The 115,343-nt window shown below is 71.8% G+C and carries 98 protein-coding genes and 4 tRNA genes (2 of these 102 only partly in view); 46 read left to right on the forward strand and 56 right to left on the reverse strand.

What is annotated here, in order from left to right; all coding sequences use genetic code 11:
* Both FE634_RS21075 and FE634_RS12245 read right to left on the reverse strand, forming a co-directional pair.
* A protein-coding gene (locus tag FE634_RS21075; protein ID WP_187366691.1) for a hypothetical protein crosses the window boundary here: on the reverse strand, positions 1-63 show its start. The gene continues 102 nt to the left of window position 1, outside the view; the window shows 63 of its 165 coding nt (coding positions 1-63); it begins with the start codon at positions 61-63; the stop codon falls past the left edge of the window.
* A 370-nt stretch (positions 64-433) separates the two neighbouring features.
* A complete protein-coding gene (locus tag FE634_RS12245; RefSeq protein ID WP_138877148.1) occupies positions 434-856 on the reverse strand; it encodes a very short patch repair endonuclease in 423 nt (140 codons plus the stop codon).
* Between the two features lie 506 nt (positions 857-1,362).
* Here FE634_RS12245 and FE634_RS12250 point away from each other — a divergent pair.
* The 5 genes from FE634_RS12250 (at position 1,363) to FE634_RS21080 (ending at position 8,489) form a co-directional block, all read left to right on the forward strand.
* Positions 1,363-1,830 carry a hypothetical protein gene (locus tag FE634_RS12250; protein ID WP_138876033.1) on the forward strand — a complete coding sequence of 156 codons (468 nt, stop codon included), beginning with the start codon at positions 1,363-1,365 and terminating at the stop codon, positions 1,828-1,830.
* 1,144 nt (positions 1,831-2,974) lie between these two features.
* Positions 2,975-4,549 carry an ATP-binding protein gene (locus FE634_RS12255; protein ID WP_187366692.1) on the forward strand — a complete coding sequence of 525 codons (1,575 nt, stop codon included), beginning with the start codon at positions 2,975-2,977 and terminating at the stop codon, positions 4,547-4,549.
* Positions 4,550-6,934 (forward strand): Z1 domain-containing protein, encoded by a 2,385-nt coding sequence (locus FE634_RS12260; protein ID WP_138876035.1) that lies wholly within the window; start codon positions 4,550-4,552, stop codon positions 6,932-6,934.
* Between the two features lie 8 nt (positions 6,935-6,942).
* Positions 6,943-7,893 (forward strand): PD-(D/E)XK motif protein, encoded by a 951-nt coding sequence (locus FE634_RS12265; protein ID WP_187366693.1) that lies wholly within the window; start codon positions 6,943-6,945, stop codon positions 7,891-7,893.
* A gap of 440 nt (positions 7,894-8,333) precedes the next feature.
* A complete protein-coding gene (locus tag FE634_RS21080) occupies positions 8,334-8,489 on the forward strand; it encodes a hypothetical protein (protein WP_187366694.1) in 156 nt (51 codons plus the stop codon).
* 676 nt (positions 8,490-9,165) lie between these two features.
* Here the strand turns inward: FE634_RS21080 and FE634_RS12270 are convergent.
* Together FE634_RS12270 and FE634_RS12275 are read right to left on the reverse strand one after the other, a co-directional pair.
* Complete coding sequence (locus FE634_RS12270; protein ID WP_138876037.1) at positions 9,166-10,581, reverse strand: DNA cytosine methyltransferase; 1,416 nt, start codon at positions 10,579-10,581, stop codon at positions 9,166-9,168.
* A gap of 319 nt (positions 10,582-10,900) precedes the next feature.
* Entirely contained in the window at positions 10,901-12,868 is a 1,968-nt protein-coding gene (locus tag FE634_RS12275) for a DNA/RNA helicase domain-containing protein (RefSeq protein WP_148240639.1), read from the reverse strand.
* Between the two features lie 770 nt (positions 12,869-13,638).
* On the opposite strand from FE634_RS12275, the gene FE634_RS12280 reads away from it, so the two are divergent.
* The 3 genes from FE634_RS12280 (at position 13,639) to FE634_RS21640 (ending at position 17,050) form a co-directional block, all read left to right on the forward strand.
* Positions 13,639-14,943 (forward strand): DUF262 domain-containing protein, encoded by a 1,305-nt coding sequence (locus tag FE634_RS12280; RefSeq protein WP_138876040.1) that lies wholly within the window; start codon positions 13,639-13,641, stop codon positions 14,941-14,943.
* Positions 14,944-16,860, forward strand: coding sequence for a DUF262 domain-containing protein (locus FE634_RS12285; protein ID WP_138876041.1), 1,917 nt, complete (start codon positions 14,944-14,946; stop codon positions 16,858-16,860).
* Positions 16,861-16,924: 64 nt separating this feature from the next.
* Positions 16,925-17,050 (forward strand): hypothetical protein, encoded by a 126-nt coding sequence (locus FE634_RS21640; protein ID WP_262347401.1) that lies wholly within the window; start codon positions 16,925-16,927, stop codon positions 17,048-17,050.
* Between the two features lie 174 nt (positions 17,051-17,224).
* On the opposite strand, the gene FE634_RS21870 is transcribed toward FE634_RS21640, so the two are convergent.
* The 5 genes from FE634_RS21870 to FE634_RS12320 form a co-directional block, all read right to left on the reverse strand.
* Entirely contained in the window at positions 17,225-18,076 is an 852-nt protein-coding gene (locus FE634_RS21870) for a DUF4011 domain-containing protein (RefSeq protein ID WP_138876043.1), read from the reverse strand.
* On the reverse strand, positions 18,073-18,303 hold the full coding sequence (locus tag FE634_RS12300) for a hypothetical protein (protein ID WP_138876044.1): 231 nt from the start codon (positions 18,301-18,303) through the stop codon (positions 18,073-18,075). The genes FE634_RS21870 and FE634_RS12300 overlap by 4 nt, the downstream gene beginning before the upstream one ends.
* Positions 18,304-18,653: 350 nt before the next feature.
* Entirely contained in the window at positions 18,654-19,721 is a 1,068-nt protein-coding gene (locus tag FE634_RS12305; protein WP_138876045.1) for a hypothetical protein, read from the reverse strand.
* Positions 19,722-20,120: 399 nt separating this feature from the next.
* Positions 20,121-22,574, reverse strand: coding sequence for an AAA family ATPase (locus tag FE634_RS12315; protein ID WP_187366696.1), 2,454 nt, complete (start codon positions 22,572-22,574; stop codon positions 20,121-20,123).
* Between the two features lie 622 nt (positions 22,575-23,196).
* Positions 23,197-23,268, reverse strand: a tRNA-Val gene (locus tag FE634_RS12320).
* A 183-nt stretch (positions 23,269-23,451) separates the two neighbouring features.
* Here FE634_RS12320 and FE634_RS12325 point away from each other — a divergent pair.
* Positions 23,452-23,874, forward strand: coding sequence for an SsgA family sporulation/cell division regulator (locus FE634_RS12325; RefSeq protein ID WP_170981542.1), 423 nt, complete (start codon positions 23,452-23,454; stop codon positions 23,872-23,874).
* 4 nt (positions 23,875-23,878) lie between these two features.
* On the opposite strand, the gene FE634_RS12330 is transcribed toward FE634_RS12325, so the two are convergent.
* Complete coding sequence (locus FE634_RS12330) at positions 23,879-24,703, reverse strand: aminotransferase class IV (protein WP_138876049.1); 825 nt, start codon at positions 24,701-24,703, stop codon at positions 23,879-23,881.
* Between the two features lie 214 nt (positions 24,704-24,917).
* Between FE634_RS12330 and FE634_RS12335 the strand changes: the two genes are divergently transcribed.
* From FE634_RS12335 to FE634_RS12350, 4 genes are all read left to right on the forward strand, one after another.
* A tRNA-Gly gene (locus FE634_RS12335) sits at positions 24,918-24,990 on the forward strand.
* Positions 24,991-25,047: 57 nt separating this feature from the next.
* Positions 25,048-25,121: transfer RNA gene (locus tag FE634_RS12340), tRNA-Cys, on the forward strand.
* 24 nt (positions 25,122-25,145) lie between these two features.
* Positions 25,146-25,220, forward strand: a tRNA-Val gene (locus FE634_RS12345).
* 153 nt (positions 25,221-25,373) lie between these two features.
* On the forward strand, positions 25,374-25,742 hold the full coding sequence (locus tag FE634_RS12350; RefSeq protein WP_138876050.1) for a hypothetical protein: 369 nt from the start codon (positions 25,374-25,376) through the stop codon (positions 25,740-25,742).
* A 63-nt stretch (positions 25,743-25,805) separates the two neighbouring features.
* On the opposite strand, the gene FE634_RS12355 is transcribed toward FE634_RS12350, so the two are convergent.
* From FE634_RS12355 to FE634_RS12370, 4 genes are all read right to left on the reverse strand, one after another.
* Positions 25,806-29,348, reverse strand: a complete 3,543-nt coding sequence (locus FE634_RS12355) for an ATP-binding protein (protein ID WP_262347402.1) — start codon at positions 29,346-29,348, stop codon at positions 25,806-25,808.
* Between the two features lies 1 nt (position 29,349).
* A complete protein-coding gene (locus tag FE634_RS12360; protein ID WP_138876051.1) occupies positions 29,350-30,084 on the reverse strand; it encodes a DUF4194 domain-containing protein in 735 nt (244 codons plus the stop codon).
* Positions 30,081-31,565 carry a DUF3375 domain-containing protein gene (locus tag FE634_RS12365; protein ID WP_138876052.1) on the reverse strand — a complete coding sequence of 495 codons (1,485 nt, stop codon included), beginning with the start codon at positions 31,563-31,565 and terminating at the stop codon, positions 30,081-30,083. Before FE634_RS12365 ends, FE634_RS12360 begins: the two co-directional genes overlap by 4 nt.
* Before the next feature lie 91 nt (positions 31,566-31,656).
* Positions 31,657-31,947, reverse strand: a complete 291-nt coding sequence (locus tag FE634_RS12370; protein WP_137293560.1) for a hypothetical protein — start codon at positions 31,945-31,947, stop codon at positions 31,657-31,659.
* 357 nt (positions 31,948-32,304) lie between these two features.
* Between FE634_RS12370 and FE634_RS12375 the strand changes: the two genes are divergently transcribed.
* Positions 32,305-33,198 carry a DUF559 domain-containing protein gene (locus tag FE634_RS12375; RefSeq protein ID WP_138876053.1) on the forward strand — a complete coding sequence of 298 codons (894 nt, stop codon included), beginning with the start codon at positions 32,305-32,307 and terminating at the stop codon, positions 33,196-33,198.
* Positions 33,199-33,250: 52 nt separating this feature from the next.
* On the opposite strand, the gene FE634_RS12380 is transcribed toward FE634_RS12375, so the two are convergent.
* From FE634_RS12380 to FE634_RS12390, 3 genes are all read right to left on the reverse strand, one after another.
* Complete coding sequence (locus tag FE634_RS12380; RefSeq protein ID WP_137293601.1) at positions 33,251-34,246, reverse strand: potassium channel family protein; 996 nt, start codon at positions 34,244-34,246, stop codon at positions 33,251-33,253.
* 114 nt (positions 34,247-34,360) lie between these two features.
* Positions 34,361-35,476: a YihY/virulence factor BrkB family protein gene (locus tag FE634_RS12385; RefSeq protein ID WP_148240641.1), complete on the reverse strand. Its 1,116-nt coding sequence runs from the start codon at positions 35,474-35,476 to the stop codon at positions 34,361-34,363.
* An 84-nt stretch (positions 35,477-35,560) separates the two neighbouring features.
* Positions 35,561-36,958 carry a cation:dicarboxylate symporter family transporter gene (locus FE634_RS12390; protein WP_148240642.1) on the reverse strand — a complete coding sequence of 466 codons (1,398 nt, stop codon included), beginning with the start codon at positions 36,956-36,958 and terminating at the stop codon, positions 35,561-35,563.
* A 214-nt stretch (positions 36,959-37,172) separates the two neighbouring features.
* On the opposite strand from FE634_RS12390, the gene FE634_RS12395 reads away from it, so the two are divergent.
* From FE634_RS12395 to FE634_RS12415, 5 genes are all read left to right on the forward strand, one after another.
* Positions 37,173-37,730 carry a hypothetical protein gene (locus FE634_RS12395; RefSeq protein ID WP_138876054.1) on the forward strand — a complete coding sequence of 186 codons (558 nt, stop codon included), beginning with the start codon at positions 37,173-37,175 and terminating at the stop codon, positions 37,728-37,730.
* Between the two features lie 146 nt (positions 37,731-37,876).
* On the forward strand, positions 37,877-38,533 hold the full coding sequence (locus FE634_RS12400; RefSeq protein ID WP_138876055.1) for a hypothetical protein: 657 nt from the start codon (positions 37,877-37,879) through the stop codon (positions 38,531-38,533).
* A gap of 38 nt (positions 38,534-38,571) precedes the next feature.
* The gene (locus FE634_RS12405) at positions 38,572-40,131 is read left to right on the forward strand and encodes a sensor histidine kinase (RefSeq protein WP_262347403.1); all 1,560 of its coding nucleotides are present in this window, start codon (positions 38,572-38,574) and stop codon (positions 40,129-40,131) included.
* Complete coding sequence (locus FE634_RS12410) at positions 40,128-40,820, forward strand: response regulator (RefSeq protein WP_138876057.1); 693 nt, start codon at positions 40,128-40,130, stop codon at positions 40,818-40,820. The genes FE634_RS12405 and FE634_RS12410 overlap by 4 nt, the downstream gene beginning before the upstream one ends.
* A gap of 54 nt (positions 40,821-40,874) precedes the next feature.
* Entirely contained in the window at positions 40,875-41,993 is a 1,119-nt protein-coding gene (locus FE634_RS12415) for a phosphotransferase (RefSeq protein ID WP_148240643.1), read from the forward strand.
* Between the two features lie 6 nt (positions 41,994-41,999).
* On the opposite strand, the gene FE634_RS12420 is transcribed toward FE634_RS12415, so the two are convergent.
* On the reverse strand, positions 42,000-43,442 hold the full coding sequence (locus tag FE634_RS12420; RefSeq protein ID WP_137293568.1) for a glycine hydroxymethyltransferase: 1,443 nt from the start codon (positions 43,440-43,442) through the stop codon (positions 42,000-42,002).
* Positions 43,443-43,798: 356 nt separating this feature from the next.
* Here FE634_RS12420 and FE634_RS12425 point away from each other — a divergent pair, with 356 nt between their 5' ends.
* The 4 genes from FE634_RS12425 to FE634_RS12435 all read left to right on the forward strand — a co-directional run bounded on the left by FE634_RS12425 (position 43,799) and on the right by FE634_RS12435 (position 47,315).
* A complete protein-coding gene (locus FE634_RS12425) occupies positions 43,799-45,517 on the forward strand; it encodes a nitrite/sulfite reductase (RefSeq protein WP_138876060.1) in 1,719 nt (572 codons plus the stop codon).
* Positions 45,514-45,672 carry a transposase gene (locus FE634_RS21085; protein ID WP_187366697.1) on the forward strand — a complete coding sequence of 53 codons (159 nt, stop codon included), beginning with the start codon at positions 45,514-45,516 and terminating at the stop codon, positions 45,670-45,672. The genes FE634_RS12425 and FE634_RS21085 overlap by 4 nt, the downstream gene beginning before the upstream one ends.
* Positions 45,673-45,742: 70 nt before the next feature.
* Positions 45,743-46,489: a phosphoadenylyl-sulfate reductase gene (locus tag FE634_RS12430; RefSeq protein ID WP_137293570.1), complete on the forward strand. Its 747-nt coding sequence runs from the start codon at positions 45,743-45,745 to the stop codon at positions 46,487-46,489.
* 49 nt (positions 46,490-46,538) lie between these two features.
* Positions 46,539-47,315, forward strand: coding sequence for a sirohydrochlorin chelatase (locus FE634_RS12435; RefSeq protein ID WP_137293571.1), 777 nt, complete (start codon positions 46,539-46,541; stop codon positions 47,313-47,315).
* Between the two features lie 459 nt (positions 47,316-47,774).
* Here FE634_RS12435 and FE634_RS12440 read toward each other — a convergent pair whose 3' ends face one another.
* The 10 genes from FE634_RS12440 to FE634_RS12485 form a co-directional block, all read right to left on the reverse strand.
* Positions 47,775-48,155 carry a DUF3037 domain-containing protein gene (locus tag FE634_RS12440; RefSeq protein ID WP_148240644.1) on the reverse strand — a complete coding sequence of 127 codons (381 nt, stop codon included), beginning with the start codon at positions 48,153-48,155 and terminating at the stop codon, positions 47,775-47,777.
* Positions 48,152-48,934: a HipA family kinase gene (locus FE634_RS12445; protein WP_262347404.1), complete on the reverse strand. Its 783-nt coding sequence runs from the start codon at positions 48,932-48,934 to the stop codon at positions 48,152-48,154. Before FE634_RS12445 ends, FE634_RS12440 begins: the two co-directional genes overlap by 4 nt.
* Entirely contained in the window at positions 48,931-49,776 is an 846-nt protein-coding gene (locus tag FE634_RS12450; RefSeq protein WP_148240645.1) for a polyphosphate kinase 2 family protein, read from the reverse strand. The genes FE634_RS12445 and FE634_RS12450 overlap by 4 nt, the downstream gene beginning before the upstream one ends.
* A gap of 10 nt (positions 49,777-49,786) precedes the next feature.
* On the reverse strand, positions 49,787-50,509 hold the full coding sequence (locus tag FE634_RS12455) for a GNAT family N-acetyltransferase (protein WP_138876061.1): 723 nt from the start codon (positions 50,507-50,509) through the stop codon (positions 49,787-49,789).
* Positions 50,510-50,520: 11 nt separating this feature from the next.
* Positions 50,521-51,015, reverse strand: a complete 495-nt coding sequence (locus FE634_RS12460; RefSeq protein WP_137293575.1) for a phosphoribosyltransferase — start codon at positions 51,013-51,015, stop codon at positions 50,521-50,523.
* A 55-nt stretch (positions 51,016-51,070) separates the two neighbouring features.
* Positions 51,071-51,745 (reverse strand): regulatory protein RecX, encoded by a 675-nt coding sequence (locus FE634_RS12465; RefSeq protein ID WP_138876062.1) that lies wholly within the window; start codon positions 51,743-51,745, stop codon positions 51,071-51,073.
* Positions 51,735-52,802: a recombinase RecA gene (gene recA / locus FE634_RS12470; protein WP_137293577.1), complete on the reverse strand. Its 1,068-nt coding sequence runs from the start codon at positions 52,800-52,802 to the stop codon at positions 51,735-51,737. Before recA ends, FE634_RS12465 begins: the two co-directional genes overlap by 11 nt.
* Before the next feature lie 217 nt (positions 52,803-53,019).
* Positions 53,020-53,817: an S-methyl-5'-thioadenosine phosphorylase gene (locus FE634_RS12475; RefSeq protein WP_262347405.1), complete on the reverse strand. Its 798-nt coding sequence runs from the start codon at positions 53,815-53,817 to the stop codon at positions 53,020-53,022.
* Positions 53,814-54,008: a DUF3046 domain-containing protein gene (locus FE634_RS12480; protein WP_134768457.1), complete on the reverse strand. Its 195-nt coding sequence runs from the start codon at positions 54,006-54,008 to the stop codon at positions 53,814-53,816. Before FE634_RS12480 ends, FE634_RS12475 begins: the two co-directional genes overlap by 4 nt.
* A 31-nt stretch (positions 54,009-54,039) precedes the next feature.
* On the reverse strand, positions 54,040-54,570 hold the full coding sequence (locus tag FE634_RS12485; protein WP_138876063.1) for a DinB family protein: 531 nt from the start codon (positions 54,568-54,570) through the stop codon (positions 54,040-54,042).
* 70 nt (positions 54,571-54,640) lie between these two features.
* Between FE634_RS12485 and FE634_RS12490 the strand changes: the two genes are divergently transcribed.
* Both FE634_RS12490 and FE634_RS12495 read left to right on the forward strand, forming a co-directional pair.
* On the forward strand, positions 54,641-55,147 hold the full coding sequence (locus tag FE634_RS12490) for a GNAT family N-acetyltransferase (RefSeq protein ID WP_138876064.1): 507 nt from the start codon (positions 54,641-54,643) through the stop codon (positions 55,145-55,147).
* Positions 55,148-55,187: 40 nt separating this feature from the next.
* Positions 55,188-55,724: a toprim domain-containing protein gene (locus FE634_RS12495; RefSeq protein ID WP_138876065.1), complete on the forward strand. Its 537-nt coding sequence runs from the start codon at positions 55,188-55,190 to the stop codon at positions 55,722-55,724.
* A 123-nt stretch (positions 55,725-55,847) separates the two neighbouring features.
* Here FE634_RS12495 and FE634_RS12500 read toward each other — a convergent pair whose 3' ends face one another.
* Positions 55,848-56,303, reverse strand: coding sequence for an HNH endonuclease (locus FE634_RS12500; RefSeq protein ID WP_137293581.1), 456 nt, complete (start codon positions 56,301-56,303; stop codon positions 55,848-55,850).
* A gap of 104 nt (positions 56,304-56,407) precedes the next feature.
* Positions 56,408-58,114 (reverse strand): HsdM family class I SAM-dependent methyltransferase, encoded by a 1,707-nt coding sequence (locus FE634_RS12505; RefSeq protein ID WP_187366698.1) that lies wholly within the window; start codon positions 58,112-58,114, stop codon positions 56,408-56,410.
* A 67-nt stretch (positions 58,115-58,181) separates the two neighbouring features.
* Between FE634_RS12505 and FE634_RS12510 the strand changes: the two genes are divergently transcribed.
* The 6 genes from FE634_RS12510 to FE634_RS12535 all read left to right on the forward strand — a co-directional run bounded on the left by FE634_RS12510 (position 58,182) and on the right by FE634_RS12535 (position 67,665).
* Positions 58,182-59,501: a nicotinate phosphoribosyltransferase gene (locus FE634_RS12510; protein WP_148240646.1), complete on the forward strand. Its 1,320-nt coding sequence runs from the start codon at positions 58,182-58,184 to the stop codon at positions 59,499-59,501.
* Positions 59,498-60,067 (forward strand): isochorismatase family protein, encoded by a 570-nt coding sequence (locus tag FE634_RS12515; RefSeq protein WP_138876068.1) that lies wholly within the window; start codon positions 59,498-59,500, stop codon positions 60,065-60,067. Before FE634_RS12510 ends, FE634_RS12515 begins: the two co-directional genes overlap by 4 nt.
* Positions 60,064-60,822, forward strand: coding sequence for an NUDIX hydrolase (locus tag FE634_RS12520; protein WP_137293585.1), 759 nt, complete (start codon positions 60,064-60,066; stop codon positions 60,820-60,822). Before FE634_RS12515 ends, FE634_RS12520 begins: the two co-directional genes overlap by 4 nt.
* A 79-nt stretch (positions 60,823-60,901) precedes the next feature.
* Positions 60,902-62,254, forward strand: a complete 1,353-nt coding sequence (locus tag FE634_RS12525; protein ID WP_148240647.1) for a hypothetical protein — start codon at positions 60,902-60,904, stop codon at positions 62,252-62,254.
* A gap of 64 nt (positions 62,255-62,318) precedes the next feature.
* Positions 62,319-66,878, forward strand: coding sequence for an ATP-dependent helicase (locus tag FE634_RS12530; protein WP_148240648.1), 4,560 nt, complete (start codon positions 62,319-62,321; stop codon positions 66,876-66,878).
* A complete protein-coding gene (locus FE634_RS12535) occupies positions 66,865-67,665 on the forward strand; it encodes a DNA-formamidopyrimidine glycosylase family protein (RefSeq protein ID WP_137293588.1) in 801 nt (266 codons plus the stop codon). Before FE634_RS12530 ends, FE634_RS12535 begins: the two co-directional genes overlap by 14 nt.
* 51 nt (positions 67,666-67,716) lie before the next feature.
* Here the strand turns inward: FE634_RS12535 and FE634_RS12540 are convergent, their stop codons facing one another.
* From FE634_RS12540 to FE634_RS12575, 8 genes are all read right to left on the reverse strand, one after another.
* Complete coding sequence (locus tag FE634_RS12540; protein WP_138876070.1) at positions 67,717-68,229, reverse strand: hypothetical protein; 513 nt, start codon at positions 68,227-68,229, stop codon at positions 67,717-67,719.
* Positions 68,230-68,911: 682 nt separating this feature from the next.
* The gene (locus tag FE634_RS12545; RefSeq protein ID WP_137293590.1) at positions 68,912-69,211 is read right to left on the reverse strand and encodes a helix-turn-helix domain-containing protein; all 300 of its coding nucleotides are present in this window, start codon (positions 69,209-69,211) and stop codon (positions 68,912-68,914) included.
* A gap of 85 nt (positions 69,212-69,296) precedes the next feature.
* Positions 69,297-69,779 carry a CinA family protein gene (locus FE634_RS12550; protein ID WP_138876071.1) on the reverse strand — a complete coding sequence of 161 codons (483 nt, stop codon included), beginning with the start codon at positions 69,777-69,779 and terminating at the stop codon, positions 69,297-69,299.
* 22 nt (positions 69,780-69,801) lie between these two features.
* Positions 69,802-74,607: an ExeM/NucH family extracellular endonuclease gene (locus tag FE634_RS12555; RefSeq protein WP_148240649.1), complete on the reverse strand. Its 4,806-nt coding sequence runs from the start codon at positions 74,605-74,607 to the stop codon at positions 69,802-69,804.
* 134 nt (positions 74,608-74,741) lie between these two features.
* Positions 74,742-75,374 (reverse strand): CDP-diacylglycerol--glycerol-3-phosphate 3-phosphatidyltransferase, encoded by a 633-nt coding sequence (gene pgsA / locus FE634_RS12560; RefSeq protein WP_148240650.1) that lies wholly within the window; start codon positions 75,372-75,374, stop codon positions 74,742-74,744.
* Positions 75,371-76,759 (reverse strand): 30S ribosomal protein S12 methylthiotransferase RimO, encoded by a 1,389-nt coding sequence (gene rimO, locus FE634_RS12565; protein WP_222847750.1) that lies wholly within the window; start codon positions 76,757-76,759, stop codon positions 75,371-75,373. Before rimO ends, pgsA begins: the two co-directional genes overlap by 4 nt.
* A gap of 129 nt (positions 76,760-76,888) precedes the next feature.
* The gene (locus FE634_RS12570; RefSeq protein WP_148240652.1) at positions 76,889-78,469 is read right to left on the reverse strand and encodes a helix-turn-helix domain-containing protein; all 1,581 of its coding nucleotides are present in this window, start codon (positions 78,467-78,469) and stop codon (positions 76,889-76,891) included.
* The gene (locus FE634_RS12575; RefSeq protein WP_262347406.1) at positions 78,466-80,787 is read right to left on the reverse strand and encodes an FtsK/SpoIIIE family DNA translocase; all 2,322 of its coding nucleotides are present in this window, start codon (positions 80,785-80,787) and stop codon (positions 78,466-78,468) included. The genes FE634_RS12570 and FE634_RS12575 overlap by 4 nt, the downstream gene beginning before the upstream one ends.
* A gap of 64 nt (positions 80,788-80,851) precedes the next feature.
* Between FE634_RS12575 and FE634_RS21645 the strand changes: the two genes are divergently transcribed.
* Both FE634_RS21645 and FE634_RS12580 read left to right on the forward strand, forming a co-directional pair.
* Positions 80,852-81,220 (forward strand): hypothetical protein, encoded by a 369-nt coding sequence (locus tag FE634_RS21645; protein WP_262347407.1) that lies wholly within the window; start codon positions 80,852-80,854, stop codon positions 81,218-81,220.
* Positions 81,221-81,416: 196 nt separating this feature from the next.
* A complete protein-coding gene (locus FE634_RS12580; RefSeq protein ID WP_187366700.1) occupies positions 81,417-84,809 on the forward strand; it encodes a M4 family metallopeptidase in 3,393 nt (1,130 codons plus the stop codon).
* Between the two features lie 1,235 nt (positions 84,810-86,044).
* Here FE634_RS12580 and FE634_RS12585 read toward each other — a convergent pair.
* Complete coding sequence (locus FE634_RS12585; RefSeq protein ID WP_148240653.1) at positions 86,045-86,953, reverse strand: M56 family metallopeptidase; 909 nt, start codon at positions 86,951-86,953, stop codon at positions 86,045-86,047.
* Between the two features lie 10 nt (positions 86,954-86,963).
* Positions 86,964-87,350, reverse strand: coding sequence for a BlaI/MecI/CopY family transcriptional regulator (locus FE634_RS12590; RefSeq protein WP_281283786.1), 387 nt, complete (start codon positions 87,348-87,350; stop codon positions 86,964-86,966).
* Between the two features lie 94 nt (positions 87,351-87,444).
* Here FE634_RS12590 and FE634_RS12595 point away from each other — a divergent pair, with 94 nt between their 5' ends.
* From FE634_RS12595 to FE634_RS12610, 4 genes are all read left to right on the forward strand, one after another.
* A complete protein-coding gene (locus FE634_RS12595; RefSeq protein ID WP_138876075.1) occupies positions 87,445-88,890 on the forward strand; it encodes a cytochrome ubiquinol oxidase subunit I in 1,446 nt (481 codons plus the stop codon).
* A gap of 40 nt (positions 88,891-88,930) precedes the next feature.
* On the forward strand, positions 88,931-89,941 hold the full coding sequence (gene cydB / locus FE634_RS12600) for a cytochrome d ubiquinol oxidase subunit II (protein WP_138876076.1): 1,011 nt from the start codon (positions 88,931-88,933) through the stop codon (positions 89,939-89,941).
* Between the two features lie 10 nt (positions 89,942-89,951).
* Entirely contained in the window at positions 89,952-91,529 is a 1,578-nt protein-coding gene (gene cydD, locus FE634_RS12605) for a thiol reductant ABC exporter subunit CydD (protein WP_138876077.1), read from the forward strand.
* A 1,038-nt stretch (positions 91,530-92,567) separates the two neighbouring features.
* Complete coding sequence (locus FE634_RS12610) at positions 92,568-93,125, forward strand: ATP-binding cassette domain-containing protein (protein ID WP_148240654.1); 558 nt, start codon at positions 92,568-92,570, stop codon at positions 93,123-93,125.
* Positions 93,126-93,350: 225 nt separating this feature from the next.
* Here FE634_RS12610 and FE634_RS12615 read toward each other — a convergent pair whose 3' ends face one another.
* From FE634_RS12615 to FE634_RS12625, 3 genes are read right to left on the reverse strand one after another with little or no spacing between them, the layout of a single operon-like run.
* On the reverse strand, positions 93,351-95,036 hold the full coding sequence (locus FE634_RS12615; RefSeq protein WP_137292615.1) for a ribonuclease J: 1,686 nt from the start codon (positions 95,034-95,036) through the stop codon (positions 93,351-93,353).
* Positions 95,037-95,084: 48 nt separating this feature from the next.
* Positions 95,085-95,975 (reverse strand): 4-hydroxy-tetrahydrodipicolinate synthase, encoded by an 891-nt coding sequence (dapA, locus tag FE634_RS12620; RefSeq protein WP_138876079.1) that lies wholly within the window; start codon positions 95,973-95,975, stop codon positions 95,085-95,087.
* Positions 95,976-95,979: 4 nt separating this feature from the next.
* The gene (locus tag FE634_RS12625) at positions 95,980-96,909 is read right to left on the reverse strand and encodes a TIGR03560 family F420-dependent LLM class oxidoreductase (protein ID WP_138876080.1); all 930 of its coding nucleotides are present in this window, start codon (positions 96,907-96,909) and stop codon (positions 95,980-95,982) included.
* Positions 96,910-96,945: 36 nt separating this feature from the next.
* On the opposite strand from FE634_RS12625, the gene FE634_RS12630 reads away from it, so the two are divergent.
* Positions 96,946-97,536, forward strand: a complete 591-nt coding sequence (locus tag FE634_RS12630) for a hypothetical protein (protein WP_138876081.1) — start codon at positions 96,946-96,948, stop codon at positions 97,534-97,536.
* Between the two features lie 32 nt (positions 97,537-97,568).
* On the opposite strand, the gene FE634_RS12635 is transcribed toward FE634_RS12630, so the two are convergent.
* The 6 genes from FE634_RS12635 to gcvT all read right to left on the reverse strand — a co-directional run bounded on the left by FE634_RS12635 (position 97,569) and on the right by gcvT (position 101,454).
* Positions 97,569-97,814 (reverse strand): hypothetical protein, encoded by a 246-nt coding sequence (locus FE634_RS12635; RefSeq protein ID WP_138876082.1) that lies wholly within the window; start codon positions 97,812-97,814, stop codon positions 97,569-97,571.
* Between the two features lie 42 nt (positions 97,815-97,856).
* Positions 97,857-98,336, reverse strand: coding sequence for a dihydrofolate reductase (locus FE634_RS12640; RefSeq protein WP_137292620.1), 480 nt, complete (start codon positions 98,334-98,336; stop codon positions 97,857-97,859).
* Positions 98,336-99,142, reverse strand: coding sequence for a thymidylate synthase (locus tag FE634_RS12645; protein WP_138876083.1), 807 nt, complete (start codon positions 99,140-99,142; stop codon positions 98,336-98,338). Before FE634_RS12645 ends, FE634_RS12640 begins: the two co-directional genes overlap by 1 nt.
* A gap of 28 nt (positions 99,143-99,170) precedes the next feature.
* Positions 99,171-100,001 carry a PhzF family phenazine biosynthesis protein gene (locus tag FE634_RS12650; protein ID WP_138876084.1) on the reverse strand — a complete coding sequence of 277 codons (831 nt, stop codon included), beginning with the start codon at positions 99,999-100,001 and terminating at the stop codon, positions 99,171-99,173.
* 98 nt (positions 100,002-100,099) lie between these two features.
* Positions 100,100-100,357: a hypothetical protein gene (locus FE634_RS12655; RefSeq protein ID WP_138876085.1), complete on the reverse strand. Its 258-nt coding sequence runs from the start codon at positions 100,355-100,357 to the stop codon at positions 100,100-100,102.
* Complete coding sequence (gene gcvT, locus FE634_RS12660) at positions 100,354-101,454, reverse strand: glycine cleavage system aminomethyltransferase GcvT (protein ID WP_138876086.1); 1,101 nt, start codon at positions 101,452-101,454, stop codon at positions 100,354-100,356. Before gcvT ends, FE634_RS12655 begins: the two co-directional genes overlap by 4 nt.
* A 63-nt stretch (positions 101,455-101,517) precedes the next feature.
* Here gcvT and FE634_RS12665 point away from each other — a divergent pair, with 63 nt between their 5' ends.
* Positions 101,518-103,035: a leucyl aminopeptidase gene (locus FE634_RS12665; protein WP_138876087.1), complete on the forward strand. Its 1,518-nt coding sequence runs from the start codon at positions 101,518-101,520 to the stop codon at positions 103,033-103,035.
* Here FE634_RS12665 and FE634_RS12670 read toward each other — a convergent pair.
* A complete protein-coding gene (locus FE634_RS12670) occupies positions 103,032-103,406 on the reverse strand; it encodes a hypothetical protein (RefSeq protein ID WP_246060553.1) in 375 nt (124 codons plus the stop codon). The genes FE634_RS12665 and FE634_RS12670 overlap by 4 nt on opposite strands.
* Before the next feature lie 129 nt (positions 103,407-103,535).
* Here FE634_RS12670 and lpdA point away from each other — a divergent pair, with 129 nt between their 5' ends.
* A complete protein-coding gene (gene lpdA / locus FE634_RS12675) occupies positions 103,536-104,927 on the forward strand; it encodes a dihydrolipoyl dehydrogenase (RefSeq protein WP_222847576.1) in 1,392 nt (463 codons plus the stop codon).
* Positions 104,928-104,953: 26 nt separating this feature from the next.
* Positions 104,954-106,849, forward strand: a complete 1,896-nt coding sequence (gene sucB, locus FE634_RS12680) for a 2-oxoglutarate dehydrogenase, E2 component, dihydrolipoamide succinyltransferase (protein WP_148240655.1) — start codon at positions 104,954-104,956, stop codon at positions 106,847-106,849.
* 366 nt (positions 106,850-107,215) lie between these two features.
* Here sucB and FE634_RS12685 read toward each other — a convergent pair whose 3' ends face one another.
* Positions 107,216-107,674: a tellurite resistance TerB family protein gene (locus tag FE634_RS12685; RefSeq protein ID WP_137292627.1), complete on the reverse strand. Its 459-nt coding sequence runs from the start codon at positions 107,672-107,674 to the stop codon at positions 107,216-107,218.
* Positions 107,675-107,744: 70 nt separating this feature from the next.
* Positions 107,745-108,599, reverse strand: a complete 855-nt coding sequence (locus FE634_RS12690) for a DUF6263 family protein (RefSeq protein WP_138876089.1) — start codon at positions 108,597-108,599, stop codon at positions 107,745-107,747.
* Positions 108,600-108,685: 86 nt separating this feature from the next.
* Here FE634_RS12690 and FE634_RS12695 point away from each other — a divergent pair, with 86 nt between their 5' ends.
* Positions 108,686-109,594 carry a TIGR01777 family oxidoreductase gene (locus tag FE634_RS12695; protein ID WP_138876090.1) on the forward strand — a complete coding sequence of 303 codons (909 nt, stop codon included), beginning with the start codon at positions 108,686-108,688 and terminating at the stop codon, positions 109,592-109,594.
* On the opposite strand, the gene FE634_RS12700 is transcribed toward FE634_RS12695, so the two are convergent.
* Positions 109,575-109,904, reverse strand: coding sequence for a hypothetical protein (locus FE634_RS12700; RefSeq protein WP_138876091.1), 330 nt, complete (start codon positions 109,902-109,904; stop codon positions 109,575-109,577). The genes FE634_RS12695 and FE634_RS12700 overlap by 20 nt on opposite strands.
* 492 nt (positions 109,905-110,396) lie before the next feature.
* Between FE634_RS12700 and lipB the strand changes: the two genes are divergently transcribed.
* Positions 110,397-111,125, forward strand: a complete 729-nt coding sequence (lipB, locus tag FE634_RS12705) for a lipoyl(octanoyl) transferase LipB (protein ID WP_187366701.1) — start codon at positions 110,397-110,399, stop codon at positions 111,123-111,125.
* A 17-nt stretch (positions 111,126-111,142) separates the two neighbouring features.
* Here the strand turns inward: lipB and FE634_RS12710 are convergent, their stop codons facing one another.
* The 3 genes from FE634_RS12710 to FE634_RS12720 are packed head-to-tail and all read right to left on the reverse strand — an operon-like array spanning position 111,143 to position 112,943.
* The gene (locus tag FE634_RS12710; protein ID WP_138876092.1) at positions 111,143-111,424 is read right to left on the reverse strand and encodes a DUF3349 domain-containing protein; all 282 of its coding nucleotides are present in this window, start codon (positions 111,422-111,424) and stop codon (positions 111,143-111,145) included.
* The gene (locus FE634_RS12715) at positions 111,421-111,726 is read right to left on the reverse strand and encodes a hypothetical protein (RefSeq protein WP_137292634.1); all 306 of its coding nucleotides are present in this window, start codon (positions 111,724-111,726) and stop codon (positions 111,421-111,423) included. Before FE634_RS12715 ends, FE634_RS12710 begins: the two co-directional genes overlap by 4 nt.
* 14 nt (positions 111,727-111,740) lie before the next feature.
* Entirely contained in the window at positions 111,741-112,943 is a 1,203-nt protein-coding gene (locus FE634_RS12720) for an inorganic phosphate transporter (protein ID WP_138876093.1), read from the reverse strand.
* A gap of 113 nt (positions 112,944-113,056) precedes the next feature.
* On the opposite strand from FE634_RS12720, the gene FE634_RS12725 reads away from it, so the two are divergent.
* The 3 genes from FE634_RS12725 to lipA form a co-directional block, all read left to right on the forward strand.
* Positions 113,057-114,022: an ABC transporter ATP-binding protein gene (locus tag FE634_RS12725; RefSeq protein ID WP_262347408.1), complete on the forward strand. Its 966-nt coding sequence runs from the start codon at positions 113,057-113,059 to the stop codon at positions 114,020-114,022.
* Positions 114,019-115,011, forward strand: a complete 993-nt coding sequence (locus FE634_RS12730) for an ABC transporter permease subunit (RefSeq protein WP_138876095.1) — start codon at positions 114,019-114,021, stop codon at positions 115,009-115,011. The genes FE634_RS12725 and FE634_RS12730 overlap by 4 nt, the downstream gene beginning before the upstream one ends.
* A gap of 64 nt (positions 115,012-115,075) precedes the next feature.
* Positions 115,076-115,343: the 5' end (the start) of a lipoyl synthase gene (gene lipA, locus FE634_RS12735; protein ID WP_137292638.1), read on the forward strand. 683 nt of this gene lie beyond the right edge of the window; the window shows 268 of its 951 coding nt (coding positions 1-268); it begins with the start codon at positions 115,076-115,078; its stop codon lies beyond the right edge, outside the window.

Here is a 115,343-nt window from a genome sequence, read left to right on the forward strand (position 1 = left end):
GCCCGAGACGACGAAGGCCCCTGTCGTGTCATCGCGAGTAGCCGAGAACGGGACATGCTTCACCGGCGGCCCCCTCGTCGACGCCTCAGCACATGACGTGCGCCCCAACGCCGGTCACCGCGACGACGACCCATAGCGATGCAGACATGACGAACCCCCGAACCTGCGCGGCCAGTTGCCTCGCTCCGTGGCATGCCCGCACACCCGCGCGATGCGCCCCCGTAGGTGCGACCCCACCGGCGAGGGCAACGCTCGATATCGACCCGCAACACCAGCACGACCGACACGGCTGATGACACAGCCGCTGACGACTGCTGGTGCGCACGTGGCTGCGACCCACTTGCGCCGACCTTCCTGCTTCGACGCCCGGTCGGCATTTCCTCCGGCATGTGTCCCGGCGCCTTCCACCTCCTGAGAGCCGCCGGGGAGCACCTCATCGCTCAGGTCGCTCAGGTCGCTCAGGTCGCTCAGCTGGCAGGGCACCGTTGTCGCCGCGTACTGCCTGTACGACCTCTGCCGAAGCCGCTCGAGGGTCATCATGCTCCCAGAACCTCAGCACCCTCCAGCCCGCCTCACCCAGGACTGCGTCGGTGTCTCGATCACGCGCGACGTTCCTGCCGATCTTCGAGGACCAGTAGTCGGAGTTCGTCCTGGGCTGGGTGCCGTGCTCTGGGCAGCCGTGCCAGAAGCAGCCGTCCACGAACACGGCCACCTTGGCTGACCGAAAGACCAGATCAGCCCGCCGGTTGAAGTCGGCCACAGGACGAGCATCAACGCGGTAGCGAAGACCCGCAGCAAAGACGACCTTCCTGATCGCAAGCTCAGGTCGAGTGCCGCTACGACGATTGCCGAGCATCGTGCGGCGGGCAGCAGGCGAGGAGGCCCAGGACTGGTATCCCTTGCTCACTTGCTCCCCTTTCACCCCTCTGTTCCGCCTCACGGGCCCAGTCGCTGGACCACCTCCGTCGATCCGCAAGGCGACGGCGCGAGTGAGGTCCGATGTGACTGGTCACCGGTCGCGTCCTCACCGGCCGTCGGCTGCGCTTGCTGACCTAGACGCTATAGCCGCATGCGCGGCGCGCGGCACACTCAGACGGTGGACTCGCCAAGTCGAGGCATCCGCTCCTCGCAGCCACGACGGCAGGCAGCACCGCGCTCGACCCTGAGCCACCCGAGGCTCGACCGAGGACAGCAGAGATGACGCCTCGGCTTCCTCGTCGTCCGCGTCAGAAGAGCGCGTGCCAGGCGACCGGGAGAAGCACTCGGCGAGGCGACCGGGCAGGCGGTGGCGCGATCCTTCGCGATGCCCGCCTGCAGGCATTCTTGGCCCCACCTGCAAGGCGCGCGTCTAAGCAGCGCAACGTGGACCCGAGCGCGACCGCCGAGAGGACCGGCTCACTCGAGCCGCTGGTCGTCCAGACGGCTCAGCTGTTCTCCCAGGCCGTCACCGAGCGCACGCGCCTGGGCTACGCCCGACGGCGGCGCCTCTTCGATGCCTGGTGCGACGCCCACGACCCGCCGTCGCTGCCCTCGCAGCCCGAGACCGTAATGCTCGACCTGGCCGACAAAATAGGCGAGTCCGGTGCCGCCCTCGGCACCCTGCGCGGATGGATGGCTATTGTCAATCGAGTGCACCTGGAGGCCGGCCTGATCCCACCGGGCAAGGACCCGGCGATGACCACCTTCCTTAGGGGCCTGAGCCGCGCCCATCCACCGAGTCAGCGCCACGAGCCGATGGCAGCCCTGAGAATGGACGACCCGAGATACGTCCTGCGCGACGTCGACACCGACCCGACCACCTCGCGCCGTGCCCGGGACCGCGCGATCTGACTATGAGCTCTATCGGACTCAGCGACGGCGCGATCTCACGACTGCAGTGGTCTCAGGTGCACGTCGAGGCCGACTCCGTCCGCCTCACGACCCCCTCTCCCGGCGCCCCAGCAGCACGCACGATCCTCGACACTAGCGACCTAGCCGCAGTCGCGGACCACTGACAGCATGGCGAACGCACTCGACCGCCGATGCCGGCAAGTGGTCACGACTGTTGCCACTGGCCGCTCCCCACGCGAGCAGACACCGCTGACCACAAGTCGGTCTTCCGAGTCCGCAAGTCACGATGCACCGCACTGGCCCCGCCTGGCGAGAGGATCACCGCGGTCCGTGCAGCCGACCTCCTTCGCGCCCTTGTAGCACTACACTGCGAGACCGCGCGTTGCCAATCCTCGGGTTCGCCGGAGCATTCAGGCGCGTGGAGCTGCAGTGGCGTGACCTCAGATGGACCGAGGACGGGATCGTGGTCACGCTTCGCCGGTCCAAGACCGACCAGAGCAGACGAGGTCAACAGGTAGGCATTCCCAAAGGAAGCAACACCCTGACCTGCCCGGTTCGAGCACTCACCGAGTGGCGCGAGCGCTACGCGAGCCAGGTTGGCGCATGCATGGCCTCAACAAGACCCTCTGCGGCAACGGGGGCAATCGATCCTGAGCATCGCCAGGGCCTCCCTCCGATCCAGCAGTCGCCTCCAACACGGTCCGCCAAGACACCAAAGGGCAGCGACCGGGCAGGCGATCAGGACGGCGCCACGTCTCGCACGCGCCAGTCACCAGCGCCCCGCTCTTCGCACCCAATGCGCGTGCCCGGTCGCGCCACGTTCGTCAGCGCAGAACCGGACCTAATCTCGACGTAGCCCGATGTGCGCCTGCCGCGGTCCCGATACCGAGTCGGCGACGAAACGGAGCATGCCACCTCATGGAACGCGTCCCCTTACCGTGCGCAACAGGTCGAGGGCCTAAAGCCTGATCGTCGACCGTCTAAGGGTGCTCGCGCACGCCCAACCGCCTGAGGGCAGGCCGGTGCAGCGCGCAAGCACCGTCGTCTCTGACCGACATATCCCATGACGACTGTGTATGGTCGCGAGACCGGTTCGAGAAAGGGGGCGGCGATGCCATCGGGGAGTCGCAACGACGAGGGCTTCGTGGTCGACATCCGTCCAGACGCGGCTGCCCTGCGGATGTTCCGCAGTCTTTCATTTACGCCTTGGTACGCCCTGGGAGAGTTCGTTGATAACTCGATCTCCAGTTACTTCCAGAACCTCAATCGTCTTTCCGACGCCTATGGCTCCAAATACGTCTGCGACGTCCGTATCTCGTTCGATGATCGCGTCGGACGACTGGTGGTTGAGGACAACGCCGCCGGTATCGCTCGCGAGGACCTACCCCGAGCGCTTCGCACTGGAGAGCCACCCAAAGACACCTCGGTTGGCCTGAACCTTCATGGCGTGGGCATGAAAGCAGCCGCATTCTGGTGGGGACGCCACCTCACGATCGAGACCTGGCCACTCGGCGAACCGCGGGGCTGGAAAGTGGAGATCGACCTCGGCGAGTCCGGCACTCAACCTCAAGCCAACGCGACTGTTCGCTCAATCCAAGGCAGAAAGCACTCGGGTACTCGGATCACCGTAGAGGGGCTCTGGCAGAACGCGCCCGTCGCCGGCAAGACCCGTGCCACCGTCGCTGCCTACCTACCATCCATCTACCGAAAGTTCCTCTCCGTTGGCGAGGTGGCCGACATCGGCGACGGAACCGCACACCCCGTTCGACTCTTCCTAGACGGAACCCAGCTCTCGTTCGCGCCACCGACCCTGTTGAGCGAGCCGTTCTGGCCGTCTCCAGACGGACCGGAAAAAGGCGCTCGCAAGCGAAAATGGCGAAAGAAGGTCAGAGCCAAACTCAGCACCGGAAAGGTGATCGAGGGCTGGGTGGGCATTCTCGAGACGATGAGCCGCGAACTGAGCGGGTTCACGCTGCACTACCGAGGAAAGGGCATCGGCGGTGTTACTCCACTCGATGGGATACACGACTCAAACTCAGGCTTCCGTCCTCGGGAGATCTTCGGCCAGTCCGGCGGGTATCGCTCGCAAAGCTACATTGGCGAGTTCGATGTAACGGCCCTTGGCAAGTCGATCACGACCGACTCAACGCTTTGGACTCCTGAGGAGGAGGCCGAGTTCGTCGATCACGTGCTCGCCCAGATGAAGGACCCGAAGCTCGACCTGTGGTCCATGGCGGTCAACTTCAAACGCAGGAAGCGAAGCCAGGTCGACAAGAAGCGACTCTCGACAGCGTCGACCACAGCGGCGAAAGACCTCAAGAAGGCAGCCGACGGCAAGATCAGCCACAACCCGCCCGACAACGATGCCTCTGACCTCGGCGAGGACTCCCCGGCGTACCGGTTCACCATCACCGACCGAGAGATTCATACACACTCGTTCGCTCTGCGGTTCTCCACGAACCGCACCAGACCGTTCCTGACGGTGACCGACGACAAGCACTGTCGAGCGCACGAGATCGTCGTCAACGAGGCCCACCCTCTATTTGATGACCTGCCACCGATCGATGTGGCGATGCGAACCCTGCTCACACGCGTCGCGCTCTCGCTGGGCGCAGCCGAGGTGTTCGTCGAGAGTGCTGAACGGAACCTCATACGACAGAAGATGAACCAGATCCTGCAGTTGGTGCACCCTGAGCCCGACGACCTCCCGGAGGAGTAGATGAGCGTCTTTCGCGAAGCCACGCCTGGGGCATCAGCCCTCAAGGAGTACCTCAACGCCAAGAGACGAGAGTTCGTTGGCGCAGTCGGCGAGGACGTTGGCTCGGGCGACGCCATACGGCTCAGCGAGGACCTTGAGCGCCTCAGTGGCCGCGCCGAGGAACAGCTGCTGGAACGCGACATGGCAGGGGTCTGTTACCTGGTCATGGGAAAGGTCCAGTCAGGAAAGACTGGCAGCCAGCTCGGCATGCTCTCTTGGGCCGCGGACCGGTGCGATGTCGCCGTCATCTTCACAGGCGTCACCGAGGCACTCAATGGCCAGACGACCGACCGCATCAACAGTGACCTGAGTGGTCTGCCCTCCAGCCCAGTCATCGCAATGCCCGTGCCAACGCGAGCGCAAGCTGAGAAGAATGAGGCCTTCCTGGAAAGCGTGGTGCGGCGGACCCAGCAGCGTCGCGATTGGCGCGAGGGTGAGGGACTGTGGCCCGAACGCCTACCGATCCTGGTTTCGATGAAGACCAAGCCCCGAGTCGACGCGCTGAAATGGCTCTTCGGCAAGGTCGCCGAAGAGCTCGGCGAGGGCGTCACCGCTCTCATCATCGACGACGAGGCGGACCAGGCATCGCCGAACGCTGCGACCAGGAGGAACGAGGAGGCAGCAACCTACGCCGAGCTCAAAGCACTTCGCGATGCCGCGAAGCACCACGTCTGGCTTTCATACACCGCGACCCCACAGGCCATCTTCCTCACCGAGCTCGACGGCGCCCTGAGGCCCGACTACTGCGCAGTCACCCGACCAGGAACTGAATACTTCGGCGTCGCTGATCTCGTCGACCCGGCGCAACGCCATGGCCGTGTCACAGTCGCAGACTGGCCCACAGCGAACAGGTCAGCTGACCACCCACCGGCCAGCATGCGACGCGCCGTCGCTGACGTGCTCTGCGCGGGCTGGCTTCGCGCACACCACCCCGATGCGTTCTACCGACGTGGCGACAAGGCAGCCCACGCCGGCATGCGGTCGGTCCAGATGCTCGTGCACACAAGCTCGAAGACTCAGGACCACGTCATCGACTACGGCAGCGTGCAGACGATACTTGCCGATCTACGCCAGGATCTCGAAGACGCGATCCGCGCGAACGACGCTTCGATGGCACCGACTCAACTCGCCCAGGCCTGGTCAGCGATCATCAGCCGAGCCAACACAGCAACCGGCTCAACAGTCGACCTTCCCGACGACCTCGGCATCGAGCACCTCTACCAGATCGGCAAGCTCATCGGGCAAGTCGAGGTTCGAGTCGTGAACTCCAGCAATACTCGCCCGACTGCCGAGGCCGGCGCCTTGCCTATCAAAAGCGCGGCCTGGGAGGCCCACCCCGTCTGGATCGTCATCGGCGGCGACATCCTCGGCCGCGGACTCACGTTCCCACAGCTCACCACGACCTACTTCACCCGCATCGCACAGACGTCCAACGAGGACACGGTCTCGCAGCAGATGCGCTTCTGCGGCTACCGCTCTACCTACGCGCACGTCGTGACGGTTCACGCGCTCGCTGACATCCTTGAAATGCTCAGCTACCTGGCTCACGTGGAGCGCGTTCTCATGGCTACAGCGGAAGAGTGGGACGCGCAGGACAAGAACCTACGCATGGAGGAGCCTTCGCTTTGGTACGTGGCCCGACCGACAAACCGAGCGCGGCCAACTCGGCTTGCAGTACGTACGCGCGAGCTCGATGACATCTCACGCCAGCGTCAAGTTCTGGCTGTGCGGCAATTCGTACAACCGCAGGCCTTCCAGCACAACTCCCGAGCGTTCGTCGCCTGGCTCGAGGACGGAAACGTGGCGCGCGATCTCCTTGACGAGTGGCAGTTGGTCGAGTGCGGCGCCGAGGAGGTCGAGCGCCTACTGCGCACGCTGCGCCTCGCTGGGCGTGACGATGCCGAGCGCGATGTCGCGCTCGAGCTCTTGAGCCCGAGGTTGCGTGACCTCGGACTCGCCAACCTCCCCTTCACGGTCATCTTCCGCGGTCTCGACGAGTTGAAGGTCGCAGCCAGTGGCCACAGCCCTGACCTAGCGGCGCTCCCGGTTCGTGCGCTGGCCCAGGCACCGCCTACTCGAGCGTTCGAGATCTGGGAGAACGCGTGGAGCAACAAGTCTGCGCTGCAGCCACACGAGTGGTACGACGAGGCGCGCATCGGCGTCCCACATATCGGTGATGCTCAACGTGCCCCTATCGCCGCACTCGGCTACGACGCCATTACGATGCTCATCGAGCCACTAGCAGTTCATTCGGGAGATGAGTCATCTCGGCTCGGCGGTGGCCTCGCGATGACGATCCAGACACCTGACGGGTTCGCGATCAGAATGATCGGCGTCAAGCAGTGACGGCTTCGTTGTCCTACGAGGACATCGCAACTTCCATCAACGACGACAAGGCACCCGCGAGCCAGGAGGACGTGGCACTTGGAGTGCTCGACAGGCTTGCACGGACCGGAGTCGGCAGAGCCGGATCTGGCGCGTTCGTATTCGTCGGTCCCCAGCAACCGGCGGTGCAAGCGCTCGCCGGTCGCAACTTCGAGTTCAAGCCGGCCACCGACCTCGTCCCGCTAGGCACGTACGGGCGCTTGGAGGACGTGTGCATCCTGCGCCTCACGCCGAGCGAGCACTGGGACGGCCTCCATTCCGCCGTGACTGCGGTGTTCAGCGGCCTAGCTAGCACCGCGCAAGTCGCCCCTCTCGATCTCGGTCCCGCGATCCACGCCCTGCAGGCGCTGTTCGAGTCAGACCTACGTAGCAACGTCACTCGCGAAGTCGAGATCGGCCTCGCCGGAGAGCTCATTGCCATCGCGTACGCCAACGACCGCGCTGCGATGGCGGAGCGGTGGCACTCCGCCATCGACGATGCGTTCGACCTCAGTGCGAACGGCGAGCGACTTGAGATCAAAACGACGACGGCAGCGGAGCGAGTCCACTGGGTGAGCTCCCGGCAGGTGACAGAGGTCCCGGGGGTGTGCGTCTCCTTCCTATCCGTTGTGCTTCCGCTCGTCGCACATGGGACGACGGTGAGCGAGGTCTACCTCACGCTCGCCGACCTGCCGGGCGAGACCGTCGCGCGTATCCGCAGCACGATCCTCGCGACGGCCGGGGCGCCGCCCGAACTGCTGACGGGCGTGCAGTTCGACCTAACCGCGGCCCTAGCTGGGCTACGACACGTCGAGGCCGATGCGTTGCCAGCCCCGCTCCCCGTGCCCGGCGTTCGCGGCATGAGGTGGGAGGCAGAGTTCCCGGACAGCAGTGCCGCTGCGCTCGGATGTCAGTTCGCTGACATCCTTGCTCTCCAGTAGGGCGCGATAGGGACAGGCCGCTCTAGCGTGAGCTCGTGACCGAGCTGGCCCGTGTCCAGCAGATCGACGCAGCATGGGCGTTCGCACGTTCCCGCCTACACGTTGATATCTGCGATGACGTCGCGCACCGTATCGCCGCGGAAGATTGTTCCGACATGGTGGCGGCCAAGCGCATCTGCCTCGCCCACACGATCGTAGGCGACGTCGAAGCTCAGCAGTCCGGGTGGGCTCAGTCGCGGCAGAACCCGAACGATCGCGGGTGCCAACCGCTACTTAGTGGCTCGAGGATCGGACCTAACGACCGATGACCTGCCGACTTGGTCAACGCTGCGGGACGCTGGTGTCGACTGACTCACTCTCACCCGATATGGCCTCCAGAGATGCGAGTCTCTATGCCGCGGGTAGCACCTCGAAAGCGCCTGTGATCTAGCGTTGGCCGGGTGGAGTTGCAGCAGATTGTAGAGCGCTACGCCGAGGCGGCGGAGTACATCGATCTGGAAACCGAGGAAGTCCGGGCGAACCCGCGTACCGGCGAGGTCTACCACACCTCGTTCAAGGCGTTGAGCGAGACAAGGCCGTGGGCGCGATCGACGTGATGTGGGACCTGCCACATCCGGGAGAGCTGCTCACACCGGCGAAGGATCGGATCGGGATCAAGTATCCCGAGGTCAAGCGCGCAAAGTGCGACCATGTCTGCGCCACCGACGACCTCAGCCTCGACCAGGAGGAGTGGAGTCTGGAGGTCAGGAAGATCGAGTTCTTCGGCGACAACGGCAACCGGAACAACTTCGGCGTCGGGACGATGCTTGAAGGACCGCGGGTTGCTTCACGACGCGTCCAGGCTACAGAAGTACGGCTTCACCCAACGCGTCGGCGTGATCGGGTACGCCTTCAACTACGACGCCGAGGCGATCCAGCGGTTGAGAGGCGAGCACCCGGACAAAATGGACCTGGTCGCACATACCGAGAAGGTCCTCCGGCTCAACGGCGGCCGATCTTAGGCCCGCCCACTTGTCGAGTTCACCGATGACATCTCGGGCTTCGGGGACTGACGAAGGGCCCACGAGCAGAGCAGCACTTCGAGGCGTCCCACAGCCCCAGCGGTGGCCTGGGAGTCGTAATAGCTGAGAGGTGCGCCGGCCTGGCTGGAACTCGACTACGACGAGCGGCACCCCTGGTAGCCGCTAGATCGAGTATGCCTGGGCCCCGCGTAGGAACCGGCCGGAACTCTGGCCACCTTGCCAGCACCTACCGACCTGCGCGGATGCCGCATTAAAGGGCTGCGGGAACGTGCTGCTCAAGGATCTGGTCGGGCGAGCGCGGGGCGTCCTGGAGGACAGCCTGGATGATCCGTCTCCCCGGGGCGGTGCGCTTGAGGATGTCCTCGTCGCGGGCGACGTGCTCGCGGAGGATGTGCCACACAACAGCGACGTTGACGCCGTTGCCCATCTGCTTGTAAGTCGCGGCGGGTCGCTGGTCTCCGAAGTCGAAGCTGTTGGGCAGGCCCTGCATGCGCGCGGCCTCGCGCGGGGAGACACGACGTTTCCGTGGCCCGATGATCGAGGTCTGCGTGATGGCTACCAGCGCGGGGAGATAGGTAGGGGCCTTGGCGCGGATGCCCGAGGGGCGCAGGTGCATCACGGTGTCCCAGAGTCGGGGCGTGTCCTGAGCCTGCCATTCAAGTTTGCGGCGCGAGACGGGGAAGGCGTCCGTGTAGATGTCGTGCCTTTTGGACCAGGTGTCGATCCAAGTTCGATGAGCGCCATAGAGGGCGTAGTTTTTGGCGAGGTGCCCGGCCTTCCAGCGGGGCAGCTCGGGGTCAGCGTCCATGAGGTCGCGGTAGGTCGGCTCGCCGTCAAAGGCGCGGACCACCTTGTCGTAGTCAGCCCACGCGTCAGCCCAGATGGGGAAGCCTGGCGGGCGGCGGCCGTGAGCGGCCTCGTACCAGAGCTGGACGAACTCGTCCCAGGCGTCGATCCAGCGGCGCTCGCTGTCCTTGAGGCCGCATCCAGCGATGTCGCTGGTGTCGTCAAGGAGGTCCTCAAGGTTCCATTGAGAGCGGGGCTCCCAACCGTCGATACGCCGGCCGAGCTGGGCGACAGGCTCGACGGGTAGCCCGTCGTCGATTCCGGCAGGATTGTGAGTGGCGGTGATGAAAACCCGCTCGCGGACCTGCGGCCGCCCGCCTCGCTCGGGCGGGAGCAGGTGCGGCGAGAAGACCGCCGGGGTCTCTGAGACACGGTAACCCTCCTCTCGGAGGGTCTCGATGATCACCTGCCACTCGTGGAGGTGGCGAGGACCGGCAAGATTGCGGACGTTCTCCAGGAGCACGATCTTCGGCTTGCGCTGGGTGATGATCTGGGCGAGGTTCCAGAACAGGGTCCCGCGGGTCTCGTCCATGCCCCGCTGGGCGCCGGACTTGGAGAATGGCTGGCAGGGGAACCCGGCGGCGAGGATGTCGTGACTCGGGATGTCCATGACCTCGGCGCTGGCAACCTCGGTTATGTCCGCCAAAGGGCTTCGGCCGCCGCTTCGGCCCCAGTTCCGCTCGTAGACGGCGGCTGCTGCCGGGTCGATCTCGACCGCGTATCGACACTTCCCTCCGTAGGCCTTCAGGGCCGCGTGGAAGCCACCGACACCGGCAAATAGGTCCACGAACGTGAAGGTGGCGGGGCTCGTGGAAGACATACCATCGAACGTAGGTCACCAACTGAGCGACGCGCCGCATTTGCCCGGCGTGTCGTGCATCAAATCGGCAGTAACTCGTGCTATGCATCACCGGCCACTCTGACCACACCCGTCCAACTATACCTGGGCGCGGTCAGCTGCTCCCGGGTTCGATCAATGGGCTGGCGGTGCGGTGCGTCTGACCGTCGCGAGGGCGGACCCGCAAGGGCGCTAGAGGAGCGGACAATCGCGCTCCAGGTCGTTGAGCGGGTGGCTCGGTCGGCGCACACATCGAGCATCACGTGCGGTGGCGCCGCGTGTGGCGTCCGCGTCACCGCAGTCAAGGCAGCTCATCTCGTGTGTCAAGATCCTGGGCGCCGGCCGCACGGAGGGTGGTCCAGATGCCCTGGAAGTCGGCGGGCAGGCGAGTGGCGTCGGACTCCGTGCCAAGGGGCACGTAGATGACGATGCCGGCGCGGGCTCGCGTCAGAAGGACTCGGTAGGCGTTGAGTCGGAATGCACGGCGCTGCTGATCGTTGATGAAGGTCCAGCGAGGTGCGCGCATCTTGCGCGGCGCCCATCCGTCAGACCAGATCAGGTCGTTGCCCCAGCACAGGCCGGCGTAGTCGACCTCAAGGCCCTGGCATCCGAACTCGCTCAGCGGCACCTCGAGCGCGCCGCTGGATCGGTAGTCGTCGGCGGGCTTGAGGAACCAGTGACCGATCCCGTTCAGGTCGCGTGACTGTGGCGTTGGCGGCAGCCCCTCAGCCTGGAGCCTGACTGCGCCTGAGCTTGCGAGCAGTCCCACCGATCTCCCGCCGCGCGCATGACCGTGCAGCCAGCGCTTCGCATCTAGAAGCGATCGAGTCAGCAAGGCAGGCGGAGTGGCCATGTCGTTCGCGATCAAGCGCGCCTGGGTGATGTCGCCGGCGACCAATGCGGCTACCCAGTTCGCGTAGAGCGTGTTGCGGTGATGGCGGACAGGCTCACCCAGGTCGAGGTGTGGCGTCTCGGTCCACCTGCCTGCCGCGACGAGCGGAGTGGGCAACCCCAGTCCGGGGAGGTCTCCGCAGTCCTCCAGCGCTTCGCGTGCAGAGTGCACCTTCCAGTCGACTCCGCCCACCGACTTCGACAGTGCCTCACCCCAGAGCCGCAAGCCGCCCTCGCCGCGGTTGATCTCCTGGCCTGGGCCGACCAGGCAGACAAGGCAGCACCAGTCGAGACGGCTCAGGATCTCCAGGAAAAGCTCGGGCTCGGATGCGGCGCGCTGCATCAGCTCGCTGCCGACCTTGGCGTCCCAGGCCCGCTGTGCCTCGTCGAATACCAGGACGTGCTCAGGGGGCTTTTCACCGGAGATGTGCTCGCGCAAGTAGTCGGTCAGGTTCTGGATGGCCGCTCGCACCGCACGACGCTCAACGCCTTTCGTCGTCTTGTTGCGACGAGCCGCGTCCTCGGTCAGGGACTCGATCAGCACATGAGCAAGCGGCCGATTGCCAGTCAGGAGCGCCGCCGGGGAATCCGGGTCCCGGTCGACGATCGCTAGGTTCAGACCTAGCAGGGTCTTGCCGGCCCCTGGCGAACCAGTGACGAAGCAGACCCTGTGCTCGCGGTTCTCCTTGGCTTGGCGAACGATCGCGGTCAATGTGTTCGCCGCGGCCTCCAGCGCCTCGTCTGCCGCTCCACCACGGCCGATGTCTTTGACCTGGTGGCCGGCATAGAGGTTGCGAGCTGCCTCGATGATGTGAGGCGTCGGACGGTAAGGAGCCGCGAGGAAGTCAGCCAGCATCCGCTCGGGCGCAGGCGGTGGTGAGCCCTGTTCGCCTAGTGCGCGAGCGTTGCCAATGGCGACATCGAGGTCCGAGATGCCGGTCATCGCCAGGCTCGACACCCCCTCGAACACCGCTCCGCCGCCCTCAAGGCATGCGGCTGCAGTGGCACAGAGGATCGGCGCGACGATGCCTTGCTGCGCATAGCGGTGAAAGTCTCGAAGGCTGAGCGCGTAGTCCTCTGCCTGGGCTCTATCCGCGCTGGTGAAACGGTCGGAGCCGACTTTGAACTCGACGATCACGACCACTCCGGGGACGAGGACGACGGCGTCGAGGCGCTTGCGGAGTCGATGCATCTGGAACTCCAAAACCACAGCGGTCGCCCCTGCGTCACCACGAGACAGCGCAGCTTGCAGCGCCTCGATCGAGGTGCGCCAGGCCTGGATCTGCTTGGCGGCGACCTCAGAGTGGACTCGACCTTGGGCTGCTGCGAGCTGGCCAATGACAGAGGCGGGCTCGGTGTTGAGGAACTCCTCAGCCATTGCGGCGTAGAAGGCGTTTCTGTGGCGATCATAATTAGGGGCAGGCTCCACCCGGGAATGATCCCCCCTAACCGACCGCAGTCGTTGCGCAATTCGAGAACACACGACCCGCGGGCTTCAGGTCGTGGCCAGTCGCGATGACCTGGGAGCACTGCCCTACGCCCACCCGTCGGACGGTGACGTCCGCGGCCCGGGCCGCGTAGCGCAAGGAAGTAATGGACTGAGGTCCAGGCTGCGTTCGTCGCCCACTTGCGTGAACGAGGCTGGACATGCTGCCCGACGGCGACCATGCCGATGTACGTGCGCGTCGCGAGACCGAGATGATCGTGGCCGAGGTCAAGGGAAACACGGCCGCGATCGGGACTGACATGACACTGCCTACGGCTAGCTGCTGGGCCGGATGGAGATCGCACCTGGCACGAGCGACGCATTGATCCGACATGCGTTGGTCGTTCCGACGAGCGCGCTGAGCGCCGTGATGTTGCCCCGGGTCAGGCTCCCGACGACTAGATCCCGAGCCGGGGGCGCGGCCCCATATTCGATGGACCAGCTGCGCACGATAGCCGCCGCGCTCTGGTCGCTGTCGACCATGCCACGCGCCGCCGACGCTTAGACCACCTCACCACCACGCGCTTCACATATGCGTCACGCACCGACCGGAGCTCAGACAGGCGTCGATGAGCGACCCCGGCGTCGCGCGTACGGTTAGCGCACCGGGTCAGCGAGCGCTAATAGCATTCAGCTTCCGGCTACATCACCTGGAGTGCGCGATGACGATCAGAGCCAACGGCGTTACTGCCATCCAGGTCGGCGAGCTCATGCAGCAGGCTCTGCGCATCCCTCACTACCAGCGTCCATACAGCTGGGAGCCACCGACTGCGCTTCAGCTGCTAGACGATGTTCGGGAGGCCTTCGGCGCCCAGAAGCACCGGACCGGCTCATACGTCCTGGGTGCCGTCATCCTTCACAGCAACAACGGCGGACTTGATGTCGTCGACGGTCAGCAGCGACTGCTTACCCTGCGAATGATCCTGTCCAATCTCAATCCGGCCACCCACCTACCGCTTCCTACCGATACCGACAGCCCGGTGACCCGAGTGCTCAAAGCGCTCGAGCGCCGCATTAGCTCCTGGTCTGATGACGACCGCAGTGACCTACTCGACTTCATCAGGTACCGGTGCGAGGTCGTACGCATCGTCACCAATGACGTCGACGAGGCCTTTCGTGTCTTTGACTCGCAGAACTACCGCGGGATGCCGCTGGCTCCGCACGACCTGCTGAAGGCGCACCACCTCCGGGAGATGCGCGGAGAAGGCGATGCCGCGATGATTGCTGTGGTCGAAGACTGGGAGTCCGTTCCTGCTGACGAACTCAACCGCCTATTCTCGGTCTATCTGTTTCGAGTCGCACGCTGGGCACAGGGCAACAGTGCTCCAGCATTCTCGGTGCGCGACATCGGCATGTTCAAAGGTCTGTCGCCGACGAGTGCATCGTCACCCAACTCGAAATACCACCTCGCAGCCCAGGCAGCGATTCCAATCCTTCAGTCCTGGCGCCAGGAGTCGTCGCCTGCCAGTCAGAGACAGGCCGGCAGGATCCGGTTCCAGCTCGACGCACCTGTGACCGCCGGACGGCCGTTCTTCGAGATGGTCACGTTCATGCGCGAGGAACTGACGCGTCTTCGTCGTGAGTCCTTCCCGACCCAGCTGGAGCCGTATGCCTCGTCGCACCCCACGACCCTCGACGAATTGCCCGGCAGGAGCAGGTACAGATACGTCGCTGAGCTGTACCTGGCGGCCGTTCTCTACTACACCAACAAGTTCGGGGACGAGGACCTGGACGCTGCTCGCGACCGACTGTTCGCCTGGGCGTACTCCCTTCGGGTCTCGATGCTCCGCGTGCAGTTCCGGTCCATCGACAACCAGGGTCGAGGGGACAGCAGACCGTCTGCCTTCACGCTGATGCGCAACGCGTCGAACGGGCGCGTCGTGTATCAGCTGCCTACTGTGAGCAGCGCGTACTCCGAGGGTCACGAGAGCGGACTCACTGACCTTCTGAAGCAGTTGGGGGCCTGAGTGGGCACGACCGACCTGCACGCCGAACTTCTCACCGTGGCCGATCTCTTCTCGGACGCGAGTGCGACATACACCGTGCCGGTTTACCAGCGGAACTACGCTTGGGGCGCCGAGCAGATCGAGCAGTTGATCAGCGACGTCTGGGACGCTCTCAGCGATCAGGGCCAGCAGGGGTACTTCCTCGGCAACCTCATCGTCACCCGTCGAGGTATCGATCAGGCCGACTACGAGGTCATCGACGGTCAGCAGCGGCTGACCACCCTCTTCCTGCTACTGGCCTTCCTCTCTGGCGACGGAACGTTGCCTCCGACCGGCCACAGCGACCGCCTTCGCTATCAGTCACGCCCTCGCGCTACCGGTGCCCTACGCCGAATCACGACCGCGACGTCGCGCCACGCTGGCTCGACTGCGGAGTCCTCCGCCGACGAGGACTCTGCGATCCACCAGGGATTCAACGTGATCCGCCAGTTCATGGATCAGCACATTCGGGGAGCGGAGCGCGCGCGGTTCGCCGACTTCCTGCGCGAGAAGGTCACCCTGGTTAGGGCAGGGCTACCACGACACACCGACCTCAACCGCTACTTCGAGGTAATGAACACCCGCGGCCAGCAGCTGACGCAGGTGGACATAGTCAAGGCACGTCTCATGAGTCGGCTCGATAATGAAGCGGATCGGTCGTGCTTTGCATGGATCTGGGACGCGTGTGCCGACATGGACACCTATGTGCAGATGTCACTCACCCGCGGCGACACCGCCATGCGCCAGCGGCTGTTCGGGGACAGCTGGTCATGGCTCAAGCAGAGCTCCTTCGCCGAGCTGGCGGAGCTGCACGGTGACGCGGCACCCAGCACCGGGCGCGCACCCGGCAGCACCTCGCTCAGCCTCGAAGATGCGTTGCTGCGATACGCAGCATCCGGGTCCGAGGAGTCGACGGAGGATCAGGACAATGTCCGCTTCCGGTCCACCATTGAGTTCCCGTCCTTCCTGCTTCATGTCCTACAGGTCACGGCTCCCGGTGACTCCGAGGAGGAGCGCCAACTCGACGACAAACGGCTAATTAGCCGCTTTGACGCCGTGATTGCCGCCGCAGGCGCAGACCCTGTACGCCGCTTCGCATTCGACCTCCTCCGCTGCCGTAACCTATTCGACGCGTTCATTGTCAAGCGCCAGTTCACTGCTACCAACGGCGAAGACGGTGACTGGTCCCTGCAGCGGCTGATCAAAAGGCAATCGAAGGGCCGGCCCACCCCGGGCTACGTCAACCTCTTCAGCACCAGCACCCAGGGCGAGGAGGACGGCGAAATTGACCCCGTCACGAGTGACCTCCTGCTGGTTCAGTCGATGCTGCGCGTGACCTATACGTCACCGCGCACCATGCACTGGATCACGACTGTGCTCAAGCGTCTGTCCGGGGCCACCCCGGAGCAGGTCTCGAGCGACCAGCTGGTGACACTGCTTCGTGACTACGCACGAGGCAAGGTCGCAGAAGCATTCTTCGACTCGAACCAGCCGACAGGGTTCGGCATCAGCCGGATCGTGTTCACCTACCTGGACTTCCTGCTCCTTCAGGACGCCCCGCAGTCGAGTTTCCGCTTCACTTACCGAAACTCAATCGAGCACTTCTATCCTCAGCACCCTGACGAGCAGCAGTCAGGAGAGCCCATCGACGACGGACAGCTGCACGTCCTAGGTAACCTGGCGCTCGTGAGCGTCGGCGCCAACTCCAAGTTCAGCAACAGCCTGCCGAAGGCAAAGGCAGAAAACTTTCAGGCGACGATCGAGACTCAAAGTCCCAAGTTGCAGCGGATGGCGTCAGTCACCAGGAGCGAGGCCTGGGGAGCTGAGCAGTTACAGAGGCACCACTCTGAGATGGTCCGCATCCTGACCCGTGACCTCGCACAGCCCACTCCCGGCTGACACGGGCACGCCGGCTAGCCATCCGGTGTGCCCGTCGGTCAGCACGGACGCTGGCCGCAGAGGTGTGGGGCTGGAGCGTCGACAGGACGTCACGGACCACCCCTACCTGACCGGCGCCGTGCGCGACCAGCTCGTCGGTCACTTCAAGCGCCCCACCCTCACCGAGCACCAGGAGCTCGTCGTGCGCTGAGTAGGCGGAGTAGCCGGCACTGTTGGTGGTGTGGAGACGGTCGGTGTAGTGCGCGAGCTCGTAGTGCGCATTGCGCAGCCGCCACCGGGCGTTCTCTATCGCTGGCTCGTCCGCCGAGACGCGGGCGCCGAGCGACGCCTTGAGCTGAGCGCGCACCTCAGCGGCGCTCGACCCTCATGGTGCAGGTTGAGGGTGAACGGCGCGAGGCCGATCGCATCGAGCCGCCGTTGCACGACGGAGAGGACGGTCCCCTTCTCGGCGACGAAGAGCACGCGCATGCCACCGAGGAGGCATTCGGCCACCATCGAGGTGATCATCTGGGACTTGCCGGTGCCGGGCGGGCCCTGGAGCACAATAGTACGCCCCTCGCGCGCCCACACGACCGCGGTTTCTGGGTGTCGTCGGCCGGGATTGCCGTCTCGAGCCGGTCGACCGCCTCGTTGACGGCCGCGGACTCGGCGGACGCGGCGGGATCGTTGAACGGCTCGGTCGGCGTCTCGACCAGGTGTCGCAAGCGCGGCCGCCGCAAGACTGGTTGGCGTGGCGGTGCAGGTCCTGCCACATGCGGAACGATGACAAGTCGAGCAGCGCGAACCGTGCCTCCGAGGTCACGTCGAACGGCAGTCCGCGATCCGCTACGGCGCGTCGCACGTCGGCGAGGATTCCGTCGACGTCGAGCCCCGCACGGTCGGACGCCGGCTCGGCCAGCTCGGGGATTGTCAGCCCGTGCTCACGACGCAGCCACTCGATGAGCGCAGCGTTCGGCGTCGTCTGCGACGCGGTGTCGAGGGTGAGCCCGAACTCGTGCTTGGTGCGGCGTTGGGTCAGCTTGACCGGCACGAGCAGCAGCGGCGCCTTGGCCATCGCCCCGGCCTTGTGTGACCAGCGCAGCAGCCCGACGCACAAGAAGAGCGGGTTCATGCCGCGCTCGTCGTGCGCCTCCTTGGCGCGTCGAGCCATGGAACGCAGCTCGGCGACGAACTTCGCTGGGGACACCGCACCCGGTGAGCTGCGAGTGACACTCATTCGTGAACGTGGACGCGACGCCGGTCTAGGTCGGCAAGCAGGTCGGCGTCATCAAGCTGCATGGCGTTGACGAAGTCACGGGCTCGCTGCACATCGGGGATGTCGAAGCCGCTGGCCAGCGTGATGTCGAGGTCCAGGTCGAGGTTGAGCTTGTCCTCGAGCACGCCGAGCCCAGCAGGCGGCAGGACCAACGGCAGGACGCCCGGACCCGTGCCGAGCTTGAGCAACGCGTTGTTGGCGCCGAGGCTGAAAGTGACGACTTCCAGGTGCGGTCGCGGGGCGGGTGGTCGTCGACGGTCCGGCTCTGCTGCACGGCAGTGAGGTCGGCCGCCGTCATCTCGGCAACCGGCGCAACGACACCGCCGGGGCGGTACTCGACCACCTCGGTCACCCCGTCGGCGCGCTCGTGCACGGCCGGGAGTGAAGAGACTCCGGCACGGCGCGCGGCCTTGACATCGACGAACTGCACGAAGTCCTGGGTCAGCCCGTCGGCGAGTGCCGCACACGCGTGTAGACGGGCGTCAACGGCGGAAACGTCCTTGCCTGCCGTGGCGACGGTGGTCTCGATGATGCCGAGCTACCTGCCATCGACGAGGCGGACTTTGTCGGCGGGATTCCAGACCACCGGGGTGGCCGGGTACAACTCTGGGGTTACCCCGCTGGGATCGGGGTTGCGGCGCCAGTAACCGACGAAGATGTGCCCCGGGACGAACACGAGCACCGCATTGAGTCCGACGTGCTCGATCACCGCTGCCATCAGGACGGTCGTGTCCATGCAGGTGCCAAGCCCACCCCGAGCGACGTCGCCGTGGTCGCGGATGCGCTGTCCGATCGTTGTGTAGTCCCACCCCGGAGGCAACTCGGAGTAAGCAATCCGGCGTGCGACGAACGCGTCGTAAATGGCGGTCACAGACTGCTCGACTGCCTCCTCGGCCTCGGCCGGGTCGGGCAGTTGAAAGGCGGAGAACCTTGGATCACCGCCCTGACGTCCGCGCACCTCGGCCGCTTCGCGCGCGAGCGCCGCCACGTCCGGGTGATTGGGCCGCACGAACGAGGCCAAGAGTGATCGAGCAAGCTCGGTGTTGTCGTAAGCGAGCACCCGTCGCTGGTGCACGACCTCGTCAATGTGCCGGTGAAGGATGGCGGCCGCTGCGTCGTCGGGTGCCGTCTGGACCTGCGCGCGCAGCTCAGTCTCAAGGCGCTCGGCCTGCGCGACCTGCTCGGCACGCCGTGGCTCGCCGGCCCAGAACCACAGGTCGCGTGGCTGCACGTCCACGGCCCGCTCGAGCAGGGCGAGCTCCCGCCCGTCTGAGGTGTCGACGACCACGACGACGCACTCGGCATCGAGACGCTCGTCCACAAGCGCCATCGCCCGCGGTCGGAGCCGAACGTTGACCCGGCCGAAAGTTGTGTCCCCCGCAAGTAGCACCCCCTGGTGCACCACCGTCGATCCGAGCACCTCGTCGCCATAACGGAGCACCACACGCACCTCGGCAGCCGCAACCTCCGCCGACACCGTGACGAAGAGTGACGTCACCTGCGGGATACGCGCCGCGGACGACGCCCACGACCACTGGTCGCTGATCTCTGCGCGCAGCTGAGCAGAGAGCACGGGTCGCTCCAGCGGTACCACCACGTCCGTCATCGTTCCTCCCCTACAAGAGGCAGCTACTTGATCATGCGTCTACCTCGACGGAAACCCGGATCACGCCAGCGAGATCGACCACCCGTGCCACGAGTCCGCGAGCCTCGTGGACCGTCGGCCCAAGCTCGTAGGCGTGCTGGTGACACGCCTGCGAGAGCCGAGCCCAGATGTAGTCGGCTCGGGCAGCGACCTCGGGACGGTCGAGATAGGCGACCTGGAGGCAACTGAGACGTGTGCGCATCGACGCACTCCCCGGGTCGAGGTCACGCTGTACAAGCAGGCCCGCGACCAACAGCTCGAACGACGACCGTGCGATCCAGCAGGCGAACCGCGCACGGTGTGGTGAGGGGCCACGGAGGAGGTCGTCAGCGCGTTCGAGCAGCGCGAGGGCGGGAGCGGTCACTTCGTGCCGTACCGGACGTCGGCGACCATGCGCCGCGTGTCGTAGACCGCGTCGGTCGGGTCGGTCTGCGGACGCAGTCCCTGGTGCAGTGCCGAGGTGGCGCACCCGAGCGCCTGCTTGCGGTAGGGCGCGCGCAGCCACCCGTCGAGGCTGCGGACCTCATCGTAGATCGCGAGGCTCACTCGCTCGCCGGTCTTGCGGTGGCGCGACCAGAGGTCCTCGATCTCGACGAGCTTCTCGCCACGCGCGAGCCGGGTAGCCACGAGTCGGTCGCGCGCAGCCGACTCGACCGCGAGTCGCAGGAGCCCAGGGAGCGTGCGCCGCATGGTGTCGTCGGGCAGTCCGCTGTCGCGCACGAGGCCATAGGCGTCGTCGAGGTAGCGGGCCGCGGGGTCGCCGAGGGTGGCGACCTGCACCGTCGAGTCGGTGCCACGAGAGACCTCGAGCACGTGGGCGCTGACCTGGAGTCGGCGTACGGCGGCGGGCAGCCGATCGTCGTGCGACAACACGATCACCTGGTGGGTGCGGGCCAGGTCGGCGAGCAACTCGACGAGACCCTCGACCTTGGCAGGATCCATCGCCTGGACGGGGTCGTCAAGCACCACGAAACGGAACGGCGAGGCGGACGTGGTGGCCCGTGGCAGGAACAGCGCGAGCGCCAGCGCATGCAGCTCGCCCTGACTCATCACCGGCAGGGCACCAGTGTCGTGCCCGTCGACGGACGCGCGGATCTCGACACGGCGACGGGTAGCGGTGCCTTCGAGCGTGAGCTCGCCGAGCTCGACGTTGCTCTCCTGGCGCAGCTTGGCCCAGGCCGCGCGGGCCTCGGCCGCGATGGGCTTGATGCGCTCGTTCTTGGCGACGGTGTCAGTGGCCTTGAGCCACGACTCCGCGGCGGTGAGCCGGGCGCGCGCGTCAGCGCCGGTCCGCCAGCCGGCGAAGTCGACGCTCCAGGCTGCGGCCTGGGCGGCCAGTGGCGACCACGCGTCGTCGAGCTCGCGGAGCGCAGTGGTTGCCTCGGCGCGAAGGATCTCGGTGACAGCTTCGAGGTCGGTGAGACCGGTGGTGAGCCGGTCGGCGAGATCGAGGTCGCCGGCGGGCACGTCGGACACCCAGGCGTCCCAAGCCGTCCGCGTGGCGGCGACGACGTCGTCGAGTCGGTCGAGCGGCGCCCCGTCGAGCGCACGAGGGCGCGGCGCCAGCAATCGCCGCACGACGTCGCGGGCGGCGCGGAGATCGGCGGTCGCCCGGAGAAGATCGGCGTGCTCCTCGTCAGCGCGGGCGAGATGGCCGCGCGCGGTGGCTGCCCAGGTGTCATCGAGGTTGCCGGTGTCGCAGACCGGGCACGACATGTCGCCGTGGGCCTCGTGGACCGTCAGGGCCCGACGGCGCACGTCGAGCCGGTCCCGGGTGCGCTGCGAGACCGTCTCGCCAGCACTGGCCAGGGCTTCGACGGCGCTGCGCAGGGTGGCGGCTGCCCGGAGCACGATCGCCTCGTCGGGCGGCCGTAGGTGGGTGAGCGTCTGAAGCGCCGCCACCGGTCCGTCAGCGACGGGCTCGATCCCGGTGACCAACCCGGTGACGGCCTCGACGTCAGGGCCGCCCCGTTTGGCCAACAGCCCGACGAGACGGTCGGCTCGCTCGTCGGCGACGTTCTTGGCTCGCACGACGAGATCCTTGCGACGACGGTCGAGATCTGTTCCGGGCGCCTTCGCCGTCTTGAGGCGCACCTGGAGGCGCTTGAGAGCGTCGGCGAGCTGCTCGACGCCGAGCACGGTAGCGAGCGCGTCGTAGAGCTGGCTCGGCCCCGACTCGAGCAGACCGCCGAGCTCGTCGTACGACAGGATCGGTCGGTAGGTCTCCAGTGCGGCGTGCCAGCCGAGCGGGTCGTCGCCGGCCACACGCTTGGACCCCTTGGTCTGTGCCCAGGTGGTGCGCGCGTCGACGTCGTCGACACCGTCTTCCCACGTGGTGCACAGCGTGACGGGCTCGCGACCCTCGCTAGCGACCTCGAGCACAACCGAAGCTGGGTCGGGAGTGTGCAGGTTGCGCCATTGCTCGCGCCACATCGCCGGCTTGTTCTTCCACCGGTAGGTCCCTCCGGTGAGCAGCAGCTCGAGCGCCTCGGCCAGGCTCGACTTGCCTGATCCGTTGCGCCCCGCGATCACCGTGAGGCCCGGAGCGGCGGTGAGCGGCACGATCACCTCGGCACCGATGCCGCGGAAACCCTGCACGCGCAGCGAGCTCAGGTAGGCCCCGACCGGCGCCGGAGCACTCGCGCCGCCGCTGGTCAACAACTCCTTGACTGACTCGGGCTCGGTGGCCTCCTCGAGGTAAGCGTCCAGCGCGGTGTCGCTCTCGAGCGCAGCGAGGACTACAAGCCCGACCTCGTCGTCAAGGTCGGAGGCATCGAGGCGGTCGGCGACCCACAGGGTCAGATCTGTCGTCACCCGCGCACCGTATGTCAAGGGTCCGACATCAGATGGCCGAACTGCAAACGAAGTCGGCGACGCTGACGGGGCAAGTACGCCCATCCACTCGGGCACCACCACTTCGCCGAACAGTCAGTCCCGAGGACGTATCCGAATCCGTTATCAGCGACCGAGCTCTGACACCGATGCAGGTGCAGGTCTTCCGAAGGTCCATTGAGCGATGCGATTCCATCGATGGGGGCATAACCTCCCGGGAATGCCGGACAGGCTCCACGATGCTCTCATCAAGTGTCCGGACGACCTCGTTCCGTACCTTGCCTTGGTGACCTCGACGAGGTCACCGGCTAGCTCGAAGAACAGCTCTGGGACCCGTGGCGGTCTTCGAGTTGCGAAGATCCAGGAGTCTTCTGCTCTGACGGCATCAGCGCCTCGCTGACGCGCCTCGAGGGGTACGACATCTGGTTGGCGTACCCGCTCACGAGCCAGCATTAAGACGCCACCGGCGCACTGATCAGCGCACCGTTCGCAGAAGCCGCGAACCTGGGTTCAGACAGCGCAGGTGTTGGACTCCACTATTCCCTGATAGTTCCCCAAGTGGAAGCCGATCGGGGAAACATGCCTCTGACCTGCGCAAATAGGGTGGGCGATACTGGGTTCGAACCAGTGACCTCTTCGGTGTGAACGAAGCGCGCTACCACTGCGCCAATCGCCCCGGGTGCAGTCGCAGACTCTAACGCATGACCACCGACTGCTCCCACCCGGTGGTCCCCAACGCGGCCGGCCAAAAATAGTTGGGTCGATCTGGCAACCGATCGGCGCCCGGATGCGTCTCTGTCAGGGAGGGGACAGCGCTGTCCCCGACGCCTGGCCCTCACTCGGACGAGGAACTGCTCCCATGACGCCACCACCGCTTGCTCCCGCGGTCACCGCTGACATCGCCCTGCACTGCGACGACGAGCTCGGACGCCCGATGGCGTTCATGGCCACGTTCGCCTACGACGCCGACGATCCGTACGCCGTCCAGGTGACGTTCCACGTGCCTTCTGGGGAGGTGCCGTGGGTGGTGTCGCGCTCGTTGCTGACACGCGGGATCTGCGAGCCGGTCGGTGACGGCGACATCCGGCTGCGGCCCGACGTCGACGACGAGGGCCGCGCCGTCGTCCGGATGGTGTTCCACTCCCCCGAGGGCCGGCTGCGCGTCGACGCCCGGGTCAGCGAGCTGCTGTCGTTCCTGGGGCGCACCTGGCTGACCGTTCGGCCGGGCGAGGAGGCCGTCGACGTCGACGGCCTGGTCGCCTCGCTGCTGCCCCGACCCTGAGCCGCTAACGGCCGAGCAGCTCGGGCTCGCGCGCGCTCCACACAGCGGCGGCGTCCTGCGTGAGCGGACCGACCGGGAGCTCGCGCTCGCCCCACCGCGTGACGGCCTGGACGTCGCGCGTCGTCGACACGAGGAACACCTCGTCGGCGGCCTCGGCGACGCCGATCGGCTCGTCGACCTCGCGCCCGCCGTACCAGTCGAGCAGCAGCGCGCGGGTGACGCCGGCCAGGCAACCGCTCGCCAGCGTCGGCGTGCGCAGCTCGCCGTCGACGACGTAGAACACGTTGGAGCCGGTGCCCTCGCACAGGTGGCCGGCGAGGTTGGCGAAGATCGCCTCGGTGGCGCCGCGGCGGCGGGCCTCGGCCAGGGCGACGACGTTTTCGGCGTACGACGTCGTCTTCAGCCCGGCGAGCGCGCCGCGCTCGTTGCGCGGCCACGGCACGGTGACGACGCTCGTGGTGTCGGGGGTCGGGTCCATCGGCGCGGCGACGACGACCAGGGTCGGGGGGTGCTCGCCGCGCCCGGACCCGAGCGGGGCCGGACCGCCGGTCACCGTGACCCGGATCCGGATCCGGCCGAGCGTCAGGTCCTGGCCGGACAGGACGGCGTCCACGCCCTCGCGCACGAGCGCGAGGTCGACCGCCGGCAGTCCGAGTCCCGCCGCAGAGCGCTGCAGCCGCTCGAGGTGCAGACCCAGCGCGAACGGCCGCCCGTCGACCACCTTGACCGCCTCGAAGACGCCGTCCCCGACCGTCAGGCCGTGGTCGACCACGCTCACCGCGGGGCCGTCCGGGTCGTCGAGCAGGTGTCCGTCGATCCAGGCGCGCATGGACGCCACTGTAGGGAGTCCGGCCCGCCCGGTGGTCTCGACTCGGCTCGCTGGCGCTCGCCGGCTCGACCAACGGGACTCGAGCCGCGTGGACGGAGCCACCGTGCGAGCGACACGACGACGCGGGGGTCGGTTTGGGCCTCACCCGAGGCATCGGCTACTGTTCTCACGCACTCAGAAACGGAGCCGCAAGGCGCCGGGACGGAGCAAGCAAGCGGACATAGCTCAGTTGGTAGAGCGCAACCTTGCCAAGGTTGAGGTCGCGAGTTCGAGTCTCGTTGTCCGCTCGGAGAGGTCAGTGTTGAAGGGCCTGGGCCTACCGCCCGACCTCCAGCCAGAAGCATGGTGGGTTGGCCGAGAGGCGAGGCAACGGACTGCAAATCCGTGTACACGGGTTCAAATCCCGTACCCACCTCCACAGCACCACACCACAACTCCACACGGACGATTGGCGCAGTGGTAGCGCGCTTCCTTGACACGGAAGAGGTCACTGGTTCAAACCCAGTATCGTCCACCAGCGTTCATGCAGGTCAGAGGTCGGTTCCCAGTTCGGGAGCCGGCCTCTTGCCGTTGGTACCGCGCGTCGCGCGCACGCGCCAAGCTCCCGCCTGAGGGAGCCAACTTCGCGATCAAGGTGACGGACCCGCGGTCAATGACATATCAATCTCTGGTGTCCACAACTGCGAAAGCCGACAACTCCCTCTTCTCCTACATGCTCGTCGGCCTCGTCGGCCTGCTGTGCAGTGCCGCCGCCATCGGGTTCGGGTGGCCGCGCGTCGACCTTGCCTCGTGCCTCAGCTACGAGACGTGTGCTCCCGAGACGACGGGGCACTGGGCATGGGTCGTCGGCGGCGGAGTCGCCGCGGCCCTCAGCCAGACCCTGCTTCTCGTCTGGGTGGTCGGCACCGGCGTGCGCCTCGGCATTCAGGCCCGCGAAGACGCGGCGGCGGTCGTCGAGGCCGAGCAGGCGGCGGCGATCGACACCGCTGTCGCTGACCGTGAAGCTCCTCAGCAGGACTCGCCCGAGCCGCAGGAGTAGGGCGCTCCACCAACCCCCCCGCTCGTCCGGGCGTCGTGCTCCCAGCAGCCGTTCGGGTACCCCCTACTCCTTGCTCCGGTCGACGTCGCTGATCGGCGTGATCCACGACCGGTGGGTCGTGCTGTTCTTGGTGATGGCGAGCAGGTCGTCCATGTGGGGCTCGAGCCCGGTGACCTTGTCGAGGGGGACGCCGATGATCAGCTGGAACCCGAGGCCCTTCCAGGCCTGGACGGCGCGGCCGGCGAACTCGGAGTCGGCCTTGACGAAGCCCTCGTCGAGGAAGACGGGCGCGAAGCGGGGCCGCGAGCGCATCTCGTCGCCGAGACGGAACCGCAGCGCCGAGCCGACGATGAAGGCGACGAGCTCCTGGCTCTCGCCGCCGCTCTTCTCCCCCAGCGTCCGGTAGGTCGCGCGGAGCTCGCCGGTGAGGTGGTCGTAGCGCTCGGCGCTGATCTCCACGTGCCGGCGGACGTCGAGCAGCCGGTCGCGGTCGGTCGGGCCCGCCCCGGACGCCGCGTCCCCGGCCTGGGCCGGCTTGCGCAGCTGCTGCATGAAGCGGCTGAGGTCGGCGAAGCGCTGCTCGAGGTCGGCCTCGCCCAGCTCGGTGGTCGAGCCGGCCGAGAGCGCGCGCAGGTCGCGCATGAAGACCTGGACGTGCACCGGCGCCAGCCGCCGCAGGCGGATCCGGAGCCGGTCGCGCGAGGCCCCGAACTCGAGGCGGCGCAGGATCGCGTTGATCGGCTCGAGGCGGTCCTCGATGTCCTCGATGGAGGCCGCCATCGCTCCGACGAGCGGCACGAGGTCCTGGCCGCTCCACTCGGTGAGCCGGCGCCGCCACTCCGAGCGCCGGGCGGCCAGCCCGTTGCCGCGGATCTCGTCGAGGATGCGGGCGTAGTCAGGGTAGGAGTCGGCGCTCGCGCCGAGGTTGGGCGAGTCCCACTGGAACTTGTAGGCGCGGAAGATGCCGGCCAGCTCGCCGTCGATCCGCTGGGTCTCGCCGTCGGCCGAGGAGACCGCCGCCAGGAGCCGGTCGCGCAGCCGCTGGGAGTTCTCCCCGAACCGGTCGAGCTCGTCGGGATCGGCGGGGGCGACCGCGGCCGCGAGCTCGGCCGCCAGGCCGGCGTCCTGCTCCTCGGTGAGCACCACCCGACCGGCGGCCTCGGCGGCGTCGAGGCGGTCGGTGACGGCGTCCTCGGACTCGACCAGCTCGCCGTGCGCGGCGTTCAGCGCCTGCTGGTGCCGCTCGAGGCCGAACCTCTCCTGCCGGGTCGTGTCGAGGCGGGCGTCGAGGTCGTCGATCTGGGCCTGGAGCACCTGCAGCTGGTCGTCGGAGGTCAGGATGTCGGCGCGGCGCTGCTCCAGCTCGACGATCCGACGGTCGCTGCCTGCCACGTCGACGTCGTCGAAGCGGGCCATCGCGATGGCGTCGTAGGCCTTGCCCTGGAGCCCGAGCACCCGCTCACGGCGCCGCACGTCGTCGAGCCGGGCGCCGACGTCGTCGAGGCGGCGGCCGACGTCGACGAGCTGGGCGTCGAGCTCGGCGATCGCGTCCTCGTTGGAGAAGCCGATGATGTTGCGGGTCTCGCCGCGGCCGTGGGTGCCCCGCCGACCGCTGCGGGTCTGGCCGGCGGCGGTGACCCGCAGGCCGGCCCCGTCGAGGCCGCGGGCGTCGTCGACGCAGACGGCGTTGCGCCCCGACTCGGCGACGTGGCGCTGGACCCACCCCGAGAACGGGGAGTCCTTGAAGAGCAGCTTGCCGGCGACCCGCTCGGGATCGGCCGGGCCGGCGTCGGGCAGGTCGAGCTCGACACCCTCGAAGCCCAAACGCCCCGGGAGCCGCAGCCCGTCGATCGCCGCGGAGAACGACGCGAGGCGGTCGAGCGGCACCAGCATCGTGCGCGCGCTCGCGCCGAGGACGGTCTCGATCGCCGTGCGCCACCGGGCCTCGTCGGGGGCGACGTCGATCAGCTCGGCCACGAACGGGAGCTCCTCGACCGACAGCCCGCTCGCCCGGGCCACGGCCGCACGGAGCCCGTCGAGGTGCGCGGGCACCCGCCCCGCCCGGGTCTCGAGCGAGGCGCGCTCGCGGCGCAGCTCGGCCTGCTCGGACATGAGCGGCACCTGCAGCTGCAGCACCGACTGGTGCTCGGCGCGCAGGGCGGCCTGCTGGTCGTCGGCCGCGGCGAGCCGCTTGCGCGCCAGCACCTGCAGGCCGGCGAACGCGGAGGCCGAGTCGAGCGCCGAGTCGAGGTCGGGCAGGTCGGCGTCACCCGAGGTGTCGGCCAGGGTGCCGGTCAGCCCGACCAACGGGTAGACCCGCTCCTCGAGCTCGGCGAGGCGGTTGCCGCGCTCCTCGCGGATCACCCGCTCGTGCTCGACCTGCGCGGCCAGCGCCTGGAGGTCGCCGCCGCCGGCGGCGCGGTGGGCCTCCTTGGCGGCCTCGAGGTCGCCGACGAGCCGCGCCTCGGCGGACCGCGTGGCGGTCAGCGCCTCGGACGTCGCCGCGCGGTCGGCCCGGTTGGTGACCACGGCCGACTCGAGCAGGCGCCGGTGGGTGCGCAGCAGCCACAGCCGCAGCGGGGTGTCGCCGGCCTGCGTGACGCCGTACGAGTCGAGCTGGGCCAGGCGCCGGGCCGCGGCGACCCGGCGCTCGTGGAGCTCGGTGATCGGCTCGAGGAGGTCGAGCTTCTGCTCCTCGGTGCGCATCGCGGAGTAGGCCGTGTCGAGGTCGTCGAAGTGCTCGATGGCGCGGTCGGCCGCGGCGTAGGTCGAGGGCCGCTCGAGCACCATGTCCTTGTAGAGCTCGTCGACGCTGCGCACCTGGTTGCCGGCCTGGATGCGGGCCAGCAGCCGCAGCGCCTTGGCGCCGTCGCCGTTGGCGCCGATGCCGAGCCGGGCGTGCAGGACCGCCGAGAACTCCGCGTAGGTGCGGTGCACCCGCAGGCCGGGGTAGAGCTTCTTGAGGGTGTGGGCGTGGAAGCGCTCGGGGACGGCGACCTCCAGCGTCTCCAGTGGCAGCGGCCCCTCGTAGGTCGCCAGCTGCATCTGGACGTCGGCCGGCCGCGTCGCGCGCCGCGGCACGTAGTAGATGCGGGCCGCGGTGAAGCGGCCGCCGAGGTCGTTGACGAACGTCATCGCCACCGCGCCCCACGTGTCGGCGCCCCGGCCGCGCAGCAGCACCTCGACCGGCCGCCCGGTGCGGGGGTCGTCGACGACGTCGACGGCGCCGCGCAGGTACGACAGCAGGTTGCGCTGCCCGACGCCGCGAGCCCGCCCCGCGACGGCGTCGTTGGAGGCGCCGTTGAACTTGGTGTCGGAGGGCATCATCAGCGCGGTGTAGGCGTCGAGGATGGTGGACTTCCCGACGCCGGAGGCGCCCGAGATCATCGTCGTGTCACCGCGCAGCGGCACCGAGGTGAGCCCCCCGAAGCCGCCCCAGTTGACCAGCTGCAGCAGCGTCGCGCGCCACTGCACGGTGTCGTCGGCCGGCGCAGAGACGACCCGCTCGTCGAACAAGCCCTCCCCCGGCTCGCCGGCCTCCATGTGCTCGCCGTGCCCGTCGTTGTCGTCGACGTCCTCGACGTGCTCGACCTCGTCGATCGACATCTCAGCCCTCCCCTGCCTCGTCCACCGCCACGTCGAGGGGCACGTCGGCCTCGTCCTCGACCGGCGCCGTGCCGTTGGCCCGTCGCAGCGCCTCCAGGAGCTCCTGGAGCAGCTCGAGCGGGACCAGCGGCTCGACGGCCTCGCTGATCTCGTAGCGGTCGTCGCCGACGGCGCCGATGAGCAGCCCCGACTTCACCACCGTGGCGACCGCCGCGCGGGCCCGCTTCTCGTCGCCGGCCTCGTCGGTGGCGTGCGCCGGCCGGAACGTCTCGACGTAGGACACGACGTCCTCCCGGTCGACGAAGACCCGCGCGTCGCCGCCGGCGTGCCCGGCCCGGAGCCGGTCGCGCAGGTGCACCAGCACCAGCGTCTCCTCGCGCGACCAGGCGGCGTCGTAGAGGAGGGTCGGGAAGCGGCTGCCGGTCTCGGAGACCGCCTGTCGCTTCCAGGCCACCTCGCGGGCGCGGTCGACGGCGAGGTCGAGGAAGAGGTCGTTGAGCCGCGAGCGCAGCACCCGCTCGTGGTCGAGGAGCACCTGCCAGTCGCGCGGGTGGGTGCGGGCGCTGATGAACCGCTGCTTGAGCAGCGTGACCAGGGCGTGGCGCTGGGCGTGCTCCAGACCGCCCTCGTCGCCCTCGAAGAGCGAGACCGAGCCGTCGTCGAGGTGCTCCTCGTCGAGCTCCCGGTGGAGGTCGTCGTCGTGGACGTCGATGTCGGTGTCGGTGTCGGCACTCATCGGGTCGCCTCTCGCAGGTCGGGGTCGGGCAGGGGCAGCCGCGGCACGGCGAAGGTGCGGCGCGTGCCGTCGGGCCGGACGGCGGCGAACGACTCGGCGACGTCGTCGGCCTCCCACTCGTGGTCGGCCGCCAGGTGGAGCAGCCCGAGGATCTCGACCGGACGCCGCAGCTCCGGCTCGAAGCCGTCGAACAGCTCGCCCAGCGAGGCCGCCGGCAGCAGCGAGCGCAGCGCCTCGTCGAGCCGCTCGCGCAGCGAGGTCAGCTGCGGGCCACCCTGCGCCATCAGGCCGGCCAGCGACACCGCCGGGGCGTCGTCGGGGTCGGCGCCACCGAGGCGCTCCGGCAGGACGTCGTCGGCCGGGTCGTGGAACCGCTCGCGCAGGTGGTCGACGCCGGCACGCAGCGGCAGGAGCGCGACGTCGTGCGTGGCGCGCGGCCCCGTCGTCGCCATCCAGGTGGTCAGCTCGGACTCGACCTGCCGCAGCGTCTGCTCGAGCTCGCGGTCGCGGACGGCGTCGTGGGAGACGATGTACTCCTTGAGCGTCGCCGTCACGCGCGAGCGCTGGGCGAGCACCCGGTCGAGGCCGTCGCGCACCAGCCGGACCGTGCCGCGCAGCTCGGCGCGCTCGGCCTCGCTCAGGATCGCGCCCGACAGCGGGTGCTCGAGCAGGGCGTTGAGGTCCTCGCGGAGCTGGGTGACCAGGGCGTCGTCGCGCAGCAGGGCGAAGGCGCCCTCGAACGCCCGCCCCTCGTGGGTGGCCGTCATCAGCGCGTCGGCGCGGGCGAGGTAGTCGTCGATGACCTCGCCGGCCGGCCGGTCCTCGGCCCGGAACGCCGCGAGGATCTCGCCGCGGATGGTGCCGAACCGCTCCTCGACGCGCGCGAAGTCGCTCGGGAGCGCCGAGATCAGCGACAGCAGCTCGGTGAAGCCCTCGAGCATGTAGTCCTCGGTCGCGCCGACCAGCTCGGCGCCCTCGACCAGCCGGTCGCGCTCGGCCTGGAGCCGGGCGATCTCGGCGTTGAGGATGGTGACCCGCGCCGTGCGGTCGGGGTTGGCCTCGGAGTTGAAGCGGCGCACCGAGCCGAGGATGGTCGAGATCCGGTGCTCGCTGAGGGTCGCGCGGTCGCGGGCGAGGTTCTTGACCAGCTCGAGGGCCTGCTGGGCGTGGGAGGTCAGCGTGTAGACCTCGTGGCCGGTCTCGTCGAGCGAGCGCACCAGCCACTGCCCGCGCATCCAGCGGTGGCACAGGTCGCGTCCGCTGCCCTGCGGGACGTCGCCCTCCCCCGTCAGCCGGACCGCCGCCAGGTGCTCCTCGACCTGCGCGTGCAGCCGCGCCGTCGGGATCGGCTTGTTGTTGCGCCCGAACGCGGTGCGGAAGATTGTGATGACGACGTGCGCCTGGCGCTGGTGGAGCAGGGTCAGGGTCGGCTGCGCGAAGGCGTCCTTGACCCGCGCCAGCTCGGCGGCGACCTCGCTCATCTGCCCTCCCCGGGACGTCGTGCGCGGCGTCCCGCGCGCCGCAGAGCATTCCAGAGCCCACCGACGGGCCGGCGGGCGGCTTCCGGGTCGCTCAGTCCTCGGGCGCCGGGGGGAAGCACGTCGCCGCCCAGTCCTGGACGGCGGCGACGAGGCCGGCCACGGTGACCGCGGGCGTCGCGATGCGGAGGTAGACGCTGCGGTCCTCGAGGCCCTCGACCATCGCGTTCAGGCTCGGGCCAGCGGTGACGGTCGGCAGCACCGTCACCCCCGCGAAGGCGGGGTCGGACGCGAGGCCGTCGAGGAAGCGCGCCTCCTGCTCGAGGTCGTCGACGTAGACGACCTCGATCGTCGTCTCGACCCAGCCGCGGAGCTCGTAGGGCATGCCGGTGACTCTACGGAAGGTTCGTCGCCCATCTTGGGGGTGGTGGAGGCTGCGCCGGGCGCGTTAGGTTTGAGAACGGTTCGACGCAGCGACGTCCCCCATGGCTGCGTCGGACCCACGGCGCCCCGCCGGTGCTCCATCTGGTGGGGCTCCGTGCTCCCCCCGCGAGCGGCGTACGCGGCCGGCTCGAACATCTTCGGCTCGAACTTCGGCGATTCGCTGCGCGGCTTGGACCGCCCCGCTAACGTTGGGGTTGTTGGACCGCTGGAGACCCGAGACTCCGGCGGTTCAACTCTTTTTCGGGCCGGCTGTGGATGACCGGGTGCGCCCGGGTCGCCGGCCGTCGATCCTGGTCCGGTGACGGTGGTCGAGCTGATCGAGGAAGCCGGCGGGTACCTCCCGCGCGCCGTCCTCGTCGCCGCGACGTCGCGCGCCCAGGTCGACGCCGCGCTCGCCGCCGGCCTGGTCGTGGCCTCCGGGAGGGGCCGCTACACCACCGCAGCGACCGGCGCCGCGGTCCGTGCCGCCCAGCGCGTGGGCGGCGTCCTCTGCCTGACCAGCGCGGCGCTGCACCACGGCTGGGAGGTCAAGGTCGTGCCCGAGCGGCCCCACGTCGCCGTGCCGCGCGGCCGCAAGGTCAGCCGGGCGCGCCGTGACGGCGTCGAGCTGCACCGCTACGACCTGCATGCCGCCGACCTGGTCGACGGCGTCGCCACCGACGCGGAGACCACGCTGCGCCACTGCCTCACCCGGCTGCCGTGGGACGAGGCGCTGGCCGTCGCCGACTCCGCCCTGCGCCACGACGTCGACCCGGCGGCGCTGCGCCGCGCGGCCGCCGTCAGCGGCCACGGCTCTCGGCAGGCCCGCCGGGTGCTCGCCGAGGCCGACGCCGAGGCGGCCAACCCGTTCGAGTCCGTGACTCGGGCGATCGCGCTCGACGTGCCGGGACTGGCGGTGCGCCCCCAGCGGACGATCCGGACACCCTGGAGCACGGCACGACCGGACCTCGTGGACGAGGAGCTCAAGATCGTCGTGGAGTGCGACTCCTTCGAGTGGCACGGCGGCCGGGCGGAGCTCGCGAGGGACGCGAGGCGCTACGACCTGCTCGTCGTCGACGGGTGGGTCGTCCTCCGCTTCGCCTGGGAGGACGTCATGTTCGACCCCGCGCACGTCCGCCGGGTGCTGGTCGCGGCCGTCGCCCTCGTAGAAGCACGTACAGCACGACCCACCTGCCGGTGCGGCGCCGCGTAGCACCGGGATCCGGTGGTCGGGCGCGGCCGTGGTGTACGTGCTTGTACGCGCGTCACTCCTCGTCGGAGGCGAAGTCCTCGTTGTGGGTGCCCGGGCGCGGCGCCCAGGGCAGCTCCTTGGCCGGCCGGACGACGACGAGGCGGTCGCCGCGGGCCAGCAGGGCGACCACCGGGTCGAAGTAGCGGTAGACCTTCTCGTCGCGCACGACCGCGATCACCTGGTCGGCCACGCCCTGCGGCTGCTTGCCCACCTCGGAGACCAGCAGCTCGCGCTCGGCGACCTCGAGGCCCTCGCCGTAGGTGAGCAGGTCCTCCATCACGGTGCCGAGCGTCGGCGACAGGGTGGAGAGGCCGAGCAGCCGGCCCACCGCGTCGGAGGAGGTGATGACCGAGTTGGCGCCCGACTGGCGCATCAGCGGCGCGTTCTCCTGCTCGCGGACGGCGGCGACGATCCACGCGTCCGGGTTGAGCTGGCGCACGGTGAGCGTGGCGAGGACGTTGGAGTCGTCGCGGTCGGTGGTGATGATGACCTGGTCGGCGTCGGCGACGCCGGCGCGGCGCAGCACCTCGCGGCGGGTCGCGTCGCCGGTGACGACGGCCAGCCCGTCGGCGTGCGCCTCGGCGAGCGCGGTGGCGCTGGGGTCGACGATGACGACCGACTCGCGGTCGTAGCCGTTGTTGACGAGCGTCTCGACGGCGCTGCGCCCCTTGGTGCCGTAGCCGACGACGACGATGTGGTGACCCACGGTCTTCCTCCAACGTGCGATGCGGATGAGCTCGCGTCCCTGGGAGGCGAGCACCTCCAGCGTGGTCCCGATGAGCAGCACCAGGAAGGCGATGCGGGCCGGGGTGATGACGAGGGCGTTGATCAGGCGGGCGTTGTCGCTGGCGGGCGCGATGTCGCCGTAGCCGGTCGTGCTGAGGGTGACGGTCGTGTAGTAGAACGCGTCGATCAGGCTGATGGTGTTGGTCGGGTCGCCGTTGTCGTTGTAGCCCTCGCGGTCGAAGTAGACCAGGGCGACGGTGCCGACGAGGATGCCGAGCGCCATGAGGAGCCGCTTGCCCAGCTGCCACCACGGCGAGCGGTTGCGCTCGGGGAGGTTGACCTTCCCCCGGCTGCTGCTCCGCGCGCCCTCGGAGTCGGTGTGGCTCACGGGGTGAACCTAGTCGGTGCGGGGCGCGGGGTCGCCGACGGCACGCTCGGACGCCGCCGACCTGGTCGGCGCGGGGCGCGGCGTCACGCGCACCGGCTGGGTCGGGGCGGGCGGCTCGGGCGGCTCGGGCGGGTCCGGGCGCTCCGGGGGGACGGGCGTCGTCTCGCGGGTCATCACCGTGCGCAGTCGCGTCATCAGCTCGAGCCGGGCCCGGGTCGTGTGCTTCTGCGGGAAGACCTGGTCGAACGCCGCGTTCACCGCCGCACCGATGAGCACCGCGATCGCGACCAGGTACAGCCACAGCAGGACGGCGATCGGTGCCGCCAGGGGCCCGTAGATCGACTTGGAGTCGGCCGCCGTCGCGGTCAGCACCCAGCGCAGGACGTACGAGCCGAGGATCCACGCGACGAGCGAGAACGTGGCACCGGGCAGGTTGAAGCTCCAGTTCGTCTTCACCGGCACCGACACGTGGTAGAGCGTCGCGAGGAAGCAGACGCACACGACGATGACGATCGGCCAGTAGAACTGCATCAGGAAGTCGGCCCGCTCGGGCAGCCAGGCGCGGACCAGACCCGGGCCGGCGATCACGAGCGGGATCGAGATCGCGCCGGTGAGCACCGCCAGGATGTACAGCACGAACGACAGTGCCCGGGTCTTGACGATCCCGCGGTGGCCCCCGAGCCCGTGCATGATCGTGATGGTGTCGACGAAGACGTTGAGCGCGCGCGAGCCCGACCACAGCGAGAGCACGAAGCCCAGCGAGACGACGTCGAGCCGGCCGCCGTCGAGCACCGACTCCATCGTCGGGTTGATGACCTTGTCGACGGCGGAGTCGGTGAGGAAGGTCGAGCTGAAGTCGAGGATCGCGCGCCGCACGTCCTCGACCTGGTCGGCGCTGAACCGCGCGGACACGTAGCCGATGCCGCCGGCCAGCGCGAAGACCAGCGGTGGCACGGACACGACGGCGAAGAACGCCCCCTCCGCGGCGAGCCCGGTGACCCGGTAGCGCAGGCAGGAGGAGACGGTGGTGACGACCAGGCGCCACAGCGTGTGGGCGGCCCGGCGGGCCAGGCCGGCACCCCGGGACGACGCCGCGGCGGCGTCGTCCGAGGGCTCCGAGGGCATGGCCTCCACGCTAACCAGTGGCGGGGCCGGGATCGGGGATCCGCGGCCCCACCACCCGGGTGAGATGGACGACGTCCGGCCGGGCTAGGCCTTGACCGGCTCCTTCTCGAGCGCGACGCCGGGGTTCGACTCCCCCGCCTCGACCGGCTCGGCGTCGTGGTCGTCGAGCATCGTGGTCTCGTCGAAGGGGTCGTGCCCGCCGAGCACGGCGTCGAGCTTGGCCCGGTCCAGGCCGCCGGTCCAGTGCCCGACGAGCACGGTGGCGACGGCGTTGCCGGCGAAGTTGGTGACCGCGCGGGCCTCGCTCATGAAGCGGTCGATGCCGACGATGAGGCCGACCCCGTCGACCAGCTCAGGGCGGTGCGAGCTCAGGCCGCCGGCGAGGGTGGCCATGCCGGCGCCGGTGACGCCCGCGGCGCCCTTGGAGGCGATCATCATGAACAGCAGCAGCGAGATCTGCTCGCCGATCGACAGCGGGTCGCCCATCGCCTCGGCGATGAAGAGCGAGGCCATGGTCAGGTAGATCGCGGTGCCGTCGAGGTTGAAGGAGTAGCCGGTCGGGACGACGACGCCCACGGTCGGCTTGTCGACGCCGGCGTGCTCCATCTTGGCGATCAGGCGGGGCAGGGCCGACTCGGACGACGACGTCGACACGATGAGCAGGAACTCCCGGCCCAGGTACCTCAGGAGGCTGAAGAGGTTCACGCCGGTGGCCAGCTTGAGGATGGTGCCGAGGACGACGAAGACGAACAGCGCGCAGGTGACGTAGAACCCGATCATCAGCACCGCCAGGCTCTTGAGCGCGTCGGCGCCGGTCGCGCCGACGACGGCGGCCATGGCCCCGAAGGCGCCGACCGGCGCGGCCCACATGATCATCGCCAGGACGCGGAAGACCAGCTTCTGGATGGTGTTGATGCCGCGCAGGATCGGCTCGCCGGCCCGGCCCATCCGCTGCAGCGCGAAGCCGACGAGCAGGGCGACGAGCAGGGTCTGGAGGACCTCGCCGGAGGTGAGCGCGGAGAGCATCGAGTCGGGGATGACCCCGAGCAGGAACTCCGAGGTGCTGCCGTGGCCGGCCGCGGCCTGCTCCTGTCCGGCGCCGGCGACCTCGTCGTCCAGGTTGAGGCCGTCACCCGGGTGCAGGATGTTGCCGACGACCATGCCGATGCCGAGGGCGAAGGTCGACATCGTGATGAAGTAGGCGAGCGCGAGCCCGCCGACCTTGCCGACCCGGGCCGCGTTGGCCACCGAGCCGACCCCGATCACGATCGTGCAGAAGATGACCGGCTGGATCATCATCTTGATGAGGGCCACGAAGGCCTCGCCGAGCGGCTTGAGCTCGACGGCGAAGCTCGGGAACAGGATCCCGACCGCAATGCCGAGGACGACGGCCGCGATCACTGCCAGGTAGAGGTAGTGGGTGCGGTTCTTGACCTGACGCGGTGGGGACTGCGGCGCGTGCGCCGACGGCGTGGTGCTCATCGATCCTCCTGGTGTGCCCGGGGGCGGCCGGGCGCGTCCCGACACCCGTCACCCTGGTGGCTGCTGTGACCCCGGTCACCGTTGTGTTCGTTGTGTTCGCCACCACACCCGTGGCCGCCGCGTCCTCCACAGGGCGGGTCTGCCCGGTTCCCGAACGGCCGCGGGCGGAGTAACTTGCGTGCCCTGACGTCGGTCACTCGGAAGGACCACGCGGATGCACCCTCGACACCTCGCCGCCCCGCTCGCGGCCCTCGCTCTCGCGCTGTGCCTCGGCGCGTGCACCGACGATCCGGAGCCGAAGGTCGAGGACCCACCGTCGTCGTCGTCCACGCCCAGCGTCGACCCGGTGACCTCGGCTACGCCGACGTCTGAGCCGACGTCCGAGCCGCCGGCGGACGAGACGCCGGAGGAGTTCGTCCGGCGCTGGCAACGTGAGCTTGATGCGATGCAAAACTCGGGCGATCCCGAAACGTTCCTGGCAATGACTCGGAGCTGCGTTTCCTGTAACGACCTCGCCGAAGGCATCCAGTCGTACTACGCCGACGGCGGGTACGTGAATTTCGCTGGGACACGCTTGATCAGTATTCGGAGTACCGGAGGAACGGATGGCGTGCGCCAGTTCGAGGTTGCACGCCGCGTAGGAAACACGGAGTACGTGACAGCCAGTGGCGAAGCGCCTCAGAGCCTCGAGGGCGGTAGAGACACGATCACCATCACCGTGGCGAAGGAGGACGACGCATGGGTCGTCACGCGATACGCGATTTTGGACTGATCCTCTCGATCACCGCGGCGACCGTGGCGATAGACACGGCCAATGCGCTCGATCCAGGTCCACGAAACCCGCCAATCAGCCTCGAGCAAGTCCATGCACAACATCAGACTGATGGCGCCTCTTCTGCGGGGACAGGCGGAGACGTCGTGCCGTCCTCCTACGGGAACTCGGACGTCGAGATTCGCGAGCAGTGCGGACTGGGAGAAGGAGTCTGCTACGGCGGGCCCCCGAACTGTTTCGAGGACGGATACAGCGGATACGTCTACGACGTCTACGTCAACGGCGTCGATGTCGACGACACCTGCGTCACCGACGCGCCGGGCGAGCCGGCCGCGCCACCGCAGGTGACGCCAGGGATGGTCGTGCGCGCGTTCAAGGCGCTGGCGTGGCCCGCCAGCGAGCTGACGATCCAACCCCCGCGCGGGCGCACGGCGGTCAACTTCGACACCTACTTCTTCACCGAGGACACCGCCCCGATCACCCGCGAGGTCCGGCTGCTGGGCCAGCGGGTCACCATCGAGGCCACGCCGAGCGAGTTCACCTGGCACTGGGGCGACACCACGGTCGAGACCACGGCCAGCCCCGGCGGGCCGCACCCGCGGGGCGACGTCGTCCACCAGTACCGCAGCAAGGGTCAGGTCGCGCCGAGCCTCGACACCACCTACACCGGCCGCTACCGCGTCAACGGCGGACCGTGGGCGCCGATCCCCGACACCCACACCGTTCCCGGGCCGGCCGAGGCGCTCGAGGTCGTCGAGGTCCGTCCCACACTCGTCGGCGGCACCGGCAGCGCGTACGGCTGACCTGCCGGGAAGCGCCGCCGGTGCGGCAGGATGCAGCGGTGCCCCGCCGTCCGCTCTCCGTCGCCCGCCAGGTGCTGGTGCTGCAGGTGGCGGTCGTGCTCGTGCTGGTGCTGGCCTCCCTCGGCCTCGCCGGCTACGACGCCCACCGCGACGCGCGCACCACCGCGACCGTGCGGGCGGTGGCGGTGGCGCGGTCCGTGGCCGACTCCCCCGCCGTCGTCGACGCGCTCGCGACCGACGACCCGTCGGCGGACCTGCAGCCCTACGCCGAGCGGGTGCGCGCCGACACCGCGGTCGACTTCGTGACGATCATGGCGCCCGACCGCACCCGCTTCACCCACCCCGACCCTGCCAACATCGGCAAGCCCTTCATCGGCGACCTCGGCGGCGCGCCGGAGGGTGACATCTTCACCCAGGAGTACGCGGGCACCCTCGGCCCGTCGATGCGCGCCGTCGTCCCCGTGCTCGACGACGGCGACGTCGTCGCCCTGGTCTCGGTCGGCATCACGATCAGCTCGATCGAGCGCCGGCTGCGCGACGACCTGGCCGCGATCGGGCTCGCCGCCGGCGTCGTCCTCGGGGCCGGCCTGCTCGGCGCCTGGCTGGTCAGCCGCCGGCTCCGGCGGCAGACCCACGGGATGGGCGAGCTCGAGATGACGCGGATGTACGAGTACTACTCGGCGGTGCTGCACGCCGTCCGCGAGGGCCTGCTGCTCATCGACCCCGACGGCCGCGTGCAGCTGGTCAACGACGAGGCGCGGCGCCTGCTCGACCTCCCGGACGACGTCCAGGGCCGGCTGGTGCACAGCCTCGGGCTCGCGCCGGGCCTGGTCGAGGCCGCGCTCGGCCGCACCGCCGAGGCCGACGACCTCTACCTCGCCGGTGATCGGGTGCTGGTGGTCAGCTCGTCACCGGCCGAGTGGGACGGCCGCTCGGTCGGCGCCGTCGTCAGCCTGCGCGACCGCACCGAGCTGCAGTCGGTGACCGGCGAGCTCGACGTCGTCCGCGGGCTCACCGACTCCCTCCGGGCCCAGACCCACGAGGCGGCCAACCGGCTGCACACCGTGGTCTCGCTGGTGGAGATGGGCCGGCCCGACGACGCCGTCGCCTTCGCCACCGAGGAGCTCGAGGTGGCCCAGCGGCTCACCGACGACGTCGTCGGCGCGGTCGGCGACCCGGTCGTCGCGGCGCTCCTGCTCGGCAAGACGGCCGAGGCGCGCGAGCGCGGCGTCGACCTCGACGTCCGTGGCGAGCTGCCCGGCGACGTGCCCGGCCGCGACCTCGTCACCGTGCTCGGCAACCTCGTCGACAACGCCTTCGACGCGGTCGCGGAGGTCCCCGACCGCGCGGGCCGCCGGGTCCGGGTGACCCTGGGCGGCACCGCCGCGCGGCCCTCGATCACGGTCGAGGACACCGGGGCGGGGCTGAGCGAGGAGGAGCGCGCGCACGTGCTCGAGCGGGGCTGGACCACGAAGGCCGAGGGACGCGGCGTCGGCCTCGCGCTCGTCGGCCAGGTCGCCCGCCGCCACGGCGGCGACGTCCGGGTCGAGCGGTCCGAGCTCGGCGGCGCCGCCTTCGTCGTGGAGCTCGGGTCGTGAGCGGCGAGGACGACGCCGGCGCGGTCCGGGTGCTCGTCGTGGAGGACGAGGAGCTCGCGGCGGAGGCCCACGCGACCTACGTCGGCCGGATCCCCGGCTTCGTCGTCACCGGCGTCGCCCGCTCGGCGGGCGAGGCCGCCCGCCTCCTGGAGCGGGGCGGCATCGACCTGGTCCTGCTCGACATGCACCTCCCCGACGGCCACGGGCTCGGGCTGCTGCAGCGCCTCCGCGCGGCCGGCGACCTGGTCGACGTCATCGCGGTGACGGCGGCCCGGGAGACCGACGTGGTGCGCCACGCCGTCGCGCACGGCGTCGTGCTCTACCTGCTCAAGCCGTTCACCTTCGCCACCTTCCGCGCCCGGCTCGAGCAGTACGCCGAGTACCGGGCCCGGCTGCACGCGGCGCCCGACGAGGTGATGCAGGACGAGGTCGACCGGATGCTCGGCACGCTGCGCCCGGCGGCGCCCGACCTGCCCAAGGGGATGAGCGCCGAGACGCTGCGGGCGGTGGTGGTCGTCGTCCGCGCCTCCGACTCGGCGCTGTCGGCGTCCGAGGTCGCCGAGCTGGTCGGCGCGTCGCGGGTCACGGTGCGCCGCTACCTCGAGCACCTCGCCGACACCGGCACCCTCGAGCGCGGTCAGCGCTACGGCGGTGGCGGCCGGCCCGAGGTCGAGTACCGCCGCACCTGAACGTCCCCAGATCACGGGTTGTGGCGGCCGCGGGACCGCGAGCACGATCGAGGGGTGCACGACCGGTCCCTGCTCGGCCCCGCCGACGTCGACGACGCGACCCTGTCGGCGATGGTCGCCGACCTGCTCGGCGAGCCGTCGGTCGAGCTGCTCGGCTCCACCGCCGAGCGGGTCGCCTACGACCTCCCGTCGATCACCACGGTCGCGCGGTGGTGGGTCTCCTGCTCCGCGCGCACCGCGACCGGCGTCCGCGACACGAGGATCTTCGTCAAGCACGTGCAGGCGTGGCGGTACTCGGCGTTCTTCGCCCTGGTGCCCGAGGCCATGCGGGAGATGGCGGCGGCGAGCGTCCCGTGGCGCACCGAGTCGTGCGTCTACCGCTCCGACCTGCGCGACCGGCTGCCCGACGGCCTCGCGATGGCCCGCGCGCTCGGCGTCGTCGACCTGGAGCCGGAGGCGGCCGCCGTCTGGCTCGAGGACGTCACGCACCCGCCCCTCGCCTGGGACCTGGCCCGCTACGAGCGGGCGGCGTACCTGCTCGGACGCCTCGCGGCGAGCCCGCGGGTCGCACCGCTCGCGGACGCCGGCCACTTCGAGTGGTCGGTCCTCCACTACGTCCACGGCCGGCTCGCCGGGCAGGTCGTCCCGGTGCTGCGCTCCGACGACGTCTGGCGCCAGCCGGTCGTCGCGGCGACGTTCGACGCCGGGCTGCGCGACCGGCTCCGTGCTGCCGCGGAGCTCGCGTCGGCCCACGCCGGTGAGCTGAGCGGTCTGCCGAGGGCGACCAGCCACGGCGACGCCAGCCCCAACAACCTGCTGCCCGGAGCGACGTCCGACGGCTTCGTGCTCGTCGACTTCGGCTTCTGGATGCCGCAGGCGGTGGGCCACGACCTCGGCCAGCTGGTGGCCGGCGAGGTCCAGCTCGGACGCCGTCCCCCGGTCGACCTGCCCGAGCTGGACGCCGCGTGCGTGACGGCCTACACCCGGGGGCTGGCCGAGGAGGGACTCGTCGTCGACGAGGACGTCGTCCGCCGCGCCCACGCCCTGCAGCTCCTGCTGTTCGCCGGGCTGTCGGCGCTGCCCGACGACCCGGCCACCACCGAGGAGACAGCGGCCGGGCGGGCGGCGCTGGCGCGGCTCAGCCTCGACCTGGTCGAGGCGACCGCAGGCTGACGCGGGTCAGCTCAGCTCGAGGCCCGGGTACAGCGGGTGCTTGTCGAGCATCTCGGCCGAGGCGTCCTTGACGCGGTCGGCGATGCCGTCGGCGAGGCGGTAGGACGCCTTGGACGGCGTGCCGGCCTTGGTGGTGCCGGGCTCGGTGTTCTGGAGCACCTGCACGATCAGGTCGGCGACGAGGTCGAACTCGTCGTGGCCGAACCCGCGGGTGGTGAGCGCGGGCGTGCCGAGGCGGATGCCGGAGGTGTACCAGGCGCCGTTCGGGTCGGCCGGGACGGAGTTGCGGTTGGTGACCACGCCGGCGTCGAGCAGGGCCGACTCGGCCTGGCGGCCGGTGAGCCCGAAGCCCGAGACGTCGAGCAGCACCAGGTGGTTGTCGGTGCCGCCGGTGACCAGCGAGCCGCCGCGGGACAGGAAGCCCTCGGCGAGCGACTTGGCGTTGTCGGCGACCTCCTGGGCGTAGGTCTGGAACGCCGGCTGGCGGGCCTCGGCGAAAGCCACGGCCTTCGCGGCCATCACGTGCGAGAGCGGCCCGCCGAGCACCATCGGGCAGCCGCGGTCGACGCTGGGGGCGTACTCCTCGGTCGCCAGCACCATGCCGCCGCGCGGACCGCGCAGGCTCTTGTGGGTCGTGGTGGTCACGACGTGGGCGTGCGGGACGGGGTCCTCGTCGCCGGTGAAGACCTTGCCGGCCACGAGCCCGGCGAAGTGCGCCATGTCGACCAGGAGCGTGGCGCCGACCTCGTCGGCGATCTCACGCATCTTGGCGAAGTTCACCCGCCGCGGGTACGCCGAGTAGCCGGCAACCAGGATGAGCGGCTTGAACTCGCGCGCCTTCGCGGCCAGGGCGTCGTAGTCGAGCAGCCCGGTCGTCGGGTCGGTGCCGTACTGCTGCTGGTGGAACATCTTGCCGCTGATGTTGGGGCGGAAGCCGTGGGTCAGGTGGCCGCCGGCGTCCAGGCTCATCCCGAGCAGGCGCTGGTTGCCGAGCTCCTTGCGCAGGGACTCCCAGTCGGCGTCGGTGAGCTCGTTGACGTTCTTGCTGCCGACCTTCTCCAGCCACGGGCCCTCGACGCGGTGGGCTAGGATCGACCAGAAGGCGACCAGGTTGGCGTCGATGCCCGAGTGCGGCTGCACGTAGGCGTACTCCGCCCCGAACAGCTCGCGGGCGTGCTCGGCGGCGAGCGACTCGACGGTGTCGACGTTCTGGCAGCCGGCGTAGAAGCGGTGGCCGACGGTGCCCTCGGCGTACTTGTCGCTGAACCAGGTGCCCATGGTCAGCAGCACGGCGGGCGAGGCGTAGTTCTCGCTCGCGATCAGCTTGAGGGAGCCGCGCTGGTCGGCGAGCTCCTTGCGGGTGGCCTCGGCGATGCGCGGCTCCACGGAGGCGATGACCTCGAGTGCCTGGCTGTACGCGGAGCTGGTGAGGGACGAGAGGTCGGCCATGACCGCCACCCTAGTGCCGCCGCGGACGGCGTCCCGCCTCCCGGCCCGGGCAGCCACGGCGCGCGGATGTGACGTGGCTCGCACCACCGACGCGACCACCGCCCGGGGAGAGCCCGCTCGTCTCACATGGTGGATCGCGGTCTCACATCACGAGATCCGCGTTTGTGGACCTGGTGTCCGAACCGTGAGACTGGTGTCCATGGTCACCGCCGCTACGCACGCCCACCTCGTGGTTCGACGCCACGTGGACTTCGGGCGCACGCGCAGCAGCATGTGTCCGGGCTACTGAATCCCACCCCGGACACAGTCTCCCGGTGGTCGCCCCGCGCGCCGCCGTCCAGCGAAGGACCATCCCCATGCCCGATCGGCGCCACCAGTCGAAGCCGCCCGTCCACACCGAGATCCCGCGCACCAAGCGCGCCGAGGGTCAGTGGGCGCTGGGCTACACCGAGCCGCTCAACAAGAACGAGCAGTCCAAGAAGGACGACGACCCGCTCAACGTCCGGGACCGGATCCTGCACACCTACTCCAAGCGCGGCTTCGCCTCGATCGACCCCGCCGACCTGCGCGGCCGGTTCCGGTGGATGGGTCTCTACACCCAGCGCGCCCCCGGCTTCGACGGCGGCAAGACTGCGACGCTCGAGGAGGAGGAGCTCGACGACGAGTACTTCATGCTCCGCGTCCGCTCCGACGGCCGGCTGCTGACCCACGACGCCGTCCGCGCGCTCGGGGAGATCGGCGTCGAGTACGCCCGTGACACCGCCGACGTCACCGACCGCGAGAACATCCAGTACCACTGGATCCGCATCGAGGACGTCCCCGCGATCTGGGACCGCCTCGACGCCGCCGGGCTGAGCAGCCTCGAGGCCTGCGGCGACTCCCCGCGACCCTTCCTCGGCTCCCCGGTGGCCGGCGTCGCCGTCGACGAGATCATCGACGGGACCTCGGCGCTCGAGGAGATCTTCGACCGCTTCATCGGCGACCCGGCGTTCTCGAACTTCCCGCGGAAGTTCAAGACCGCGCTGACCGGTCACCCCAGCCACGACGTCTCCCCCGAGACCAACGACGTCGCCTTCGTCGGCACCGTCCACCCCGTGCACGGGCCCGGCTTCGACCTCTGGGTCGGCGGCGGGCTCTCCACCAACCCGATGCTGGCCGCCAAGATGGGCGTCTGGATCCCGCTCGAGGAGGTGCCGGACGCCTGGTCGGCCGTCGCCGGCGTCTTCCGCGACTACGGCTACCGCCGCCTCCGCTCGCGCGCCCGCCTCAAGTTCCTGGTCGCCGACTGGGGCATCGAGAAGTTCCGCGAGGTCGTGGAGAAGGAGTACCTCGGCCGCGAGCTCGTCTCCTGCCCCTCGCCCGCCTCCCCCGTCGGGCACCGCGACCACATCGGCGTCCACGACCAGAAGGACGGCAAGAAGTACGTCGGCGTCGCGCCGATCGCCGGCCGCATCTCCGGCACCCTGCTGGTCCAGCTCGCCGACGCCATCGAGGAGTTCGGCGTCGCCGGTGCCCGCCTCACGCCGTACCAGAAGATCGTGCTGATCGGCGTCGAGCCCGAGCGGCTCGAGGCCCTGGTCGCCCGCCTCGACGAGATCGGGCTCTCGGCCCGGCCCTCGACCTGGCGGCGCAACACGATGGCCTGCACCGGCATCGAGTTCTGCAAGCTCGCCATCGTCGACACCAAGGAGCGCGCCCGCCGCCTGGTCGGCGAGCTCGAGCAGCGCTTCCCCGACCTCGACACCCCGATCACCGTCAACGTCAACGGCTGCCCCAACGCCTGCGCGCGCACCCAGGTCGCCGACATCGGCCTCAAGGGGCAGCTCGTCATGCACGAGGGCCAGCAGGTCGAGGGCTTCCAGGTGCACCTCGGGGGTGCGACCGGGCTGCAGGCCAACTTCGGGCGCAAGCTGCGGGCCCACAAGGTCACCAGCGCCGGGCTCGACGACTACATCACCGCCGTCGTCAGCAACTACCTCCAGGACCGCGTCGACCTCGGCGAGGACTTCGCCACCTGGGTCGCCCGCGCCGACGAGGGACTACTGCGCGGCGACAAGGTGTTGGCGACGTCATGAGCGAACGCGCCGTCCCGTTCCACTGCCCGTACTGCGGCGACCAGAACCTCTGGCCCCACGAGGCGACCCGCGGCGCCTGGGAGTGCCGGGACTGCCAGCGCGTCTTCTCGCTGAAGTCCCTCGGTCTCCTGCGCCCGGAAGGAGTCGTCCGATGACCAGCACCCCACGCCGTTCTTCGCCTCCCCCGCTGCGCTCCGCCGCCGAACAACGCCGAGGGGACCCCGCATGAGCACGCTCACCACCCGGACCGCCCGCGCCGCGCGCGGCGTCTCGGCCGAGGGCCGCTCCCCCGAGGAGCTGCGCGACCTCGTGTCCCACTGGGGCGCCGAGCTCGAGCTCGCCCCCGCCGAGACGATCATCGAGTGGGCCGCCGCGACGTTCGGCGACCGGTTCGCGATCACCTCCTCGATGGGCGACGCCGTGCTGGCCCACGTCGCGGCCAAGGTCGTGCCCGGCGTCGACGTCGTCTTCCTCGACACCGGCTACCACTTCGTGGAGACCATCGGCACGCGCGACGCCGTCGGCGCCACGATGGACGTCAACCTGCTCTCGATCACCCCCAAGCTGAGCGTGGCCGAGCAGGACGCCGAGTTCGGCAAGGACCTCTTCCGCACCGACCCCGACGCCTGCTGCGCGATGCGCAAGGTCGCCCCGCTGGCCGACGCCCTCGCCCGCTACGACGCCTGGGCGACCGGCCTGCGCCGCGCCGAGACGCACAACCGCGTCATCGCGCCGGTGATCGGCTGGGACGCGAAGAAGGGCAAGGTCAAGGTCTCCCCGCTCGCCCGCTGGAGCGACGAGCAGGTCGAGCGGTACATCGCCGACAACGGCGTCCTGGTGAACCCGCTCGTGCACGACGGATACCCCTCGATCGGGTGCGCCCCCTGCACCCGACGCGTCGCGCCCGGCGAGGACCCGCGCAGCGGGCGCTGGGCCGGCACCACCAAGACCGAGTGCGGGATCCACACGTGATCCCCCGCTCCGCCCTCGTCTGGGCCCTGACTGAGAGGAGGCGGCCCTGATGGCTGCTCCCGCCCTGGTCGCCCTCGCACACGCGAGCCGCGACTCCCGGACCACCAAGGCCGTCGCCGCCCTCGTCGACGAGGTGCGGTCGCAGCGCCCCGACCTGCGGGTCGAGCGTGCCTTCCTCGACGCCGACAGCCCCGCCGGCTCGACCGCGCGCTGGGTCCGCCCGGAGTTCCAGGCCGTCGTCGACCGCCTCGTGAAGGCCGGTCACGACGAGGTCGTCGTCGTCCCGCTCGTGCTCTCGGACGGCTCCGGCTCCGAGGTGCCCGGCGTCGCGGACGCCGTCCACGCCGCCACCGCGCGCCACCCCGGCCTCCAGGTCCGCGTCAGCGCCGACCTCGGACTCGAGGCGTGCTTCCTCGAGGTCCTCGACGAGCGGCTCCGCGAGGCGCTGCGCAGCTCGCGGATCCGGGAGCTGGACGCGCTGGTGCTCGCCGCCGCCGGGTCCACCGACCCGCTCGCCAACCAGTCGGTCGCCCGCCTGGCCCGCCTGTGGGGCACCCACCACCGGCTCCCGGTCACCGCCGCGTACGCCGGCAGCGCCCCGCCGGCCACTGGCGAGGCCGTTCGCGCCTTCCGCGCCGAGGGACGCCGGCACATCGCGGTCGCCTCGCTCTTCCTGACCCCCGGCGTCCTCACGGACCGGGCCTGCGAGCTCGCCGTCGAGGCCGGCGCCGTCGCGGTTTCGGCCCCGCTCGGCGCGCACCCGGAGATCGCGCGCGTCGTCCTGGCCCGCTACGCCGTCGGCGCAGTCGAGCTCGTCCCGGTCTGATCACGCCGGCCGAGGAACGAGGCCGGCGTGATCGTCGGTCGTCGAGCAAGTGGCGCGTCCGAGGAACGAGGGCGCGACCCGCGTGTCGAGCCGCCTGGCCCAGCGAGTTCGAGCCAGCCGCGGGATGGTTGGACGGACGGCCGGGGGTTTCGTCGGCGCTCGCTGGCGCTCGCTTGCTCAACCTCCGGGGTGGGCGGACGGGCCGGGGGTTTCGTCGGCGCTCGCTGGCGCTCGCTTGCTCAACCTCCGGGTAACCGGCTCGGGGTTTCGTCGGCGCTCGCTGGCGCTCGCTTGCTCAACCTCCGGGGTGGGCGGACGGTCCGGGGGTTTCGTCGGCGCTCGCTGGCGCTCGCTTGCTCAACCTCCGGGTGGTTGGGTGGGCGGGCCGGGGGTTTCGTCGGCGCTCGCTGGCGCTCGCTTGCTCAACCTCCGCCGGGGCGGGCGATTGGAGGGGGCCTGTCAGCCGACGAGCTGGACGAGGAGTCGGTCGAGCTGGTCGACGGGGTCGGCGGTGATGCCGCCGTGCACCGGGCCGGGTTGGAGGACGGTGCTGCGCGGCGCCTTGAGGAAGCCGAACCGCTGGCTGACCGGGGCTGCGCCCGCGCTGCCGGCGTCCTCGGACCCGGTGCAGACGGCGTCGACGAAGGCCAGCGCGGTGCGGAGCTGGTCGGGGTCGACGAGGGCGTCGAGGGCGCCGATCCGGGCCGGGTCGACGCGCCAGGCCGCGCCGAGGAAGTCGGTGGCGTGGCAGTAGAGGACGACGCCGACGTTGAGGAACTCCTCCCGGTCGACGCGGGGCACGCAGCGCAGCGCGACGTACTGGTAGGCCTGGCCGCTCATCGCGTCACGCCGGGCAGCCACTGGCGGGTCCCGAGGCGGGCGGTGAGGAAGCGCAGGTACGCCGCGCGCAGCTCCTCGGGGCTCTCCGCCCCTGGGACCGGGTCGAGCCAGGTGTCCGGCACCAGCGCGACGACCTCGGCCAGCAGGTCCGGTGTCACGAGGGAGCTGAGCTCGGCGTCGACCGCGGTGAGGTCGCCGGCGCGGCGGCGCAGCACGTGGTCGCTGGCGTCCCACGGCTGACCGGCGAAGCGCACGGGGTCGGAGACGCCGTTCGACCACCCGTGGTGGAAGTAGAGCGAGGCGCCGTGGTCGATCACCCAGAGCTCGTCACCCCACAGCAGCAGGTTGGGGTTGCGCCACGAGCGGTCGACGTTGGCGCAGAACGCGTCCAGCCACACCACCCGGGCCGCCACCTCGGGCGACGCGGACGCCTCCCCGTCGAAGCCGAACGAGCCGGGCAGGAAGTCGATGCCGAGGTTGAGGCCGAGGCTCGCGGTCAGCAGGTCCTGCACCTCCTCGTCGGCCTCGTAGCGGGCGATGTCGGCGACCAGGTCCAGCACGACCTGGACCGGGGTATTGAGCCCGATGCGGCGGGCCAGCTCGCCCACGATCACCTCGGCGACCAGGACCCGCGGACCCTGTCCGGCGCCCCGGAACTTGCAGACGTAGGTGCCGAGGTCGTCGCCCTCGACGATGCCGGGCATGCTGCCGCCCTCGCGCAGCGGGGTGACGTAGCGCGTCACCGCCACCGACGCCAGGCCGGACCGGTCGCGGCTCACGCGATCGGCGCCTCGTCGAGGAGGCGCCCGCGCTGCTCGTCGATGTCGAAGTCGGGGGCCGGCCACTGCGGGTCGAGCCCGCGCAGGGCCTCCAGCAGGAGGGTGCCGATGGCCAGGTTGCGGAACCACTTCTTGTCGGCCGGGACGACGTGCCACGGGGCGGCCTCGGTGTGGGTGCGCTCCAGGGCCACCTCGTAGGCCTCGCGGTACCGGGGCCACTGCGTCCGCTCGTCGATGTCGCCCGGGTTGAACTTCCAGTACTTCGTGGGGTCGTCGAGCCGGGCCAGGAGGCGCTCCTTCTGCTCCGCGGCCGAGATGTGCAGCATGCACTTGACCACGGTGGTGCCGCCGTCGACCAGCCGCTGCTCGAGCTCGTTGATCGCGGTGTAGCGGCGCTCGATCTCCTCGGGCGGGGCCAGCGAGCGGACCCGGGCGATCAGCACGTCCTCGTAGTGCGACCGGTCGAAGACCCCGAGGATGCCGGGCAGCGGGAGCGCCCGCTCGATCCGCCACAGGAAGTCGTGAGCCCGCTCCTCCTCGGTCGGCGCCTTGAAGGAGGTGATCCGCACGCCCTGCGGGTCGACCAGGCCGACGGTGTGGCGCAGGGTGCCGCCCTTCCCGGAGGTGTCCATCCCCTGCAGCACGAGCAGGACGCTGCGTCGTCCGCCGGACTGCCCCTCGGCGAAGAGCCGCTCCTGCAGCTCGGCGAGCTCGGCGCCCATCGCGGCCAGCGCCGCCTCGCCGTCGGCCTTCCTACCCTCGAAGCCGGGCGCGGCGTCGGTCTCGACGGAGGTCAGGTCGACCGGACCAGGACGGAGACGGACGGCGGCGCTGAGGCTCATGCACCCCACCCTAGGGAGGATCGCCGTCGCTGCCGAGCACCCGTCCGACGTCGAGGGTGCAGCCGACGACGGTCGCGACCGTGCCGTCCTCCTGGGGCTCGTCGAACCACAGACCCTCGACGAAGCCCAGCTTGGCCAGCACCCGCAACGAGGCCCGGTTGCGGTGGTCGGGCGCGGCGAAGAACGCCCCGACGTCGGGGTACCGCGCGCGGGCGTGCACGGCCCACGCCCACAGGCAGCGGGTGCCCAGGCCGCGACCAACCCGGTCGGCCTCGCCGAGGAGGTAGTCGACCCCCACCGCCGTCGGGTCGGGCGTGAGCAGGGCGTACTCGGGGTGGTCGGCGATCCGGTAGTCCTGCACCAGTCCGACCGAGCGCCCGTTGACCTCCCACACCCACATCCGCGTCGGCTCGTCGCCCTCGATGGCGGGCAGGTAGCGCTCCCGCACCGCGGCGGGCGTCGGTGGCCCGTCGCCGGCCCACCACCGGTGCACGTGCGGGGCCGCGCGCCACCGGACGACGTCCGGCAGGTCGCCGCGGACCATCGGGCGGACGGCGACGCGGAGGTCGACGTCGACGACGAAGCGCTTGAGCGGGCCGGAGAGGTCGAGCGCGACCGAGTCGACGACGGCGTCCGGCACCAGGCGGCGAGCCGTCGCGAGCCACGCCTCCCCCGCCGCCACCGCACCGCGGCGGACGGAGTCGGGCGTCGCGACCGCGACCTCGACCGGCACGTCGGGCCCGGTCAGTGCGCGAGACCGCCGCGGCGGTCGACGATCGGGCCCTCGACCGACCACGGGAAGTCGATCCAGCGATCGGTGCGGCGCCACACGTAGTCGGCCTTGACGATCGTCTGCGGCTTCTCGTAGATCACCGCGATCCGTGCGTCCGCGACGTGGTCGGCGATGAAGGCCCGCACGTGCTCCAGGGTCCGGCCGCTGTCGCTGACGTCGTCGGCGATGAGGACCCGCAGCCCCGACAGGTCGATCGCCGCCGGGGTCGGCGGCAGCAGGATGGGGACGGCCAGGCGCTCGTCGACGCCGGTGTAGAACTCGACGTTGACCGCCGAGAGGTTCTTGACGTCGAGGGCGTAGCCGAGCCCCATCGCCAGGCCGAGCCCGCCCCGGGCGATCGCCAGCACCAGGTCGGGCTCGTACCCGGAGTCGACGACCTGGTGGGCGAGGTCGCGCACGGCGTCGCCGAACAGGGGGTAGGTCAGGGTCTCGCGCTCGGCACTCACATGAGCGAGTCTGGCGGGTGCGGCGCCGAAGCGGTAGGCCGCCCGCCGGAGGTGGCTACTCGTCGCCCGCGAGGTCGCCGAGGACCTCGTCGTCGCGGCCGGCACCGGCGAGCTCCTCGCGGACGACGGCGTGGGCGAGACCCGGGCCGTAGCCCTTGCGGGCCAGCATGCCGACCAGGCGCCGGGTCGCGGTGACGTCGTCGACCCGGCTCAGCGAGCGCAGCTTCCTGCGCACCAGGGCACGGGCCGCCTCCTCCTCCTCGGCCGGGTCGACCTCGTCGAGGGCGTCGCGGGCCACCTCGTCGGCGATGCCCTTGCGCCGCAGCTCCTGGGCCAGGGCGCGCCGGGCCAGGCCCTTGGCCGACTGACGCCCGCTGATCCACATCCGCGCGAACGCCTCGTCGTCGATCAGGCCGATCTCCTCGAACCGGTCGAGCATCCGGACGGCGACGTCGTCGGGCACGCCCTTGCCGGCCAGCTTCTCGGCCAGCTCGTGGCGGGAGCGGGCCCGCCCGGTGAGCTGGTCGAGCAGGATCGTGCGGGCCACCGACTCGGGGTCGGCGTCCGGGCCAAGGGCCTCGGTGTCGACCGGGGCACCGCCGCGGCGACGGCCCGAGCGACCGGTCGAGGCCCTCGTGCCGTCGCCGACCTCGGCCTGGGCACCTCGTGCCTGCCGGGTCCAGGCGGCGACGCCCTGGTGGACGTCGCCGCGCCAGGACTCAGAAGTCATTGACGCCGATGGGGGTGTCGGTGAGGTCGTCGGCGTCGTCGTCGGTCTTGTCGCCGTCGACGGTGGGCCCGACGCCGAGCTTCTCGAGGATCTTCTTCTCGAGCTCGTTGGCGAGGTCGGGGTTGTCCTTGAGGAAGGTGCGGGCGTTCTCCTTGCCCTGGCCGAGCTGGTCGCCGTCGTAGGTGTACCAGGCGCCGGCCTTGCGGATGATGCCCGCCTCGACGCCGACGTCGATCAGGCCGCCCTCGCGGCTGATGCCCTTGCCGTACATGATGTCGAACTCGGCCTGCTTGAACGGCGGGGCGACCTTGTTCTTCACGACCTTGACCCGGGTGCGGTTGCCGACCATGTCGGTGCCGTCCTTGAGGGTCTCGATGCGGCGCACGTCGAGGCGGACCGAGGAGTAGAACTTCAGCGCGCGACCACCGGTGGTGGTCTCCGGCGAGCCGAACATCACGCCGATCTTCTCGCGCAGCTGGTTGATGAAGATGGCGGTGGTGCCGGAGTTGTTGAGCGCACCGGTCATCTTGCGCAGCGCCTGGCTCATCAGGCGGGCCTGCAGGCCGACGTGGCTGTCGCCCATCTCGCCCTCGATCTCGGCGCGGGGCACGAGCGCGGCGACGGAGTCGATGACGATGAGGTCGAGGGCGCCGGAGCGGATCAGCATGTCGGCGATCTCGAGCGCCTGCTCACCGGAGTCGGGCTGGGAGACCAGCAGGGCGTCGGTGTCGACGCCGAGGTTCTTCGCGTAGTCGGGGTCGAGCGCGTGCTCGGCGTCGATGAAGGCCACGATGCCGCCGGCGGCCTGGGCGTTGGCGACGGCGTGCAGCGCCACCGTCGTCTTTCCCGAGGACTCCGGGCCGTAGATCTCCACGACGCGACCGCGCGGGAGGCCACCGAGGCCGAGCGCGACGTCGAGCGCGATGGATCCGGTCGGGATGATCTCGAGGGGGGCGCGCGTCTCGTCGCCGAGGCGCATCACCGAGCCCTTGCCGAACTGCTTCTCGATGTTGAGCAGAGCAGTGTCGAGGGCCTTGTCGCGGTCTCCACCAGCCATGGTGTTACTTCCTTGTCAGTCGTCGGGTTCCAGGCACATCGACGACGCTAGAGGGAGCCACCGACAACGCCTGGTCAGCGCCGTCGTGCCTGTGGAGAACCTCGCTCCGCGTCGTGCCTGTGGAGAAAACCTAGCGCAGGTTCGAACAGGTGTTCGGCACGCGCGCCAGCGTGTCGCGACGGGACGTGCCGGTCGTCCTGGGCCCGGCCGGGCCGGCTCAGCCGGGGACGTCGTAGGTGAGCGCGACGTCGTCGGCCCAGCTCGAGCACGCGCAGCCGGTCGGGTCGGGCAGCTGCGCGATCGCGGTCGAGAGCAGGCCGGTCAGCCGCGAGAGGTTCTCCCGGAACCGGGCGAAGACCTCCTCCTGGCCGACCCCCGCGCCGCTCTCGGCGCCGGCGTCCATGTCGGTGACCAGCGCGATCGAGGCGTAGCAGAGGCGCATCTCGCGGGCCAGGGCCGCCTCGGGCGCCCCGGTCATGTTGATCAGGCTCCAGCCCTGGTCGGCGTAGTGCCGCGACTCGGCGCGCGTGGAGAAGCGCGGGCCCTCCACGACGACCATCGTGGCGCCGGCCCGCACGTCCGGGGCCGCCGTCGCGAGGGCCTGGGAGACACCCGCGCAGTAGGGGTCGGCGAAGGGCAGGTGCACCGCGCCGCGCTCGACGTAGGAGCCGACCCGGCGGAAGGTCCGGTCGACGAGCTGGTCGGGGACGACGACGTCACCGGGCGCGACGTCGGTGCCGAGCCCGCCGACCGCGCACGGGGCGAGGACCTGGCGCACGCCGAGCGAGCGCAGCGCCCAGAGGTTCGCGCGGTACGGGATGGCGTGCGGCGGGTGCTCGTGGTGGGGTCCGTGCCGCGGCAGGAACGCGACCCGGCGCCCGGCCACCTCACCGACCGAGACCGGCGCCGACGGGTCGCCGTAGGGGGTGGTGACGACGTGCTCGACCGGGTCGTCGAGGAAGGAGTAGAAGCCGGAGCCGCCGATCACGGCGACCTCGGCCAGGGGGCCCGTCACCGCTTCGTCGCCGGCAGCTCGAGGGCGCGCCAGACCGCGGCCCACACCTGCTTCGGCGGGACGCCGGCGTCGAGCGCCTCCTGGGCGGTGCGCCGGTCGAGGTCGGCGAGCACCACCTGGTCGGCCCACGTGCGGTGGTAGACGTCTCCGAGGGCGTCGGACATGCGCGCCCAGAACTCGGTGTGCCTCACGCCAACCCACGGTACGCGGCGGGCGGTGGGCTCAGCGCACGTCCCAGCTGTGGTGGACGACGTCGTGCAGGTGGTAGCGCGCGATCGAGGCGACGGTGAAGGTGCTGCCGTCGCTGCGGGAACCGGTCCGGTCGAGCGCCGCGGCCGGCACGCCGTCGTAGAGCGCGGCGACGGCGTCCGCGGCGGTGAGCAGCTCGGAGCGGACGACGTCGGGCTCGGCCAGGTGGTAGCCGCGCTCGACGGCGGTGGCGTCCTGGTCCCAGCTGGCGAAGTGCGGGCCGTCCTGGTCGAGCATGCTGCGGACCCGTTCGGCGAACAGCACGTGGACGTCGCGCACGTGGCAGGCGTACTCGGTGACCGACCACACCTCCGGCCTCGTCCGGACCGACGGCTCCGGCCGCTCGAGGGCGAGGGCCCACGTCGCGGCGTCGGCCCGGATCGCGTCGCCGACCCGGGCGACGTCGACGTCGCCGGCCACGAAGCCGCACTCGGGGCACGGCGCGTCGAGCACCCAGGTCCAGTCCTTGGTGTCGGGCACGATCGAGGGCGGCGCGTCGGGCATGCACCGGAGTCTGGCAGCGGCGCGGCTCCCCCGCGCTCGACCTCCCGCCACGTTCCGTCAGGATTCGGCCATGTCCTCCTCCGCCGTCGACGTCCGCGACGCCACGAGCTCCGACCTCCCGACGATCAAGGCGATCTACGACGTGCAGGTGCGCACCGCGCTGTCGACCTTCGACCTCGAGCCGGCACCGCTGTCGTACTGGGAGCAGCGCCTTGCCTCGGACCGGACCGGTGACCACCTGCTCGCCGCGACCGTCGACGGGAACGACGTGGTCGGCTACGCCTACTCCTCGACCTACCGTCCCCGCCCCGCCTACGACCGCACCCGCGAGACGTCGGTCTACCTCGCCGAGCAGGCCCGCGGTCGCGGCGCCGGCCGGGCCCTCTACGACGTCCTGCTCGACCGGCTCGTCGCCGACGGCGTCCACACGGTGCTCGCGGTCGTGGCGCTGCCGAACCCGGCGAGCGAGGCCCTGCACCGCGCGTGCGGGTTCGAGCGGGTCGGGGTGCTCCCGGAGGTCGGTCACAAGCTGGGCCGGTGGGTTGACACCGCGCTGTTCGCGCGGGTGCACCGCTGAGGCGGGGGTCCGACGTGGAGGGCCGTCGGGTGGTGCCGGCGTGAGGGTGGTCCTGGTCGAGGGCGCCAGCGACCGCGCCGCGGTCGAGGTGCTCGCGCGGCGGCTCGGGGCCGGGCCGCTCGAGGTCGTCGTCCTGCACGGCATCACCAACCTGCGCGCCCGGCTGCGCGACCAGACGACCGGACCGGACGGCGTGCGGCTGCTGCACGACGCCGCCGAGTCGGCCCACGTCGAGCGCGTGCTCGCGGACGCCGGCCCGTCGGCCGGTGAGGTGCGGCGCTTCGTGTGCGACGCCGACCTCGAGGACGAGCTGATCCGCGCGGTCGGGGTCCCGGCGGTGCTGGGGATCGTCGAGGCCCAGGGTGAGCGGACGGCGTACGACCGGATGGCTCAGCAGCCCGCCCAGCGCGACCGGACCGAGCACCAGCGGCTGCGGCGCTGGCTCGGCGCCCGCAGCGGCCACAAGCTCACCTACGCCGCCCTGCTCGCCGAGGCGGTGCCGCTGGACGCCGTCCCGGCCCCGCTGCGCGACCTGCTGACAGACCCCGACGCCGGCGCCGCGGCCGACCCGGGCTGACGTCGTCCGCGGGGCTCGCCACACGCGTCACACCGGACGGGCTGAACCTGAACCTGGGGGCCGGGATCCCGGCCCCCAAGTTCAGACTTCCCCGGTCGACCGGGGAAACCCCGGCCCCCGGGCTCAGCTCCAGGCCGCGACCTGGGCGCGGGTGGGGTGCCAGGGGTCGAGGCGCAGCCGCATGCCGGCCTCGGCGGGGGTGCGGTTGCCCTTGCGCTCGTTGCAGGAGCCGCAGGCGGCGACGGTGTTGAGCCAGGTCCAGGTGCCGCCGCGCGAGCGCGGGAGCAGGTGGTCGATGGTGTCGGCGCGGCCGTTGCAGTAGGCGCAGCGGTGCCGGTCGCGCGCCAGGACGCCGTGGCGGGTGTAGCCGGCGGGCCGGTAGAGCCACTTGGTGGCGACGTAGCGGACCAGCCGCAGCGCGCGCGGCCACTGGTAGGGACCGATCATCCGCTCGGGGTGCGCCTCGTGGACCACGGCGACCTCGCGGACCAGCATCTTGACCGCGTGCTTGAAGCTGACCCGGCCCAGCGGCTCGAAGGAGGCGTTGTAGAGCAGCACCGATCCGGTCAACGTGGTCATGGGCGCCGCACCCCCTTCTGCGTCGATCCTAATCTGCGACGGCGAGGTTCGGGGCGGGTGAACGAGGCGTTGTGGGGGCGTGAACTCCGCGGGGCGGTCGGCCCTCAGCGCGGCCGGCGCACCCGGGCCTCCAGGCGGCCGGTCCACCACGCCAGCGCCCGGTGGTCGTCGTAGGCCTCGCACATCCGCTCCGCGACGGCCAGCAGGGCACCGTGGCGGACGTCGTCGCCGGCGTCCTGCGCGAGGCGGGCGAGGCGGGCGGCGTCGTCCCAGGCGCTCGTGTCGGCGGGCAGCGGCAGGTCGGCGACCTGGCGGGCGCTGAGCTTGATCGAGGTCACCGACAGCGCGGTGCCGGCGTACCGGGCGGCGGCGAGCGCGACGACCGGCGGGGCGAGCAGCACCGCGAGCGCGTGCCACAGGCGGTCGGCCGGCGGCGAGAGTGAGAGCACCGGCACCGACGGCAGCCAGGTGCCCTCGCGGTCGACGACCGCCTCGATGACCCGGCCCTGGGTGGCGACGAGGACCTTGGGCACCAGCCGGCGCGCGACCCACGCCGAGAGGGCGCCGTCGGCGTGCAGGGCGGCTAGGTCGACGGTCGGGGCGCCGAAGGCCTGCTTGGCGAAACGGGTCGGCGCCTCGCCCCAGCGGGAGCGGGCGGGGTCGATGAGGCCCGAGGTGACCAGCGGCGAGCCGGCGCCGCCGTCGCGGACGAAGGGCACCAGGCCGTAGTACTGGTCGCGGAAGTCGCCGTGGCAGGAGCCGAGGTCGCCGAGCACGCCCGCGCTGCGCGGCCGCACGGCCGGGACGCCGAGCGCCGGTGCCGCCAGGGCGCCCCACTCCCCCTCGGGCAGGACGACGTCCGGGCCGGGCACGGCGCCCGGGCCGGTCCAGGTCGGCACGAGTCCCTGCTCGGCGGCGACCGTGACGACGGGCGCGCAGGTGCGCACGGGCGTGCCGGTGAACACCGGCGTCGTCGACGTCCAGAACGCCGTCACCGCGCCCCGCTCGCGGACGGCGGCGCGCACCCGTCCCGCGTCGCGCGCGGCCAGCAGCGACAGCGGCTGCACCAGCGCGACCACGCCCCCGGGCCGCACCAGGCCGAGCGAGTGGTGCAGGAACGCCGCGCTCGTGTCGGTGTAGGCGCCCAGCCCGGCCGCGCCGCCGAGCTGGTGGGAGCTCCGCCCGGCCGTGCGGCTGCGCAGCTGGCCGAGGAACGGCGGGTTGCCGACCACCGCGTCGTAGGGCGCCCCCGGGTGGGCACCGAGGCCGTCGGCGACCCGGACCGTGCGCTCGAGGACCGCCGGCTCGACGTCCGGGACCGCGAGGCGGAGCCGCAGCCGGGTGATGGCGACCGCCACCGGGTCGAGGTCGGTGCCGTGGACCCGGTCGACGGCCCCCGGCCCCAGCCGGCGCAGGGCGGCGAGCAGCACGTTGCCGGTGCCGCACGCCGGGTCGAGCACCCGCGGCACCCACCCGGCGACGACCTGGTCGACCACCTGGTCGACCACCGGGTCGACCACCGGGCCGAGGGCGCGGTCGAGGAGCCACGCGACGAGCGGCGCGGGGGTGTAGAACGAGCCGGAGCGGCCGCGGTCGTCGAGCAGCGACTCGTGCACGACGCCCAGCTGCTCGGCGGCCGCCGGGTCCCGCCAGGGCGCCAGGACGTCGTCCGCGGCGCCGGTCGGGGCACCGCCGAGCCCGTGGGCGTCGGCCACGACAGCGAGGACGGCGTCCCAGGCCGCGGCCCGGGAGCCGAGCGCGGACTCGGCGGCCAGCACCGCGCCGCGCAGGCCCCCCACGGTCGCCGTCACGACGAGCACTCTAGGTGCGTCGACACCCTCGTGTTATAGTCAGAATGACTACAAGCCAGGAGCGCAGATGACCCTCCCACCCGACACCCCCGACCTGACGGTCTCCCCGGGCCTGCTGACCGACCGCTACGAGCTGACCATGCTCACCTCGTTCGTCACCGACGGCAGCGCCGAGCACCCCGCGGTGTTCGAGGCGTTCGCCCGTCGCCTCCCCGAGGGCCGTCGCTACGGCGTCCTCGGCGGCCTCGGCCGGCTGCTCCCCATGATCGAGCGGTTCACCTTCGACGCCGACGAGATCGCGTGGCTGCTCGCCGAGGGCGTCATCAACGAGGCGACCGCCGAGTACCTGCGCGACTTCCGGTTCCGGGGCGACATCGACGCCTACCCCGAGGGTGACCTCTACTTCCCCGGCAGCCCGGTGCTCAGCGTGCGGTGCACCCTCGGCGAGGGCGTGCTGCTCGAGACGCTCGTGCTCAGCGTGCTCAACCACGACAGCGCGATCGCCAGCGCCGCCGCCCGGATGGCGGTCGCGGCCGGGGACCGGCCGCTGGTCGAGATGGGCAGCCGGCGCACCCACGAGGAGGCCGCGGTCGCCGTGGCCCGGGTCGCCTACGTCGCCGGGTTCGCCTCCACCAGCAACCTCGCCGCCGGCCGACGTCACGGCGTCCCGACCGTCGGCACCGCCGCCCACGCCTTCACCCTGGCCCACACATCCGAGGTCGAGGCGTTCCGCAGCCAGGTCGAGGCGCAGGGCGTGGGCACCACGCTGCTCGTCGACACCTACGACACCGAGCAGGGCATCCGCAACGCGGTCGCGGTCGCCGGCACCGGCCTCGGTGCGATCCGCATCGACTCCGGCGACCTCGCGGACGAGGCGACCGCGGCCCGCCGGCTGCTCGACGAGCTGGGCGCCACCGGCACCCGGATCACCGCGACCAGCGACATCGACGAGTACGTCATCACCGCGCTCGCCGACGCGCCCATCGACGGCTACGGCGTCGGCACCCGGGTGGCCACCGGCTCGGGCCACCCCACCGCGAGCATGGTCTACAAGCTCGTCGCGGTCGCCGACGCACCCGACGGACCGCTCCGACCGGTCGCCAAGAAGTCGCACGACAAGGTCTCGGTCGGCGGGCGCAAGACGGCCTACCGCACCCACGACGACGGCGTCCTGACCGGCGAGTGGTTCACCACCGGTGACGCGGTCCCCGCCGAGGCGACCCCGGTCCAGGTCGCCGCCTTCCGGGGTGGGCGCACCGTGCACTCCCCCGACCTCGAGGCGGTGCGCGCCCACTGCGCCGCCGCGCTCGCCACCCTCCCGCCGCAGGCGCGCAGCGTCGCCGCGGGCCCGTCCCACCTCACCGTCACCGAAGGAGCAACGTCATGAAGGCACTCATCGTCGTCGACGTGCAGAACGACTTCGTCGAGGGCGGCTCGCTCGCCGTCGACGGCGGACGCGCGGTCGCCACCGCGATCAGCGACCACCTCGCCGCCCACGCGGACGAGTACACCGCCGTCGTCGCCTCGCGCGACTGGCACGACGCCCACGGCACCAACGACGGTCACTTCGCCGAGCCGGGCACCGACCCCGACTTCGTGCACACCTGGCCGGTCCACTGCGTCTCGACCACCGGGGGCAGCGACTACGCCCCCGAGCTGGTCACCGACGCGGTCACCCACCACGTCCGCAAGGGGATGGGCGAGGCCGCCTACAGCGCCTTCGAGGGCGTCACCGCCGACGGCGTCCTTCTGCCCGACCTGCTCGACGGGCTCGGCGTCACCGAGGTCGACGTCGTCGGGATCGCCACCGACTACTGCGTTCGCGCCACGGTGCTCGACGCCCGCCGCCACGGCCTGGCGGTGCACCTGCTGCCGGGCATGCACGCCGGCGTCGCACCCGACTCGAGCGCGACCGCGCTGCGCGAGATGACCGACGCGGGGGCCACGGCATGAGCACGCCCGAGAACCGGAGGACCTACACCTCCGAGCACCCCCCGTTCGCCGTCACCGTCGACCTGGCCGTCTTCACCATCCGCGACGGCGCCCTCGCGGTGCTGCTCGTCGAGCGCGGCGCCGAGCCGTTCGCCGGCTCCTGGGCGCTGCCGGGCGGCTTCGTCGAGCCCGACGAGGACGCCGAGACGGCCGCCTGGCGCGAGCTGCGCGAGGAGACCGGGGTCGACCGCTTCGAGGGCCACCTCGAGCAGCTGCGCACCTACTCCGCCCCCGACCGCGACCCCCGCATGCGCGTCGTGTCCGTCGCCCACGTCGCCTTCGCCCCCGACCTCCCGGAGCCCTCGGCCGGGTCGGACGCCGCCGGCGCGCGCTGGTGGGCCGTCGACGACGTCCTGCCCCACCCCGACCAGGCCGCCCCGGACGCGCCCGTCCTGGCCTTCGACCACGCCGAGATCCTCACCGACGCCCGCGAGCGGATCCGCGCCAAGCTCGAGTACACGACGCTCGCGCTCGACTTCGTGGCCGAGCCGTTCACGCTCCCCGAGCTGCGCCGGGTCTACACCGCCGTCTGGGGCACGCCGCCCGACCTCGGCAACTTCCGCCGCAAGGTGCTCGGCACCGACGGGTTCGTCGTCGCCACCGACGACCCGCGCCCCGGCAGCCCGGGCGGCGCCGGCGGACGGCCGGCGCTGCTCTACCGGCGCGGCACCGCGACCGAGGTCCAGCCCCCGATGCTGCGTCCCACGACCGGGTGAGGGGCGCCGGGCGGGTTTGACCGCACCCGCCCGGTGACACCCTCCGGGGACCACCCCGCCTCACCCTCTCGGAGTCCACGTGCGCCGTACCGTCTCGCTGCTCGTCCCGCTCGCCCTCGCCGTCGCGGCGGTGAGCGCCCCCACGAGCCCCGCCGGGGCTGAGTCCACGGACCCACCGACCTGCCAGGGCCGGGCCGCCACCCTGGTCGGCAGCGACGACACCGCCCTGGAGGGCACCCCCGGCGACGACGTGATCGTGACGGCGGGGAGCGCCTCGGTCTCCGCGATGGGCGGCGACGACCTGGTCTGCGTCACCGGGCCGCGGCTCCAGAGCGTGGCCGTCGACGGCGGCGACGGCGACGACGTCCTGGTCGTCCTGGCCCGCCGGGCCGAGACCCTCCTGGACCCCGGCGCCGGGAGCGACGTGGTGCTCGGCGGCAACGGCCGCGACAACGTGCAGGTCCTGCGCTCGCCCACCGGTGCGAGCGACGTCGACCGGATCGAGACCGGGGCGGGTCCCGACTACGTCCAGTACGACGGCTCCCGCTTCTACGGCCCCGGCGTGTTCCCGGCGACCGACGTGCGCCTCGGCAGCAGCCGGGACCAGGTGCTCCTCGAGCCCCTGCTGGCCACGATCCCCGACCGGACGACGATCCGGGGCGGCGCCGGCGACCACGACCGGCTCGGGCTCTCCGCGCTCTCCACGTCGCGGGTGCGCCTCGACCTCCGCACCGGCGGCCTCGAGGTCGACGGCGTCGCCGTGGCCGGGGAGAGGAGCGGCTTCGAGCAGCACGAGGTGCAGTTCGGGCCGCGCGCGGGGAGCGCGCGCGCCGAGGTGATCGGCACCGGCGGTCCCGACCGCGTGACCGTCGGGGGCGCCCGGTCGGTCGACATCGCCCTCGGCGGCGGCGGCGACCGGCTCGAGATCGACAACGCCGGCGTCCACCGCGGTCGGATCGACGCTGGCACCGGCACCGACCACCTGGTGGCGGCCGCCCGCACCTTCGGGGAGTCGCGGCCGCTGGTCGACCTGGCCCGCGGTGTGATCACCCGCGTCGGTGCGAAGCCCACGACGCCGGCCACCCGGGTCGCGGGGTTCGAGGGCGCCTCCCTCGACGACCAGGACGGCGGCGTCCTCGTCGGCGACCGAGGCCCGAACCTGCTGCAGGCGGTGTGCGGGACCGTGCGCGGCGGGGGCGGCGCCGACACGATCGACGGCATCTGGATCTCGATCTCCGGCCGGGGGCCGGTCGACCGGACCTGCTACAACCCCTACCACCAGTTCCGCGGCAACGGCGGCCGCGGTGCCGACGAGCTCATCGGGACCAGCACCGGCGACGTCCTCATCGGCGGACCCGGGCGCGACCGGGCCACGGGACTGCGCGGACGCGACCGGTGCGTCGCCGAGGTGACCGCCACCTGCGAGCGCTGAGGCGGCCCGCGAGCGACCCCCTCGGGCGATGGGGACTGTCGGCGGTCTGAGCAAGACTGTCGCCATGCCCGACGTCGACCCGCTCGCCGCGTTCAGCGAGCCCACCCGCACCTGGTTCGGTGCGGCCTTCGCCGAGCCCACCCCGGCCCAGGCCGGGGCGTGGACGGCGATCGGGCAGGGCCGGCACGCCCTGGTGGTCGCACCGACCGGGTCGGGCAAGACGCTCAGCGCGTTCCTGTGGTCGATCGACCGGCTGCTCACCAGCGCGCCCCCGAAGGAGAAGAAGCACCGCACCCGGGTGCTCTACATCAGCCCGCTCAAGGCGCTCGGGGTCGACGTCGAGCGCAACCTGCGGGCTCCGCTCACCGGCATCCGGCACACCGCCGACCGGCTCGGCACGCCGCTGCCGGAGGTGACCGTCGGCGTCCGCTCGGGCGACACCGCGGCCGCCGACCGGCGCAAGCTGTCGACCACGCCGCCCGACATCCTCATCACCACCCCCGAGTCGCTGTTCCTGATGCTCACCAGCCAGGCGCGCGAGTCGCTGCGCGGGCTCGAGACCGTCATCATCGACGAGGTCCACGCCGTCGCCGGCAGCAAGCGCGGCGCCCACCTCGCCCTGTCGCTCGAGCGGCTCGACGCGATGCTGGAGCGACCGGTCCAGCGCATCGGGCTGTCCGCGACGGTGCGCCCGCTCGAGGAGGTCGCCCGGTTCCTGGGCGGCAGTGCGCCGGTCGAGATCGTCGCGCCGCCGGCCGAGAAGCAGTGGGACCTCAAGGTCGTCGTCCCCGTCGAGGACATGACCCAGCCCGGCGACTTCGACGAGGACGGCGACGCCGACGGTGGTGGTGGCCACGGCAGCATCTGGCCGCACGTCGAGGAGAGCGTCGTCGACCTGATCGAGAAGCACACCTCGACCATCGTCTTCGCCAACTCCCGCCGGCTCGCCGAGCGGCTGACCGCCCGCCTCAACGAGATCGCCACGACGCGCGCCGAGGGGTCGCTCCCCGAGGCTGACCGCCAGCCCGCCGAGGTGATGGCCCAGTCCGGTGCGAGCAAGGGCGCCGAGACCGTGATCGCGAAGGCGCACCACGGCTCGGTCAGCAAGGAGCAGCGGGCGCTCATCGAGGACGACCTCAAGCGGGGCCGGCTGCCGGCCGTGGTCGCGACGAGCAGCCTCGAGCTCGGCATCGACATGGGCGCGGTCGACCTCGTCGTCCAGATCGAGTCGCCGCCGTCGGTCGCGAGCGCGCTCCAGCGCGTCGGGCGCGCCGGTCACCAGGTCGGCGAGGTCTCGCGCGGCGTCCTGTACCCCAAGCACCGCGGCGACCTCGCGCAGACCGCGGTCGCCGTCCAGCGGATGCGCTCGGGCGGCATCGAGGCGCTGCGCATCCCCACCAACCCGCTCGACGTGCTGGCCCAGCAGGTCGTCGCCGCCACCGCGCTCGAGTCCGTCGACGTCGACGAGCTGTTCGCGCTGGTGCGCCGCAGCGCGCCGTTCACCCAGCTCCCCCGCTCGGCCTACGACGCCACGCTCGACCTGCTCGCCGGCCGCTACCCCAGCGACGAGTTCGCCGAGCTCCGCCCCCGCATCGTGTGGGACCGCGTCGGCAACACCCTCACCGGGCGGCCGGGCTCCCAGCGGCTCGCGGTCACCAGCGGCGGCACCATCCCCGACCGCGGCCTCTTCGGGGTCTTCCTCGTCGGCGGCCAGGGACCGGGCAAGCGGGTCGGCGAGCTCGACGAGGAGATGGTCTACGAGTCGCGCGTCGGCGACATCTTCGCCCTCGGCGCCACGAGCTGGCGGATCGAGGACATCACCCACGACCGGGTGCTCGTCTCGCCGGCGCCCGGCATCCCTGGGCGGCTGCCGTTCTGGAAGGGCGACACCCTGGGCCGTCCGGCCGAGCTCGGGGCCGCGATCGGCGAGTTCACCCGCGAGCTGGGCGCGATGCCGAGGGCCGCCGGCCACCGACGCGCGCGCGAGGCCGGGCTCGACGAGTGGGCGGCCGGCAACCTCGTCGACTACCTCCACGAGCAGCTCGAGGCGACCCGCGTCCTGCCCAGCGACACCACGCTGCTCGTCGAGCGGTTCCGCGACGAGCTGGGCGACTGGCGGCTCGTGGTGCACTCCCCCTACGGCGTGCCCCTGCACGCGCCGTGGGCGCTGGCCATCAACGCGCGGCTGCGCGAGCGCTACGGCGTCGACGGGCAGGCGCTGGCCTCCGACGACGGCATCGTCATCCGGATCCCCGACACCGACGCCGAGCCGCCCACCGGCGACCTGATCGTCTTCGACGCCGAGGAGATCGAGCAGGTCGTCACCGCCGAGGTGGGTGGCTCCGCGCTGTTCGCCGCGCGGTTCCGCGAGTGCGCCGCGCGCGCCCTGCTGCTCCCCCGCCGCGACCCCGGACGCCGCTCCCCGTTGTGGCAGCAGCGCCAGCGCGCCGCCGCGCTGCTCGAGGTCGCCTCGAAGTACCCGTCGTTCCCGATCGTGCTCGAGGCGGTGCGCGAGTGCCTCCAGGACGTCTACGACTTGCCCGCCCTCATTGCCCTGATGCGCGCCGTCGACCGCCGCGAGGTGCAGGTCACCGACATCGCGACGTCGAGCCCGTCGCCGTACGCCCGCAGCCTGCTCTTCGGCTACGTCGCGCAGTTCGTCTACGAGGGCGACTCCCCCATCGCCGAGCGCCGGGCCGCCGCGCTGTCGCTCGACCAGGGCCTGCTCGCCGAGCTGCTCGGCCGCGCCGAGCTGCGCGAGCTGCTCGACCCCGACGTCCTCACCGAGGTCGAGGCCGAGCTGCAGCGGCTCGCACCCGACCGGCGCGCCCGCAACGCCGAGGGGCTCGTCGACCTGCTCCGGCTGCTCGGTCCGCAGTCGACCGACGAGGTGGTCGCCCGCAGCGTCGACGACGCCGGGCCCGCGGGCGTCGCGGAGTGGACCGCCGCGCTGGTCGAGACCCGTCGCATCGTCGAGGTGCGGATGTCCGGCGTGCCCCGGTGGGCCGTCGTCGAGGACGTCGGCCGGCTGCGCGACGGGCTCGGCGTCCCGGTCCCGCCCGGCACCCCCGACGTGTTCGCCGAGCCGGTCGACGACCCGCTGGCCGACCTCGTGGCCCGGTTCGCCCGCACCCACGGCCCCTTCACCACCGACGACGTCGCCGAGCGGCTCGGTCTCGGCACGGCCGTCGTCCGGCACACCCTGCAGCGCCTGGCCGCCCAGGGCCGGGTGCTCGACGGCGAGTTCCGCCCCTCCGGCACGGGCACCGAGTGGTGCGACGCCGAGGTGCTGCGCCGGCTGCGACGGCGCTCGCTGGCCCGGCTGCGCCAGGAGGTCGAGCCCGTCGAGCCGGCCGCCCTCGCCCGCTTCCTCGGCGCCTGGCAGCACCTCACCACCACCAAGGGCCTGCGGGGCGTCGACGGCGTCGTCAGCGCCATCGACCAGCTGGCCGGCTGCCCCGTCCCGGCCTCCGGGCTCGAGCCGCTGATCCTCGCCGCCCGGGTGCGCGACTACGAGCCGTCCTACCTCGACGAGCTGACGGCCTCCGGCGAGGTCATCTGGGCCGGCCACGGCACCCTGCCCGGCAACGACGGCTGGGTCAGCCTGCACCTGGCCGACCAGGCCCACCTGACCCTCCCCGAGCACGCCGCGTTCGAGGCCGGTGAGCTCCAGGAGGCGACCCTGCACGCGCTGGAGGGCGGCGGGGCCTGGTTCTTCCACCAGCTCGCCGCCACCGTCCGGTCCGCGCTCGCGAAGCCGACGACCTCCGACCAGGCCATCAGCGCGGCGCTGTGGGAGCTCGTGTGGGCGGGCCGGGTCAGCAACGACACGCTCACCCCGCTGCGCGCCCTCACCGGCGGGGGCCGCACCACCCACCGCACCCGGCGCCCGCCACCGCGACCGGGCCGGGTCAACCGCACCGGCCCGCCCGAGACCGCCGGACGCTGGGCGCTGCTGCCCGAGCTCGACACCGACCCCACCCGCCGGGCCAAGGCCACCGCCGAGCGCCTGCTCGAGCGGCACGGCGTGGTGATCCGGGGCGCCGTCGTCAGCGAGCGGGTGCCCGGCGGGTTCGCGGCGGTCTACAAGGTCCTGTCGGCCTTCGAGGACTCCGGCCGCTGCCGCCGCGGCTACTTCGTCGACGGTCTCGGCGCGGCGCAGTTCGGCACGGCGGGCGCGATCGACCGGCTGCGCACCTTCACCGACGCACCCGGCACCCAGGGCGCCGACGGCGGCACGGCGCCGACGTCGGTCGCGATGGCGGCCACCGACCCCGCCAACCCCTACGGCGCCGCCCTGCCCTGGCCGGCGTCGGAGTCGGGGCACCGCCCCGGCCGCAAGGCCGGGGCGATCGTGGTGCTGGTCGACGGCGTCCTCGTGCTCTACGTGGAGCGCGGCGGTCGCACCCTGCTCACCTGGTCCGAGGAGGCCGACCTGCTCGACCCGGCGGCGCGGGCCCTGGCCGACACGGTCCGCCGTGGAGCCCTCGGCCGGCTCACGGTGGAGAAGGCCGACGGCGCCGCGGTGCTGGGCGGCGGCGCGACGCCGCTGCGCTCGGCCCTCGACGACGCCGGCTTCGTGGCCACCCCGCAGGGGCTGAGGTTGCGCAGTGCCCGAGGGTGACACCGTCTACCGCGCAGCCCGGCTGCTCGACCGGGCCCTGTCCGGGCGGGAGCTGACCCGCACCGACTTCCGGGTCCCCCAGCACGCGACCGTCGACCTCACCGGCGGCACCGTCGAGACCACCGTGTCGCGCGGCAAGCACCTGCTCACCCGGATCACCGACGTCGAGGGCGCCGCCTGGACGCTGCACACCCACCTCAAGATGGAGGGGGCCTGGCGGGTGCACCGCGACGGCGAGCGCTGGAAGCGACCGGCCCACCAGGCGCGCGTCGTCCTGGGCGTCGAGGGAGCCCACGCGGTCGGCTTCTCGCTCGGCATCGTCGAGCTGCTCGCGACGGCCGACGAGGGCTCGGTCGTCGGCCACCTCGGGCCCGACCTGCTCGGCCCCGACTGGAGCGAGGACGTCGCCCTGTCCCGGCTCCGCGCCGAGCCCGACCGCCCGCTCGGCGAGGCCCTGCTCGACCAGCGCAACCTCGCCGGGATCGGCAACATGTACATGGCCGAGCTCTGCTTCGTCGCGGGCCTCCACCCGCGCACCCCGGTCGGCGACGTCGACGCCCTGCCCCGGTTGGTGCGGCGCGGCCGGCAGATGCTCGAGCTCAACAAGGAGCGCGCGGTGCAGTCGACCACGGGCAACCTGCGCGAGCGCGAGCGGATGTGGGTCTACCGGCGCGACCGGTCCCCGTGCCGCCGGTGCGGCACGCCGGTCGCGGTCGCGATGACCGGCCCCGCCGGTCGCGAGCGGGCGGCGTACTGGTGCCCGCGCTGCCAGCCCGAGCCGGCCTGAGCCGACCACCAGCCGACCACCAACCGACCACCAGTCCGGGCGGCCGGTGGCCTAGGGGAAGGTCACCTGCAGCATGCCCAGGCACATCTCGTCGGTGGTCCCCTCGCCCCACAGCACGTAGCGGTCGGGCTGCCCCTCGAAGGCCGGCAGCACGTCGCGCAGCGCCTGGTCGTGCCGGCAGGTCACCTTGACGGTCTCGCCGGCCTGCAACGAGACCGGCCTGACCGGGCGCGCCCCCTGGTCGTCGAAGTCCCACACGGGGATGTCGAGCACCGTGCGCGCCCGTGGCGTGCCCGGGTTGGTCTCGATCGTGATCTCGCGCCCCAGCAGGTGCAGGTGCCCGCCGCTGCCGTGGATGGTCATCGGCCGGTTCAGGGTGCGGGTGCAGGACTGGACCGGGCCGGGCTCGGGCACGCCGCACAGCAGGTGCAGCGCGCCGGCGGTGCGGCCGCCCTCGTCGCCGAACCGCGACATCAGGTCGAGGGTCGCCGCCGTCCGGTCGCACAGCGGTCCGCCGGCGTGGTCGGGGCGGCACGGCAGCTCGACCGGGGCCGGGAGCAGCATCGTGTGGAGCTGCTCCAGGTCGCCGGTGCCGGGGGCCAGCCGCAGCTGCGCCGCGGAGACGTCGGGCGCCGTAGCCGGGCTTGTGGACCGCCTCCTCGCCGCCGGGTGCCCAGGCGCCGATCCAGTCGGCGTCGTCGACGTCCTGGAAGTCGTCGAGGCCGGTGCCGCCGAAGCAGGTCCAGCCCTGGTTGTCGTCGGCGGCGTCCTTCGCCTCGGCGGCGGCGACGTCGCCGGGCGGGACCTGGAACAGGATCACGTGGTGCACGACCGCGGGGTCACCGGGCAGCACGGTCGTGCCGGTGAGCCAGGTGTCCTCGGCGAGCCCGGGGTCGAGGAGGAAGCACCGGTAGTCGTCGGTGCCGGTGCCGTACGGCGCCGCCGGGGTGTACGCCGCGGGCATGGCGAGCGTGGCGCGGCGCTCCCCCCGCCGCAGCGGGACCTCGGGGGCGGGCTCGGCCGCCGCGTGGGCGCCGTGCTCCGGCGGGTGCGCGGGCGGCTCCGCGGCGGGGGTCTCGACGGCGGTGGCGGGCGCGGCGGCGTCCGGATCGGTCCCGCCGCCCTGGCACCCCGCGCCGACGAGCACGAGGCCCAGGACCACGCTGGTGAGGGCGGAGCGACGTCGCGCGGCGTTCATCGCGACAGCGTAGGGCCTCGCGGGCACCTCAGGGCCGGGTCGGGCAGGTCAGGCTGCGGAGGCGACGACCGGGTCGCGGCGCTTGACCGGGATGGTGACCAGCGCGGCGGCGGCCTCCTCGACGGCGACGGCGTCGGAGACCTCGCGCAGCACCTCGGACAGCGGTGCGTCGAGGGCGCTGCACAGGGAGGCGAGCAGCTCGGAGGAGGCTTCCTTCTGGCCGCGCTCGATCTCGGAGATGTAGCCCAGGCTCACGCGGGCCTCGGCCGACACCTCACGCAGGGTCATCCCCAGCTGCATGCGGCGCTCGCGGAGCACGTCGCCGAGCAGGCGGCGGAAGAGCACCATCTGGATCCCTCCGTGTCGAGTCGAGCGGCCTAGCAGGTCTTCGCGGTGGCACAACGCTACCCGAGCGATGTTTCTTCCGGTGCGATCATCTCAGACCTGTGGACCCGAGGAGCGACAACACCGCCTCCAGGGCCTCCTCGCAGGTCCGCTCCACCACCCGCGCGCGGTCGCCGGGCAGCTCGAGGGCCAGCGTCGGCCCGCCCCCGGGACCGGCCACGGCGACGAAGACGGTGCCGGGCGCCTTGCCCTCCTGCTCGGTGGGCCCGGCGACGCCGGTCGTCGCCACGCCGTACGTCGCCCCGGTGAGCCGGCGCACCCCCTCGGCCATCGCGGCGGCGCACTCGGCGGAGACGACGCCGACCCGGTCGACGACCTCCTGGGGCACGCCGAGCACCGAGGTCTTGACGTCGCTCGCGTACGCGACGACGCCCCCGCGGTAGGCCGCGGAGGCGCCGGGGACGGCCGTCAGCAGCGCGGCCAGGCGACCGCCGGTCAGGGACTCGGCGGTCGCCAGGGTGGAGCCGCCCTCCCGGAGCAGGTCGTGGACCCGCTCCGGGAGGGCGTTCATCGTGCGTCGTGGTCGCGTGGTGTCACCTGACCACGCGGAACGACAGCGTCTTCGTGACCGCCGCGACGTCGCCGGACCCGTTGTAGCGGACCGTGACCGTCTTCTTGCCGACCTTCGCGAACTTCGCCAGCGTGACCACCGCGCGTCCGTTCACGAGCTTGACGACCTTGACCTTCTGGCCGGTCACCTTGACCCGCACCCAGCCGGTGAGCGCCTGGCCGTCACCGCGGACGGTCACGACGACGCGGGCCTTGGTCTTGTTGACCTTGACCTTGTTCGGCTTGACGTCGGCGGTCACCTTGGCGACGACGGCCGGCGGCTGCGGCTCGTCAACGACCGAGACCGGGATGGTCACCGTCGTCCCGCTGGGCTGCGCGACGAGCGAGACCAGCTCGCCCTCCGCGGTGCCGGCCGGCACCGTCAGCTCGATCGCGGCGATGCCGTCGGTCACCGGGAAGGTGCCGATCTCGGTGTCCCCGATCGAGGCCACCACGGTGGTGTTGACCGGGCTGCCCAGCGACGTCAGGTTCAGCGTCTTCGGGTTGATCGGCAGGATCGGAGCCTCGGTGGCGCCGAGCCCCAGGGTGAAGGACGCCGCCTCGCCGGGCACCAGCGCCTCCGGCAGATCCGACGCGAACACCTGCTGGCGGGCGAAGTCGGGGCTGATCGGCGCGTCGGCCGAGTTCGCCGCGAGGTACTCACGCCACATCTCGGCGTCCAGCAGGCCGGTGTCGACGTACTCGCCGTTCGCGAGCGAGCGGAAGTTGTCACCACCCGTGGCCAGGAAGGAGAGCGTCGAGATCGTGTAGGTGCGTGCGGGGTCGAGCGGCTCGTCGTTGATGAAGACCGAGGTGATCCGCTCGCCGGCCGCGTTGGTCGGGTCGGCGGTGACCCGCACGTTGTCGGACAGACCGAGCTGGGCGTAGGGCCGCGACGGCGGCGGGCTGCCCGGCAGGACCGTCTGCCACTGCTCCTCGAGAGCCGCCTTCAGGTCGGCACCCTTGAGCTCGAGGATCGCCACGGTGTTGCTGAACGGCAGCACCGCGTTGGCCTCGGCGTAGGTGACGACACCGTCGGTGTTGGCCGGGTTGCCGGCCGTGTTGCCCGCGTAGAGCAGCTCGGCGCGGAGCCCGCCCGAGTTCGTGAGCGCCAGGTCGGGCTCGGCGAGGTCGGAGATCCCGTCGCGCAGGGCGTTGGCGACGAGGTCACCGAGGGTGGACTCCGAGCCACGGTCGTCGCGGGTGCCACCGGTGTAGCCGTTGGGCCCGTAGCTGCCGCCGGCGAACGCCGTCGTGATGTCGGCGCTGATCTCACCGACCGGCTGGTTGCCGACGACCGCGGCCTCGGCGAGCGCGGCATCGGTGATCTGCTTGACCTGGGCGACCCGCGGGAAGGTGAGGTTCTCGGCCGCGGCCCGCGCGACGTTGCGCTGGGTGTAGCTGCTCACGTCGCCGGTCTCGGAGTCGACCGTCAGCACGATCTGACCGATGTTCTCGCCGTACGAGCCGGTCTGCAGGACGGGCCGGGTCTTGCCGGCCTGACCGGGGACCGGAGCGTCCCACGCGTACTGCTTGTGAGTGTGACCGGTGAAGATGGCGTCCACCTCGGGCGAGGTCTCCTCGACGATCGTGGCGAACGCGCCACCCGCGGCGACCTCCTCCTCGAGGGTCGCGCCGTCGGGCGTGCCGGCGCCGGCACCCTCGTGGTACTCGGCGACGATGACGTCGGCCTCGTCGTTGTTGCGGGTCTCGATGCCGTCCGTCAGGCGGGCGGCGACGCGGTTGACCGCCTCGACGGGGTCGTCGAAGTCGAGGCCCTCGACACCGGCGGGCGACACCAGGCTCGGGGTCTCCTCCGTCACCGCACCGACGACGGCGACGGTGACGCCGTCGACCTCGAACAGGTCGTACTCGTCGAGCACCGGGGTGGTCGTGCCCTCGCGGTAGACGTTGGCGCCCAGGTAGGTCCAGTCGGCGTTCTGACGCACCCGGCCGCGCAGGTCCGCGAAGCCCTTGTCGAACTCGTGGTTGCCGACCGCGGAGGTCCGCAGACCCAGGGCGTTGAGCACCTCGATCGTCGGCTGGTCGCCGGCGAGGCTCGAGGCGAAGAGCGAGGCACCGATGTTGTCACCGGCGGAGAGGAACAGGGTGTTCTCCTCGCCGGCCTCCGCACGCAGCTGCTCCACCGTGGTCGCGAACTTGGTGGTGTTCGCATCGATGCGACCGTGGAAGTCGTTGATGTTGAGCAGGCTGATGTCGGTCTCGGTCGGCTCCTCGACGGCGCCGTCGAGGTTGAGCCCGACGATCTCCGGGTTGTGGTCGGAGGCGCGGGCCGGACCGGGGGTGTAGAGGTTCGTGAGGTTCGAGTTGAAGCGGCTGTACTCGTAGTAGACCGACTCGTTGGCGTTGGTCTGCCAGGAGTCGACGCCGGTGACGTCGCCGGCCGCGGCCTCGTTGGCGAGGATGTGGTCGAGCGAGCCGACCATGCCGTCGAAGTTGTAGCTGCGCTTGCCCTCGTCGTCGGACTTGAGGTCGGTGTAGCCGGCGCCGGTGAGGACCTGAATCGGGTCCTCCATCGAGTAGGCGTTGAAGTCACCGGTCAGGAAGATGCGCTCGACGCCGTTGGCGGCGGCGAACTGGTCGGCGAAGGGAAGCAGTGCCTGGGCCTGACGCACCCGGTCGGGGTTGGCGTTGCCCTGCCCAGTGCCGTCGTTCTCGCCCGAGCCCTTGGACTTGAAGTGGTTGACGACCACGGCGAAGCCGTTCTCGTCCTCGTCACCGACCGCCTTGAAGGTCTGGGCGAAGGGCTGGCGGGCGTTGTCGAACGCCGCGTTGCCGATCAGCAGCTCGGAGTCCCCGACGAGCTCGACGGTGCTCGGGTCGTAGATGAACGCGTTGCGGATGACGTCCTCGTCGGCGACCGGCGGGAGCACGGCCGGCGAGGGGGCGTAGGCCCACCGCGGCGTGGTGCCACCGGCGTCGGCGTTCAGCGCGGTGACGAGCGTGGCCACGGCCGCGTCACGGCCGTCGGCCCCGCCGCGGGTGGAGCGGGAGTTCTCGATCTCCTGCAGCGTGACGACATCGGCGTCGAGGGTGTTGATGGAGTCGACGATCTTGGTCTGCTGGCGCTCGAAGCTCGCCGCGTCGAACGCGCCACGCGGACCGTCGTCCGGCGTGCAGCTGCGCGTGTTGGTGGGGTTGCCCGCCCGGTCGGTGTAGGCCTGGCACCCGGTCACGTCGCTGCCCAGGGTCGGGAAGTAGTTGAGCACGTTGAAGGCGGCGATCTTCACGTCGCCGCCCACCTCGGCCGGGGCCTCGGGACGGTCCTGCTCGAAGGTGATGCCCTCGGGGACGCCGGTCACCTGTCCCTGCGGCTGCAGCCGCCACGTGTTGAACGCGAAGGTGAGGACGGCCGGCTCGTCGAAGGTGGCGTTCGCACCGACGCGCACGGAGTGCCCGGCCGTGAAGTACGGGAACGCCTGGTCGCGGCCGGCGCCGGCGGCGAAGTTCACCGTCGCGCCGTCGTCGAGGATGATCCGGTGGGCGTTGTTGTACGACGTGCGCTCGGCGATGCCGGCGGCGTCCTGGGCGTCGACGAGGTCGGTCGGGGTGAACAACGGGACGTCGCTGTGCGCGGCCAGGCCGATCTCGCCGAACATGGCCGAGCTGGCGTTGGAGCCGGCGACGAAGGCCGAGCCGTCGTAGACGTCGGTGACGGTGAAGGGGTCGGTGGGCTCGAAGATCTCGCCCTCGGCCTTCTCCCGCTCGGCGTCGAGGGCCGCGCCGGTCAGGCACTCACCCAGCTCGCAGTCGGCGCCGGGGATCGTGGTCCTGGCGACCGGGGCCGGCAGGGCCGCCGCGAGCTCGGAGATCCCGGCGGCCGTGGTGGTGATCTGGGTGACGGAGTTGAACTCACCGGCGGTGCCGGTGACCTCGACCGAGTCGCCGACCTCGGGGGTCGCCGCGCCGAAGCCGGACGTACCGCCGTAGACGAAGACCGCGTCGGAGGCGTTCGGGGTGTCGGGGGCACCGCCGCTCTGGAGGTAAAACCCGTTGACGCCACCGGTCGGGAACGCCGCGGTGACGACACCCTGGGTGGTGACGGCCTGGCCGTTGAAGGGGGTGGTCGCGACGCCGTCGCCCTGGATCTGGGCGATGGTGAGCACCTCACCAGGCTCGGGGTCGGGGTCGGGGTCGGGCGCCCCACCGGCGGCGGCACCCGGGGTGGGCGCGGCGGCGACGAAGTCGGCCGAGTTGACGTCGGTGTCCGTGCCGGCAGCGGCGCGCTGCAGGCTCGTGGTGGTGCTCGCGGTGCCCGCCGCGGTGCCCTCCGGGTTGTTGCTGGTGCCCCAGCCGACCCTGTCGAGCGTCGTGACGGTGGTCGGGTTCACCAGCGTCGTGCCGTCGGCGACGAAGAACGTCCCGCCACTGCCGCCGGGGTTCAGCCCGGCGACGGCCTGGTCGACGTTCGGGACCTCGGTCGTGGTGGTGCCGTTCGACCCGCCGGAGATGACGTAGAAGTCACCGGGGGCCAGCGTGCCGGCGAGGTCCGCCTTGCTGCTGGCCGCGCCGGTACCGGTCGCCGAGCGGTACTGCACCGACTTGCCGGTGAGCGTGATCGGCTCGGTCGTGGAGTTGAACAGCTCGACGTACTTGTTGGTGTACGACGAGCCGGCGGAACCGCCGTTCAGGTAGACCTCGGTGATGACGAGGCCGGGGCCAGCGGCGGCCGCTGGTGAGGTGGTGAGGCCGAGCGCTAGCGGGGTGGCGACGAGGGCACCGGTGACGACACCGGTGAGGCCGCGCCGCACGAAGACGTGCTTGGACACGAAAGAGAAACCCTTCGGAGGGGATGGGTGAACGACGAGCACTACTACCGGGGAAGGTCTGCAAACTATCCGGCGCGCGAGGACAAAAAGCCAGGTTTCGGCGAACGTGAAACCAAAACTTCACGTACAGGAGGTCATCCGACGGACGTCTGACGGCGCTGGCGCGCGTAGTCGCGGAAGAACTCGTAGCCCGACCACAGCGTCATCGCGACGGCGGCGGCGAGGAAGGCCTGGGAGAGGTAGTAGAAGATGTCGCCCGGGACGTCGAGCCAGCCGTCGACCTGGCGGCCCGGCAGCGTGAGGCCGCCGAGCGCGAAGACCTGGAGCATGGTCTTGATCTTGCCGCTGCGGGCGGCCGCGATGACGACGTCCTTGGCGACGCTGAGGCGGAGCAGGGTCACCGACCACTCCCGGAGCAGCACGACGATCGTCACCGCCCACCAGATGTCGCCGGTGACCGACAGCGCGACGAACGCCATCCCGGTCATCGCCTTGTCGGCGATCGGGTCGGCGATCTTGCCGAAGTCGGTGACCAGCCCGCGGGACCGGGCGATGTCGCCGTCGACCTTGTCGGTGATCATCGCGACGGCGAAGACGCCCCACGCCAGGGTCCGCCACAGGATCGAGTCGTGGTCGTGGCCCAGCAGGAACCAGCCGTAGACCGGCACCAGGACGATCCGTAGCATGGTCAGGGCGTTCGGGAGGTTCCAGTTGCTCACCGGCCTCGCGGACGCCGACCCGTCGGCCCCCGCGACGCCGTCGGTCATCGAGCGGCCCCGGTCGGCCGGGCCACGAGGTCGACCCCGTCGGTGCCGGTCACGACCGCCGGGACGAGGTCGCCCACCGCCCACGAGCCCTCGGTCAGCGTCGTGGTGCCGTCGACCTCCGGGCCCTGGAAGTCGGCGCGGCCCTCGGCCGAGCCGTCCTCGACGTCCTCGACGAGGACGACGACGTGCTCGCCGATCCGCTCCTCGGCGCGCTGGGCGTTGAGCTCCTCGACCAGCGCGGTGACCCGCTGGGTGCGCTCCCACACCTCGTCCGGGTCGAGCTTGACCGACTCCTCGAAGCCGGCGGCCTCGGTGCCGTCCTCGTCGGAGTAGCCGAACACGCCGGTGACGTCCATGCGCGCGGCCTCGAGGAAGTCGCAGAGCACCTGGAGGTCCTCGTCGGTCTCGCCGGGGAACCCGACGATGACGTTGGAGCGCACCCCGGCCTCCGGGGCGAGGGCGCGGACCCGCTCGAGCAGCCCGAGGAAGCTCTCGGGGTCGCCGAAGCGACGCATCCGGCGCAGCACCGTGGGGCTGGCGTGCTGGAAGGACAGGTCGAAGTACGGCGTGACGCCGGGCGTCGTGGCGATCGCCTCGATCAGCCCCGGCCGGGTCTCGGCGGGCTGCAGGTAGGAGACCCGGACCCGCTCGATGCCGTCGATGGAGGTGAGCTCGGGCAGCAGCGTCTCGAGCAGCCGCAGGTCGCCGAGGTCCTTGCCGTAGGACGTGGAGTTCTCCGAGACGAGGAAGAGCTCGCGCACGCCCTCGCCGGCCAGCCAGCGGGCCTCGGCGATGACGTCGGAGGGGCGGCGGCTGACGAACGAGCCGCGGAAGCTGGGGATCGCGCAGAAGGTGCAGCGCCGGTCGCAGCCGCTGGCGAGCTTCAGCGGGGCCAGCGGCCCGGACTCCAGGCGCGAGCGCGGGGTCACGACCGGCGTCGTCTGCGGCCGCTGGCGCTCGACGGGGCTGATCGGCAGCAGCAGTCGCCGGTCGGACGGCGTGTGGGCGTGGTGGGTCTCCCCCGCCACGATCGAGCGCAGGCGGCCGGCGATGTCGGTGTAGTCGTCGAAGCCGAGGACGGCGTCGGCCTCGGGCAGGGACGCGGCGAGGTCCTTGCCGTACCGCTCGGCCATGCAGCCGACGGCGACGACGGCGCGGGCCTGGCCGCCGTGGCCGGCGTCCAGCTTCAGGTCGGCCGCCTCGAGCAGCGCGTCGACGGAGTCCTTCTTGGCCTGCTCGACGAAGCCGCAGGTGTTGACCACCACGGTGTCGGCCTGTGCGGGGTCCTCGACGAGGCGGAACCCGTCGGCGGCGAGCCGCCCGGCGAGCTCTTCGGAGTCGACCTCGTTGCGCGCACACCCCAGGGTGAGCATCGCGACGGTCAGGGTCTCGGCAGGGTCGGACTGGGTGTGGGTCGTCATGGCTGCCTCCGAGTATGACGGTGCCGCACGGTCACGGCCGAAATGGGCGTGACCGCCGGCCCCCGAGGGTGCCGGCGGTCACGGTGGGCGTCGCTACTCGGGCGCGGCCACGAAGGTCCGCTGGGCGCGCTCGCCCGAGGCGCCGAGGGCGCCCTTGTCGTCGCCGTCGACGGAGACGGTCAGGCCGCCGTCGCTGGACTCGAGGCGCACGGGCGGGGCCACCGTGACCCGGGCGGTCTGCATGAAGGCGACGTCCTCGTCGAAGACGACCTTGCCGCTGCCGTCGCGGACGGTCACCCGGGCGCCGCCGGTCGCGGCGGTGAAGGTGACCGGCACCTTGGTCACCGAGGAGCCGCTGAGCTGGGCGCGGCCGCTGGGCGAGCCGTTGAGCACCGGCTGGTCGGAGGGCTGGATCGGCCCGTCCATCACCAGCCGGGCCACGGACCACAGCAGCACGACCGCCATCACCGCGGCCACCAGGATCGACCAGTTGAGCCGGCCGCGGGTCCCGCGGATCGGGCCGCCGGCCCCGGTGGCGAGCTCGGCCTCGAAGACCCGCCTGGGGTCGATCGGGGCGTCGGCGTAGGTCTCGTCGTAGGTCGCCAGCAGCGGCTCGACGTCGACGCCCAGGATCCGGGCCAGGGTGCGCAGGTGCCCGCGGGCGTAGAAGTCGCCGCCGCACGGGGCGAAGTCGTCGGCCTCGATCGACTCGATCACGTGCGGACGGATCCGCGTGCGCTCGGCCACCTGGTCGACGCTGAGACCCAGCCGGCCCCGGGCGGCCGCGAGCTGGGGACCGACGACCGGGGCGACGGCGGGCGGGGTCGAGGCCTCGTCGATGACGATGGTCGTGGTCACCTCCGAGGGCGCGTCCGGCTCGGCCGGCGGCAGCACGAACACCTCGGTCGCCTCGGGGTCGGCGACCTCACGCGGGGCCAGCACCACCTCGGTACGCCGGCCGCGGGCCAGCCGGCGGGCCGGGGCGGGCGGCTGGGCGGACGGCTGGGCGGACGGCTCGACGGGCGCGACGGAGTCCGAGTCGGGGTCGGGGTCGAGGGGCGCCCGGACGGCGGTGTCGTCCACGGCGACGTCGGGGACGGGCTCCGGCTCGGTGGGCGACCCGGCGGCGGGCGCGGTCGACGCGGCCGCCGACTCGACCGGCGCGGCCAGGTCGACGACGCTGGTGCGTCCCTCGCTCAGGTCGCCGAGCGCCTGGCCGAGCTCGTGCCAGTCGGAGCCGATCAGCCGCGTCGACAGCGAGAGCCGCGCGCCGAGGCGGGCGCCGGTGACGGTGACGACGGTGAGCGAGCCGTCGCGCAGCAGCGTCTGCCGCGCGCGGTGCTCGACCCGCTCCACCTCGGGCCAGGCCACGCCCTGCCACTCGCGGCCCCGGCGCACCCGGACGCCGTGGCGGTCGAGGACCAGGAGCGGGGCCCGCGAGTCGACGAAGGCCGCCAGGTGCAGCAGGCCGATCAGGCCGGTGACCAGGCACAGCGCCCAGTCGAGCGGGGCGCCGCTGCCCACCGCGCGCACCAGGTAGGCGACGGCCACGGCCGCACCGACACCGCCGACGACGGCGGAGAGGGGGCCGTCGCGGCGGACCTCCACCACGTCGTCCTCGGGCAGGTCGTCGGGGACGTCGGACACGGTCGGGTCGATGAGGTCGGTGCTCACTGCTCCCCCTGGATGGTCACGATGACGGCGTCGATCTCGTCGGGCTTGATGAGCACGTCGCGGGCCTTGGAGCCCTCGCTGGGCCCGACCACCCCCCGGCTCTCCATGATGTCCATCAGCCGGCCCGCCTTGGCGAAGCCGACCCTGAGCTTGCGCTGCAGCATCGAGGTCGACCCGAACTGCGTGGAGACGACCAGCTCGATGGCCTGGACGACCAGGTCGAGGTCGTCGCCGATGTCGTCGTCGAGCACCTTGTTGCTCGCGGCCGGCGCGGTGACGTCCTCGCGGTAGGTCGGCTCGAGCTGGCCCTTGCAGTGCTTGACCACCTGGGCGATCTCGGCCTCGCTGACCCACGAGCCCTGCACGCGGACGGCCTTCGAGGCGCCCATCGGCAGGAACAGCCCGTCACCCTGGCCGACGAGCTTCTCCGCACCCGGCTGGTCGAGGATGACCCGGCTGTCGGCCAGCGACGACGTCGCGAACGCCAGCCGCGACGGCACGTTGGCCTTGATCAGGCCGGTGACGACGTCGACCGAGGGGCGCTGCGTGGCGAGCACCAGGTGGATGCCGGCGGCGCGGGCCAGCTGGGTGATGCGGACGACGGCGTCCTCGACGTCGCGCGGGGCGACCATCATCAGGTCGGCGAGCTCGTCGACGATCACCAGCAGGTACGGGTACGGCGTGAGCACCCGCTCGCTGCCCGGCGGCACCTCCAGCTTCCCCGAGCGCACCGCCTTGTTGAAGTCGTCGATGTGGCGGAACCCGAAGTTGGCGAGGTCGTCGTAGCGCAGGTCCATCTCGCGCACGACCCAGGCGAGCGCCTCGGCGGCCTTCTTGGGGTTGGTGATGATCGGGGTGATCAGGTGCGGCACGCCCTCGTAGGCGTTCAGCTCGACCCGCTTGGGGTCGACCATGATCATCCGCACCTCGTCGGGGGTGGCCCGCATCAGGACCGAGGTGATCATCGAGTTGATGAAGCTCGACTTGCCCGAGCCGGTCGCGCCGGCGACGAGCAGGTGCGGCATCTTCGCGAGGTTCGCGACGACGAAGCCGCCCTCGACGTCCTTGCCGAGCCCGGCGATCATCGGGTGGTGGTCGCCGCGGGCCGTGCCCGAGCGCAGCACGTCGCCGAGGGTGACGATCTCCTTGTCGAGGTTCGGGATCTCGATGCCGATCGCCGACTTGCCGGGGATCGGGCTGAGGATCCGGACGTCGGCCGAGGCGACCGCGTAGGAGATGTTCTTCGACAGCGCCGTGACCTTCTCGACCTTGACCGCGGGGCCGAGCTCGACCTCGTAGCGGGTGACGGTCGGGCCGCGGGTGTAGCCGGTGACCTGGGCGTCGATGTTGAACTGCTCCAGCACCTGGGTGAGGCTGTCGACGATGGCGTCGCTGGCCTTCGAGCGTGCCTTGTGGGGTGAGCCCTCCTTGAGCACCTGGTTGGCCGGCAGCGAGTAGACGACGTCGCCCGACAGCGCGAGCTGCTCCATGCGCGGCTCGATCGGCGTGTGCGGCGGCGGCTCGATGGCCTCCGGCTCGTCGGGGACGGCGCGGACCGCCTTCTGCCGCGGGTTGGTGCGCTCCCGCTCGGCGGGCTCCTCCAGCGGCGTGCCGGTCGGGTCGAACGGGGCGCCGTCGCCGAACGGGTCGTAGTCGGGCACGGGCTCGAGGCCGAGCGCCACGTCGAGGGCGTCGCCCTCGGGCGCGTCGTCGGTGACCACGGCCTTCCTGGCCCGTGACCGCTTCGGCTTGGGCTCCTCGACCAGCGGGGTGTCGTAGGCGGGGTCGCCCAGGTCGGGGTCGATGGTGTCGTCGATCTCGCGCTCGTGGCCGGCGTCGTGCGGGTGGCCGAGCACCAGGTCGCGGAGGTCGCGCAGCCGGTCGGGCACGCGGTAGAGGGGGGTGGCGGTGACGACCAGGACGCCGAACACCGAGACCAGCACCAGCAGCGGGACGACGACCGCCGAGCTCTTGAGCAGGTCCATGAGCAGCGAGGTGACGACGTAGCCGATCGCTCCCCCGCCCTCGCGCAGCGGCGAGGTGTCGCCCTCGACGGGCTGGGGGTCGCCGGCGGCGACGTGCACGATGCCGAGGATGCCGAAGCCGAGCGCGGCCCAGCCGATGACCTGGCGGCCGGCCGGACCCTGCTGGACCGGGTCGCGCATGGTCCGCCAGCCCGACCAGACCAGGGCCAGCGGCACCAGCCAGCCGACCTTGCCGACCGTGCCCTCGACCGCGGCGCGCACGAACTGCATGACGCCGCCCGGGGCGACGAACCAGACGGCCGCGCCGACGACGACCGCGAGCGCCACGAGCATCAGCCCGGCGCCGTCGCGGCGGTGGTCGGGGTCCAGGTCGCGAGCCGAGCGCCCGACGCCGCGGATGCCGGCGCCGATGGCGTGCGCCAGACCGAGCCAGACTGCGACGACGCCGCGGGCCAGGGTCAGGAAGAACGCCGCGACCGGGCCGGTGCCGGTGCGGACCGCCCGGGGGGCCGGACGCGCCGCGGGACGACGCGAGGAGGCACGGCTCTTCGGCGTCGAACGCCCTCGGCTGCTGGAGGACTTCGCCGCGGGCTTCTTCGCCGTCGACGTGTTTGCTGTGGTCTTCCGTGCGGTCCGGGTGGTGGAACCGGTGCCCGACCTCGGTTTCCGAGCCGTGCCCGAGGATCCGGACCTGCTGGACGAGGACGTGCTCGTGCTCCGCGACCCCGGCGGGGAAGACGTACGGGTCGCCATGCCACCAACCTAGGCGATCGCCACATGCGTCACACGGACCACAGGATGCGTGTCGGACCCCATCAGTCACTCCCCTCCGGCGAACCGGAAGCCTCCGGAACCCACCACGCCAGGGAGGTAGACCATTCGGTCAGTAAGTCCCTAAGGTGCCTGTTTGGTGGTCTAGAACACACGCCACCGTCAAATACCCACTCGGAGGGACCCATCACGTGAAATTCCTCAAGACCGGATTGAGCGTCGCGCTCGCGGTCACGGGCCTCGCGCTCGTGCCCAGCACGACCTCAGCCGCCGTCGGGGCCGCAGCCGCGCGCCCCGGTGACGACACCTCGGCCGCTGCTCGCCTGCGCGCCGCCGCGGACGGCAACGTCCGCATCACCACCAAGTCCGCGACCGGCAAGGTCGGGTTCATCTCTGCTCGTGGCGCCGGCGCCGACCTGCTCCCCGACGTCGACGCGAACAGCAGGGAGACCGCGGTCAAGAAGGCCGAGGCCTACCTCACCGAGTTCGGCTCCGCGTTCGGCCTCGGGGCCGGACAGGCCCGCCAGACCGACGTCCAGCAGGACCGCTACGGGTGGACCGTCACCTTCGAGCAGGAGTACCAGGGCCTCCCGGTCTTCGGCGCGACCCTGAAGGCCAACCTCGACAAGGCCGGCGACCTCACCGCCGTCGCCGGCTACGCCGCCCCGGTGTCCGGCCTCTCGGCCGACCCGCGGCTGAGCGCCGCCGACGCCGCCGCCAAGGCCGTGGCGTTCGTGAAGTCCGACCCGCCCACCGGCGAGAACGGCACCCCGGCCGACACCACCGGCGTCAAGGCCGTCGAGAACGAGCTGTCGGTCTACCGCACCGGCGCCCTGCGCGGCGACACGGGCAAGAACGTGCTCGCCTACGTCGTCGAGGTGTCGAACGCCCAGAACGTGCGCGACATGGTCTTCATCGACGCCAACACCGGCAAGCCGGTCAACCGCTACTCGACCGTCGCCGGGGCCACCGACCGCGAGCTGTACGAGGCCACCGGCACCGCGCAGGCGCCCGTGCTCACCCAGGTGTGGGACGAGGGCCAGTCGCTCGACGGCCTCAACCAGGACCAGAAGAACCTGGTGAACTCCGCCGGCGAGTCGTACTGGATGTTCGCGAACACCTTCGGGCGCGACTCCTACGACGGCGAGGGCGCGACGATGCGCACGGTCAACAACGACCCGCGCATCAGCTGCCCGAACGCCAACTGGAACGGCACCACCACCAACTACTGCGACGGCGTCACCTCCGACGACGTCGTCTCGCACGAGTGGGGCCACGCCTACACCGAGTACACCTCGGGCCTGATCTACCAGTACCAGTCGGGCGCGCTCAACGAGTCCTACTCCGACGTCTGGGGCGAGACCCTCGACATGATCAACGGTCGCGAGGACGAGGGCGAGGTCTTCGACGCCAAGCGCACCGTGGGTGAGTGCGACCCGACCGCCGCGGCCAAGCTGCAGGTCCAGATCACCGCGCCGGCCAGCGCCGCCGGCCCCTGCACGGCCGCCTTCGGGTTCGGCCCGACGTACGGGACCACGGCCGTCACGCCGCAGGTCGTCGTCGCCACCGACGCCGCCGACGCCGCCGGCCCGAGCACCACCGACGGGTGCAGCCCGTTCGCCAACGCTGCGCTGGTCGCCGGCAAGTACGCCTTCGTCGACCGCGGCACGTGCGGCTTCCAGGCCAAGGCCGACAACGCCGTCGCCGCCGGGGCCACCGGCCTCGTGGTCGGCCAGAACGCCGCCGGGCTGCCCACGAACATGTCGGGCACCTCGACGATCCCGGCCCTGATGGTCACGCAGGCCGACGCCACCCGCATCAAGGGCGCCGGCACGGTCACCATGTCGATCAAGGCCGAGGACATCTCGGCCCGCACGGCCACCACCCGCTGGCTCATCGGCGAGAAGTCCGAGGCCTTCGGTGGCGCCATCCGCGACATGTGGAACCCCACCTGCTACGGCAACCCCGGCAAGGTCTCCGACGCCGAGTACAACTGTGACCCGCTCCTGACCGACAACGGCGGCGTCCACGGCAACTCGGGCGTCCCGAACCACGCCTACGCCCTCGCCGTCGACGGCGGCACCTTCAACGGTGAGACCGTCGCCGGCATCGGCCTCGACAAGGCCGCCGCCATCTGGTGGCGCGCCCAGACCAGCTACCTGTCGCCGTCCTCGGACTTCACCGCGGCCGCCGACGGCCTCGAGGCCTCGTGCAGCGACCTGGTCGGCCAGCCGATCAACAAGCTGACCACCGCGGTCGACGCCACGCCCACCGCGGCGCCGTCGATCACCGCTGCCGACTGCACCTCGATCGCCAAGGCCATGACGGCCGTGGAGATGCGCAAGGACCCGGTGCAGTGCAACTTCCAGCCGCTGCTGGCCAAGGGCACGCTGAGCTCGTGCGGCGAGGGCACGGTCACCGAGACCACCGTCCTCGACGACTTCGAGAACGGCCTCGCCGCCTGGACGAAGGACGAGGTGCTCGCCGACGGCGCCACCGAGGGCTTCGACTGGGAGGCCTCGACCGACGCTCCCGCCGGACGCACGGGCGGCCTCGCCTACGCGCCCGACCCGGACGCCGGCTCCTGCGCCCCGACCGAGGACGACATCTCCAGCAGCAACAGCATCACCAGCCCGGAGTACACGATCCCGGCCGGCCAGAGCCCGCGCGTCTCGGTGGACCACTACATCGCGACCGAGGGCGGCTACGACGGCGGCAACGTGAAGGCCAGCCTCAACGGCGGCGCCTTCGTCACCGTCCCGGCGTCGGCGTTCCTCTTCAACGCCTACAACGCCACCATGGCGACGTCCGCGACCAACACGAGCCCGCTCGCGGGTCAGCCGGGCTTCACCGGCACCGACGGTGGCAAGACCGTCGGCAGCTGGGGCCAGTCGGTCATCTCGCTGGCCAAGCTGGGCGCCAAGACCGGTGACAAGGTCAAGATCCGCTTCGACTTCGGTCGCGACGGGTGCGGTGGCAACGACGGTTGGTACCTCGACAACCTGACCCTCAGCGTCTGCAAGGACGCCGCCGACATCACCGCCAAGCACCAGCCGAACCCGTCCGTGTACGGCAAGGCCAGCAAGGTCGTCGTCTCCGCCCCCTCCGAGGCCACGGGCACCGTGACCCTCAAGAGCGGCGACAAGACGGTCGGCTCGGCCACCCTGGCCGACGGCTCGGCGACCATCAGCGTTCCGGCGAAGTCGCCGGCCGGCCGCTACGGCTGGACGCTGAGCTACGCGGGCGACGGCACCTTCGGCGCCTCCGAGACCCCGGTCGCGGCCACGATCAAGAAGGCCTCGACCGCGACCAAGGTCGTGCGCTACGGCAAGGTCGTCAAGCGGGGCAAGAAGGGCACCGTGACGGTCAAGGTCTCCTCGGCCGCCGGCGCCCCGAACGGCAAGGTCGTGCTCAAGTCGCGCGGCGCCATCATCGGCACCGGCTCGCTCAAGAGCGGCGTCGTGACGATCAAGACCATCGCCCTGCGCAAGCTCGGCCAGGTCCCCGTCGTCGCGCGCTTCACCGGTGCGGCGAACTACGGCGTCAGCGCCGCCAAGACGATCACGTTCCGCGTGGTCAAGTAGCACCAATCTCACCCCGCGAGGCCCCGTCGAGCACTGCTCGGCGGGGCCTCTCGCATCCGATCGACCGCAGACTCCGTCCCCACGGCTCGACCACCGGATCCCTCCGCTGGTCGAGCCGGCGAGCGCCAGCGAGCCGAGTCGAGACCAATCCAGCACCAGGTCTCGACTCGCGGTGACTCCGTCCCCGCGGCTCGACCACCGGATCCCTCCGCTGGTCGAGCCAGCGAGCCGAGTCGAGACCAACCCAGCCCTCACCAGGTCTCGACTCGCGGTGACTCCGTCCCCACGGCTCGACCACCGGCACCCGCTGGTCGAGCCGAGCCGAGACCAACCCAGCCCACCAGGTCTCGACTCGCGGTGACTCCGTCCACGGCTCGACCACCGCAAGCCCGCTGGTCGAGCCGGCGAGCGCCAGCGAGCCGACTCGAGACCACCCCATCCCTCACCAGGTCTCGACTCGCGGTGACTCCGTCCCCACGGCTCGACCACCGGCACCCGCTGGTCGAGCCGAGTGGCGACCTACCCACGCCACGAAGGTCTCGACTCGCGGTGACTCCGTCCCCACGGCTCGACCACCGGCACCCGCTGGTCGAGCCGGCGAGCGCCAGCGAGCCGAGTCGAGACCAATCCAGCCCTCACCAGGTCTCGACTCGTGGTGACTCCGTCCCCACGGCTCGACCACCGGGATCCGCTGGTCGAGCCGGCGAGCCGAGTCGAGACCGACCCAGCCCTCCCAGGTCTCGACTCGCGGTGACTCCGTCCCCACGGCTCGACCACCGGGATCCGCTGGTCGAGCCGGCGAGCGCCAGCGAGCCGAGTCGAGACCAACCCAGCCCTCACCAGGTCTCGACTCGCGGTGACTCCGTCCCCACGGCTCGACCGGGATCCGCTGGTCGAGCCGGCGAGCGCCAGCGAACCGAGTCGAGACCAACCGACCTCACCAGGTCTCGACTCGCGGTGACTCCGTCCCCACGGCTCGACCACCGGCACCCGCTGGTCGAGCCGGCGAGCGCCAGCAAACCGAGTCGAGACCACCCCACCCCTGTCACCAGGTCTCGACTCGCGGTGACTCCGTCCCCACGGCTCGACCACCGGAAGCCCGCCGGTCGAGCCGAGTCGAGAGCAGCCCACCCCACCGAGGTCTCGACTCGCGGTGACGCCGTCCGCACGGCTCGACCACCGAGGATGGCTGAACGGCTCGGCCCGGCCGGTTCGGCGCCGTGCGCTGGCCGGGCTCAGAGACCGGTGAGCCAGGGGCCGACGACGAAGGTCGTCGGCACCGCCAGCACGGCTCCGGCCAGGAGCACGAGCACGACGGCCTGCACGCGGTGGGCGCCGGTGTCGGCGAGCAGGCGCACCCGGACCACGAGGTCCGCGCCGGCGGCGCCGCTGCCGAGCGTGACCCCGCTGCCGGGACCCGCGGCACGGGCGCCGGCGAGCTCCACGAGGGCGCGGCCGAGGGCGCGGCGGGCCCCTCCCCCGGCCGAGCGGACGGCGGCCCGGTCGGCCAGCACCTCGACCAGCAGCCGGACCTCGGCGAGCGCCGCGGCGCTGGAGACCCAGCGGGGGAAGGCGCGGTGCAGCACGCTGAACGCCTCGAGCACGAGGTCGTGCCGGGCGCGCAGGTGCGCCCGCTCGTGGGCCAGGACGGCGTCGACCTCGGCGGCGTCGAGCCGCCCGAGGGCACCGGCGGAGACCACGACGCGGGCCCTCTGCATCCCCGGCAGGCAGTAGGCGACCGGCAGGTCGTGGTCGAGCACGACCACCCCCGCCCGGGTCGAGCCCCGCTGCGAGAACCGGTGGGCGACCAGGTCGACCTGGTCGCGGTGCCGCCGCCGCAGCGCCCGGAGCCGGGTGCCGACGAGGTGCCCGCTGAGCAGCAGGCGCCCGAGCACCAGCCCGGTCACGAGCAGCGCGACGCCGGCCACGACGTAGGACGCCGCGCCGGGCTCGTCGCGCCAGGCCGTGCCGGTGGCCAGCGAGGCGCCGGCACCGAGGGCGGCGAGGACGGCGGCCAGGGCGACCCCCTGCCACAGCAGCATCGCCGCCCGCGGCGTGCGGCGGGTGCGGGTCACCCGGGCCAGCAACCGCGGCGCAGGGCCGGCGAGCAGCCCGGCCAGCAGTCCCAGCAGCAGGGGCGTCACGGCAGCAGCGTCACTCGTCGAGGGCGGCCAGGGCCCGACGCAGCGCGGCGACGTCCTCGGCGCTGGCGTCCTCGACGAAGGCGACCAGGGCGGTGCTGCGGTCGTGCTCGGCGAAGTCGACCAGGGTGTCGCGCATCAGCCCGGCGGTGAGCGACGCGCGGCTCTCGCGGGCGCGGTAGCGGTAGGCGCGGCCGTCGCGCTCCTGGGTGACGAGCTCCTTGCGGGCCAGCCGGTCCATCACCGTCATCACGGTCGTGTAGGCGATGTCGCGGTCGGCGGCCAGCGCGCCGTGCACCTCGCGGACCGTCAGCGCCTCGTCACCCGTCGCCGCCCACAGGCGCTCCATGACGGCGCGCTCGAGGTCGCCGAGCTGGGAGCGGGAGGAGGAGGTGGGCACGTCCCTGATTGTACTACGTCACCCGGTAGTACTACTGTCCGTAGTATCTACTACGCATCGTCGTAGTCATGCGCGGAACCTCTGGAGGACAGCAGTGGACGTCGTCGACATCGCCCGGTGGCAGTTCGGGATCATCACCGTCTACCACTACCTCTTCGTCCCGCTGACGATCGGGCTGACGGCGGTGGTCGCCGGTCTGGAGACCCGCTGGGTCCTCTCCCGCGACCCCGACCACCTCCGGCTGACGAAGTTCTTCGGCAAGCTGCTGTTGATCAACTTCGCCATCGGTGTGGTCACCGGCATCGTCCAGGAGTTCCAGTTCGGCATGAACTGGTCGGACTACTCCCGCTTCGTCGGCGACGTGTTCGGCGCCCCCCTCGCGATCGAGGGACTGCTCGCCTTCTTCCTCGAGTCGACCTTCCTCGGCCTGTGGATCTTCGGGTGGGACAAGCTGCCGCGGGGTCTGCACGCCGCCTGCATGTGGCTGGTGCACCTCGGGACGCTGTTCTCCGCGTGGTTCATCCTGTCGGCGAACTCCTGGATGCAGAACCCGGTCGGCTACCGCTACGACGAGGCGACCGGCCGCGCCGAGCTCACCGACTTCTGGGCGGTGATGTTCAACAAGGTCCAGCTCGTGACGTTCCCGCACGTCATCCTGGCCGCCTACATGACCGCCGGGGTCTTCCTGATCGGCGTCGCGGGCTGGCTCTACCGCTCGCGCCGGCACGAGGCCGACCGCGGCATGTACCGCAAGGCGATCCGGATCGGGGCGGTCGTCACGCTGGTCGGCGGCCTCGGCGTCGCGATCAGCGGCGACGTCCAGGGCAAGATCATGACCGAGGTCCAGCCGATGAAGATGGCGGCCGCCGAGGGGCTCTACGACACCCAGGAGTCCTGCGCGCCGTTCTCGGTCTTCACCCTCGGCACGCCCGACGGCCGCGAGGAGAAGTGGGCGCTCACCGTGCCGTGCGTGCTCTCGTTCCTCGGCACCGGGTCGGTCGACGGCCGGGTCGAGGGCATCGACGACCTGCGCGAGCAGTACCGCGCGGAGTACGGCTCCGACCCGGGCGCCAGCTACTACACCGTCGACGAGTACGTGCCGGTCATCCCGGTGACCTACTGGTCGTTCCGGCTGATGATCGGGCTGGGCTCGCTCGGCGCCGGCATCGCGGCCCTGATGCTCTTCCTGACCCGGCGCGACCGGGAGCCCGGCCCGTGGTTCGGGCGGCTCGCGGTCGGCTCGTTCCTCGCCGTCCTCCTGGCCAACTCCTTCGGCTGGATCTTCACCGAGATGGGTCGTCAGCCCTGGGTGGTCTTCGGCCTGATGACCACCGAGCGGGGGGTCTCCCCCGGGGTCAGCGTCACCGAGGCCTGGATCTCGCTGATCACCCTCGTCGTGCTCTACACGATCCTCGGCGTCATCGAGGTCGGCCTGATGCTCCGCGCGGTCAGGTCCGGGGCCGGGGAGTTCGTCGAGCCGCCCGACCCCGGCCGGCGCAGCGAGCAGGACGACGACGCCCCGCTCACCTTCGCCTACTGACCCGCCCACCCCGACCGACCCGAGACCCGGAGGCCCTCCCATGGAGCTCACCACTGTCTGGTTCACGCTCATCGCCGTCCTCTGGATCGGCTACTTCACCCTCGAGGGCTTCGACTTCGGCGTCGGCATGCTGCTGCCGTTCCTGGCCCGGGACGACACTGAGCGCCGGGTCATGATCAACACCATCGGCCCGGTCTGGGACGGCAACGAGGTGTGGGTCCTGGTGGCCGGCGGGGCGACGTTCGCGGCCTTCCCCGAGTGGTACGCCACCTTGTTCAGCGGGTTCTACCTGCCGCTGCTGCTCATCCTGGTCGGGCTGATCGTGCGCGGGCTCGCCTTCGAGTACCGCCACCAGCGCCCCGAGGCGCGGTGGCAGTCCGGCTGGGACACCGCCCTGATCGTCGGCTCGTTCGTGCCGGCCGTGCTCTGGGGCGTCGCGTTCGCGAACATCGTCCGCGGCGTGCCGATCGACGCCGACAAGGAGTTCACCGGCACCCTGCTGACCCTGCTCAACCCGCACGGGCTGCTCGGCGGCCTGGTGACCCTGACCCTCTTCCTCACCCACGGGGCGATGTTCGTGGCGCTCAAGACCGACGGCGAGATCCGGCACCGCGCCCGCGCCCTGGCGATCCGGCTCGGACTCGTCGCCGCCGCGCTGGCCGTGGTGTTCCTGGGCTGGACCCAGGCCGAGACGGGCAGCCTCGGCTCCGCGGTCGCCTTCTCGCTCGCCGCGCTCGCCCTCCTGGCCGGCGTCGCGGCCGCGTCGTGCGGTCGCGAGGGGTGGGCCTTCACCGGCACCTTCGCCACGATCGGGCTCGCCGTGGGCGGGCTGTTCCTCGCCCTCTTCCCCGACGTGATGCCGTCGACGACCGACGCCGCGTTCTCCCTCACCACCACCAACGCCGCCGCGACGGCGTACACGCTGAAGATCATGACGTGGGTCGCGGTGATCTTCACCCCGGTCGTGCTGGGCTACCAGGCCTGGTCGTACTGGGTCTTCCGCAAGCGGATCTCGGTACACCACATCCCCACCGCCGAGCTCGCGCACTGAGGGACCGACGATGAAGCCGCTCGACCCACGCGTCCTGCCCCACCTGCGCCCGGCCGTGCGCCCGCTGGCGACCTCGCTGGCCGGCAGCGGCGTGGCGGCGGTGCTCGTCGTCGGCCAGGCGTTCGCGGTGGCCGCACTGGTCACCGCCCTCGTGACCGACGGACCCGACGGGTCCTGGCGGACGCCGGCGCTGGTGCTGGTCGCCGTGGTGGCCGGGCGCGCGCTCGTCTCGGTCGTCGTGGACGTCGCCGCGGCGGCCGCGGCCGCGCGGGTCGGCGCCGGGCTGCGCCGCACCGTGCTGCGGGCCGCCGTCGACCTCGACCCCGTCACCCTGGCCCGGCACCGCGTCGGCGAGCTCGGCGTGCTGGCCACCCGCGGCGTCGCCGCGGTCGAGCCGTACCTCACCCGCTACCTGCCGGCCCTCGCCCTCGCCGCCGTCCTCCCGCTGCTGGTGCTCGCGGCGATCGCGACCCAGGACCTGCTGTCGGCGCTCGTCGTGGTGCTGACGCTGCCGCTGGTGCCGTTGTTCGCCGCCCTCATCGGGATGGCGACCCAGGAGAAGGTCGACCGGCAGTGGCGGCTGCTCGGGCAGCTCTCGGGTCACTTCGTGGACGTCGTCCGCGGGCTGCCCACCCTGGTCGCCCACCGCCGCGCCCGGGCCCAGTCGGAGCAGATCGCCGACGTCACCGACCGCTACCGGCGCGCCAACACCGACGTGCTGCGGCTGGCGTTCGCGTCGTCGGCCGCGCTCGAGCTGATCGCGACGCTGTCGGTCGCGCTGGTCGCGGTGACCGTGGGGCTGCGGCTCGCCGCCGGCGGTCTCGACCTGCAGACGGCGCTCGTCGTCCTGCTGCTCGCACCGGAGGCCTACTGGCCGCTGCGGCGGGTGGGGGCGGAGTTCCACGCCGCGGCGGAGGGCACCGCGACGTTCGAGGCGATCCACGACCTGCTGGCCGCACCGCCGGCGGACCGGGCGCTCGCGCAGGGTCCGGCCGCCCTGGCCGGCGTCGCCGTCACCTGGCCGGGTCACCCGACCCCCGCGGTCGGACCGGTCGACCTCGACCTGCCCGAGCGGGGCCTCGTGGTGGTCGCCGGCCCGTCCGGCAGCGGGAAGAGCACCCTGCTCGCCGCGCTCCAGGGCGAGGTACCGGTCTCGGCCGGTGTCGTCCGGGTGCCGGCCCCCGACCTGGCCGCGTGGCGCGCGAAGCTCGCCACCGTCGAGCAGCGGCCGTGGCTCCTGGACGCCACGGTGGCCGACAACGTCCGCCTCGGCCGGCCGAGCGCCACGGACGCCGACGTGCTGGCCGCGCTGCACGCCGTCGACCTCGACCTCGACCCGGGCCGGGCGCTCGGCGAGGACGGCGCCGGGCTGTCCGCCGGCCAGCGGGCCCGGCTCGCGCTGGCCCGCGTCGTCGTCGCCGACCGCCCCTACGTGCTCCTCGACGAGCCGACCGCCCACCTCGACGCCGCGACCGAGGCGGTGCTGCTCCGGGTGCTGACCGGCCTGGCCCGTGAGCGGTGCGTCGTCGTCGTGGCGCACCGACCGGCCGTCGTCGCGGCCGCCGACCAGGTCCTGGAGCTGGTGTGAGCACGCGCACCGCCGCCGGCGTCGTCCTGTCGGTCCTGGCCTCCACGGCCGGCGTCGCGCTCACCGCCACGGCCGGCTGGCTCATCGTCCGCTCGGCCGAGCACCCGCCGGTGCTGATGCTGATGGTCGCGATCGTCGGGGTGCGGACCTTCGGCCTGGCCCGCCCCGTGCTCCGCTACGCCGAGCGGCTGATCACCCACGACGTCGCGCTGCGCGAGCTCGCCGCCCGGCGCGCCCGGGTCTACGACGCCCTCGTGCCGCTGGTGCCCGGCCGGCTGGGCCGGCGCCGCGGCGACGTCCTCGCCTCGGTGGTCGACGACGTCGACGCCGAGGTCGACGCGCTGGTGCGGGTCCGGGTGCCGGTGCTCACCTGGCTCGGCACCACCGCCCTCACCTCGCTCGCGGTGCTGCTGTTCCTGCCCCTCGCCGCGCAGGTCGTCGCCGCCGGCGGCCTGGTGTCCGGCGGCGTCGCGTGGGCCGTCGGCCTCGCGGGCAGCCGGCGCCACGGCGCCGAGCGGGTCGCCGCGCGCGCGGAGCTGTCGAGCCGGGTGCTCGCGACGCTGCAGGACGTCCGGCCGCTGGTCCGTTGGCAGGCCGAGGAGGTCGCCCTGGCCCGCGTGGACGCCGCGGGGGCCGACCTGGCCCGCGCCACCCGCGGTGCCGCCGGGTGGCTCGCGGTCGGCCGGGCCTGGCCGGTGCTGTGCGCCGGCCCCGGGATGCTCGCGGTCGCCGCGCTGGCCGAGGGGCGGGTGTCGGGCCCGGTGCTCGCCCTGCTCGTGCTGGTGCCGCTCGCGCTGGTCGACGTCGCCACGCCGCTCGCCGACGCCGGCTGCCTGCGCCACGAGACCCGCGCCGCGCGGGCCCGGCTCGACGCGCTGACCACGCTCGACCCCACCGTCGTCGACCCCGACCGGCCCGGCGCCGTCGACGCGGCGGACGTGGAGCTCACCGACGTGGCCGCGACCTGGGACGCCGCGCCCGCGCTGCCGGCCACCTCGCTCGCCGCTCGCCGTCCGGCCCGGCGGCGCCGTCGGGGTCGTGGGCCCGTCGGGGTCCGGCAAGTCGACCCTGGCCGCGGTGCTGGTGCGGTTCCTCGCGCCGACGTCCGGGCGGCACCTGGTGGGCGGCGCCGACGTGGCGGGGCTCCGCGCCGACGACGTGCGTCGCCGGGTCGGCCTGCTCGACGACGACCCGTACCTGTTCGCGACCACGCTCGCGGAGAACGTCCGGCTCGCGCGTCCCGGCGCCAGCGACGAGGACGTGGAGCAGGCGGTGCGCGGCGCGCACCTGGGCGAGTGGCTCGACGCGCTCCCCCGCGGCCTGGCCACCCGGATCGGCGACGGGGCCGAGGCGGTGTCCGGCGGCGAGCGCGCCCGGATCGGCCTGGCCCGGATGCTGCTCGCCGAGCACGACGTCCTCGTGCTCGACGAGCCGACGGCCCACCTCGACACCGCGACCGCCCGCGCCGTCACCGACGACCTGCTGGCCCTGTGCGAGCGCCCCGGCGGCCCGGGCCTGGTGTGGATCACCCACAGCGACCACGGCCTCGACCGGATGGACGACGTCCTGGACCTGACCCCGCACCGAGGAGGTTGAGCAAGCGAGCGCCAGCGAGCGCCGACGAAACCCTGACCCCACCGCGGAGGTTGAGCAAGCGAGCGCCAGCGAGCGCCGACGAAACCCCCGGGCGCCCTCTCCCACGTCGGCGGCGCCGCTCGCGAGGTCTCGACGCGTCGGCTCACGGCCTTCGCAGGCTCAGGCCGTGCCTCCTTGCTCGACCACCGTTGTGACGGCCTGGCACTCGCACGCTCGTGCGAGCCGTCACGCCTCGACGACCACCGGGATGATCATCGGACGCCGGCGCAGGCTGTTGCTGACCCAGCGGCCCACGACGCGGCGGACCAGCTGCTGGAGCTGGTAGGAGTCGGTGTTGCCCTCGGCCAGCGCGGCGTCGAGGGCGTCGATGATCGGCTGCTTGATGGCGTCGAAGGTCTTGTCGTCCTCGGCGATGCCCCGGGCGTGGATCTCCGGGCCGGCGGTGACCTTGCCGCTGACGGAGTCGACGACGACGATGACCGAGACGAAGCCCTCCTCGCCGAGGATCCGGCGGTCCTTGAGGTCGGCCTCGGTGATCCCGCCGATCGAGCTGCCGTCGACGAAGACGTAGCCGCACTCCACCTTGCCGGCGATCGAGGCGACGCCGTCGACGAGGTCGACCACGACGCCGTCCTCGGCGATGACGACGTTCTCGACGCCGGTCGCCCGGGCGAGGTCGCCGTTGGCGAGCAGGTGGCGGATCTCGCCGTGCACCGGCATCACGTTGCGCGGCTTGACGATGTTGTAGCAGTAGAGGAGCTCGCCGGCGCTGGCGTGGCCGCTGACGTGCACGTGGGCGTTGCCCTTGTGGACCACGCGGGCGCCCCACCGGGCGAGCCCGTTGATCACGCGGTAGACGGCGTTCTCGTTGCCGGGGATCAGGCTCGAGGCCAGCAGGACCGTGTCGCCCTCCTCGAGGTGCACGAAGTGGTGGCTGCGCTGGGCGATCCGGCTGAGCGCGCTCATCGGCTCGCCCTGGCTGCCGGTCGAGACCAGCACCTGGCGCTCGGGCGGGAGCTCGGCGAGCTGCTTGGCCTCGACCAGGGTGCCGGGCGGGACGGTGAGGTAGCCGAGGTCGCGGGCGATGCCCATGTTGCGGACCATCGAGCGGCCGACGTAGGCGACCTTGCGGTTGTTGGCGACCGCGGCGTCGAGCACCTGCTGGACACGGTGCACGTGGGAGGCGAAGCAGGCCACGATGATCCGCTGCGACGACTCGCGGAAGACCTGGTCGATGACGGGGGTGATCGACTTCTCGGTGGGGGTGAAGCCGGGCGTCTCGGCGTTGGTGGAGTCGGTGAGGAACAGGTCGACACCCTCCTCGCCGAGCCGGGCGAAGGCCCGCAGGTCGGTGATCCGGCCGTCGAGCGGCAGCTGGTCCATCTTGAAGTCACCGGTGTGCAGCACCAGCGAGGTGCCGGTGCGGATGGCGACGGCGAGCGCGTCGGGGATGGAGTGGTTGACCGCGATGAACTCGAGCTCGTAGGGCCCGAGGATCAGCCGGTCGCCCTCGGCGACCTTGTGGTGCACGGTCTGGCGGAGCCGGTGCTCGCGGAGCTTGCTGTCGAGCAGCGCGAGGGTGAGCTCGGAGCCGACCAGCGGGATGTCCTGCCGCTCGCGCAGCAGGTACGGCGTGGCGCCGATGTGGTCCTCGTGGCCGTGGGTGAGCACGAGCGCCTCGATGTCCTGCAGGCGGTCCCGGATCGCGGCGAAGTCGGGGAGGATCAGGTCGACGCCGGGCTGGTGGTCCTCGGGGAACAGCACGCCGCAGTCGACGATCAGCAGCCGGCCGTCGTACTCGAAGACGGTCATGTTGCGGCCGACCTCGCCGAGCCCGCCGAGCGGGATGACCCGCAGGCCACCCTTCGGCAGCTCGGGCGGGGCGGAGAGCTCGGGGTGAGGGTGGCTCAAGGTGTGTCCTTCGTCGGTGCGGCCAGTCGCGCGGACTGGCGGATGGGACTAGAGGAGTGAGGCGGCGACCAGGCCGGCACGCAGCGCGGCGACCTCGTCGTCGTCGAGCGCCACGAGCGGGGAGCGCACGTGGCGGTGGTCGAGCACGCCGAGCAGCTCGAGGGCCGCCTTGGCGGTGGTGGCGCCGTAGTTGGGGGCGCCCATGATCGCCTCGATCGCCGGCAGCATCGCGACGAAGAGCTCGCGGGCCCGGGCCGGGTCGGTCGGGAACACGTCGTACATCTCGCGGAGCTGGTCGCCGGCGACGTGGCCGGCGACGGAGACGAAGCCGGCCGCGCCGTGCGCCAGCCAGGCCAGGTTGCTGACGTCGTCGCCGGAGTAGACGGCGAAGCCGAGCTCCATGATCCGGACGCCGCGGGCCATGTCGCCGACGGCGTCCTTGACCGCGACCACCGACTCCCAGGAGGCCATCGCCTCGTAGGACTCCAGCGCCAGCTGCGTGCCGGTGCGGCTGGGCACGTCGTAGAGCATCACCGGCAGCTCGGCGGCGTCGACGACCTGCCGGAAGTGGTGCAGGATGCCGCGCTGGCCGGGCTTGTTGTAGTACGGCGTGACCAGCAGGACGCCGTCGGCGCCGCGCTCGCGCGCCTGCCGGGCCAGGAAGAGCGACGTGCTGGTGTCGTTGGTGCCGACGCCGGCCACGAGCTTCACGTCCGGTCCGACCGCCTCCCGGACGGCGGCCAGCGTGTCGCCGTCTTCCTCCTTGGTGGTGGTCGCCGACTCCCCCGTCGTCCCGGAGACGACGAGGCCGTCGTGGCCGTGGTCGACGAGGTGCCGCGCGATCCGTTGGGTGGCCTCGAGGTCGAGCGCCCCGTCGGGGCGGAAGGCCGTTGCCATCGCGGTGATCACGGTGCCGAACGGCGCGGGCGGACGCGTCATGGCCTCAGGCTATCTGGGGGGCCACCTCGGCCGCGATCAGGTCGAGGTGGTCGAGGTCGGCGAGGTCGAGCACCTGGAGGTAGGCGCGCTGCGATCCCGCCTCGGCGTAGGCGCTGAGCCGCTCGACGACCTGGGCCGGGGTGCCGGCCACGGCGTTGGCGCGCAGGTCCTCCAGGTCGCGCCCGGTGGCGGCCGCGCGGCGCGCGACCTCGGCGTCGTCGGCGCCCACGACGACGGTCACGGCGTTCGACCAGGTCATCGTGGCGGGGTCGCGGTCGACCGCCTCGCAGGCCGCCGCCACGCGGGCGAGCTGCGCGGCCGTCGTGGCGACGTCGGCGAAGGGCAGGTTGAACTCGTCGGCGTAGCGCGCCGCCAGGGCGGGGGTGCGGACCTTGCCGACGCCGCCGACGACGACGGGCGGCTTGGGCTGCACCGGCTTCGGCAGGCCCGGGCTGTCGCGCACGGTGTAGTGCGTGCCCTCGTGGGTGAAGCCCGGACCGTCGAGCGGCGTGGCCCACAGCCCGGTGATGATCGCGAGCTGCTCCTCGAACCGGTCGAAGCGCTCCCCCGTGCTCGGGAACGGGATGCCGTACTTCTCGTGCTCGGCGGCGAACCAGCCCGCGCCGATGCCGAGCTCGACCCGGCCACCGCTCATCTGGTCGACCCCGGCGACGGCGATCGCCAGCGGCCCCGGGTGCCGGAACGTCGCGCTGGTCATCAGCGTGCCGAGCCGGATCGTGGTGGTGTCGCGAGCCAGGCCGGCCAGCGTGACCCAGGCGTCGCTCGGTCCCGGCAGCCCGTCGGCACCCATCGCGAGGTAGTGGTCGGAGCGGAAGAACGCCCCGAAGCCGAGGCTCTCGGCGCGCAGCGCGACGGCGAGCAGGTCGTCGTACGTCGCCCCCTGCTGGGGCTCGGTGAAGATGCGGAGGTCCATGCCGCCAGCCTGCCAGGCCGGACTACAGTCCGCCGGGTGATGGCGATGCCGCAGGACGGGTTCTGCTTCCTGGCCACGACCAAGACCGGATCGACGTCGCTCGAGGCGGCCTTCCAGCGGCACGCGCAGCTCCTCGCCCGGCGCCCGCCGCGGATGAAGCACATGACCGCCCGCACCTTCGACGCGGTCTTGGCCCCCGTGCTCGAGCACTACGGGCACCCGCGGGACAGCTACGAGCTGCTGTGCGTGGTGCGGGAACCGGTCGACTGGGTGCACTCGTGGTGGCGCTACCGAGCCCGCCCAGAGGCGGCGGGCACGCCCAACAGCACCGCCGGCGTCTCCTTCGAGGCCTTCGCGGAGCGCGTCGTCTCCGGGGAGGTCCACCTCGGTTCGTGGGTCGAGTTCACCCGGACCCTGCCCGGCCGGCCGGCGGTGGAGCGGATCTACCGCTACGAGAACCTCGACCGCGCCGCCGCGTGGATGGCGGGACGGCTCGGGGTCGCGGTGCCGCAGCTCCCGCGGGTCAACGTCTCACCGCGCTCGGGGTCGGGGATCGCGACGACGACCCGCGCCCTGCTGGAGCAGCACTTCGCCGACGACGTCGCGCTCCACGACGCCGCCCGGTAGGCCCGGGCGGCGGGTGCGGCGACGAGTCCCGGCTAGCCGTCCTGCTGCTTGCGCTGGGAGACGAAGTCGTTCGGCTCGGTCTCGATCATGTAGTTCGGGTCGGCGATGATCGCCTCGACGGTGCGCTGCAGCCAGGCCTCGTCGGCGGTCTCGACCTCGCGCTCGGCGAGCTGCTGCCTGAGGTAGCCCACGAGGTCCGCCTCGGCGGCGATGCCCGCGTCACGCGCCACCGAGGTGGCGTCGACTGCGGCTTGGAGGTCTGCGTCGTAGGAAGCCATGGGGTGATCGTGGCAGGCCCCCTCGGTGGGGGCCACGCCCGGTCAGGTGACCCGCTCGTACCAGGCCCGCTCGTAGCCGTCGAAGCGCTCGCGGTCGGCCTCGCGCCAGACCCGGGGGTCGATCGGCGGGTAGTGGACGTCGCCCTCCGGCTCGAGCGGGACCTCGGTGATGACCTGCTCGGAGGCCAGCGGCATCGCGGCGGCGTAGACCTGCGCGCCGCCGGCGACGATGACCTCGCCCTCCCGCGTGGCCGCCCGGGCCAGCGCGTCGAGCACCGAGCGGGCGACCAGGACGTCGTCGCGCCCCGGGCTCCACGACGGGTCGCGGGTCAGCACGACGGTCGTCCGCCCGGGCAGCGGCCGGCCGATCGACTCGTAGGTCGTGCGGCCCATCACCAGCGTGTGGCCCAGGGTGAGCTTCTTGAACTCCGCCTGCTCGCCGGGCAGCGACCAGGGGATGTCGGGACCGTTGCCGATCACGCCGTTGCGGGCCACGGCGGCCACCAGGATCACGCGCTTCATCAGACGGCGATCGGCGCTCGGATGCCGGGGTGCGGGTCGTAGCCCTCGACGCGGACGTGCTCGAGGTCGAACTCGTCGAGCGCGGTGACCGACGGGTCGAGCACCAGCCGGGGCAGCGGCCGCGGCTCGCGGGTCAGCTGCAACCGGGCCTGGTCGAGGTGGTTGCTGTAGAGGTGGGCATCGCCCAGGGTGTGCACGAAGTCGCCGACCTCGAGCCCGGTCACCTGCGCCACCATGTGGGTCAGCAGCGCGTACGAGGCGATGTTGAACGGCACGCCGAGGAAGACGTCGGCCGAGCGCTGGTAGAGCTGGCACGACAACCGGCCGCCACCCTCCGAGGGCGCGACGTAGAACTGGAACATCGTGTGGCACGGCGCCAGCGCCATCCGCGGCACGTCGGCGACGTTCCACGCCGAGACGAGGTGGCGGCGCGAGTCGGGGTTGGTGCGGATCTGCTCGACGACCTGGGCGATCTGGTCGACGTGCTGACCGTCGGGCGTCGGCCAGGAGCGCCACTGGTAGCCGTAGACCGGGCCGAGGTCGCCGTCGGCGTCGGCCCACTCGTCCCAGATCGTCACGCCGCGGTCCTGCAGCCAGCCCACGTTGGTGTCGCCGCGCAGGAACCACAGCAGCTCGGCGAAGACCGAGCGGGTGTGGACCTTCTTCGTCGTCACGAGCGGGAAGCCCTCGGTGAGGTCGAAGCGCATCTGGTGGCCGAAGACGCTCCGCGTCCCGGTGCCGGTGCGGTCGTCCTTCTCGACGCCCTCGTCGAGGATGCGTTGGACCAGGTCGAGGTAGGCGCGCACCGGCCCAGGCTAGTCCCCGCCGGTCCCGTCAGCGCGAGAGGCCGACGGACCCCGAGATCGTCGTCCGGGTGTCGCCGCCCACCCACACGACGTCCCCGGCCAGCTCCACGTGCACCCGCCCCCGGCGGCCGAGCACGGTGCCCTGGGCGGCGACGTACGACGCCGGCAGGCGGGACCCGGCGAGCCACTGCGCCACGCCGGCGTTGAGGCTCCCGGTGACCGGGTCCTCCGCGGGGCCGTAGCCGGGGCAGAACGCCCGCACCTCGACCGCGCACTCGGAGTCGTCCCGGTGCGGCCCGACGACCCCGACCTTGAGCCCGTCGAAGGCCCCGAAGTCGGGGCGGCAGTCGAGCACCGTCGCGGCGTCGGGGAGCAGCAGCCCCATCCAGCCCGGACCGTTGTCGATCCACGCGGCGTCGACGACGTCCGCGCGCTGCAGGCCGAGCACCCGGACGGCGTGGTCGAGGTCGGCCCGGTCGACCGGGCCGGACCGCGTGAGCGGCGGCGCGGCGAAGGCCAGCCGGTCACCGCGTCGCACGTCGACGAGGCCGGCGCCGCACTCCTGCACCACCCGCTCGGCGGCGGCCGGCACGCCCCCGGCCTCGAGCCACGCGTGCGCCGAGCCCAGCGTCGGGTGACCGGCGAACGGCAGCTCGCCCCCCGGCGTCCAGATCCGCAGGCGGTAGTCGGCCGCCGGGTCGCTCGGCCGCAGCAGGAACGTCGTCTCGGACAGGTTGGTCCACCGCGCGAAGGCGGCCATCTGCTCCTCGGTCAGGTCGTCGGCGTCGTGGACGACGGCCACCGGGTTGCCGAGCAGCGGCTCGGCCGAGAAGACGTCGACCTGGCGGAGTGCGTGCATGCGCGCGACCGTAGCCCAGCGCCGAGCCCGGGTCGGACACCGAGACAGCGTCTCGAGCAGGCCGTGGCCCGTCACGGCACCACACCCCGGGTCGCGGGTCAGGCGTGCAGCGACATCGGGCCGTAGACGCGGCGGTCGTGCTCGAACAGCACGACCTGGTCGACGCCGAGGGCGGCCAGGTCGGCCCAGGTCTCGCCGACCCACGACTCGGCGTCGGCCTGGTTGGCGAAGCGCTGGTCGGCGAGGTCGCCCTCGACGCCGACCTCGGTGCCGGCGGCGTCCTCGAGGCGCCAGGCCCAGGGCCGCTCCTCGACGCTCGGGCGGCGGAAGGTCGGCGGGGCCTCGGGCGGGTTCATGCGTCGCGCACCGAGCTGTCGACGAACGGCAGCTTCACGATCTGGAACAGCTCGCGCCGGCCGCGGACGTCGACGCCGACCTGGGCCTCGGGGTTCACGACGGTGGAGAGCAGCGCCAGCGCGATGCCCTTCCTCAGCGTCGGGGAGAAGGTGCCGGAGGTGACCTCGCCGAGCAGGACGTCGGGGGTCAGGCTGACGCTCATGTGCGGGCGCGGGATGGCGCGGCCGGTCGACTCGAGCGCGAAGAGCCGGCGGCGCGGACCGCGCTCCTTCTCCGCGACGAGCACGTCGCGGCCCCAGAACGCCTCCTTCCGCCAGCCGACGGCCCAGCCGAGGCGGGCCTCGTTGGGGGTGACGTCGAGCGAGATGTCCTGGCCGTGCAGCGGGTAGCCCATCTCGGTGCGCAGGGTGTCGCGCGACCCGAGCCCGCACGGTGCGATGCCGTAGGCCGCTCCGGCGGCCATCAGCGAGTCCCACAGGGCCACGGCGACGTCGTTCGGGGCGACCAGCTCGTAGCCGCGCTCGCCGGTGTAGCCGGTGCGGCACACGACGACGCGGCTCTCGCCGAACGGCGCCTCGACGAAGCTCATGTAGTCGTGCCCGACGGGGAACCCGACGGCCGCGAGCACCTCGTCGGACGACGGGCCCTGCACCGCGAGCACCACGTGGTCGCGGTGCTGGTTCTCGACCTCGACGCCGTCGGGGGCGGCCGCCTGGAGCCGCCGCACGACCTCCGCGGTGTTGGCGGCGTTCGGGATGAGGAACACGCTCTCCTCGCCGCGGTGGTAGGCGATGAGGTCGTCGACGATCCCGCCGGTCGCGTCGTCGCAGCAGAGCGTGTACTGGGCCTGACCCGGCCCGATCCTGGCGAGGTCGTTGCTCAGCGTGGCGTCGACGAACGCCGCCGCGCCCGGCCCGCGCACCTCCGCCTTGCCGAGGTGGCTGACGTCGAAGATGCCGACGGCGGAGCGGACGGCGTGGTGCTCGGCCACGACGCCGGCGTACTCGAGCGGCATGCTCCAGCCACCGAACTCGGCGAACTTGGCGCCGAGCGCCTCGTGCCGGTCGTGGAGCGGGGACCTGAGGAGCTCAGACATGAAACGGAACCTACCGCAGCCTCCCGCCGGGTCGGTGTGGGCGGCGCGGCGTACTCTGCGGCGGTGACGACGTACACCCTGCGCAGCGCCAGCCCCGCCAAGACCCGTGCCGACGCCGTGGTGGTGGGGGTCCTCAGCGGCGACTCCCGCCCCAGCCTGGCGCCCGGCGGCGAGGACGTCCTCGACGCCTACGGACGCCGGCTGGCCCCGCTGCTGGCCTCGCTGGGCGTCACCGGCAAGGCCGGCGAGGTCGTCAAGGTCCCCACGTCGAAGGCGATCGCGTCGCCGGTGCTGGTCCTGGTCGGCCTCGGGCCGTCCGTCACCGCGACCTCCGTCCGGCGCGGCGCCGGTGCCGCCGCCCGCGCGGTCACCAACGCCGCCTCGGTCGCCGTCGCGCTGCCCGCCGACTCCCCCGAGCTCGTCCGCGCCGCCACCGAGGGCTACCTGCTCGGCGGCTACACCTTCACCGCCTACAAGAAGCAGTCCTCCACGAGCACCGCACCGGGCGAGGTCGTCGTCCTCAGCCCGGCCTCGCGCAAGAAGGACGTCGCCGCCGCGTTCGAGGAGGCCCAGGTCCTGGCCCGCGCCGTCGCCGGCGTCCGCGACTGGGTCAACACCCCGCCCAACGACCTGCGGCCGCCGTCGTTCGCCGACGCGGTCGTCGCCGCCAACAAGGCCCGCGGGCGCGGCGCCGCCACGATCACCGTCAAGGTGCTCGACGAGGAGCAGCTCGCCGAGCTCGGCTGCGGCGGCATCCTCTCGGTCGGCGCCGCCTCCGACGCGCCGCCGCGCCTGGTCGAGCTCAGCTACGCCCCGCAGGGCGCCACGACGCACCTGGCCCTTATCGGCAAGGGCATCACCTTCGACACCGGCGGGCTGTCCATCAAGCCGGCCGCCAACATGCACGAGATGAAGTCCGACATGGCCGGTGCCGCCGCGGTCGTGCAGGCCACGTTCGCGATCGCCGACCTCGGGCTGCCCCTCAAGGTGACCACCTACGCCTCGCTCGCCGAGAACATGCTGGGCGGGTCGGCCACCCGGCCCGGCGACGTCGTCACGATGTACGGCGGCACCACCGTCGAGGTCCTCAACACCGACGCCGAGGGCCGGATGGTCCTGGGTGACGCGCTGGTGATGGCGAGCGAGAAGGAGCCGGACGTGATGCTCGACGTCGCGACGCTCACCGGCCACATGGTCGTCGCCCTCGGCGACCGCGTGGGCGGCGTCCTCGGCGACGACGACGTGGTCGCCGCCGTGATGGCCGCCGCCACGGTGGCCGGCGAGGACCACTGGCCGATGCCGATCCCCGAGTTCATGGACGAGCGGATCCACTCCAGCCGGATCGCCGACCTCGCCCAGCACGACTGGATCCGCTGGGGCGGCGGGCTGTACGCCGCGGCGTTCCTGCGCGAGTTCACCGGCGGCCTGCCGTGGGCGCACCTCGACATCGCCGGCCCGGCGTACAACTCCGGCGGCCCGACCGGCCACCTCACCAGCGGCGGCACCGGCGTCGCGGTCACCACCCTGGTCGAGTACGCCCGGACGCTGTCCGAGCACGGCCTCCCGGCCCGCGGGGCCTAGAGCCCGCGCTCGCGCCGCTCGGCCTTGATGCGCGAGTTGTAGTCGCGCATCCGCTGCGGGACGCCGACCACGGCGGCGTCGTAGGAGGGCACCTGGTGCTTGTTGGCGAAGTCGTGCGCCCACGCGACCGAGGGCACCCGGCGCCGGGTCCACTCCCCGTCGTGGGCCACCAGCAGCAGCGTCACCTCGCTCACCGCGGTGCGCGGCTCGACGAACCCCTCGACGCCGCGGCGGGCCTCGACGAACTCGTGGAGGTGCTGCTCGTCGACGCGGTCGGCGGCCCGGACGGTGGTGGAGCCGGTTCGCTGGCCGCCCGTGGGGCGGCTCATCCGCACGCGGGAGCCGCGGCGGAACCGGTCGAGGAAAGCCATGTCCCCAGTCTGCCCTGCGCGCGGCGGTGACCGTGACAGAACCCGCGAGCCCGGTGTTCGCGGGTAGTGCAAAGATGGTCGCCACATGCGCCGGGAGCCCCCGGCGCCGACAGCATCGGAAGGACAAGAGTGGCCGACTTCGACGTGCTCGTCCTCGGAGCGGGTTCGGGCGGCTACGCCTGCGCCCTGCGAGCCGCCCAGCTCGGCCTCTCGGTCGGGCTGGTGGAGAAGGACAAGGTCGGCGGCACCTGCCTGCACGTCGGCTGCATCCCCACCAAGGCGCTCCTGCACGCCGCCGAGGTGGCCGACAGCGCTCGCGAGTCCGAGCAGTTCGGCGTCCGGGCCACCCTCGACGGCATCGACATGCCCGGGGTGAACGCCTACAAGGACGGCGTCGTCTCGCGCCTCCACAAGGGGCTGGCCGGCCTGATCAAGGGCCGCGGCATCACCGTGCTCGAGGGCGCCGGCACGGTCACCGGGCCGCGCCAGGTGACAGTGGCCGGCGAGGTCCACACCGGCCGGCACCTCGTCCTCGCCTCCGGCTCCTACCCCCGCACGCTGCCCGGGCTCGACGTCGACGGCGAGCGCGTCCTCACCTCGGAGCACGCGCTCCGCCTCGAGCGCGTCCCCGCCTCCGTCATCGTCCTCGGGGGCGGCGTGATCGGCAGCGAGTTCGCCAGCGTCTGGCGCAGCTTCGGCGCCGAGGTCACCATCGTCGAGGCCCTCCCCCGCCTGGTCGCCGGCGAGGACGAGGCGTCGTCCAAGGCCCTCGAGCGGGCCTTCCGCAAGCGCGGGATCTCCTTCCGCACCGGCACCCGCTTCCAGTCCCTCGAGCGCACCGACGGCGGCGTCGCCGTCACCGTCACCAGCGGCGACGACGGCGCGCGGACCGACGTGCTCGAGGCCGAGCTGCTCCTGGTCGCGGTCGGCCGCGGCCCGGCCACCGACGGCCTCGGCCTCGAGGAGCTCGGGGTCACGACGGAGCGCGGCTTCGTGCTCACCGACGACCACTGCCGCACCAACGTCGAGGGCGTCTACGCCGTCGGCGACATCGTCCCGGGGCTCCAGCTCGCCCACCGCGGCTTCCAGCAGGGCATCTTCGTCGCCGAGCACATCGCCGGGCTCGACCCGGTCCCCGTCGACGAGACCGGCATCCCGCGCGTCACCTACTCCCACCCGGAGGTCGCCTCGGTCGGCCTCGACGAGGCCGCCGCCCGCACGGCCTACGGCGACGACGGCATCGAGACCGTCACCTACGACCTCGGCGGCAACGGCAAGAGCCAGATCCTCAAGACCCAGGGGTTCGTGAAGCTCATCCGTCGCACCGACGGTCCCGTCGTCGGCGTCCACCTCGTGGGCGACCGGGTCGGCGAGCTCATCGGCGAGGCCCAGCTCATCTACAACTGGGAGGCGCACGCCGAGGACGTCGCCCCCCTGGTCCACGCCCACCCCACCCAGAACGAAGCTCTCGGCGAGGCCCACCTGGCCCTCGCCGGGAAGCCTCTGCACGCCCACTCCTGACCCATCCAGAGGAAGAGCAGCTAGCCATGGCCACCGAAGTCAACCTCCCGGCACTCGGGGAGTCCGTCACCGAAGGCACCGTCACCCGCTGGCTCAAGCAGGTCGGTGACACGGTCGCGGTCGACGAGCCCCTGCTGGAGGTCTCGACCGACAAGGTCGACACCGAGATCCCCTCCCCCGTGGCCGGAACGCTGCTGGAGATCAAGGCCCAGGAGGACGACACCGTCGAGGTCGGCGCCGTGCTGGCCGTGATCGGTGACGAGGGCGAGTCCGCCGGCGACGCCGACGAGTCCGCCGCGCCCGAGGCCCAGCCCAAGGACGAGGGCGAGGCCGAGAAGAAGGCCGAGCAGGAGGAGGAGATCGTCGAGGAGAAGGGCGACCTGCCCGCCGGCGACGAGACCCCCGAGAAGGAGAAGCCCGCCGAGGACGCGCCCGCCGCGTCCGGCGGCGGCGAGGCCACCTCGGTCACGCTGCCCGCCCTGGGCGAGTCGGTCACCGAGGGCACCGTCACCCGCTGGCTGAAGTCGGTCGGCGACGACGTCGCCGTCGATGAGCCGCTGCTCGAGGTCTCCACCGACAAGGTCGACACCGAGATCCCCTCGCCGGTCGCCGGCACCCTGCTCGAGATCAAGGTCGAGGAGGACGAGACCGTCGAGGTCGGCGCCGAGCTGGCCGTCATCGGCGACAAGGGCGCCTCCGCCGCCGACGTCAGCGGCTCCGCCGCGCCCGAGGCCCAGCCGAAGGACGACGGCGAGGCCGAGAAGAAGGCCGAGCAGGAGGAGGAGATCGTCGAGGAGAAGGGCGAGCTCCCCGCCGGCGACGAGACTCCCGAGAAGGAGAAGGCGCCGGAGCCGGAGAAGAAGCCGGAGCCGGAGAACCCGCAGGCGCCGACCGACGCACCCACGTCGTCGAAGGAGCAGGCGCCGGCCCCCAGCGCGCAGTCCCCGTCGACCGGCGAGTCCTCGGAGGGCTCCTCCGACGGCGGCAGCTACGTGACGCCGCTGGTCCGCAAGCTCGCGGCCCAGCACAACGTCGACCTCGCGTCGGTGTCCGGCTCGGGCGTCGGTGGCCGCATCCGCAAGCAGGACGTCCTCGACGCCGCGAGCGCCGCCAAGGAGGCCGCGGCCGCACCTGCCGCCGCCGCTCCCGCCGCGCCGGCCGCGTCGTCGTCCGCACCGGCCGCCCAGGCGCCCTCGGTCACCCCCTCGCCGCTGCGCGGGACCACCGAGAAGATCAGCCGGCTGCGCAAGATCATCGCCGAGCGGATGGTCGACTCGCTGCAGTCGGGCGCCCAGCTCACCCAGGTGGTCGAGGTCGACGTCACCAACGTCGCCCGCCTGCGCAACGCCAAGAAGGAGGAGTTCCTCGCCCGCGAGGGCGTCAAGCTCTCCTACCTGCCGTTCTTCACCAAGGCGGCGGTCGACGCGCTCAAGCAGCACCCCAAGCTGAACGCGACGATCGACACCGACGAGGGCACGATCACCTACTACGACCGCGAGAACATCGCGTTCGCCGTCGACACCGAGAAGGGCCTGCTGACGCCGGTCGTCAAGGACGCCGGCGACCTGTCGATCGCCGGCCTGGCCAAGAAGATCGCCGACGTCGCCGGGCGCACCCGCGCCAACAAGATCGGTCCCGACGAGCTCGGCGGCGGCACCTTCACCATCACCAACCTCGGCAGCGTGGGCGCGCTGTGGGACACCCCGATCATCAACAAGCCGCAGGTCGCGATCATGGGCCCCGGTGCCGTGGTCAAGCGGGCCGTCGTCATCGACGACCCCAACCTCGGTGAGACGATCGCGGTGCGCCACATGGTCTACCTCGCGCTGACCTACGACCACCGCCTGGTCGACGGCGCCGACGCCGGCCGCTTCCTGCAGGACGTCAAGAAGCGCCTCGAGTCCGGCGTGTTCGAGGTCTGACCGACCCGCACCACGCGAGAGCCCCCGTCACTCCTCGGAGTGACGGGGGCTCCTGCGTCGCGGCACCTCATGGTCTCGCCCAGCCACCGGACGTCGAGCAGCGCGCGTCAGAGAGACCGGACGTCGAGCAGCGAGCGCCAGCGAGCGTCGACGAGGCGCCCCACCACCGGACGTCGAGCAGCGAGCGCCAGCGAGCGTCGACGAGACGCCCGGCCCTCCGCTGCCAACCGGCCTGGTCGGCCTGGTCGGCCTGGTCGGCCTGGCCTCGGTCGGCCAGACGTCTCGTCACGCGGGTCGCGACCTCGTCCCTCGGTCGCCCCGCTCGCTCGACGACCGACGATCACGACCTCGCGAGCTCGGTCGTGATCAGAGCTCGAACTCCGAGGGGTCGATGCCGACCGCGTGGCAGGCCTCCCGGACGACGGCCTTCTCCTGGTCGTCGAAGGTGCCGTCGGCGCCGCCGATGATGATGCCGATCTGGATGACCGCGCGGGCCTCGGCCGGCTTCTTCTTGGTCTTGGAGATCACCTGGATGAGCTCGACCTTGCCGAGCTGGTAGTCGGCGGTGAGCTTCGCGCAGGCCTCGTCGAACTTGGCCCGCAGGCTCTCGGGCGGGAAGTTGCCGAGCGCCTCGTTGCTCGTGATGAGGCTGGAGACCTTCTGGCGCTCGGACTCGTCGATGCTGCCGTCGGCGGCGGCGACGAGGGCGCACATCGCCATGCTGGCGTCGCGGAAGCCGCCGCTCTGCAGGTCGTTCTTCTTGGCGAGCAGCTGCTGCTGCATGCCTTCGGTGGACTGACGGAGCTTGGCCCAGAAGGACGGCATGGTGGTTGATGACCTCATTCGTTGCGTCGGGGGTGTCGGACCCTCATCGTGCCCGACCGCTCCCAACCGCTCAGTCGACGGTGGTGCGCACCGTCATCTCGGTCTCGGTGCTGACGGTCTGCTCCTGGCCGCCGGCCTCGACCCGGATGTCGGTGCGGCCGCTGGTGGTGACCTCGCTCGCGGTCAGGTTGCCGACCGTCCCGCGCATCGTGCCGGTCGAGGTGCCGTCGCCGGAGACGACCTCGAAACCCTCTGCCTCGCCGGGCTCGAACTCCTGGGTGACCTCGACCTCGATGACGTACTGGTCGCCCTCGAGGGAGACCAGCTCGTAGGAGGTCGTCTGCTGCACCTCGATGCCGTTCAGCTCGAGCGCGCTCGACGCCGTCCAGGTCGCGCCGGCCCCGAGCTCCTCCTCCGGGAACGCGACCGTGAGCGACGACGACTGGTCGGTGAGCTGCTCCATCGACTGGCGCACGGTGCTGGTCACACCGTCGGGGATGTCGATCTCGCTGTCGGTCACCTCACCGGACGGCGTGAAGGTGGTCGAGCCGGTGACGCCGGTCAGCTCCGACAGGGCGGCCTCGATGTCGGCGGCGGCGGGGTCGTCCTGGTCGGCGACCCGGGACTCGCCGTAGGTCGTGTCGACCCGGATCGCGTCGCCGTCGACGCTCACGACCTCGTTGGTGAGCGTCATCTCGATCGGCGGCACGTCGACGCTCTGGCCCGCGTCGACGTCCTGGTCGAGGGTCATCACGGTGGTCTCGGTGTGACCGACCTCCACGTCGATGACCAGCCGCGCGCGGGGCTCGGCGCCCTGCTCCTGGACCTCGACGACCGGCCCGTCCCCGGGCTCCGGGTCGTCACCGCAGGCGGCGAGGAGGGGGACCAGGGAGGCCACGCAGAGGACGGCGAGGGGTCGCTTCACACCTCGGTCCTACCCGGCTCGGAGGCCGTCCACGCCTCTCCCTCCGGAGGGGGCGGGGCCGCGGGGCGTGTGCGAGGCTGACCGGCATGTCGCTCACGGTCGTCCTCGCCGGCGGATCGGGTTTCCTCGGCGCCCACCTCAAGCAGGAGCTGCGTGCTCGTGGGCACGAGGTCGTCTCGCTGGTGCGCCGCGACACCAGCGCCCGGGACGAGTCGACCTGGGACCCCTACGCCGGCACGCTCGACCGGACCCTGGTGCGCAGCGCGGCCGTCGTGGTCAACCTCGCCGGGAGCCCGACGCTGGGCAACCCGCACTCGAAGCGGTGGGCACGCGAGCTGCGCTCGAGCCGCGTGACGACGACCCGGTTGCTCGCCGAGACGATCGCGCAGGCCGCCACTCCCCCGGCCTACCTGGCCGGCAACGGCATCTCCTACTACGGCGACCACGGCGACCAGGTGCTGACCGAGGTCTCCGACACCCGCGGCCACGCCCTGCTCACCTCCGTCACCCGCGAGTGGCAGGCCGCGACCGAGGCCGCGGTGGCCGGGGGTTCACGGGTCTGCGTGCTGCGGACGGCGCCGGTGATGGACCGCCGCGCCGCGCCGCTGCAGCAGCTGCGCCTGCTGACCAGGGCCGGCCTCGGCGGACGGCTCGGCAAGGGCCGGCAGTACATGCCGATGTCGACGCTGCGCGACTGGGTCGGCGCCGTGGTCCACCTGGCCGAGCACCCGGACGCCGCGGGCCCCTTCAACATCTGCCTGCCGCAGGCGCCGACGAACGCCGAGTTCACCCGAGCCCTGGGCCGGGCGCTGCACCGCCCCACGTTCCTGCCCGTGCCGGCCCCGGCCATCAGGCTCGCCGGCGGGGCGATGGCTCCCGAGCTCCTCGGCTCGCTCAACGTGCGCCCGGCGGCCCTCCTCGACTCCGGCTTCGTCTTCGCCGACGCCGACGTCGAGGCCTGCCTCGCCACGGCGCTCAGCGCGTCGGACGACTGAGGACCGCCGACACCCGCCACCCGGCGTCCCCACCGCCCGGACGCAGCACGAGGCGCCGGGTGCTGACCCGGTCGGCCGGGAGCTCGGTGCCACCGGCCACGGCCCGGGCGAGCCGGTCGGTCACCTCCAGCACGAGCCGCCCCCGGCCCGAGGCGACCACCTCGAGCGCCAGCACCTGCGTGCTCATCTCGGTGACCCGGCGGCCACGGGCGTTCCAGGCCTCCAGCATCGCCACGTCGCGCCGTCCGGCCACCGACCGCCCCGTGTAGAGGCGGGCGAGCGCCGCGGTGTCGCCCGTGGTCCACGCCACGGCCCGAGCCTCGTCCCAGGCCCGCAGCACCCCGCGTGGCCCGCCCGCCTCGTCTGGGCGGGTGGGCGTCGTCGGGGCAACCTCCCGCGTCCGTGGCGGCCCTGGCGGCCCTGGCGGGTCGTGGCCGAGGAGGGTGGGGCCGCACGCGAGGGCCACCCCGCAGAGTGCGCCGAGCAGCACGGCGGTGAGCACCCGCACCACGACCCGAGTCGACATGGGCCCAGCCAACACCGAACCCGGGTCGAGCCGTCGCGGTTCTCCACAGCCTCGGGCCGCGCGCGTGCCATCCTGTCGCGGTGCTGAGCCGACGACGTCTGCTGACCGGTGGCGCCTGCTCTGCCCTCCAGGCACCCGCCCGACGACCTGCGACCGTGGTGGCGCTGCAGGGTCTCGGCTGGAGCATCGACCCTCGCCCTGTACACGACCGCGGGTTCTGGCGCCGCGTGCTGCCGGCCCAGCTGGAGCTGCTGGGTCGGGCGTAGGCTCGTCGGCGTGACCGACCTGTCCTTCCGTGTCGCCGGGCTGGCTCCCGACGCCGTCGACTACCTCGCCGCGTGGGACCTCCAGCGCGAGGTGCACGCCGGTGTCGTGGCCGGTGCGCCCGGCACCGTGCTGCTGCTCGAGCACCCGCCCGTCTACACCGCCGGCAAGCGCACCGAGCAGCACGAGCGGCCCGCCGATCCCGGCGGGGCCGACGTGGTCGACGTCGACCGCGGCGGCAAGATCACCTTCCACGGACCCGGTCAGCTGGTCGGCTACCCGATCGTCCGGCTGCCCGACCACGTGAAGGTCGTCGACTACGTCCGCCGCGTCGAGGAGGCCCTCATCGCGGTGTGCCGCGACCTGGGCGTCGAGACCGCCCGGGTGCCGGGTCGCAGCGGCGTCTGGCTGCGAGCCGGGCACGGCCGTCCGGAGCGCAAGGTCGCCGCGATCGGGATCCGGGTCAGCCGGGGTGTCACCATGCACGGCTTCTCGCTCAACTGCGACGTCGACCTCGGCTGGTACGACCGCTTCGTGCCGTGCGGCATCGCCGACGCCGGGGTCACCACGCTGTCGGTCGAGACCGGCCGACGCGTCACAGTCGCCGACGTCCTGCCCGCCGTGGAGGCGCACCTGCGTCACTACCTCGCCTGGGGGCCCTACACCAGCACGCCCGACTACGACCCGCGTCCCGAGCCGGGTCGGACGCCGCGCATCGAGCTGGTCCGCCCCGGCGCCTGAGAGCCCGGTGTTGCTCGTCAGTCGCGGGGGAACCCGCGGAACGCCAGGTGCTCGCGCACCCGGTCGACGTCGGCGGCAGAGGGCATCGCGTCGGTGACCTTGGAGATCGACACCGCGATGTCGGCGTGGTCGTGCGGCGCGAGGCCGGCCTCCTCCAGCTCACGGGCGATCTCGACGACCTCCTCGTCGCTGAGCCGGCGCCGCAACAGGGCGAGCAGCGGGACGTAGTCCTGGGCCGGCACCCCCGCCGGGTAGCCCTCGCGCAGCCAGGCGACCACCCTGCTCAGCGGGCCCGTCACTTGTCGACCAACGAGGGCACGACGTTCTCGAAGCTGACTTCCTTGCCGAAGCCGGACGCGACGACGATCGTGATGCCGAGCGCGACCCCGGCCAGCACGACCGCGAAGCAGACCGCAGCCCCGAGGCGGCCGACGGGGTGGGGCGCCGCGTGACCGCCCTGGACGGTCTCGGCCGCTCCCCCGGCACCGTGGGCGAGCGAGCGGATGCCGAGGGCGAAGACGGCGGGCAGCCCGGCTCCGAGGAGCAGGCCGATCAGCAGGACCTGCCAGGCGCCCTCGAGGGCGAAGCCGATGTTCTCCATGTCGGTGCTCCTTCTCAGACCTTCGCCTGGGTCGGCATGCCGTCCCAGTCTGCGTTGACGTTGTCGTGGTCGACCGGCTCGCGCCGCGAACGGACGTACATGGCCCCCGACGCGGCGACCAGGACCACGAAGACCGCGACCGCCCCCGGCAGCCCGCCCACGAGGTGGGCGGCGTACCACGCGACCGCGCCGACGACGGCGGCCATCGGCAGCGTGACGAGCCAGGCCAGTGCCATCCGGGCCGCCACACCCCACCGGACCTCGGCTCCCTTCTTGCCGACCCCGGTGCCGAGGATCGACCCGGTGGCGACGTGGGTGGTCGACAGCGCGAACCCCAGGTGGCTCGAGGTCAGGATGACGGCGGCCGAGGAGCTCTCCGCTGCCATGCCCTGCGGTGAGGAGATCTCGACCAGCCCCTTGCCCAGGGTCCGGATGATGCGCCAGCCACCGAGGTAGGTGCCGAGCGCGATCGCGACCGCGCACGAGACCTTCACCCACAACGGGATGCTGGTGGTGTCGCTCCACTCCCCGCTGGCGAGCAGGGCGAGGGTGATCACGCCCATCGTCTTCTGTGCGTCGTTCGTGCCGTGGGCCAGCGACACGAGCGAGGCCGAGCCGATCTGTCCCCATCGGAACCCGCTCTCCCGGTAGCGCTCGGCCACCCCCTCGGTGATCCGGTGGATCAGCCAGGTGCCGACGGCGGCGACCGCGATCGCGATGAGGGGGGAGAGCAGGGCGGGCAGGATCACCTTGCCGACGACGCCGTCCAGCTTGGTGCCGTCGCCTGCCCAGTTCACGCCGTGGAACCCGAGGCCGGCGATCGTGGCGCCGACCAGGCCGCCGAACAGCGCGTGCGACGAGCTCGACGGAAGCCCGAGCAACCAGGTCGCGAGGTTCCACAGGATGCCGCCGACGAGCCCGGCCAGCACGATGACCAGCAGGGCCTCGCCCCCGTCGGCCAGGAACTCGGGGCGCGGCGCACCGTCGGTGTCCTGGATCTTGATGACGGCGTTGGTGACGGTGAGGGCCACCTCGACCGACAGGAAGGCGCCGACGAGGTTGAGCGACGCCGACAGGGCGACCGCCACCCTCGGCCGCAGGGCACCGGTCGCGATGGAGGTCGCCATCGCGTTCCCGGTGTCGTGGAAGCCGTTGGTGAAGTCGAAGGCCAGGGCGGTGACGACCACCAGGCCGAGGATCACGAGTTCCGGGGTCACTCCGACAATGTGCTCCTCCACAGGACCGACCGGAAGACCGACGGCGCGGTGTTCAACCGCCGTTCATCCCTCGTGGTCTGATGGCCCGCCACGCCACGACCGGAGGAGGCACCGTGACCGACCTGGTCATCGAAGCAGCAGGGCTGCGCAAGGAGTTCCGCGGACGACGCGGCGTGCGCGTCGCGGTGGAGAACCTCGACCTCGCGGTGCCCGGGGGCGGCGTCCACGGCTTCCTCGGACCCAACGGGTCGGGCAAGACCACGACGATCCGGATGCTGCTCGGGCTGGCCCGGGCCACCCGTGGCGAGATGCGGCTCTTCGGCCAGCCCGTCCCCGAGAGCCTGCCGGCCGTCATCGACCGGGTCGGCGCCGTGGTCGAGTCGCCGAAGTTCTCCCCGCACTTCACCGGCCGCCAGAACCTGCTGCTGCTCTCGCGCAGCATCGGCGCCCCCGACACGCGCGTCGACGCCGCGATCGAGACGGTCGGCCTGACCGGGCGCGACGGCGACCGGTTCAAGTCCTACTCGCTCGGCATGAAGCAGCGCCTCGCGATCGCCGCGACACTCCTGAAGGACCCGCAGCTGCTGATCCTCGACGAGCCCACCAACGGCCTCGACCCGGCGGGCATCCGGGAGATCCGCGACACCATCCGCGACCTCGGCGAGCGCGGCGTCACCGTGCTGCTGAGCTCCCACATCCTCGCCGAGGTCCAGCAGGTCTGCACCTCGGCCACGATCATCGGCAACGGCCGGCTGCTCGCCTCGGGGCGCGTCGAGGACCTCCTCGACACCGGCGCCGCGGCCCACGCCGTCGAGGTCGCCGACCCCGACACCGCCACGCGGGTGCTCAGCGGCGCCGGTCTCACCGTCGCCGCGACGCCCACCGGCCTGCGCGTGGAGTCCGACGACCCCGCCGCGATCACCCGGATCCTCGGCGAGGCCGGCGTGTGGCTGTCCGCGCTCACGCCGCTGCGCCGCGACCTCGAGTCGGTCTTCCTCGAGCTCACCGCCGCCGACACGCTCGGCCACGAGCACCTCGACGGCGCCGACGGCCTCGGCCGGAAGGGCGGTGCCGCATGACCGGGCTGCTGCGGGTCGAGCTGACCCGGCTGCGGTGGCGCCGCGCCGTGCTGGTGCTGGTGGGCGCCGCCGTCCTGGTGCCGCTGGTGATCCTCGGCGTCCGCACCTACGACACCCGCCCCGTCGGCGACGGCGACCGGGCCGCGGCCCAGCAGCAGGTCGACGTCGAGCTCGAGTACATCGAGCAGGGCATCGCCGACTGCGAGCAGAACCCGCGCAACTTCGGCGTCGACCCCGACCGCGCCGAGCGCCAGTGCGCGCGCCAGTTCGGCTACCAGCCGCAGGTCGAGGACTACCTGTACCGCGAGCAGCTCAACGTCGCCCGCGAGCGCTCCAACAGTGCGCTGGCCGTCGTGGCGATCGTGGCCGCGCTGATGCTGCTCGCCGGGACGACGTACGTCGGGCACGACTGGAACTCCGGCTCGATGAGCAACCAGCTGCTGTTCGAGCCCCGGCGCCTGAGGGTGTGGCTGGCGAAGGCCGTCGCGGTCGCGCTGGTGGCGGCGTCGGTCGCGGTGGTGGGGCTGGTCCTCTTCTGGGGCGGGCTGCTCCTGGTCGCGCAGAGCCGCGACCTGCCCGTGCCGGGTCAGGTGGTCACCGACGTGGTGCAGCACGCGCTGCGGAGCACCCTGGCCATCACCGGGGCGGCGGTGTTCGGCTACGCGCTCACCACCCTGTCGCGCAGCACCGTGTTCACGATCGGCGTCCTGTTCGCCGTCTCGGTCGCCGGCGGCCTGATCTTCGCCCTCCTGCCGCAGTCGGCGTTGAGGTACGAGCCGTCGACCAACGCCGCCGCCGTGGTCAACGGGCGCGCCGAGTACTGGGTCCAGCCTCCCGAGGCCTGCTACGGGCCGCGGGTGCCCGACGGCCTCGACTGCGACGAGACCAAGGAGGTCAGCGTCCAGCACGGCACCGCGTACTACGCCGTGCTGATGCTCCTGGTCGGCGGCGCGTCGGCGGCGTCGTTCCGGCGCCGCGACATCTCCTAGGGGCGGTCCGCCGCAGCCCGGGCCGGCCCCCGGGGGTGACCCGTGGCGACGTAGGATCGACGGAGTGACGACCACTCCGACACCCCCCAGCACCGCCCCGAACGGCCGCAAGCTGCTGCGGCTCGAGGTCCGCAACGCCGAGACGCCGATCGAGCGCAAACCGGAGTGGATCAAGACCCGGGCGAAGATGGGTCCGGAGTACAAGGCGCTGCAGTCGCTGGTCAAGGCCGAGGGCCTGCACACCGTGTGCCAGGAGGCCGGCTGCCCCAACATCTTCGAGTGCTGGGAGGACCGCGAGGCGACGTTCCTGATCGGGGGCGAGCAGTGCACCC

This window comes from Nocardioides sp. S-1144 (assembly GCF_005954645.2).
Classification (GTDB): domain Bacteria; phylum Actinomycetota; class Actinomycetes; order Propionibacteriales; family Nocardioidaceae; genus Nocardioides; species Nocardioides dongxiaopingii.

Bases quoted from the DNA above. Each gene is read 5' to 3' on its own strand.
- FE634_RS12625 (WP_138876080.1), bottom strand. From the start codon at position 96,909: ATGGACCTCCGCATCTTCACCGAGCCCCAGCAGGGGGCGACGTACGAC.
- FE634_RS12670 (WP_246060553.1), bottom strand. From the start codon at position 103,406: ATGGCTTTCCTCGACCGGTTCCGCCGCGGCTCCCGCGTGCGGATGAGC.
- FE634_RS12715 (WP_137292634.1), bottom strand. From the start codon at position 111,726: ATGGAGAACATCGGCTTCGCCCTCGAGGGCGCCTGGCAGGTCCTGCTG.
- FE634_RS12425 (WP_138876060.1), top strand. From the start codon at position 43,799: ATGCCCGATCGGCGCCACCAGTCGAAGCCGCCCGTCCACACCGAGATC.
- FE634_RS12365 (WP_138876052.1), bottom strand. From the start codon at position 31,565: ATGAGCGAGGTCGCCGCCGAGCTGGCGCGGGTCAAGGACGCCTTCGCG.
- FE634_RS12440 (WP_148240644.1), bottom strand. From the start codon at position 48,155: ATGAGCGGCCAGGCCTACCAGTACGTCGCGCTGCGCTGCGTGCCCCGC.
- FE634_RS12695 (WP_138876090.1), top strand. From the start codon at position 108,686: ATGTCGCTCACGGTCGTCCTCGCCGGCGGATCGGGTTTCCTCGGCGCC.
- FE634_RS21870 (WP_138876043.1), bottom strand. From the start codon at position 18,076: ATGAGTGTCACTCGCAGCTCACCGGGTGCGGTGTCCCCAGCGAAGTTC.
- FE634_RS12530 (WP_148240648.1), top strand. From the start codon at position 62,319: ATGCCCGACGTCGACCCGCTCGCCGCGTTCAGCGAGCCCACCCGCACC.
- FE634_RS12515 (WP_138876068.1), top strand. From the start codon at position 59,498: ATGAAGGCACTCATCGTCGTCGACGTGCAGAACGACTTCGTCGAGGGC.
- FE634_RS12540 (WP_138876070.1), bottom strand. From the start codon at position 68,229: ATGCTGCTCCCGGCCCCGGTCGAGCTGCCGTGCCGCCCCGACCACGCC.
- FE634_RS12385 (WP_148240641.1), bottom strand. From the start codon at position 35,476: ATGCCCTCGGAGCCCTCGGACGACGCCGCCGCGGCGTCGTCCCGGGGT.
- FE634_RS12520 (WP_137293585.1), top strand. From the start codon at position 60,064: ATGAGCACGCCCGAGAACCGGAGGACCTACACCTCCGAGCACCCCCCG.
- FE634_RS12430 (WP_137293570.1), top strand. From the start codon at position 45,743: ATGAGCACGCTCACCACCCGGACCGCCCGCGCCGCGCGCGGCGTCTCG.
- FE634_RS12730 (WP_138876095.1), top strand. From the start codon at position 114,019: ATGACCGGGCTGCTGCGGGTCGAGCTGACCCGGCTGCGGTGGCGCCGC.
- FE634_RS12280 (WP_138876040.1), top strand. From the start codon at position 13,639: ATGACGATCAGAGCCAACGGCGTTACTGCCATCCAGGTCGGCGAGCTC.
- FE634_RS12245 (WP_138877148.1), bottom strand. From the start codon at position 856: ATGCTCGGCAATCGTCGTAGCGGCACTCGACCTGAGCTTGCGATCAGG.
- FE634_RS12510 (WP_148240646.1), top strand. From the start codon at position 58,182: ATGACCCTCCCACCCGACACCCCCGACCTGACGGTCTCCCCGGGCCTG.
- FE634_RS12360 (WP_138876051.1), bottom strand. From the start codon at position 30,084: ATGAGTGCCGACACCGACACCGACATCGACGTCCACGACGACGACCTC.
- FE634_RS21085 (WP_187366697.1), top strand. From the start codon at position 45,514: ATGAGCGAACGCGCCGTCCCGTTCCACTGCCCGTACTGCGGCGACCAG.
- recA (WP_137293577.1), bottom strand. From the start codon at position 52,802: ATGGCTGGTGGAGACCGCGACAAGGCCCTCGACACTGCTCTGCTCAAC.
- FE634_RS12270 (WP_138876037.1), bottom strand. From the start codon at position 10,581: ATGTCTTCCACGAGCCCCGCCACCTTCACGTTCGTGGACCTATTTGCC.
- FE634_RS12485 (WP_138876063.1), bottom strand. From the start codon at position 54,570: ATGCCCGACGCGCCGCCCTCGATCGTGCCCGACACCAAGGACTGGACC.
- FE634_RS12650 (WP_138876084.1), bottom strand. From the start codon at position 100,001: ATGCACGCACTCCGCCAGGTCGACGTCTTCTCGGCCGAGCCGCTGCTC.
- sucB (WP_148240655.1), top strand. From the start codon at position 104,954: ATGGCCACCGAAGTCAACCTCCCGGCACTCGGGGAGTCCGTCACCGAA.
- FE634_RS12550 (WP_138876071.1), bottom strand. From the start codon at position 69,779: ATGAACGCCCTCCCGGAGCGGGTCCACGACCTGCTCCGGGAGGGCGGC.
- FE634_RS12450 (WP_148240645.1), bottom strand. From the start codon at position 49,776: ATGAGCCTCAGCGCCGCCGTCCGTCTCCGTCCTGGTCCGGTCGACCTG.
- FE634_RS12355 (WP_262347402.1), bottom strand. From the start codon at position 29,348: ATGTCGATCGACGAGGTCGAGCACGTCGAGGACGTCGACGACAACGAC.
- FE634_RS12305 (WP_138876045.1), bottom strand. From the start codon at position 19,721: ATGACGGACGTGGTGGTACCGCTGGAGCGACCCGTGCTCTCTGCTCAG.
- FE634_RS21645 (WP_262347407.1), top strand. From the start codon at position 80,852: ATGCCGGCGCCGATGGCGTGCGCCAGACCGAGCCAGACTGCGACGACG.
- FE634_RS12490 (WP_138876064.1), top strand. From the start codon at position 54,641: ATGTCCTCCTCCGCCGTCGACGTCCGCGACGCCACGAGCTCCGACCTC.
- FE634_RS12640 (WP_137292620.1), bottom strand. From the start codon at position 98,336: ATGAAGCGCGTGATCCTGGTGGCCGCCGTGGCCCGCAACGGCGTGATC.
- cydB (WP_138876076.1), top strand. From the start codon at position 88,931: ATGGAGCTCACCACTGTCTGGTTCACGCTCATCGCCGTCCTCTGGATC.
- FE634_RS12390 (WP_148240642.1), bottom strand. From the start codon at position 36,958: ATGAGCACCACGCCGTCGGCGCACGCGCCGCAGTCCCCACCGCGTCAG.
- FE634_RS12330 (WP_138876049.1), bottom strand. From the start codon at position 24,703: ATGCGCGCCTGGATCGACGGACACCTGCTCGACGACCCGGACGGCCCC.
- FE634_RS12500 (WP_137293581.1), bottom strand. From the start codon at position 56,303: ATGACCACGTTGACCGGATCGGTGCTGCTCTACAACGCCTCCTTCGAG.
- FE634_RS12635 (WP_138876082.1), bottom strand. From the start codon at position 97,814: ATGGCTTCCTACGACGCAGACCTCCAAGCCGCAGTCGACGCCACCTCG.
- gcvT (WP_138876086.1), bottom strand. From the start codon at position 101,454: ATGTCTGAGCTCCTCAGGTCCCCGCTCCACGACCGGCACGAGGCGCTC.
- FE634_RS12275 (WP_148240639.1), bottom strand. From the start codon at position 12,868: ATGGCTGAGGAGTTCCTCAACACCGAGCCCGCCTCTGTCATTGGCCAG.
- FE634_RS12420 (WP_137293568.1), bottom strand. From the start codon at position 43,442: ATGGCCGACCTCTCGTCCCTCACCAGCTCCGCGTACAGCCAGGCACTC.
- dapA (WP_138876079.1), bottom strand. From the start codon at position 95,975: ATGACGCGTCCGCCCGCGCCGTTCGGCACCGTGATCACCGCGATGGCA.
- pgsA (WP_148240650.1), bottom strand. From the start codon at position 75,374: ATGACCGACGGCGTCGCGGGGGCCGACGGGTCGGCGTCCGCGAGGCCG.
- FE634_RS12685 (WP_137292627.1), bottom strand. From the start codon at position 107,674: ATGCCGTCCTTCTGGGCCAAGCTCCGTCAGTCCACCGAAGGCATGCAG.
- FE634_RS12545 (WP_137293590.1), bottom strand. From the start codon at position 69,211: ATGGTGCTCTTCCGCCGCCTGCTCGGCGACGTGCTCCGCGAGCGCCGC.
- FE634_RS12655 (WP_138876085.1), bottom strand. From the start codon at position 100,357: ATGAACCCGCCCGAGGCCCCGCCGACCTTCCGCCGCCCGAGCGTCGAG.
- FE634_RS12465 (WP_138876062.1), bottom strand. From the start codon at position 51,745: ATGACTTCTGAGTCCTGGCGCGGCGACGTCCACCAGGGCGTCGCCGCC.
- FE634_RS12395 (WP_138876054.1), top strand. From the start codon at position 37,173: ATGCACCCTCGACACCTCGCCGCCCCGCTCGCGGCCCTCGCTCTCGCG.
- FE634_RS12380 (WP_137293601.1), bottom strand. From the start codon at position 34,246: ATGGCGCTCGGCATCCTCGTCGGCACCGTCGCCCTGGTCTACTTCGAC.
- FE634_RS12370 (WP_137293560.1), bottom strand. From the start codon at position 31,947: ATGCCCTACGAGCTCCGCGGCTGGGTCGAGACGACGATCGAGGTCGTC.
- cydD (WP_138876077.1), top strand. From the start codon at position 89,952: ATGAAGCCGCTCGACCCACGCGTCCTGCCCCACCTGCGCCCGGCCGTG.
- FE634_RS12260 (WP_138876035.1), top strand. From the start codon at position 4,550: ATGAGCGTCTTTCGCGAAGCCACGCCTGGGGCATCAGCCCTCAAGGAG.
- FE634_RS12435 (WP_137293571.1), top strand. From the start codon at position 46,539: ATGGCTGCTCCCGCCCTGGTCGCCCTCGCACACGCGAGCCGCGACTCC.
- FE634_RS12325 (WP_170981542.1), top strand. From the start codon at position 23,452: ATGACGCCACCACCGCTTGCTCCCGCGGTCACCGCTGACATCGCCCTG.
- FE634_RS12575 (WP_262347406.1), bottom strand. From the start codon at position 80,787: ATGCTCGTGGCGCTCGCGGTCGTCGTCGGCGCGGCCGTCTGGTTCGTC.